The sequence below is a fragment of the Metapseudomonas boanensis genome (assembly GCF_018704125.1).
In the GTDB taxonomy this organism is placed as follows: Bacteria; Pseudomonadota; Gammaproteobacteria; order Pseudomonadales; family Pseudomonadaceae; genus Metapseudomonas; species Metapseudomonas boanensis.
Window position 1 is genome coordinate 1 of the sequence record NZ_JAGTIS010000004.1, and the last position, 115343, is coordinate 115343.

Annotated in this window: 108 protein-coding genes, 1 other RNA gene and 1 pseudogene (1 of these 110 running past the window's edge); 30 read left to right on the plus strand and 80 right to left on the minus strand. The window is 61.6% G+C overall.

Annotated elements, in window-relative coordinates; translation table 11 throughout:
* Positions 1–538: 538 nt before the first annotated feature.
* From J7302_RS09365 to ffs, 6 genes are all read right to left on the minus strand, one after another.
* Positions 539–1687 carry an acyl-CoA dehydrogenase family protein gene (locus tag J7302_RS09365; protein ID WP_215373036.1) on the minus strand — a complete coding sequence of 383 codons (1149 nt, stop codon included), beginning with the start codon at positions 1685–1687 and terminating at the stop codon, positions 539–541.
* Between the two features lie 227 nt (positions 1688–1914).
* Complete coding sequence (gene recR / locus J7302_RS09370; protein WP_215373039.1) at positions 1915–2514, minus strand: recombination mediator RecR; 600 nt, start codon at positions 2512–2514, stop codon at positions 1915–1917.
* 136 nt (positions 2515–2650) lie between these two features.
* A complete protein-coding gene (locus J7302_RS09375) occupies positions 2651–2977 on the minus strand; it encodes a YbaB/EbfC family nucleoid-associated protein (protein ID WP_215373041.1) in 327 nt (108 codons plus the stop codon).
* Between the two features lie 11 nt (positions 2978–2988).
* Entirely contained in the window at positions 2989–5112 is a 2124-nt protein-coding gene (gene dnaX / locus J7302_RS09380) for a DNA polymerase III subunit gamma/tau (protein WP_215373043.1), read from the minus strand.
* Positions 5113–5352: 240 nt separating this feature from the next.
* Entirely contained in the window at positions 5353–5988 is a 636-nt protein-coding gene (locus J7302_RS09385) for a 2OG-Fe(II) oxygenase family protein (protein ID WP_215373045.1), read from the minus strand.
* A 303-nt stretch (positions 5989–6291) separates the two neighbouring features.
* An RNA gene (ffs, locus tag J7302_RS09390) (signal recognition particle sRNA small type) lies at positions 6292–6388 on the minus strand.
* 323 nt (positions 6389–6711) lie between these two features.
* Between ffs and J7302_RS09395 the strand changes: the two genes are divergently transcribed.
* The gene (locus J7302_RS09395) at positions 6712–6993 is read left to right on the plus strand and encodes an HU family DNA-binding protein (RefSeq protein WP_215373047.1); all 282 of its coding nucleotides are present in this window, start codon (positions 6712–6714) and stop codon (positions 6991–6993) included.
* Between the two features lie 61 nt (positions 6994–7054).
* Here J7302_RS09395 and J7302_RS09400 read toward each other — a convergent pair whose 3' ends face one another.
* The 14 genes from J7302_RS09400 to J7302_RS09465 form a co-directional block, all read right to left on the minus strand.
* A complete protein-coding gene (locus J7302_RS09400) occupies positions 7055–8218 on the minus strand; it encodes a tetratricopeptide repeat protein (protein ID WP_215373049.1) in 1164 nt (387 codons plus the stop codon).
* 1 nt (position 8219) lies between these two features.
* Positions 8220–9188, minus strand: a complete 969-nt coding sequence (locus J7302_RS09405) for a type II secretion system F family protein (protein WP_215373051.1) — start codon at positions 9186–9188, stop codon at positions 8220–8222.
* Between the two features lie 36 nt (positions 9189–9224).
* Positions 9225–10211 (minus strand): type II secretion system F family protein, encoded by a 987-nt coding sequence (locus J7302_RS09410; RefSeq protein WP_215373054.1) that lies wholly within the window; start codon positions 10209–10211, stop codon positions 9225–9227.
* Positions 10208–11650 (minus strand): CpaF family protein, encoded by a 1443-nt coding sequence (locus J7302_RS09415; protein ID WP_215373057.1) that lies wholly within the window; start codon positions 11648–11650, stop codon positions 10208–10210. Before J7302_RS09415 ends, J7302_RS09410 begins: the two co-directional genes overlap by 4 nt.
* A 3-nt stretch (positions 11651–11653) precedes the next feature.
* Positions 11654–12874: an AAA family ATPase gene (locus J7302_RS09420; protein ID WP_215373059.1), complete on the minus strand. Its 1221-nt coding sequence runs from the start codon at positions 12872–12874 to the stop codon at positions 11654–11656.
* Positions 12868–13356, minus strand: coding sequence for a TadE/TadG family type IV pilus assembly protein (locus J7302_RS09425; RefSeq protein WP_215373061.1), 489 nt, complete (start codon positions 13354–13356; stop codon positions 12868–12870). Before J7302_RS09425 ends, J7302_RS09420 begins: the two co-directional genes overlap by 7 nt.
* Positions 13356–13835 (minus strand): TadE family protein, encoded by a 480-nt coding sequence (locus J7302_RS09430; RefSeq protein ID WP_251701978.1) that lies wholly within the window; start codon positions 13833–13835, stop codon positions 13356–13358. Before J7302_RS09430 ends, J7302_RS09425 begins: the two co-directional genes overlap by 1 nt.
* A gap of 11 nt (positions 13836–13846) precedes the next feature.
* Positions 13847–15181, minus strand: coding sequence for a pilus assembly protein TadG-related protein (locus J7302_RS09435; RefSeq protein ID WP_215373063.1), 1335 nt, complete (start codon positions 15179–15181; stop codon positions 13847–13849).
* 7 nt (positions 15182–15188) lie between these two features.
* Complete coding sequence (locus J7302_RS09440) at positions 15189–15458, minus strand: hypothetical protein (protein WP_215373065.1); 270 nt, start codon at positions 15456–15458, stop codon at positions 15189–15191.
* A gap of 15 nt (positions 15459–15473) precedes the next feature.
* On the minus strand, positions 15474–16979 hold the full coding sequence (locus J7302_RS09445; protein WP_215373067.1) for a type II and III secretion system protein family protein: 1506 nt from the start codon (positions 16977–16979) through the stop codon (positions 15474–15476).
* Positions 16980–17046: 67 nt separating this feature from the next.
* The gene (gene cpaB / locus J7302_RS09450) at positions 17047–17850 is read right to left on the minus strand and encodes a Flp pilus assembly protein CpaB (RefSeq protein WP_215373070.1); all 804 of its coding nucleotides are present in this window, start codon (positions 17848–17850) and stop codon (positions 17047–17049) included.
* 12 nt (positions 17851–17862) lie between these two features.
* A complete protein-coding gene (locus J7302_RS09455; protein ID WP_215373072.1) occupies positions 17863–19185 on the minus strand; it encodes an AAA family ATPase in 1323 nt (440 codons plus the stop codon).
* A gap of 15 nt (positions 19186–19200) precedes the next feature.
* A complete protein-coding gene (locus tag J7302_RS09460) occupies positions 19201–19716 on the minus strand; it encodes an A24 family peptidase (RefSeq protein ID WP_215373076.1) in 516 nt (171 codons plus the stop codon).
* A 53-nt stretch (positions 19717–19769) separates the two neighbouring features.
* Complete coding sequence (locus tag J7302_RS09465) at positions 19770–19976, minus strand: Flp family type IVb pilin (RefSeq protein ID WP_215373080.1); 207 nt, start codon at positions 19974–19976, stop codon at positions 19770–19772.
* 397 nt (positions 19977–20373) lie between these two features.
* On the opposite strand from J7302_RS09465, the gene J7302_RS09470 reads away from it, so the two are divergent.
* Positions 20374–21246, plus strand: coding sequence for a response regulator transcription factor (locus J7302_RS09470; protein ID WP_215373083.1), 873 nt, complete (start codon positions 20374–20376; stop codon positions 21244–21246).
* Here J7302_RS09470 and ligA read toward each other — a convergent pair.
* From ligA to J7302_RS09490, 4 genes are all read right to left on the minus strand, one after another.
* Positions 21243–23627, minus strand: a complete 2385-nt coding sequence (ligA, locus tag J7302_RS09475) for an NAD-dependent DNA ligase LigA (protein ID WP_215373086.1) — start codon at positions 23625–23627, stop codon at positions 21243–21245. The genes J7302_RS09470 and ligA overlap by 4 nt on opposite strands.
* 224 nt (positions 23628–23851) lie before the next feature.
* A complete protein-coding gene (gene zipA / locus J7302_RS09480) occupies positions 23852–24673 on the minus strand; it encodes a cell division protein ZipA (protein WP_215373089.1) in 822 nt (273 codons plus the stop codon).
* Positions 24674–24889: 216 nt separating this feature from the next.
* Complete coding sequence (gene smc, locus J7302_RS09485) at positions 24890–28378, minus strand: chromosome segregation protein SMC (protein WP_215373091.1); 3489 nt, start codon at positions 28376–28378, stop codon at positions 24890–24892.
* A 13-nt stretch (positions 28379–28391) separates the two neighbouring features.
* On the minus strand, positions 28392–29051 hold the full coding sequence (locus tag J7302_RS09490; protein ID WP_215373094.1) for a GntR family transcriptional regulator: 660 nt from the start codon (positions 29049–29051) through the stop codon (positions 28392–28394).
* 834 nt (positions 29052–29885) lie between these two features.
* On the opposite strand from J7302_RS09490, the gene xdhA reads away from it, so the two are divergent.
* The 4 genes from xdhA (at position 29886) to guaD (ending at position 36232) form a co-directional block, all read left to right on the plus strand.
* Entirely contained in the window at positions 29886–31325 is a 1440-nt protein-coding gene (gene xdhA / locus J7302_RS09495) for a xanthine dehydrogenase small subunit (protein WP_215373098.1), read from the plus strand.
* Positions 31318–33714, plus strand: a complete 2397-nt coding sequence (xdhB, locus tag J7302_RS09500) for a xanthine dehydrogenase molybdopterin binding subunit (RefSeq protein ID WP_215373101.1) — start codon at positions 31318–31320, stop codon at positions 33712–33714. The genes xdhA and xdhB overlap by 8 nt, the downstream gene beginning before the upstream one ends.
* Before the next feature lie 224 nt (positions 33715–33938).
* The gene (xdhC, locus tag J7302_RS09505; protein WP_215373104.1) at positions 33939–34772 is read left to right on the plus strand and encodes a xanthine dehydrogenase accessory protein XdhC; all 834 of its coding nucleotides are present in this window, start codon (positions 33939–33941) and stop codon (positions 34770–34772) included.
* Positions 34773–34924: 152 nt separating this feature from the next.
* Positions 34925–36232, plus strand: a complete 1308-nt coding sequence (gene guaD, locus J7302_RS09510) for a guanine deaminase (protein ID WP_215373107.1) — start codon at positions 34925–34927, stop codon at positions 36230–36232.
* 241 nt (positions 36233–36473) lie between these two features.
* On the opposite strand, the gene J7302_RS09515 is transcribed toward guaD, so the two are convergent.
* Entirely contained in the window at positions 36474–37244 is a 771-nt protein-coding gene (locus J7302_RS09515; RefSeq protein WP_215373110.1) for a GntR family transcriptional regulator, read from the minus strand.
* 618 nt (positions 37245–37862) lie between these two features.
* Between J7302_RS09515 and J7302_RS09520 the strand changes: the two genes are divergently transcribed.
* From J7302_RS09520 to J7302_RS09545, 6 genes and pseudogenes are all read left to right on the plus strand, one after another.
* On the plus strand, positions 37863–39212 hold the full coding sequence (locus tag J7302_RS09520) for an NCS2 family permease (protein ID WP_215373112.1): 1350 nt from the start codon (positions 37863–37865) through the stop codon (positions 39210–39212).
* 70 nt (positions 39213–39282) lie between these two features.
* Positions 39283–39909, plus strand: coding sequence for a LysE family translocator (locus tag J7302_RS09525; RefSeq protein WP_215373115.1), 627 nt, complete (start codon positions 39283–39285; stop codon positions 39907–39909).
* A gap of 352 nt (positions 39910–40261) precedes the next feature.
* Positions 40262–41257 carry a C4-dicarboxylate TRAP substrate-binding protein DctP gene (dctP, locus tag J7302_RS09530; protein ID WP_215373118.1) on the plus strand — a complete coding sequence of 332 codons (996 nt, stop codon included), beginning with the start codon at positions 40262–40264 and terminating at the stop codon, positions 41255–41257.
* A gap of 72 nt (positions 41258–41329) precedes the next feature.
* Complete coding sequence (locus J7302_RS09535) at positions 41330–41974, plus strand: TRAP transporter small permease (protein ID WP_215373121.1); 645 nt, start codon at positions 41330–41332, stop codon at positions 41972–41974.
* Positions 41971–43254: a C4-dicarboxylate TRAP transporter large permease protein DctM gene (dctM, locus tag J7302_RS09540; protein WP_215373125.1), complete on the plus strand. Its 1284-nt coding sequence runs from the start codon at positions 41971–41973 to the stop codon at positions 43252–43254. Before J7302_RS09535 ends, dctM begins: the two co-directional genes overlap by 4 nt.
* 157 nt (positions 43255–43411) lie before the next feature.
* Positions 43412–43703 (plus strand): annotated as a pseudogene (locus J7302_RS09545) (ISL3 family transposase); the annotation flags it as partial.
* Between the two features lie 302 nt (positions 43704–44005).
* Here the strand turns inward: J7302_RS09545 and uraH are convergent.
* The gene (gene uraH / locus J7302_RS09550; RefSeq protein WP_215373148.1) at positions 44006–44359 is read right to left on the minus strand and encodes a hydroxyisourate hydrolase; all 354 of its coding nucleotides are present in this window, start codon (positions 44357–44359) and stop codon (positions 44006–44008) included.
* Between the two features lie 425 nt (positions 44360–44784).
* Between uraH and puuE the strand changes: the two genes are divergently transcribed.
* From puuE to J7302_RS09585, 7 genes are all read left to right on the plus strand, one after another.
* The gene (gene puuE, locus J7302_RS09555; protein ID WP_215373168.1) at positions 44785–45714 is read left to right on the plus strand and encodes an allantoinase PuuE; all 930 of its coding nucleotides are present in this window, start codon (positions 44785–44787) and stop codon (positions 45712–45714) included.
* Complete coding sequence (uraD, locus tag J7302_RS09560) at positions 45711–46226, plus strand: 2-oxo-4-hydroxy-4-carboxy-5-ureidoimidazoline decarboxylase (protein WP_215373171.1); 516 nt, start codon at positions 45711–45713, stop codon at positions 46224–46226. The genes puuE and uraD overlap by 4 nt, the downstream gene beginning before the upstream one ends.
* A gap of 55 nt (positions 46227–46281) precedes the next feature.
* Entirely contained in the window at positions 46282–47277 is a 996-nt protein-coding gene (gene alc, locus J7302_RS09565) for an allantoicase (protein WP_215373174.1), read from the plus strand.
* Between the two features lie 143 nt (positions 47278–47420).
* The gene (locus J7302_RS09570; RefSeq protein ID WP_215373177.1) at positions 47421–47924 is read left to right on the plus strand and encodes an ureidoglycolate lyase; all 504 of its coding nucleotides are present in this window, start codon (positions 47421–47423) and stop codon (positions 47922–47924) included.
* A gap of 52 nt (positions 47925–47976) precedes the next feature.
* Positions 47977–49266: a urate hydroxylase PuuD gene (locus J7302_RS09575; protein ID WP_215373181.1), complete on the plus strand. Its 1290-nt coding sequence runs from the start codon at positions 47977–47979 to the stop codon at positions 49264–49266.
* Between the two features lie 197 nt (positions 49267–49463).
* The gene (locus J7302_RS09580) at positions 49464–50810 is read left to right on the plus strand and encodes a nucleobase:cation symporter-2 family protein (RefSeq protein ID WP_215373183.1); all 1347 of its coding nucleotides are present in this window, start codon (positions 49464–49466) and stop codon (positions 50808–50810) included.
* A 286-nt stretch (positions 50811–51096) separates the two neighbouring features.
* Positions 51097–51948 carry a nucleoside-binding protein gene (locus J7302_RS09585; RefSeq protein WP_215373185.1) on the plus strand — a complete coding sequence of 284 codons (852 nt, stop codon included), beginning with the start codon at positions 51097–51099 and terminating at the stop codon, positions 51946–51948.
* 158 nt (positions 51949–52106) lie between these two features.
* Here the strand turns inward: J7302_RS09585 and J7302_RS09590 are convergent, their stop codons facing one another.
* From J7302_RS09590 to moaA, 5 genes are all read right to left on the minus strand, one after another.
* Positions 52107–52916, minus strand: coding sequence for an outer membrane protein OmpK (locus J7302_RS09590; protein WP_215373187.1), 810 nt, complete (start codon positions 52914–52916; stop codon positions 52107–52109).
* A gap of 123 nt (positions 52917–53039) precedes the next feature.
* A complete protein-coding gene (locus J7302_RS09595; protein WP_215373189.1) occupies positions 53040–53786 on the minus strand; it encodes a hypothetical protein in 747 nt (248 codons plus the stop codon).
* Positions 53787–54168: 382 nt separating this feature from the next.
* Positions 54169–54987: a substrate-binding periplasmic protein gene (locus tag J7302_RS09600; RefSeq protein ID WP_215373191.1), complete on the minus strand. Its 819-nt coding sequence runs from the start codon at positions 54985–54987 to the stop codon at positions 54169–54171.
* A gap of 68 nt (positions 54988–55055) precedes the next feature.
* On the minus strand, positions 55056–56414 hold the full coding sequence (locus tag J7302_RS09605) for an 8-oxoguanine deaminase (RefSeq protein WP_215373193.1): 1359 nt from the start codon (positions 56412–56414) through the stop codon (positions 55056–55058).
* Positions 56415–56574: 160 nt separating this feature from the next.
* Complete coding sequence (moaA, locus tag J7302_RS09610; protein WP_215373195.1) at positions 56575–57570, minus strand: GTP 3',8-cyclase MoaA; 996 nt, start codon at positions 57568–57570, stop codon at positions 56575–56577.
* Between the two features lie 202 nt (positions 57571–57772).
* Here moaA and J7302_RS09615 point away from each other — a divergent pair, with 202 nt between their 5' ends.
* Positions 57773–58402 (plus strand): TetR/AcrR family transcriptional regulator, encoded by a 630-nt coding sequence (locus tag J7302_RS09615; RefSeq protein ID WP_215373197.1) that lies wholly within the window; start codon positions 57773–57775, stop codon positions 58400–58402.
* Between the two features lie 268 nt (positions 58403–58670).
* On the opposite strand, the gene J7302_RS09620 is transcribed toward J7302_RS09615, so the two are convergent.
* Positions 58671–59108, minus strand: coding sequence for a GlcG/HbpS family heme-binding protein (locus J7302_RS09620; protein ID WP_215373199.1), 438 nt, complete (start codon positions 59106–59108; stop codon positions 58671–58673).
* Positions 59109–59468: 360 nt separating this feature from the next.
* Here J7302_RS09620 and gcl point away from each other — a divergent pair, with 360 nt between their 5' ends.
* The 7 genes from gcl to J7302_RS09655 all read left to right on the plus strand — a co-directional run bounded on the left by gcl (position 59469) and on the right by J7302_RS09655 (position 68277).
* Entirely contained in the window at positions 59469–61244 is a 1776-nt protein-coding gene (gene gcl, locus J7302_RS09625) for a glyoxylate carboligase (protein WP_215373201.1), read from the plus strand.
* A gap of 91 nt (positions 61245–61335) precedes the next feature.
* Positions 61336–62118: a hydroxypyruvate isomerase gene (gene hyi, locus J7302_RS09630; RefSeq protein WP_215373203.1), complete on the plus strand. Its 783-nt coding sequence runs from the start codon at positions 61336–61338 to the stop codon at positions 62116–62118.
* Between the two features lie 16 nt (positions 62119–62134).
* A complete protein-coding gene (locus tag J7302_RS09635) occupies positions 62135–63025 on the plus strand; it encodes a 2-hydroxy-3-oxopropionate reductase (protein ID WP_215373205.1) in 891 nt (296 codons plus the stop codon).
* Positions 63026–63286: 261 nt separating this feature from the next.
* The gene (locus J7302_RS09640) at positions 63287–64561 is read left to right on the plus strand and encodes a glycerate kinase type-2 family protein (RefSeq protein ID WP_215373207.1); all 1275 of its coding nucleotides are present in this window, start codon (positions 63287–63289) and stop codon (positions 64559–64561) included.
* The gene (pyk, locus tag J7302_RS09645; RefSeq protein ID WP_215373211.1) at positions 64558–65973 is read left to right on the plus strand and encodes a pyruvate kinase; all 1416 of its coding nucleotides are present in this window, start codon (positions 64558–64560) and stop codon (positions 65971–65973) included. The genes J7302_RS09640 and pyk overlap by 4 nt, the downstream gene beginning before the upstream one ends.
* Before the next feature lie 151 nt (positions 65974–66124).
* The gene (locus J7302_RS09650) at positions 66125–67039 is read left to right on the plus strand and encodes an urea transporter (protein WP_215373213.1); all 915 of its coding nucleotides are present in this window, start codon (positions 66125–66127) and stop codon (positions 67037–67039) included.
* A 239-nt stretch (positions 67040–67278) separates the two neighbouring features.
* On the plus strand, positions 67279–68277 hold the full coding sequence (locus tag J7302_RS09655) for a sulfate ABC transporter substrate-binding protein (protein ID WP_215373217.1): 999 nt from the start codon (positions 67279–67281) through the stop codon (positions 68275–68277).
* Positions 68278–68322: 45 nt separating this feature from the next.
* On the opposite strand, the gene J7302_RS09660 is transcribed toward J7302_RS09655, so the two are convergent.
* Both J7302_RS09660 and J7302_RS09665 read right to left on the minus strand, forming a co-directional pair.
* Positions 68323–69414 (minus strand): DmpA family aminopeptidase, encoded by a 1092-nt coding sequence (locus tag J7302_RS09660; protein ID WP_215373220.1) that lies wholly within the window; start codon positions 69412–69414, stop codon positions 68323–68325.
* Between the two features lie 15 nt (positions 69415–69429).
* Positions 69430–70794, minus strand: a complete 1365-nt coding sequence (locus J7302_RS09665) for an APC family permease (RefSeq protein ID WP_215373223.1) — start codon at positions 70792–70794, stop codon at positions 69430–69432.
* Between the two features lie 201 nt (positions 70795–70995).
* Here J7302_RS09665 and J7302_RS09670 point away from each other — a divergent pair, with 201 nt between their 5' ends.
* Positions 70996–71799, plus strand: a complete 804-nt coding sequence (locus J7302_RS09670) for a helix-turn-helix transcriptional regulator (protein ID WP_215373227.1) — start codon at positions 70996–70998, stop codon at positions 71797–71799.
* Positions 71800–71925: 126 nt separating this feature from the next.
* Here the strand turns inward: J7302_RS09670 and J7302_RS09675 are convergent, their stop codons facing one another.
* The 10 genes from J7302_RS09675 to ccmA all read right to left on the minus strand — a co-directional run bounded on the left by J7302_RS09675 (position 71926) and on the right by ccmA (position 79319).
* Positions 71926–72372: a hypothetical protein gene (locus J7302_RS09675; protein WP_215373230.1), complete on the minus strand. Its 447-nt coding sequence runs from the start codon at positions 72370–72372 to the stop codon at positions 71926–71928.
* Complete coding sequence (ccmI, locus tag J7302_RS09680; protein WP_215373243.1) at positions 72369–73577, minus strand: c-type cytochrome biogenesis protein CcmI; 1209 nt, start codon at positions 73575–73577, stop codon at positions 72369–72371. The genes J7302_RS09675 and ccmI overlap by 4 nt, the downstream gene beginning before the upstream one ends.
* The gene (locus J7302_RS09685) at positions 73574–74062 is read right to left on the minus strand and encodes a cytochrome c-type biogenesis protein (RefSeq protein WP_215373245.1); all 489 of its coding nucleotides are present in this window, start codon (positions 74060–74062) and stop codon (positions 73574–73576) included. Before J7302_RS09685 ends, ccmI begins: the two co-directional genes overlap by 4 nt.
* A complete protein-coding gene (locus J7302_RS09690) occupies positions 74059–74595 on the minus strand; it encodes a DsbE family thiol:disulfide interchange protein (protein WP_215373247.1) in 537 nt (178 codons plus the stop codon). The genes J7302_RS09685 and J7302_RS09690 overlap by 4 nt, the downstream gene beginning before the upstream one ends.
* On the minus strand, positions 74592–76565 hold the full coding sequence (locus tag J7302_RS09695; RefSeq protein WP_215373249.1) for a heme lyase CcmF/NrfE family subunit: 1974 nt from the start codon (positions 76563–76565) through the stop codon (positions 74592–74594). Before J7302_RS09695 ends, J7302_RS09690 begins: the two co-directional genes overlap by 4 nt.
* 4 nt (positions 76566–76569) lie before the next feature.
* On the minus strand, positions 76570–77019 hold the full coding sequence (gene ccmE / locus J7302_RS09700) for a cytochrome c maturation protein CcmE (protein WP_215373251.1): 450 nt from the start codon (positions 77017–77019) through the stop codon (positions 76570–76572).
* Positions 77016–77192, minus strand: coding sequence for a heme exporter protein CcmD (gene ccmD, locus J7302_RS09705; RefSeq protein ID WP_215373253.1), 177 nt, complete (start codon positions 77190–77192; stop codon positions 77016–77018). Before ccmD ends, ccmE begins: the two co-directional genes overlap by 4 nt.
* Positions 77192–77944: a heme ABC transporter permease gene (locus tag J7302_RS09710; protein WP_215373255.1), complete on the minus strand. Its 753-nt coding sequence runs from the start codon at positions 77942–77944 to the stop codon at positions 77192–77194. Before J7302_RS09710 ends, ccmD begins: the two co-directional genes overlap by 1 nt.
* A gap of 71 nt (positions 77945–78015) precedes the next feature.
* Positions 78016–78687 (minus strand): heme exporter protein CcmB, encoded by a 672-nt coding sequence (gene ccmB / locus J7302_RS09715; RefSeq protein WP_215373258.1) that lies wholly within the window; start codon positions 78685–78687, stop codon positions 78016–78018.
* On the minus strand, positions 78684–79319 hold the full coding sequence (ccmA, locus tag J7302_RS09720) for a cytochrome c biogenesis heme-transporting ATPase CcmA (protein ID WP_215373260.1): 636 nt from the start codon (positions 79317–79319) through the stop codon (positions 78684–78686). Before ccmA ends, ccmB begins: the two co-directional genes overlap by 4 nt.
* 150 nt (positions 79320–79469) lie before the next feature.
* Between ccmA and fliK the strand changes: the two genes are divergently transcribed.
* Entirely contained in the window at positions 79470–81026 is a 1557-nt protein-coding gene (gene fliK, locus J7302_RS09725) for a flagellar hook-length control protein FliK (RefSeq protein WP_215373263.1), read from the plus strand.
* A 112-nt stretch (positions 81027–81138) separates the two neighbouring features.
* Positions 81139–81483: an EscU/YscU/HrcU family type III secretion system export apparatus switch protein gene (locus J7302_RS09730; protein ID WP_251701980.1), complete on the plus strand. Its 345-nt coding sequence runs from the start codon at positions 81139–81141 to the stop codon at positions 81481–81483.
* Here J7302_RS09730 and J7302_RS09735 read toward each other — a convergent pair.
* The 36 genes from J7302_RS09735 to J7302_RS09910 all read right to left on the minus strand — a co-directional run.
* Complete coding sequence (locus tag J7302_RS09735) at positions 81464–81901, minus strand: rhodanese-like domain-containing protein (RefSeq protein WP_215373265.1); 438 nt, start codon at positions 81899–81901, stop codon at positions 81464–81466. The two genes, J7302_RS09730 and J7302_RS09735, sit on opposite strands and share 20 nt — an antisense overlap.
* A 175-nt stretch (positions 81902–82076) precedes the next feature.
* Entirely contained in the window at positions 82077–82481 is a 405-nt protein-coding gene (locus J7302_RS09740; RefSeq protein WP_215373267.1) for a DUF2802 domain-containing protein, read from the minus strand.
* 1 nt (position 82482) lies between these two features.
* The gene (locus tag J7302_RS09745; protein WP_215373270.1) at positions 82483–82962 is read right to left on the minus strand and encodes a chemotaxis protein CheW; all 480 of its coding nucleotides are present in this window, start codon (positions 82960–82962) and stop codon (positions 82483–82485) included.
* Positions 82963–83057: 95 nt separating this feature from the next.
* The gene (locus J7302_RS09750) at positions 83058–83900 is read right to left on the minus strand and encodes a CheW domain-containing protein (RefSeq protein WP_215373272.1); all 843 of its coding nucleotides are present in this window, start codon (positions 83898–83900) and stop codon (positions 83058–83060) included.
* Between the two features lie 87 nt (positions 83901–83987).
* A complete protein-coding gene (locus tag J7302_RS09755; protein ID WP_215373275.1) occupies positions 83988–84776 on the minus strand; it encodes a ParA family protein in 789 nt (262 codons plus the stop codon).
* Positions 84777–84829: 53 nt separating this feature from the next.
* The gene (gene motD, locus J7302_RS09760; RefSeq protein WP_215373277.1) at positions 84830–85720 is read right to left on the minus strand and encodes a flagellar motor protein MotD; all 891 of its coding nucleotides are present in this window, start codon (positions 85718–85720) and stop codon (positions 84830–84832) included.
* A 12-nt stretch (positions 85721–85732) separates the two neighbouring features.
* Positions 85733–86473, minus strand: a complete 741-nt coding sequence (locus tag J7302_RS09765) for a flagellar motor protein (RefSeq protein WP_215373279.1) — start codon at positions 86471–86473, stop codon at positions 85733–85735.
* A 16-nt stretch (positions 86474–86489) separates the two neighbouring features.
* Positions 86490–87584 carry a protein-glutamate methylesterase/protein-glutamine glutaminase gene (locus J7302_RS09770; RefSeq protein ID WP_215373281.1) on the minus strand — a complete coding sequence of 365 codons (1095 nt, stop codon included), beginning with the start codon at positions 87582–87584 and terminating at the stop codon, positions 86490–86492.
* 43 nt (positions 87585–87627) lie between these two features.
* The gene (locus J7302_RS09775) at positions 87628–89829 is read right to left on the minus strand and encodes a chemotaxis protein CheA (protein ID WP_215373284.1); all 2202 of its coding nucleotides are present in this window, start codon (positions 89827–89829) and stop codon (positions 87628–87630) included.
* Between the two features lie 11 nt (positions 89830–89840).
* Complete coding sequence (locus tag J7302_RS09780; RefSeq protein WP_215373286.1) at positions 89841–90629, minus strand: protein phosphatase CheZ; 789 nt, start codon at positions 90627–90629, stop codon at positions 89841–89843.
* Positions 90630–90648: 19 nt separating this feature from the next.
* The gene (locus tag J7302_RS09785) at positions 90649–91023 is read right to left on the minus strand and encodes a chemotaxis response regulator CheY (RefSeq protein ID WP_215373288.1); all 375 of its coding nucleotides are present in this window, start codon (positions 91021–91023) and stop codon (positions 90649–90651) included.
* Positions 91024–91105: 82 nt separating this feature from the next.
* On the minus strand, positions 91106–91852 hold the full coding sequence (fliA, locus tag J7302_RS09790; RefSeq protein WP_215373290.1) for an RNA polymerase sigma factor FliA: 747 nt from the start codon (positions 91850–91852) through the stop codon (positions 91106–91108).
* Complete coding sequence (gene fleN, locus J7302_RS09795; RefSeq protein WP_215373292.1) at positions 91849–92691, minus strand: flagellar synthesis regulator FleN; 843 nt, start codon at positions 92689–92691, stop codon at positions 91849–91851. The genes fliA and fleN overlap by 4 nt, the downstream gene beginning before the upstream one ends.
* Before the next feature lie 62 nt (positions 92692–92753).
* Positions 92754–94100, minus strand: coding sequence for a flagellar biosynthesis protein FlhF (gene flhF / locus J7302_RS09800; RefSeq protein ID WP_215373295.1), 1347 nt, complete (start codon positions 94098–94100; stop codon positions 92754–92756).
* Positions 94101–94115: 15 nt separating this feature from the next.
* Positions 94116–96239, minus strand: coding sequence for a flagellar biosynthesis protein FlhA (flhA, locus tag J7302_RS09805; protein ID WP_215373297.1), 2124 nt, complete (start codon positions 96237–96239; stop codon positions 94116–94118).
* A 282-nt stretch (positions 96240–96521) separates the two neighbouring features.
* A complete protein-coding gene (gene flhB, locus J7302_RS09810; protein WP_215373299.1) occupies positions 96522–97658 on the minus strand; it encodes a flagellar biosynthesis protein FlhB in 1137 nt (378 codons plus the stop codon).
* 42 nt (positions 97659–97700) lie between these two features.
* The gene (gene fliR, locus J7302_RS09815) at positions 97701–98477 is read right to left on the minus strand and encodes a flagellar biosynthetic protein FliR (protein WP_215373302.1); all 777 of its coding nucleotides are present in this window, start codon (positions 98475–98477) and stop codon (positions 97701–97703) included.
* 3 nt (positions 98478–98480) lie between these two features.
* Complete coding sequence (fliQ, locus tag J7302_RS09820; protein ID WP_215373304.1) at positions 98481–98750, minus strand: flagellar biosynthesis protein FliQ; 270 nt, start codon at positions 98748–98750, stop codon at positions 98481–98483.
* 8 nt (positions 98751–98758) lie between these two features.
* Positions 98759–99514: a flagellar type III secretion system pore protein FliP gene (gene fliP, locus J7302_RS09825; protein ID WP_215373306.1), complete on the minus strand. Its 756-nt coding sequence runs from the start codon at positions 99512–99514 to the stop codon at positions 98759–98761.
* Positions 99514–99933 carry a flagellar biosynthetic protein FliO gene (gene fliO / locus J7302_RS09830; RefSeq protein WP_215373309.1) on the minus strand — a complete coding sequence of 140 codons (420 nt, stop codon included), beginning with the start codon at positions 99931–99933 and terminating at the stop codon, positions 99514–99516. Before fliO ends, fliP begins: the two co-directional genes overlap by 1 nt.
* Before the next feature lie 4 nt (positions 99934–99937).
* Positions 99938–100405: a flagellar motor switch protein FliN gene (fliN, locus tag J7302_RS09835; RefSeq protein WP_215373312.1), complete on the minus strand. Its 468-nt coding sequence runs from the start codon at positions 100403–100405 to the stop codon at positions 99938–99940.
* A 43-nt stretch (positions 100406–100448) separates the two neighbouring features.
* On the minus strand, positions 100449–101420 hold the full coding sequence (gene fliM, locus J7302_RS09840; protein WP_215373314.1) for a flagellar motor switch protein FliM: 972 nt from the start codon (positions 101418–101420) through the stop codon (positions 100449–100451).
* Between the two features lie 13 nt (positions 101421–101433).
* Positions 101434–101961: a flagellar basal body-associated protein FliL gene (fliL, locus tag J7302_RS09845; RefSeq protein ID WP_215373317.1), complete on the minus strand. Its 528-nt coding sequence runs from the start codon at positions 101959–101961 to the stop codon at positions 101434–101436.
* Positions 101962–102299: 338 nt separating this feature from the next.
* Positions 102300–103631, minus strand: coding sequence for a flagellar hook-length control protein FliK (locus J7302_RS09850; protein WP_215373320.1), 1332 nt, complete (start codon positions 103629–103631; stop codon positions 102300–102302).
* 93 nt (positions 103632–103724) lie between these two features.
* Positions 103725–104069, minus strand: a complete 345-nt coding sequence (locus tag J7302_RS09855; RefSeq protein WP_215373322.1) for an Hpt domain-containing protein — start codon at positions 104067–104069, stop codon at positions 103725–103727.
* A 27-nt stretch (positions 104070–104096) separates the two neighbouring features.
* A complete protein-coding gene (locus tag J7302_RS09860) occupies positions 104097–105797 on the minus strand; it encodes an ATP-binding SpoIIE family protein phosphatase (protein WP_215373324.1) in 1701 nt (566 codons plus the stop codon).
* Between the two features lie 12 nt (positions 105798–105809).
* A complete protein-coding gene (locus J7302_RS09865) occupies positions 105810–106115 on the minus strand; it encodes an STAS domain-containing protein (RefSeq protein ID WP_215373326.1) in 306 nt (101 codons plus the stop codon).
* Between the two features lie 212 nt (positions 106116–106327).
* On the minus strand, positions 106328–106777 hold the full coding sequence (gene fliJ / locus J7302_RS09870) for a flagellar export protein FliJ (RefSeq protein WP_215373329.1): 450 nt from the start codon (positions 106775–106777) through the stop codon (positions 106328–106330).
* Between the two features lie 6 nt (positions 106778–106783).
* Complete coding sequence (gene fliI / locus J7302_RS09875; protein ID WP_215373331.1) at positions 106784–108142, minus strand: flagellar protein export ATPase FliI; 1359 nt, start codon at positions 108140–108142, stop codon at positions 106784–106786.
* Complete coding sequence (gene fliH, locus J7302_RS09880; RefSeq protein WP_215373333.1) at positions 108132–108941, minus strand: flagellar assembly protein FliH; 810 nt, start codon at positions 108939–108941, stop codon at positions 108132–108134. The genes fliI and fliH overlap by 11 nt, the downstream gene beginning before the upstream one ends.
* 10 nt (positions 108942–108951) lie before the next feature.
* Positions 108952–109968 (minus strand): flagellar motor switch protein FliG, encoded by a 1017-nt coding sequence (gene fliG / locus J7302_RS09885; RefSeq protein WP_215373335.1) that lies wholly within the window; start codon positions 109966–109968, stop codon positions 108952–108954.
* Entirely contained in the window at positions 109961–111748 is a 1788-nt protein-coding gene (gene fliF, locus J7302_RS09890) for a flagellar basal-body MS-ring/collar protein FliF (protein ID WP_215373337.1), read from the minus strand. The genes fliG and fliF overlap by 8 nt, the downstream gene beginning before the upstream one ends.
* 14 nt (positions 111749–111762) lie before the next feature.
* The gene (fliE, locus tag J7302_RS09895) at positions 111763–112095 is read right to left on the minus strand and encodes a flagellar hook-basal body complex protein FliE (RefSeq protein WP_215373339.1); all 333 of its coding nucleotides are present in this window, start codon (positions 112093–112095) and stop codon (positions 111763–111765) included.
* A 258-nt stretch (positions 112096–112353) separates the two neighbouring features.
* Positions 112354–113760 carry a sigma-54-dependent response regulator transcription factor FleR gene (gene fleR, locus J7302_RS09900; protein WP_215373342.1) on the minus strand — a complete coding sequence of 469 codons (1407 nt, stop codon included), beginning with the start codon at positions 113758–113760 and terminating at the stop codon, positions 112354–112356.
* 6 nt (positions 113761–113766) lie between these two features.
* Positions 113767–114972 (minus strand): sensor histidine kinase, encoded by a 1206-nt coding sequence (locus tag J7302_RS09905; RefSeq protein WP_215373344.1) that lies wholly within the window; start codon positions 114970–114972, stop codon positions 113767–113769.
* A gap of 110 nt (positions 114973–115082) precedes the next feature.
* Positions 115083–115343, minus strand: the end of a protein-coding gene (locus tag J7302_RS09910) for a sigma-54 dependent transcriptional regulator (protein ID WP_215373346.1). Its footprint extends 1209 nt past the window's final position; 261 of the gene's 1470 nt are visible here — the last part of the coding sequence; its start codon lies off the right edge, out of view; the stop codon is at positions 115083–115085.

The window sequence follows — 115343 nt, forward strand, 5'->3', positions numbered from 1 at the left end:
GATAATCAGTTGACTATCAGTCTTACTTCACAAGCACCCACACGAATTGCTTGATTCAGTTGTTAAAGAGCGTTTCGATCAAGTCTTTCGTCTCAACCGAGGCCGCGCATTCTACAGCAGCCTTTCTTTCTGTCAAGCTGTTTTTCGAAATTTTTCGTTTCTACTCAACCGCTTGCGCCTTCGATCCGATCTCTCTTCTCGTCAGCGGGAGGCGAATCTTACAGCATTCAAACTCGCTGTCAACACCTCCTTTCCAGCCTCCCTCGCCACTGGCGAGCCTTGCGAGGCAAGAACCTTCCAGCTCATCGTCTATCAAGCTTAACTCATTGAATCTCAAGGAGTTTTACTTGGCGACTGCGCTGGAAGAGGTGCGCATTATAGGGATCCAAAACGCGCCGTCAACAATTAATTTAAGTCTATTCTCCCGCTACCGACGACCACCCCATGCGACCGCATGCTGAGTCGTATTTGCTCTATTAAATGTGGCGGTACGGAGCGACGACGCATCGCGTCCGTACAACCATCGTTGCGCCAAGACTCAGAGCCCCATCTGCTTGGCGATAATCTCGTTCATGATCTCCCGCGTACCACCACCGATCGACAGGATTCGGTTATCGCGATAGAGACGCTCCACCAGGCTTTCACGCATGTAGCCCAAGCCGCCCATGATCTGCACCGCGTCATAGGTCAAGCGATCGGCGACATCTGTGGCAAAGTTCTTCGCCATCGAGATTTCCTTGATCACGCTCTTGCCCGCCGCCATTTGGGATGCCTGGCGATAGGTGAACTCGCGGGACACCTCCAATTGGGTAGCCATCTCAGCAAGGCGATGCTTCTGGACCTGAAACTTACCGATGGGCTTACCGAACGCCTCTCGCTCACGCGCCCACTTCACCGCCTCCTCCAAGGCCAACTGGGCTGTCATGTTGGCCATGATGGCAAGGGACAACCGCTCGCTCTGAAAATTGGCCATTATGCAGGCGAAGCCCATATTCTCAGCACCGATGAGATTCTCCGTTGGCACTCGACAATCGTCGAAGAACAGTTCAGCGGTGTCAGACGCCCACCAACCCATCTTCTTCAGCTTGCGACCCACACTAAAACCCGGAGCCCCCTTTTCTACTAGTAGTAGACTCACCCCACCGAATCCATCCCCACCAGTACGCACCGCCACCGTGTAGTAGTCAGCGCGCACACCGCTGGTTATGAAGGTCTTGCTACCAGTAACTCGATAGAAGTCGCCATTACGCACAGCACGAGTCTTGAGGTTGGCCACATCGGAACCGCCAGATGGCTCAGTGACCGCCAAGGCCATGATCTTCTCGCCCGCCAGCACCTGGGGCACGATGCGCTCACGCAACTCAGGCCGCCCCCACTTGAGCACCGGCGGCAAGCCGATATCCAACGAGCCCAGCCCGGCCACCAACCCGCCGGATCCACTGCGCATCAGCTCTTCACTGGCAGCCACCTTGGCGAAAATATCGCTCTCGTGACTGCCACCGAACACTTCCGGGTAGCCGATGCCGAGGATCCCGGCAGCTCCAGCCTTGAGGTATAGCTCACGCGGAAACTCCTCGGCCTCCTCCCATTCGGCGACATGGGGCAGGATTTCGCGTTCGACGAAGCGACGGACGGAGTCGCGGATCAGCTGATGGGTCTCATCGAAGTATTGCTGGCAGGCGGGCATGGCATAGCTCCAGGCAGGTTCAACCGAACGTACCAAGCGCTTGCTTGGCCATCAAGCCGCGAGTCACGCCATCAAATAGGGCTTTTCAGCCGCGCCCCTCCGGCAGAGCGAACAAACCAAGGAGGCGGCCAAGAACTCCCGAGTAGGCACAAAGAACTTGGCCGACAGGAGCTGTTGCGAGTCTATTTCAAGGAAGTGGAAAAGTAGCAGCTACGACGCGCGGGGACTCAATGTCCGATCGGACGACGTCCAGCGAGGGCATGGGCCAGCGTGCCGCCATCAACCATCTCCAATTCCCCGCCCAGCGGAACGCCGTGGGCGATACGTGAAACCGTGATCGTCTTGGCTGCAAGCATCTGGGCGATGTAATGAGCAGTAGCCTCACCCTCGACCGTAGGGTTGGTGGCAAGGATCACCTCGTTGAAGCTGCCAGCCTCGATGCGAGCCATCAGCTCGGGAATGCCAATAGCATCCGGTCCTAGCCCATCCAAAGGCGAAAGATGCCCCTTGAGGACAAAAAAGCGACCTCGATAGCCAGTCTGTTCGACAGCAAATACATCCAGCGGCCCTTCGACCACACATAATAATGTGTCGTCACGGCGGGGGTCGGCACACTGCGGGCAAAGCTCTTCCTCACTCAGGGTACGGCAACGCTGGCAGTGCCCTACACCCTCCATCGCCGCCGTCAGCGCCTGCGCCAGACGCAAGCCACCGCTGCGGTCGCGCTCCAGCAGCTGCAACGCCATACGCTGAGCAGTCTTCTGCCCTACCCCAGGCAGGATTCGCAAAGCGTCGATCAATTGGCGGATCAGAGGGCTGAAGCTCATGGATTTCTCGCAATAAAAAGCGGCCCATTGGCCGCGACCTCCCCTCTCCCATACATAGGCAAGGGGCCGAGGGAGAAGTGGCACAGGTATGCACTCCCCCTCGACCCTTCCCCGTCAACGAGAGAGGGTGCCTGAATCAGAAGGGCATCTTGAAACCGGGAGGGAGCTGCATCCCCGCCGTCATACCAGCCATCTTCTCCTGATTGTTCTGCTCTATCTTGCGCACTGCATCGTTCACAGCCGCAGCGATGAGGTCTTCGAGGATTTCCTTGTCTTCCTGCATGAGGCTGTCGTCCAGTGTCACGCGCTTGACGTCATGACGACCGGTCATCACCACGCTCACCAGGCCGGCGCCGGACTGCCCGGTCACTTCGGCATTGGCCAGCTCTTCCTGCATCTTCTGCATCTTTTCCTGCATCTGTTGGGCCTGCTTCATCAGGCCTGCCATGCCACCCTTCATCATGGTGAATATCCTCAGCGTTCCAGGGGTTCAATGGTATCGGCGCGAACAGAGGCGCCAAACAGTTCGATCATCTTCAGGACCAACGGGTCGCTGGCAATGGCCTCTTCGGCCTGCCGTTGACGAGCAGCGCGCTTGCGCGCGGCGGCTTGCGCCGGCGTTTCCTGCTCAGGACGGCGAACCTCGACCTCCAGGGTCAGGTTACGCCCATGGTATTGGTCAAGGGCATCGTTCAACCGGCGCTGTTGGTTCGAGTTGAAAAGCGCGCTCTGCGCCGGATCCAGGTGCAAACGCCAGACATCACCCTCTACCGCGACCAGTGTGCAGTTGGCACCGATGTTGCCCGTCATGCCCGAAAGACCAAGGCGCGGGAACAAGTCCAGCCACTCGGCAGCCAGCCCCGTCGCCGGCGCGGCAGCAGGCTCGACTTGTGGCTCGGCAATAGCCTCTACCGCCGGGGTCAATTCATCCAGGAAGGCGATGCTTTCGGCCTCTGCCTCGTAATAATCGTCGTAATCACCGGGCGGAGGCTCGTCGTCCGCGTCGTCCTGGGCAACCACAGCCTCGGGTAAAGACTGCGACACCACTGGCTCAGGCTCAGGCTCAGTAGCGGGTATTGGCTCAGCGACCGCCAAGGTTTCGACAACAACTTCAGGCTCGGCCGGCGCCAAGTCAACAACGGTTTCGACTGGTGCAGACACTTCCCATGGCAAGTCGATCACTTCGGCCTGCGCGACAGGTTCGGGAGCAAGCTCCTCCGCTTTGTGCTGAGACTGGGGTGTAGCAAGTGGTTCATCAGCAACAGCGGGCTCAGCGACGACCGCCACTGGCGCCGGAGCCACAGACTGAGCCGAGATCGCAGGCGCCTCGACCATCAGAGCCGCAGCCGGTTCGCGCGACACGGCGGGCGGGACAACATCGGCCGGCGGAGCCGACGCACCAACGGAAACCGGAGCCGACAAGACGACTCCGGCCACTGGGTTTTCCTTGGGATCAGTCGTGGCCTGACTGATCCCCGGGTCCTTTAGTATGGTCCTCGGTACGCCATCAGCATCCGCCGGACGGAACGCCAGCATCCGCAGCAGCACCATTTCAAAACCACTGCGCGGATCGGGTGCGAGCGGCAGATCGCGACGACCGATCAACCCCATCTGGTAATAGAACTGCACGTCTTCGCCAGGCAACGCCTGAGCCAAGGCCAGCACGCGGTCACGGTCACCCTGGCCGTTATCGACGGCATCCGGCAGCACCTGGGCGATGGCCACGCGGTGGAGCACGTTGAGCATTTCGGAAAGCACGCCATTCCAGTCCGGACCCTGCTCAGCCAGTTGCCGCACTGCCTCAAGCAGAGCGCGCGCATCGCCCTGCAGCAGCGCGTGGAGCACCCCATACACTTGACCATGGTCGAGAGTACCGAGCATGGCACGCACATCCGCAGCCAATACCTTGCCATCGCCGAAGGCGATAGCCTGGTCGGTAAGGCTCATGGCATCTCGCATAGAACCATCGGCAGCACGGCCCAGCAGCCAGAGCGCATCCTCTTCGAATGGGACATTCTCGGCGCCCAGCACATGGGAAAGGTGCTCAACCACCCGCTCCGGCGGCATGTTCTTCAAAGAGAACTGCAGGCAACGCGAGAGGATGGTAACAGGCAACTTCTGCGGGTCCGTGGTGGCCAGCAAGAACTTGACGTGCGGCGGTGGCTCTTCGAGGGTCTTGAGCAAGGCGTTGAACGAGTGCGTGGAGAGCATATGCACTTCGTCGATCAGGTAGACCTTGTAGCGACCACGACTGGGAGCGTACTGCACATTATCGAGCAGCTCGCGAGTGTCTTCGACCTTGGTGCGGCTGGCAGCGTCCACTTCGATCAGGTCGACGAAGCGTCCCTCATCGATCTCGCGGCACACCGAGCACTGACCGCAGGGCGTCGAGCTGATGCCAGTCTCACAGTTCAGGCACTTGGCCAGGATCCGCGCGATTGTGGTCTTCCCCACGCCACGCGTACCCGTGAACAGATAGGCATGGTGCAGGCGCTGGTTATCCAGGGCATTGATCAAGGCCTTCAGCACATGGGTCTGGCCGACCATTTCGCGAAACGAGCGCGGGCGCCATTTACGTGCAAGAACCTGATAACTCATTGAAAACCGTCGCGTCTGAGAAACAGAAGGAGCTAATGCTAGCGGAGCGAACCGCAAATTGCATCCGATGCGAGTGAGCGGGCTTCTTTCTGCTCAACGCCAGTTACAGCGTCGCCGTTGGTCACGCAGCGCATCAGCACCCTGACTGAAAAGGAGCAGATACGAAAATGTGGTGATGATGGTTTCTGAATGGCCATTGATTTGCTGATGAAAGAGCCAGGCCCAAAGGGAGGCCGGTCTTTAGCCCTCGCCCCATAGCGGCGGGCTCATGGTCGTGTCGTACGAGGTGAACATGACGTTGAAACTTACGCTGACACGTAGGCGGGCGCTTGTGTTCACAGAGACTGAATGCGGCAGCCAGGCCGGGAATATGAGAAGGGTGCCATCGCTGACGGTTACCACCACCTGATCGGTGTTGTATGCCATCAATGCGGTGACCGGCGGACGAATGACGGCAGTTTGGGGGCGCGGATCATGAAAGTTGATCGTGTTTGCGCCTTCCTGCGTTTGCACATAGTAGACGCCGCTCAGAAAATTGTTGGGATGGCTGTGCATCGCGTGTGCCGCCCCAGGCCCCAGAGCATTGGCCCAGCAGCCAGTGATGCGGAACGGAGCATCGACTACCTTGATAAACGCAAGCACATTGCTCACGGCGGCCTCGATGTGCGTGACCAGGGCAACAAATTCTGGTTGTTGATGTAGCACGTACCCAGATTGCCAGGCGGCGCCTGTGTAGGCTCCGGCGCCCGCCCCCATTAGCATGCGGACATGTGCGAGGAGATCCCGGTTAAGGGGTTCGTAGCACGCAAGTTCAAGCCGGCTCTGCCAGACGAAGGTCGGGAACAGGCGTACAACGTCAGAGGTGGAGGCCGGCATGGCTGCTCACCGCATCTGGTAGGTACCTACCAGTTTAGTCTGCGTAAGAATGTGCCCCGCCGTGACTTCCCCCAACCCCGCCCGGCCGGGCTCGCCCAGCACGGGCCGCACCTTGTCGAGCACAGCATCATGCTTTGCACGTCTTCGGACAAAGTAATGAATGAGAAGAGAATGAATTGAGGCATCTAGCAGAGTCAGCATTGCATCAAGGTGCACTGCTCAGGTGTACCGAAGCTCTGTTTCACTCTGCATTTTTGGCTGATAAATCCTCATAAAATCAAGGATTTATAGATTGGAGGTGGACCCCACCAGCCACACCCCGGCACACAATTTCACCGCTGCGGCTGCTCCCTTCCGGGCCTGACCGGGTTCACGGCTGATCGTTGCGGGGGGACCGGCAGGGCCACCATCACGAGACTCGCCAGATCGGCGAGCCGCGCCATTGTACCGGCTCCGCGCCAACTTACAACCGCTAAAAACGTTTTTGTGACAAGCACTTGCAATCACCCCACGCTTCGCGTTGCTGGACGCGGGCTCACGCTGGGTGAAGCCGGCGTAAACCCAACCCAGGTCAAAGGTCAGCACGCTTTTTCCATGCTAGGCTCGGCGGGCTTTCGCCCCTGCGACAGCCTGCAACGGCACTCTACGCGATTGCGCCTGTCTCACTCGACGTTGGACTGACCAACCCGGCCACAAGCCGGACTCACTGAATGGAGCTACACCATGGCAATCACCAAAGACCAGCTGATCACCGACATCGCAGAAGCGACCGAAAACACCAAAGCCAGCGTACGCGCTGTGCTTGAGCAGCTGAGCGAGATCGTCAACGACACGCTGGAGAACAGCGATGAGATCACCCTGCCAGGCATCGGCAAACTGAAGATCACCGAGCGCCCGGCACGCACCGGCCGCAACCCGCAGACTGGCAAGACCATTGAGATCGCTGCAAAGAAAGTGGTCAAGTTCGTGCCAACCAAGGCCCTGACCGACGCAGTCAACAAGTAAGGCCACACATGCAGAGGGCAGGCCTATTGCCTGCCCTCTCAAACCGCACTGATCATGCCCGTTACGGCACCGTCGCCGTGTTGACCACGACAGCCGGCGCAGCTCCAGCCTCGACAGCACTGGGCACTGCAGCAATCGGCGCAGCGTCAGGCAGCTCCGCCACCGCGGCTGAAATGGTAGCAACCGGCTCGGCTGCTGGCACTGACTCGGGCATTGCGGCAACCGGCTCAACTACCGGCGCGCTCCCTCCCAACTCACGCAGCTTACGAATCTGCTGGACCCTGTTCAGGTTGTCCCAGGCAGCATTGTAATAAGCCGGCGACTGCTCTATAGCGCTGCGGAAGAATTGCTCGGCCATATCCAGATTGCCTTCGACCAGGCAGATATAGCCCACGTCGTTGCTAGCCTCGGCCCGCTTCTCGACCTGCTCGAACGCGGAGATGGCCTCTTCGTAACGTGCCATCCGCGCCAGCAATAGCCCATAGTTACGCCAGATTGGCTTATAGGACGGCTCGTAGCTGATGCCGCGCTTGTAGGCCCGTTCGGATTCAGGCCATTGCCCGGCGAGGTAGTAGGAGTAGCCAAGACTGTTCTGCACGAGTACAGAGCGCGGCTCGATCTGCAAGGCCAGGCGGTAATACGCCTCGGACAACGGGAAATCATTGCGTAAATCGGCCAATACGCCTAGGCCGTTGTACAACTTGACCGGCGACTTGCTATCGACCTTGATATCGGCCACGGCCAGCCCAGCGGTATTCTTGGTGGCTCCCAGACGCTGCTGATCCATGCCCACTGCCTTGAGCAGCAATTCTTCCGCGGCCTGCTGCTGGCGCACGGACAACTTCAGCAGTCCCAACTCCATCACGGCATCGATGTTGTCCGGGGCAGCGTCCATCACCTCAGTGAAAGCCATCTCGGCCAGTTGGGTATTGCCCCTGTCACGATGGATCCGCCCGACCCACACCAGTGCCTCATAGCGTTTAGGGTCCAGTTCAATGGCCCGCAGATATTGGAACAAGGCCTGATCCAGATCGCCAGCCTGATATGCACGCCCCGCATTCAGCATGGCCTGGTCGGGTGAGTCGACTTGTTTCTGAACCTGGTAAAGCACTGAGTTGTCGCCGCTGTAGAGTGAGCGGATTCCACTATTTGCCTTTTCCGGCCCCATTGTCTGACATCCCGACAGCACGGCCACCATGGCCACCAGCAGACTGGCTTTGTTCATGTCATAGCTTCCCGAAGAGTTTTAGTACCCCTACGATTACAGGGCCGATGGCGACTAGGAAGAAACTTGGCCACAGGCAGAAGATTAGTGGGAAAACCAGCTTGGTGCCGATTTTCGCAGCTTGCTCTTCAGCTGCCTGGGTCCGGCGGTCACGGAACTCCTCGGCATAGATCCGCAATGTATCGGCCACACTGGTACCGAAACGAATACTTTGCGACAGCAAACTAACCAGCCCCTGCACATCCTCAAGGCCAGTTCGATCCGCCAGGTTCTTGAGCGCCAGTGAATTAGGGATACCGGCTCGAATCTCCGCATTGACTAAGGCCAACTCCTCGGCCAGCTCCGAATGGCTTACCGCCAGCTCATCAGCCACTCGCTCGATGGCTTGCGGTAGCGCCAAACCGGACTCCACACAGACCACCATCAGGTCGAGAGCATCAGGAAAGCCAACGCGCAGACGCGTCATCCGCCCCTCCTTTCGCTTGTCCACATACACCGCAGGCACCAGCCAGCCTATACCTGCAGCCCCGACTGTCATCAGCAAGGCGATCGACATCGAAAGCTTCGGCAATAATGGAAGCACTAGCACCGCAATACCCACCAGCAGAAGTGGCAACAACAAACGGATAGCCCAGTAAACCTGGACCGCAGAACCCGAACGGTATCCGGCATGCATCAGCAGAGTGCGTGTGCTTGAAGTCTTGCTTTCTTCGCCACCGCCCAAGCGGTCACCCACCTGCTCCAAAAGCAGTTGCAGGTTGCTGGGTGACCGGTTCCCAACCGCCAGGTCAACCTGCCCCCGCTTGATCAAGGCCAAGCGTCTCTGAACGGGACTCTGCAGGCCCAACACGAGCAAACCGATAGTGACAACGGCAAGGACCGCGCTAAGACCAACAGCCATGAGAAATATCAAGCGCGCCAGCTCCTGATCCCCTACAGCACTTCCGATCAAGCTGAGCAGATAGTCCATGAATTTTCCCTCCTATCTCTAGCTGGCTTGCGCCAGTCAAACCTGAATCCGGATGATCTTACGGATCCAGAAAATGCCCACCACCATGGCCACGAAGGCGCCCATTACCATCTTCTGACCAATCGGCTCTTTGATCAGCAAGGGCAAATATTCGGGAGTCGTCACCATGATTGCTGCGGAAAGCACGAATGGTATGCACACCAACACCCAAGCCGACATCCGCCCCTCTGCGGACAATGTCTTGACCTTGCGCTGAAAGCGAAAGCGCCCTCGAATCAGACCACTCAGGCGCTCCAGCACTTCAGTCAAGTTACCGCCAGACTCCCGATGGATCAGAATCGAGGTCACCAGCATCATCACCGTCATACTCGGCATACGCTCCAGCAGACCGAGCATGGCCCTACGCACATCATTTCCGTAGTTAATGTCCGCAAAGGTCAGACCGAACTCATGAGCGACAGGCCCTTTGTGCTCTTCAGCCACTAGACGCAAAGTTTCGTTGAAGGGGTGCCCCGCACGCAGAGCACGACACATGGCATCCAGGGCATCTGGCAGTCCCTCTTCAAAGGCCGCGAAGCGCTTGTTACGGTCTCCCGAGATCTTGATGAAAGGTAGCCAGAACACCAGTCCTGCGACAATTAAAGATGCCCACCAGAGCTTCAGGATCAGCCAAAGAGCCCCCCCAGTAGCGATGGCCAGCAGCAGCCCCAATAGCAGCACCCGATAGGCACGGTACTCATGGCCAGCCTGCTCAATCATTTGGGCCAGGCGCTCCATGAGCGGCAATTGCTCCATAGCCGCCTCCAATGGAGACAGGCGTTTCAGATACTTCTGCCGCAGGACTGACTGCATGTTTGGCATGTTGCTCGCGTGCTCCAGCACATCCAGCCGCGCACGAATACGCTTGCGAACCTTGCTCGCCTCGCCGAACACAGGCACTACAAGCCCCTGAGTAAGGAGGAATACCGCGACAAAAACCATTCCAAGGAAGGCCAGGATGAACTCAGTCGGCAACTGACTCATGACTGCATGGCCTCCATCCATTCTGGGCGGAACAAGTTCAATGGCAATTCAATGCCACGCTTGGCCAGCACATCGCGGAAGGCGGGAACCATGCCGGTAGGACGGAAGTCACCTAGTACTTCACCCTGCTCACCGACCCCACGCCGCTCGAAGCCGAAAATCTCGGTCATGGTGATGATCTCGCCTTCCATGCCGTTGATTTCCTGCACGCTGACCAAGCGGCGTTTACCGTCTTCTTGGCGCTCCAACTGAATTACCACATCAATGGCTGAGGCAATCTGTTGGCGCATCGCCTTGATTGGGAAGGTAGCGCCGGTCATGGATACCATGTTCTCGATTCTTCCCAATGCGTCGCGTGGGGTGTTGGCGTGAATGGTGGTCAGCGAGCCGTCATGGCCGGTGTTCATGGCGGTTAGCATGTCAAGCGCCTCGGCGCCCCGGACCTCACCAATTACAATGCGATCCGGGCGCATGCGTAGGCTGTTGCGAACCAATTCACGCTGGTTCACTTCACCGCGCCCCTCGATATTTGCCGGACGGGTTTCCAGGCGCACCACATGAGGCTGCTGCAGCTGCAGCTCGGCCGAGTCCTCAATCGTGACGATCCGCTCATTGTGTGGGATGAAGCTGGAGAGCACGTTGAGCATGGTGGTTTTGCCGGTACCAGTACCGCCCGACACCAGCACATTCAAGCGCCCACGCACGATGGCCTTGAGCACCAGGGCGATCGCCGGGGTCAGGGTGCCCATTTGCACTAGGCTTTCGGTGTTGAGCAGATCGACCGCGAAACGCCGAATTGACATACTCGGCCCATCGATTGCCAAGGGTGGGATGATAGCGTTGACCCGTGAGCCGTCCTTCAATCGTGCATCCACCAGTGGCGAAGACTCATCAATACGCCGCCCCAGACTGGACACGATGCGGTCGATGATGTTGAGCAAATGCTGGTCATCGCGAAAATGCACGTCAGTGCGCTGCAGCTTTCCGTGCCGCTCGACATATACCGAGGCATGTCCGTTAACGAGGATATCGGACACACTGTGGTCGGCCAACAGGGGTTCCAGCGGCCCCAGGCCGAGCACCTCATCGGTGATCTGTTTAATGATCAGTTGACGGACGCCCGAGCTTACCGGCGCGGAATGCTCGTCAAGCAACCGAAGGCAAATATCGCGTATCTGTCGCCCTGCCTCCGCCGGCTCGAGAGAGTCCAGGAGGGACAGGTCCATCACCTTCAGCAGTTGCTGATAAATCTTCTCTCGCCATTCAGACTCCACCGGGTTGAGGTGGGTCCTCGTTTCATATACCGCATCCGGAGCACTGACCTCCCAGGCCATTAACGCACCGTCTCCTTCTCCTCCCCCTTCAGATACGTCTTGCTGAGCATTATCGGCTTTCTTGGTAGCCGGCTGACGCAGGCGATTGCGGAATTCACTGAGCATGGTCTATCCCCCGAACAGTCGGCCGAAGGTACGTTTAAGCAAGCCTTGCCTGGCGGCTTCAGTGCCAAGCAGTTCCTGGCTAAGTTCGCGCATTGCGAGGCTGACGGGTGCCCGAGGGGCATGAAGAGCAAGGGGCACACCAGTATTCTGGCTTTCGCTTACCACTGCATAATCATTTGGCAGCTTCTGAACGTCTGCGCACCGAAGCGACTCGGCGATGTCCTTAAGAGTTACGGGGGCAGTCTTGTTATAGCGATTGACCACCAGCTGAAGCCGATTGCCCTGCACTCCCAGATCATCCCTAAGGATACGCACTAGGCGGCTAGCATCCTTCAGATGGCTAAGGCTTTGCTGCACCACAATGTAGACTCGATCGGCCTGCTCGAGGGTGACGCCCGTAATGTGGTCGATCTGCCGCGGCAGATCGACCACCACCCATTCATACGTACTACGCGCCAGCTTCAGCAATGCCTCCAACTGCTCCAGACGTACGTCTTGAGCCAGACAAAGTTCGCTAGTACGTCCACCGAGCACATGCAAAGTGGGGCTGAAGTGACTGCAGAAGCCGCGCAGGGCAACGCTATCCAGCTCATCAATCTGCTGCAGTACGTCCAGATGACTGTGGGACGCTTGAACATCCAGGTAATGGGCCACGCTGCCAAATTGCAGATCAAGGTCCAACAGCAGGGTGCTACCGCCGCCAACGCTGAGTTGCTGAGCCAGGTTGCAGGCCACCAAGGTGGCGCCAGAGCCTCCCTTGGCGTTCATCACCGCGATCAACTTGCCGCCTGTGCTAGCCCCCGAGCGCGACTCCACGACCATACGGCCAAGCGTCTCGCGCAACTCCTCTTCCGCGACTGGCTCGGGCAAGAAATCCCGAGCGCCAGCCTGCATGGCCAAGCGCATGCCCTCGCGCTCGTCCAATGGCCCGCACACCAGCAGTGGAGGACGCTCGTGAGCTGGCCTCTGCAGCAGGGCCGCTAGTTCTTCGCGCCACAAATGGCTGACCCGCAGAAGCAGAAAGTCCGGCATCTGCTCCAACCCATAAAGTGGATCTGTATGTCCGTTGGTGACCAAGCGAGTGTTGACCAATAGACCAGGCAAGCGTTGGCAGCACCCCTGCAAGTGGCGCAAAGCGGAAGCGTCACGACTACTAATCAGCAGACGAAGCCCTTGTTTGTCAGGAGATCCAGATGCGCCGGGTGTTTCACTAGTCTTCAACATCTTGTGGGTACCTCTGTCGCGCCATCGTAGCCAAGGCTTTCACGGGGCAAGATCGCCCTGAACGTCGGCAGGGTAACTCCCCCACCAAACCCAGGAATCAATAGTGAAAAACTGAACTGATCGATGACTAGCCGGACATAGCGAATTTTGGAGAAATCTGTCGTTGAAGGTGCAGAAACCGGTAAACCGTTTTCATCCAAATAACTTAACTTCACATCGGCGGTTTCTAAGCCACGAACCAACTGGCTTTCACCAACGCCACCCGTGCCTGCCGCGTTGAAGATCGCCCTTTGACGTATATCTTCATCAGTAACAGTGCAGACGGCTGCCAATCGCGCCCCGCGGCGAACCACTTCATTCAGCGCATTCACAGTAAAATAAAGCCGCCCCATTTCCAACACGCCAAACAACAGCACGAAGAGCACCAACCCAACAAGCGCGAACTCCACGGTATAAAGACCTTGCATTCGCTTCTTGCCCATCACAACGCCCTCATCACAACAGTGGACATGAGTGAAATACCTAGCGGAGTAGAGCTTCCGAAGAACCCTGGAATCTTGCTCCCGATCACCGGAACGAAAGTGAACGCGATACTCACTTGAACATGATCCGTTGTGCCCGGCGCCGTTATAACTGTTACATCGCTTGTTTTCAGTCCCGCGACAACTTCATTGCCAGTCTGTGCCGTAGGCACACCATAAACCGCTATATTTTTCGTCTTGGGCACTAACTGCTGGTCACTGGTCAGGTCAACTCGACCAAGTGTGCGATTCCAGGCCTTACCCGCAACAAAGCGCCCGGCATCCCGACTGGCCTGAAGCAGGCTGTTGTATTGGTAAAGCATGCGCCCAAATTCCCCGATCACTAGCAAAAGTAGCAGCAACAACGGCAAGGTTATGGCGAACTCCACCATTGCAACGCCTCGCTCGGCGTTGAATTGTTTGATTTGGCGACGGACCATGAGACACCTCCCTAAGAGTCGGTGCTTGGAGTCGTGGTATTGATATAAGTTTTGTACAACTGAATGATCTGCGGACCACTATCATCCCAAGGGGTCGAACTCGGCACGCTGTCACCGTTGCACTCATCGACGAACTGGCCGAAAATTTGCGATGTCTGCCCGCCCTGCTGTACAGGCTGCAAGGTGAAGTAACAGGCAAACCCCATGACTGGAATATCGCTCTTTCCACTAAACTCGCCAGCTTCTTTACCAGTGCAGTCACCAATCACGATATTCAGAATTCGTCGATTTGGTTTCCCTCCCACCAAAGTGCAATTATCCCCTGGGCATCTCGCATCCTTGTATGCTTTTTTCCAGTCTACGTAATCGAACAGTGAAGCAGTCCCTGCAGTCAGCTCACCATTCGTGGACAGGACAGGACTGCCATTGAACTTCGCGACCTCGCCATCAAGTGAAATCCATTTATCGTAGGTCGTCACATAATCAGCAGGATACTGGGTCGTAGAACCTTCTCCGAAGCGAGTATTTAATCCTTGGGAAACTGGCCCAACCTTATTCCCTGGCTCGGTGGTAGCCGTTTCACCCACTACGTTGCAGTCTTCAATCCCGCCCGCCAATCCGTCTCGGACTGTGTTGCCACCACTGCCAAAATCCAGCAACTGGAAGTTACCCGGCCCGATCGGATCTGTGTTTTGGGCAGCTGACTTCAATACAGTCACATCTCCGGACTTGAAGCCCCAATACAAGCCGTCTTTGGGGTTATAGGCCGATTCGTCAGGATTTCCGCAAACCAACAACGGCTCGATTTTGCAGGGCTGACTCGGAGCGGGGCCAGCGGTCGCGATAGCCGCTACTGTTTTATCCGGAGTAACACCGTCATTGAAAAACTGTCGGATACCCCAGAAAAAATGCGTCAGGGGGTAATCCGGCACTGAAACCCGGACAAAACTCGCATCAGCCGGCCCTGTCTCGCTGAAAGCTCCATAGACGCTGTTCGAGAACTCGACCTTGATAAAGCCTTTGGCGGTCGCCCCCATGGCTGCCTTCAACTCCCCGTTACCAACTGCGTCAGCATTGAGTTCGAAGGTCTTGTAGGCAGCTGCCTGAGCCTCACTTATCGCACCAGTCATTCCCTGCACCTGACTCATCCGCTTTGCTGCACTTAGCGCTGCAGCATCAGTGGCGTTCTGCAGCCGGGTCTTGTTCACCAGCATATGCCCTCCATCCAGCGCCAGAGCTGCCATCGCCAGCATGGCCAGCATGGCCACCGCAACAAGCACCAGCACCGACCCCCGTTGACGCCTCGGCAATGCATTGAACGGTTTCGGGATCTGAGGGTTCATCATCGAGCCCTCAGTTATTAATGTTGATTTGGACAGGCTGCCCGACCTGCTGTGCATCGCCGGTCACGCCGCGGTAGCCGTCCATGACTTTCTCCGTCAACGGCCCATCCACGCCCGCAGACGATACTTCAGTTCCAGGGTTGGCAGCCCGCTCCTTATCGGCAATCTGCTGGTAGTGGGTCGAATAGACGGTGTAGCCAATCGGCCCCACCCGCCCCTCTTCGTAACTCATGCAGCCAGGGAGCAGTACCAGGAAGCAAAGGGGGATTAGTTTTTTCATGGTCGTGGGCTCCGGCTAGTTGAGATCATGGCCAAACTGGCCTTCGCTGACGCCAAGGCTGACCGGCACCACGCGCCCGGGCTCACGCCCCTTGGTCTTGCCCAGCAGGTAGAAGTCCAGGTCACTGGGCTCGACGAACTTCTCGGTGGGCAAGCGCACAGTCTTGGCATCGATCGGCTTGGCCAAGTGGGGAGTCACCAGAATCACCAGTTCGGTTTCACCATTCTGGAACTGCTGGCTGCGGAACAAATGTCCCAGCACTGGGATATCGCCCAGGCCAGGGAAACGGCTGACAAAGTCACGGGTGTTCTCGCTGATCAGGCCTGCAATGGCGATGGTCTGCCCATCACCCAGTTCTACGGTAGAAAGGGCACTTCGCTTGGTCAGAGAGGGGACGACCTGGCCAATACTGCCAAGGGCGCCGTCAGTCCCGGTATCCAGCACCAGCGCGTTGGCATTGGAAAGTTCACTGACCGAGACGTTGAGGTTCAGGTTGATACGCCCAGCCTCCAGCACGACCGGCATGAACTTCACGCCCACCCCGAATTCCTTGTACTCAATAGTGATGCCATCGTCGTCGCTGACGGGGACCGGAAACTCACCACCAGAAATGAACTCCGCTTGCTGCCCGCTCAGGGTGGTGAGGGTTGGTTCAGCCAGCACCTTGGCCGAGCCATTGTCCTTGGCTGCCTCCAGCACTACGTTGAAGAGGAATTCGTCCGACAGGAATTGGCCGAAGAAGCCCTTGCCATTACTGAACAGGGAGGTGGGGTTGACGTTGCCGTCAGCATCGAAGCCCAGCCCGTCACCATTATTGAAACCGCCGGTGGACCAGCGGCTGGACGAACCGAAGTCAAGGGCGTTGAAGCGTACATCGATACTCTTGAACAGGCTGCGCTGCATCTCTGCCACCTTGACCTCCAGCATCACCTGCTGGCTCCCCCCCACGCTGAGCAGGTTGATGACCTCCAAGGTCTGGGTTGGTGCGGATTTCGCCGCCTCGCCCTCACCCTGTACCACACTGGACGTCTGGGCGGCATAGGTCTTGGCTACCTTGACCGCAGTATCCATGGCTGCAGCACTGGAAACCTGGCCACGTAGCACCAGGGAGCCTTGGGAGCTGAACACTTCGATACGCTCATTAGGAAGCAACTGGTGCAGTTGGTCCTTGAGTCCGCCGAGGTCATGCACCACATTCAGATCCAGACTGTCGATCAGACGATTGCCGCCATCCCAGAGCAATACGTTGGTGCTGCCCAGGGACCGTCCCAGCAGGTAAAGCTGGGTCGGACTGGTGATAAGGATGTCGGCAATTTCTGGATTGCCCACTGAGATCCGCTTGACCGGCGCGCGGGTATGCAGCACCCGAGACTTGTAGATGGGAACCTGGATAGTGCCAGTGTTGGCCGCTGGCATCGCGGATACGGCAGGCGATGGCTCAGCCGCGAACACTGGGGCCGGCAATATCGCCCAGGCAAACAGGAACACCGCCACAGAACCTACTTTCCGAACGCTTTGCATATGCCTCTCCTTGCGTGACTGGTCAGTTGCCTGACCGCCTTGCCATTCGGCTGGCGGCAGGTTGGACCTAAAGCTGTGCCTTCGCTGTATTCACCGCAGTGCCTCGGATGATGATCACCCCCCCCCCACCGCCACTGCGCCGCACGACCGGCTTGGGCGCAACGACAGCGGGTACCGGCTTTTCAATTGCAGCAACAGCCGGCTGCACCGGCTTTTTCTGATCATCCAGCGGGTTGCGCAGCGCCAACTGCAGTTGGCCTTCCGTCATAGCCTTGACCAGGATTTCCGCTTCCTTCGGGGACATTTCCAGGGTTACAGCACGAACTACTACCGGCTGCGTTTTGTCGGTGCTAGCCGTCTGGTCCACGGCCAAAACGCGCAAGTCTTCAAGAATGGTCTTGGACTGGGCTTCGCTGCTGCCACTGACTTTCTTGGTCGCGAGCACGTCGACTCTATTTCCCGGAAGCAGGAAACCGCCAACACCCACCACATCATCGACACGCACCGAAATTGCGCGTTTGTCGGTCGCGATCAACGAGGCCAGCGTGCTGCCTCCCAGGTGCTCTGCAACTCTTGCTCCCCTCAAGATATCCCCACGCAACATTGAAAATGTGGCGATCTTGCCCACCACTTTATCAGTAGCATCAAAGGCATCATCCGGGACCGTTCCCTTGGGCATGCGCACAAGCGTCACCTGCTGTGCCTCAATCATTTGTCCAAAAGGAATTTCCACCGTGGCTACTACCACGGCCTGAAGGTTGTCGTCAGGGCTGGCATTGAGCTTGGCGCTCAGCCAATTGTTGGCCATCCAGGCGGCGCCCAGGCCAAGGACCAGGGACAGGGCAACGAGGGTCAAGGTACGCGCACTCATGTCTAGATCTCCTCAGCCAAGCGAATCGAGCTGGACAAAGTAGTTCTGCCAGGCCCATTCCAGCTCACGGGGTGACAGCGGGCCGGAATCGTCCAGGTAGCGCTGGCGGTCCAGCGCCATCCCGAGCAGATCCCGTGGGTGGCAAGGCACTAACGGCATGCCTTGAGGTTCATAGAGCCCCATCAGCACATAACGCAACAGGACTGGGTCGAAGGGGATGCCCAGACGCTCGGTTTCCTGGCGCCAGATGCGTTCGTACTCGTCTGGCTGCAGGTAGTTGAAGTGCAGCTTGTAGCCAATGCGCCGCAGGAAGGCCTCATCGGCCAACTCCAGCGGGTTGAGGTTGGTGGAAAACACCAGGACCAGGTCAAAGGGCAGTTCGCAATGGCGCCCGCCACCCAAGTTGAGAAAGTCGCGCTTCTCTTCCATGGGCACAATCCAGCGATTGAGCAACTCCGCCGGTGCCATGCGCTGGCGCCCCATATCGTCGATGATGAACAAGCCATTGCTGGCCTTGAGTTGCAAGGGCGCCTGGTATTGCCGGGAGAACGGATCGTAGCGAATATCCAGCTGTTCCATGCTGAGCTCGCCGCCTGTTATGACAATCGGTCGTTTGCAGCATAGCAGGCGCCGGTCAATACCTTCGTCAAGCAGCAACTTGTTTGCCTGCGCGTTATCGTCCAGGCGCTGATGCACCTGAGGATCGTAGATCTCGATCACCGCTTCGTTAACGGCAATGGCGTGAGGAACCCAGATGGCCTCACCAAACAGGCGAATCAGGCGAGAGCTGATATAGGTCTTACCCGTGCCTGCTGGCCCGTAAATCATGATGGCGCGCCCAGAGTTAAGTGCGACGCCCAACTGGTCGAGCATATTTTCTGACAGTACTACGCCTTGAAAGGCCGAATGCATGTCACGAGCGGTAATGCGGCCATGGTGAATGGTTTGCACTTTGAGCAAGGAACGATAGGCGCTTACCGGAAAGGGGGCAGGTCCGATATAGCCACTGCGCGCCAAGGCATCTCGGGCGGTGCTGCGACCGCGCTCAGTCAGTCCATAGCGCAGGGCCTGCCCGCCGGTCTGACCCAATACCTCTATGCGACCGTCCTTGCGCAGGAAGGATAGAATCTCCTCCAGGACAGCACCGGTCAGCGCCAGGCGTTCGACCAAACGCGGCATATCCAGAACGCCGGCATCGTGCAAGTGCTTGCATACCAGATCGCCCAGGAAGTTGTCCGCCAGGCCGGTCTCGCGAATCGTGCGCGGTTGTGGGGCTAGGCGCTGTACGGCGTCCCGCTCACAAGCGTAGGCATTGCTGTCGCTGACGGCATACATGATTTTTCTCCCAGGCTACTGAGCGAAGGGTTTCCAAAGGTAACTAGCGAAGGTGCCCACAAGAATGGCAACGGCAAAAGGGAATCGCTGCCGAGAAGCATCATCTGGCTCTGGTTCAATGTATGTCCGTAATCCGAGCATCATCCAATACCTTTTAACAAAGCGCGCTAGCTGCCCCTTGTGAATCAAAATCAAACTACCAAGGATACTGCCAGCAACTAATGCTAAAAGTGCGGCTTCAAAAGCCCCTAACGGTCCAAGATAGCCACCAACCATTGCCATTAATTTCACATCACCAGCTGCCATACCCTTAAAAAAATAGAATGGAAAAAAAGTTGAAAATCCGACCAGAACACCTAATAAAAAATTCGAAACCCCCGACGCTCCCTTATCCAAAACGTAAAGAAGAAAGGATGCCAAAATCCCAGTGAAGACCAATATGTTAGGAATTTTCTTGAAAGCACAATCCCAGACGGCTGCTAGTGAAACAAACAGAGAAAGCGCTATGATCGAAAAGTATGGATAGCTCATAGCGCCCCCCCTGGCTGATGCTCATATGTAGTGAGATCTACACTCAGAAATGCTCAATTGGGGCAGGTTTGACCACTGGTTTGACCGAGGCAATTACTGAGTTTATCAATAGTTATTTCCACACCATCACCAAGCATTGTGAATGCCCCGGTCACCCCCAAGGCTACAAGGCCACCCGCGATCGCATACTCCACTACGGTCAGCCCCTCTTCATCCTCAATGAATTTCATCACCGATTGTTTGATTGCTTCAAAAGTCATTTCGCCCACCTCACTCACGTTTGTCTTTGCAAGGATTCGGCGGCACTGCTCGCCCCGCCTGTGATGGACCCTAGACCGGCCCAAAATCAGCGGTTAGGAGTTTTTTGCGGATCGATAGGACTTTTTTGCGGATTACAACGGAGCGGAAATCAATGGAAGTCAGGCCGGATGCGGCCTGAGCAGGCCTGGCGCCCCGCATAAAAAGAACCAAGGTGATTGGTCGGGCGACGAACGGAGTAGTCGCGCGGAAATCCCCTAGAAATGGGGGTCTCAGACCTGACTAGAACAGAAAGTGCAGGAAAACCTGACGGACAATAAGGGTTCGTTCTTTACACTGGTGGCACAGTGGCAATACTGCATCACGGGGAAGGGACAATAACGAGTGCAGGGTTCGATCATGCAGTCCTACTCAGCCGGTAGACCAATCTTGCTTTGGCTTGACCTGACGCGCGATAAGTCAACACACAAGCTGATGCAGCAGTTCGAGGATTACTGCGAATGCAGGCGGGGCGACGTTTCGCTACCTGTCGGCTGGGAAGGCTCCAGGCAGGTGGACATGCTTTGCATCCACTTCGACAAGCCCGACGCGAACGGCCTGAACCTTCTGCTGGAAATCAAGCGGACGAACCCATCGATCCCGATCACCATGTTCACCGTGCAGCACTCCGAAGAGCTCGCCGTCTGGGCCATGCGCGCCAGGGTATGGGAATACATGGTGCTGCCGCTCGCCGGCGAGGATAAAAGCCGCTATCTCCATTCGCTTCGGCAACTTCGCGAAGTACGGCGGGACGTTCCCAGCCTGGGCAGGAAGCCACTGGTTGACCACAACCCTTCCCTGCCGGGCAGCATCCGCCTGACGTCGAACCATCAGAAGCACAAGGCGCTGGGCAGGATCATGCCGTACATCGACCAGAACTTTCGCGAGAGCATCGACCAGAAGGAACTGGCCCGACGTTGCGGCATGACGCCCTTTCGCTTCAGCCGCCTGTTCAAGGAGGTCAACGGCGTCGGCTTCATGGAATACGTCCTCGGCAAGCGCATGGAGTTCGCCAAGGACCTGCTGGCGAACAGCCAGATGCCCGTCACCAGCATCGGCTACGAGGCAGGATTCAAGGATCCGTCCTACTTCGCCCGCGCCTTCAAGCAGTTTGCCGGCTGCACGCCCAGCGAGTTCCGGCAACGCCTGCGTCAGGAAGAAAGCGAGAGCGAGGTACTCGATGATGCCACCGCTGCGAAGCTCGAACAGGTGATCAAGAGCATCACGGCCTAACGGCCTCCGCCCAGGTCTGCCAGCCGGGCAATGAACCCGGCCTCATCCAGTACCTTGACGCCCAGTTCGCTAGCCTTGGCCAGCTTGGAGCCAGCCCCGGGGCCCGCAACCACACAGTGAGTGCGGGCGGAAACCGAGCCAGCCACTTTGGCGCCCAAGGCTTCCAGCTTCTCTTTCGCCAGATCACGGCTCATGGTCTCCAGGGTACCGGTCAGCACCCAGGTCTGGCCGGCGAGTGGCAACCCTTCCACGATCTTCTTTTCGCTCTCCCAATGCATGCCGAAGTCGCGTAGCTGCACGTCGATGGCCCTGGCCCGCTCGATGGTTCCAGCATCACTGAAGAACTCGCGCAGTGCCTGCTTGGCCTTCTCGTTCAGCCCCTTCATCACGCTCAGCTCCAGCCAGTCCCGGCTCAGCGCAATCACGCCATCGAGGCTGCCTCCTTTGTCCGCCAGGTTCTTCGCGCCAGTGGCCGCGATGCCCGGGATATTCAGCTTGTCGATGAATCCCGCCAACGTTGTGCAAGCCGCAAATTCGGCCGACACATCACCCTCGTCCTGCAAGGTCACGCCTCGCGCCAACAGGTCGCGAATGACCTGCTGGTTGTGCTCGTCGGCGAAGAAACTGTGAATCTCATGGGCCACTTCCAACCCCACATCCGGCAGGTAGGTGAGCACTTCCGGCAAGGCACGCTGGATGCGTTCGAGCGAGCCCAGGGCACGCGCCAGGAGCTTGGCGGTTTCCTCACCGACGTCTGGAATGCCAAGTGCGTAGATGAAGCGCGCCAGGGCTGGCGTGCGGCTGTCCGCGATCGCGCCAAGCAGGTTCCGAGTCGAGAGGTCGGCGAATCCCTCAAGCACCACGACCTGGTCATAGGTCAGGGTGTAAAGGTCGGCTGGCGAAGCAACCAATCCAGCATCCACCAGCTGCTCGACGATCTTGTCGCCCAAGCCTTCGATATCCAGGGCACGACGCGAGGCGAAGTGGATGATCGCCTGCTTTAGTTGGGCTCCACAGGCCAGGCGACCGACGCAACGGTACACGGCGCCCTCACTGACGGTTTCCTTGCCCTTGCCACGCTTGATCAGTTGGGTCCGCTCCACTGCCGACCCGCACACCGGGCAGTGTTCGGGGATATGCACGGGGCGCGCGCCTGCGGGGCGACGCTCAGCCACCACCTGCATGACCTGCGGAATCACATCGCCGGCACGACGAATGATCACGGTGTCACCGATCATCAGGCCCAGGCGGGCTACTTCGTCCATGTTGTGCAACGTGGCGTTGGAGACGGTCACGCCTGCCACCTGAACGGGTTTGAGACGTGCAACCGGGGTCACCGCGCCAGTGCGGCCCACCTGGAACTCAACGTCCAGCAACTCGGTGAGTTCCTCGCGCGCCGGAAACTTGTGGGCAATGGCCCAGCGAGGCTCACGGGCGCGGAAGCCCAGCTCGCGCTGCCAGGCCAGGTTGTTGACCTTGAAGACCACGCCGTCGATCTCGTAGGCGAGGCTATCGCGACGCTCGCCGATATCCTGGTAATACTCGCGGCAACCCGTCGCGCCTTTGGCCAGCTTCAACTCTCGGCTAATGGGCACGCCCCAGGTCTTGAGCGTTTGAAGAACCTCGTACTGGCTGCCAGGCAATTCGCCATCTACACGGCCAATGCCGTAGGCGCAGAACTCCAGCGGGCGGCTCGCGGTGATCTTCGCATCCAGCTGGCGCAGGCTGCCGGCAGCCGCGTTGCGCGGGTTGGCAAAGGTCTTGCCGCCGCTTTCCGCGGCGCGGGCGTTCAGCGCATCAAAGCCGGCGCGGGACATGAATACCTCGCCACGAACCTCCAGCACCGCCGGCCAGCCCTCGCCCTGGAGCTTGAGCGGCACATTGCGAATGGTCCGGACGTTGCTGCTGATGTCCTCGCCCGTCGTGCCATCGCCACGAGTGGCCCCTCGCACCAGCAGGCCATTTTCGTAAAGCAGGCTGACGGCAAGGCCATCCAGCTTCGGCTCGCAGGTGTATTCCACGTCGACGCCACCGCCAAACAGGTCGCCGGCCGGCAGCAGGTCCCCCAGCCCTTCCCGCACGCGCCGGTCGAAGTCCAGGAGGTCCTGCTCTTCGAAGGCGTTGCCGAGGCTTAGCATCGGTACCTCATGACGCACTTCGCCGAATGCTGCCAAGGCAGCGCCACTGACCCGCTGGGTCGGGGACTCGGGGGTCACCAGCTCGGGATGCTCCGCCTCCAGGGCCTGCAGCTCACGGAACAGGCGGTCGTACTCGATGTCCGGAACGCTCGGCTGGTCCAGTACGTAGTAGCGGTAGTTGTGCTCATCCAGTTCGGCGCGCAAATGGAAAATGCGCTGGGCGGCAGTCTGGGCGTCGGTCATGGTTCTGGCTCTTTCTCTTGAAACAAAAGGCTATGTCAACGTTAGCTGTTGCCCGGTCAGAGGCGTCAAACGGAGCGCCCCGTAGGAGCGAGCTTGCTCGCGAATCCGCGACATTCGCCAGCAAGCTGGCTCCTACAAGGGGCTCAGTCGGAGACAACGCTTGGTGCCGGCATAGCCAAACGAAAAGAGCAGCCGGGGCTGCTCTTTTGGTCACTGGCGCGTGCTCAGCGTTTCTGGGTCAGGTGCTTGCGCTCGAACTCGACGATGCGCTGGCGGTAATGCTCGATGGTTTGCGCAGTCATCACGCTACGTTGGTCGTCCTTCAGCTCGCCATTCAGTTCTTGGGACAGCTTGCGGGCAGCGGCCACCATCACATCGAAGGCCTGCTTCGGATGACGAGGGCCAGGCAGGCCGAGGAAGAAGCTGACGGCGCGGGTGCTGAAGTGGTCAATGTCGTCCAGGTCGAAGGTACCCGGCTTGACACCATTGGCCATGGAGAAAAGCACCTCGCCATTGCCCGCCATGCTTTCGTGACGATGGAAGATGTCCATCGAACCAAAACGCAGGCCACTTTCCAGGATGTTCTGCAGCAGAGCCGGGCCCTTGAAGCCATCGACGTCACGGGCGACCACGTTGATCACCAGCACTTCTTCGACTGGAACGTCCTGGGCTTCAGGCTGGGCCTTGGGATGCGACTTGCCATTCTTCTTGCCCTCATCGACGGGCGTCAGCAGGGTCGGCACTGGCTCGTCGAGGTTAAGGTCGCCTTGCTGCGGCTCGCCACGACGCTTGTTGAGATCGCGCGCACTCAGCGACGGCAGATCCTCCTCGTCCAGCGATGGCTCTTGATGCTGCTTGTCCTTGACCCGCACCGGGCCCAGCAGGTTTGGATCTTCTTCGTCATCCGGGGCATTGGACAAGCTGCGGTCCAGTTTGAACTTGAGCTTGCCTTTGCCGCCGCTCATGCGGCGCCAGCCATCGAACAGAATGCCGGCAATTACGATGATGCCAATGACGATCAGCCACTCGCGCAGACCGATATCCATGTAGTCCTGTATCCCCTGGTAAAAATGACAAAAGGTAAAGAAAGGACATCCCGTCCCCTGAAACGTGGCGCCCAACTCCATGTTCTGAATGGCGTTTTCCACGTGCAACAAATTTGGGCATTAAGCTAGCACGGCCAGCCCAGCAGAGAAACCTCTGATAGGGCCCTACACGGCATGATCGGTGAATTTGTCCCGAAGAACCTACGCACCTGCCGATCAGGCTTCAACCAACGACAAGGCCTCCTCCACGTCCACCGCCACCAGGCGCGAGCAACCCGGCTCGTGCATGGTCACGCCCATCAACTGGTCAGCCATTTCCATGGCGATCTTGTTGTGGGTGATATAGATGAATTGCACTTTCTCGGACATCTCCTTCACCAACCTTGCATAACGACCGACGTTGGCGTCATCCAGCGGGGCATCCACTTCATCCAGCATGCAGAAGGGTGCCGGATTGAGCTGGAAGATGGCGAAGACCAACGCCAGCGCAGTAAGCGCCTTCTCGCCACCGGAGAGGAGATGGATAGTGCTGTTTTTCTTGCCTGGCGGGCGCGCCATGATGGCGACACCGGTATCCAGCAGGTCTTCGCCGGTCAGTTCCAGATAGGCATGCCCGCCGCCGAAAACCTTGGGGAACAACGCCTGGAGGCCAGCGTTGATCTGGTCGAAGGTTTCCTTGAAGCGGTTGCGGGTTTCCTTGTCGATCTTGCGGATGACATTTTCCAGCGTCTCCAACGCCTCCACCAGGTCATCGTTCTGCGCGTCCAGGTAGCGTTTACGCTCGGATTGTTGTTGGTACTCGTCGATCGCCGCCAGGTTTATCGGCCCCAGACGCTGGATGCGCGCAGCAAGGCGCTCCAGCTCTTCTTCCCAACCGGCCTCGGTAGCCTCACCGGGTAAGGTGGCGAGCACGCCGTGCAGGTCGTAGCCATCTTCGTGAAGCTGGTCCTGCAGGGCCTTGCGGCGCACGCTCAGGGCCTGCCATTCGAGACGCTGCTGCTCCAGCTGGCCACGCAAGAGCTGCGATTGCTGCTCGGCCTGGGAGCGGCGTTTCTCGGCATCGCGCAGTTCGCGGTCGGCATCTTCCAGCGTCAATCTCGCCTGCTTCAATTCCTCTTCGACGCTCATGCGTTTTTCCAGCAGCTCTTCCAGCTTCATGCGCAGCTCCTCGAGCGGTGCGGCGCCCTCCTCCAGATTGAGGCTGAGCTGCTCGCGGCGCTCGTTGAGACGCTCGAACTGCAGGGCGAGGCGCTCCAGTGCCTGACGAGTGGAATCGTGCTGCGCCTTCAGCGAGCCGACTCGCACGGCCAACTGGTGGGCATGATCCTTGTGCTGCCGAGCTTCCTGACGGATGCGATCAAGCCGTTCGCGAAGGCCGTCACGCTGCGCCAATAGCTGCTCGCGCTGCTCGGTGTCGCTGGCCATGGCATCCAGGGCGTCTTGCAGGGTCAGGCGCGCTTCGCCCAACTGCTCGTGTTCGAGGGCGCGCTGCTCATCCAGTTCGCGCAGCTCATCCTCGAGGCGACGCCGACGCAGCGTCAGCTGCTCCATCTTGGCTTGCTGGGCAGAAAGTTGCGCCTTGAGCTCACCCTGGCTACGGGATTCTTCCTGCAACAGACGGCGTTGCTGCTCGCGGAATTCCTCTTGCTGGCGCTGACTGTCGCGCAATTGTTGCAGGCGCTCTTCAAGCAGCTCCAGCGAAGCCTCGCGCTCCTCGCGCTCGGCCTGTAGGCGCTCCAACTCCTGGCCACGCGCCAACAGCCCGCTCTCGGCCTCGCTGGCACGGCGCACGCGGAGGAAGTGGCGGCCAACCCAATAGCCATCGCGGCTGATCAGGCTTGCGCCCTCCCCCAGGCTCGCGCGCTGGGCCAATGCCTGGTCCAGGCTCTCCACCGGAATGACCTTGGCCAACCAGGGTGCCAGGTCGATCGGCGCTTCCACCTTGTCCAGCAACGCTCCAGGCGCTCTAGCTCCGCTATGTGCGGCGTCCACCAGGCGCAGCTCACCCTGGCTGAACCCGCTCAGGTCGAGGCCAGCGAAGTCGTCCAGCAGTACCGCTTGCAGATCGGCGCCCAGCACCGTTTCCACCGCCAGCTCCCAGCCCTGCTCGACGCGCAGACCTTCCGCCAAGCGCGGTCGCTCAGCCAGTTGTTGATCACGCAGCCATTCGGCAGCGCCCGTGCCGGGATTCAGTGCGGCCTGCTGCAGCGCCTCCAGAGACGCAATGCGCCCATTCAGACGTTGCAGCTCGCCCTGGGCCTGCTGTTGAGACTGGCCGGCCTGTTGCAGCTCTTCGCGTAACGTTTCGAGTTGCTCCACCAGTGCCAACTCAGCGACCTGAAGCTCCTCCAGACGCATGTCGCTGACAGCCAGTTGTTCGCTGAGATCAAGTACTGCGGCATCTTCCGGGTCGGCGGCCAGTTGGGCACGCTCATCGTTGAGCCGGCGCCCACGCTCGAGCAGGCGCTCCAGGCTCTGCTCCAACTGCTGGATGCGTGACTGCTGCACTTCGGCCTGGCGGCGCGGCTCGGCGCTGCGCTGGTTGAAGGCGTCCCACTGCTCCTGCCAGGCGTGCATGCCGCCCTCGGCCTCTTCGAGTTGGGCCGTGGCTTCTTCAGCGGCGGCGGCGCTCATTTCCTGCTCGGGGCCGAGCATGTCCAACTCTTCGCTGAGGGTGGCCAGCAAGGTGCGGTCGTGCCCGAGATGGGACTCGGTTTCCTGGCGCGAGCGCTCGGCATCACGCAAGTCATCCTGCAACTGGCGAAGCCGCTGCTGGCCGTGCTGGATACTCTGCTCGACGCGGGCAATATCGCCGCCCACGGAATAGAAGCGACCCTGCACCAGGTTGAAGCGCTCGGACAATTCATGGTGGCCGTCACGCAGGCGCTCGATGCTGGCATCGGCATTGCGCTGTTCGGCCACCAGAGCCTCGAAACTGACCTCCTGGTTGCCGATCACCGCTTCGCGCTGTCCGACCTGCTCATTCAGCGCACTCCACTTCAGTGCGGCGAGCTGGGCCTTGAGCTGGCGCTCCTCGGCCTTGTATTCCTGGTACTTCTCGGCGGACTGAGCCTGGCGATGCAGGCGCTCGAGCTGGCGCTCGAGCTCTTCGCGCAGGTCGGACAGGCGCGCCAGGTTTTCCTGGGTGCGGCGGATGCGGCTCTCGGTTTCGCGGCGGCGCTCCTTGTACTTGGAAATGCCGGCGGCTTCCTCGATAAAGTTGCGCAGGTCTTCGGGCTTGGCCTCGATCAGCTTGGAGATCATGCCCTGCTCGATGATCGAATAGCTGCGCGGCCCGAGGCCAGTGCCGAGAAAGATGTCGGTGATGTCACGACGACGGCACTTGGTGCCGTTGAGGAAATAGGTGTTCTGTCCATCGCGGCTGACGCGGCGGCGAATGGATATCTCGGCGAAAGCCGCGTATTCCCCAACCAGGCTGTTGTCGGAGTTGTCGAAGATCAGCTCGATACTGGCCTGGGCCACTGGTTTGCGGGTGTTGGAGCCGTTGAAGATGACGTCGGTCATCGACTCGCCGCGCAGGTTCTTCGCCGAACTCTCGCCCATCACCCAGCGTACGGCGTCGATTATGTTCGACTTGCCGCAGCCGTTGGGGCCGACCACGGCCGCCATGTTGCTGGGAAAGCTGACCGTCGTCGGGTCGACGAAGGACTTGAACCCGGCCAGCTTGATGCTCTTCAACCGCATCGGCGCGCCCTGCTCAACGCTCGGCCAGGGCTGCGAGCACCAGCCCGCAGTTCTGTTTGCCGTAACCGATCAGTACTTCTCGGATCCTGGCGGGATCGCGGGCAATGACCGCCTGCAGCAGCTCGGTGAACACCTCGATGAACTGCCCCATCTCGCCTTTACGACGCTCCAGGGCAATGTGGTAGGTGCGGCTGATGGCCGGCTGCAGGTTATCCAGGGTCTGCTGCAAGTACGGATTGTCGGCAAAAGGATAGGCGGCCTGCATGATCGAGAAACTGGCATCGACGAATGCATTGATGTCCTGCTTCAGCAAGCTATCGGCCAGACGTTGCTGGATGACCAGGAACGGCGCAAGATCGGCCTCGACTCGCCAGCGCTCGGCCACGGCATTGCCCAACAGGATGTAGAGCTCCATCACCAAGGTGTAGAGGCTACGCACATGCTGCGGGGTGAGCTCGGAGACCTGAGCACCGCGGCGCGGAAGGATATTGATCAAATGACGGCGCTCGAGGATCAGCAGCGCCTCGCGCACCGAACCGCGACTGACATTCAGCGACTGGGTGACTTTCTGCTCCTGAATGCGCTCCCGCTCCTTCAGCTCCCCGCGAATGATGCGTTCGGCCAGGTGGTGGGCAATCTGCTCAGCGAGGCTGTCCGGTGCCTTGAACGTCATGGTTTTCCTTCGAACTTGAAAACGGCTGCACAGTGCGCCGAGGGGTTTCCACGGCAACGCTCCAGCGCCGACAGTACTACGGGTACCGGCAGGGAATGCAAGAGCGTGCGGGGTGTTGCCAGGCGCTGTAGCAGAACGCGTACAGGCGGCGAAGTGTAACACAGGGTGTTATGGGCTAAAGGTGACCGGTCGCGAGGTTTCAAACCTGAAGACCGCGCGCGGAACGGGTCGACCGGCGCAATGATCGTCCGACAATCCAACATCAGTACGGGGCATCAGCTGACCCGATCGCAGCAGGCTTGCCCCCTTCCTCAATTGATGCCGCACCTGGCTCCATCAAGCCAAAGCCCCCTGCACGGGTAATGCTGTTCACATACGAAAAAACGCCGCTTTTCCTTCAGCAGGAGGGCAGCGTTTTTGGTTTTACATCATCACGAAGTTGTTTCTGTTGGGCAGGTATCTCTCGTAGGAGCGATCTCTGCTCGGGAACCTGCCTCCTTCGCGAGCAGAGCTCGCTCCTACGGGGCCTTCATACGGGCTGCGGGGTGGCAGACTGCTCCGAAGGCCGGCCACGCCCCTCCTCCTATGCGTTGCCGCCAATGCCTAAGTGAACAGCATTACCCTGCACGGGGGCTTTGGCGTTTCTACACTGTCAGATAGGTGGCACGAATTGCGCTTGCGCTTGATCTAGAGCGGGTACGTAGGGCTAATAACTGAAACACATGAATATTTCCTGACTCAAGAGTCAAATATTTATTGACCACAAAGTCAGACTTTCTTAAATTTGCCGCCATACGAGCCCTCGTAAAAACAATAAGTGCCTGGAGGTCGTCCTTGATCCAGTTTTTACTCAATCGGGAGCTGCGCACCGAGCATGCCCTCGACCCTAATGTCACGGTGCTCAACTACTTGCGTGAGCATGTCGGCAAACCCGGTACCAAAGAAGGCTGCGCCTCCGGCGACTGCGGTGCGTGCACCGTGGTGGTCGGCGAGTTGGAGGGCGATCGCGTCCGCTACCGCACCCTCAACTCCTGCCTGACCTTTGTCTCCTCGCTGCACGGTAAGCAGCTCATCACCGTCGAAGACCTCAAACACCAAGGTCAACTGCATTCCGTGCAGCAGGCCATGGTGGATTGCCACGGCTCGCAGTGCGGTTTCTGCACGCCGGGCTTCGTCATGTCGTTGTTTGCCTTGCAGAAGAACAGCAACGGCTACGACAAGGCGCAGACCATGGAAGCGCTGGCCGGCAACCTGTGCCGCTGCACCGGATACCGCCCGATCATCGATGCCGCCGAGCAGGCCTGCTGCCAGAAGCAGCCGGACCAGTTCGACGCCGCTGAAGCCCAGACCGTGGCCCAGCTGAAAGCCATCGCCCCGCGCGAAACCGCCGAACTGAACAGCGGCGACAAGCGCTGCCTGGTGCCACTGACCATTGCTGACCTGGCCGATCTCTACACCGCCAACCCGCAGGCGCGCCTGCTGGCCGGTGGCACCGACCTTGCCCTGGAAGTCACCCAGTTCCATCGCGAGCTGCCAGTGATGATCTACGTCGGCCATGTCGAGGCCATGAAACGCATCGACGAGACTGCTGAGCTCATCGAAATCGGCGCCGCCACCCCCTTGTCGGACTGCTACGAGACTTTGGCCCGGGAATACCCGGACTTCGGCGAGCTGCTGCACCGCTTCGCTTCCCTGCAGATCCGCAACCAGGGCACCCTGGGCGGCAACATTGGCAACGCATCGCCCATCGGCGATGCCCCGCCGCTGCTGATCGCGCTCGGAGCCGAGATCGTCCTGCGCAAAGGCAACCAGACTCGCATCCTGCCGTTGGACGAGTACTTCCTCGACTACAAGGTTACTGCCCGCCAGGAGGCCGAGTTCATCGAGAAGGTGCGCGTGCCGCGTGCCCGCAAGAACCAGGCATTCCGCGCCTACAAGGTGTCCAAGCGCCTGGACGACGACATCTCTGCCGTCTGCGCTGCCTTCAACCTGATCATCGAGAATGGCGTGGTGCGCAAGGCGCGAATCGCCTTCGGAGGCATGGCCGGGATTCCCAAGCGCGCCAGCGCCTGCGAGCAGTCCCTGATCGGCTCCGCCTGGTACCCGGGCACCATCGAGCGTGCCTGCGAAGCATTGGCCAAGGACTTCACCCCTCTGACGGACTTCCGCGCCAGCAAGGAATACCGTCTCCTGGCCGCGCAGAACCTCCTGCGCAAGTTCTTCCTCGAGCAGCAATCACCAGAAGTCGAGACCCGGGTGACCGCTTATGTCTAACAAACACCACATCAAAACCCAGGCCGAATTGGCGGAACTGTTCCGCGCTGACATCACCACTGGCGTCGGCCGCAGCGTGAAGCACGAAAGCGCGCCCAAGCACGTTACCGGCGAAGCGGTGTACGTCGACGACCGCCTGGAATTCCCCAACCAGCTGCACGTTTACGCCCGCATGAGCGACCGCGCCCATGCGCGCATCACGCGCATCGACACCACGCCCTGCTACCAATTCCCGGGCGTGGCCATCGCCATCACCGCTGAAGACGTTCCCGGCCAGCTGGACATCGGTCCGGTAGTCGCCGGCGACCCGCTGCTGGCGGACGGCAAGGTCGAGTATGTCGGTCAGGTGGTTCTCGCCGTGGGCGCCGACAGCCTGGAAACCGCACGCAAGGCAGCCATGGCGGCCATCGTCGAATACGAGGACCTGGAGCCGGTGCTCGACGTGGTCGATGCCCTGCACAAGAAACATTTCGTGCTCGACAGTCACCAGCACAAACGCGGTGACTCCAGCACAGCCCTGGCCAACTCGAAGAACCGTCTGCAAGGCAACCTGCACATCGGCGGTCAGGAGCACTTCTACCTGGAAACCCAGATCTCCTCGGTGATGCCTACCGAGGACGGCGGAATGATCGTCTACACCTCCACGCAGAACGCCACCGAGGTGCAGAAGCTGGTGGCCGAGGTGCTCGGCGTGCCAATGCACAAGATCGTCATCGACATGCGCCGCATGGGCGGTGGCTTCGGCGGCAAGGAGACCCAGGCCGCCGGCCCGGCCTGCCTGTGCGCGGTGATCGCCCATCTGACCAGGCGCCCGACCAAAATGCGCCTGCCGCGCATGGAAGACATGACCATCACCGGCAAGCGCCACCCCTTCTACGTCGAGTACGACGTGGGCTTCAACGACGATGGCCTGCTGACCGGCATCCAGCTGGAACTGGCCGGCAACTGTGGCTACTCCCCGGATCTGTCCGGCTCCATCGTCGACCGCGCAATGTTCCACTCGGACAACGCCTACTTCCTCGAACACGCCACCATCAACGGCCACCGCTGCAAGACCAATACTGCGTCCAACACGGCCTACCGGGGCTTTGGCGGTCCGCAGGGCATGGTTGCGATCGAGGAGATCATGGACGCCATTGCCCGCAATCTGGGCAAGGACCCGCTGGAGGTGCGCAAGCTCAACTACTACGGGAAGGACGAGCGCAACGTCACCCACTACTACCAGACCGTCGAGCACAACATGCTCGCCGAGATGACCGCCGAGCTGGAAGCCAGCAGCGAATACACCAAGCGTCGCGAGGAAATTCGCGCCTTCAACGCCAAGAGCCCGGTATTGAAGAAAGGCCTGGCAATGACACCGGTGAAATTCGGCATCAGCTTCACCGCCACCTTCCTCAACCAGGCCGGCGCACTGGTGCATATCTACACCGACGGGAGCATCCACCTGAACCACGGCGGCACCGAGATGGGCCAGGGGCTGAACACGAAAGTCGCCCAGGTGGTGGCCGAGGTGTTCCAGGTCGACATCTCGCGCATCCAGATCACCGCGACCAACACCGATAAGGTGCCCAACACGTCACCGACCGCGGCTTCCAGCGGTACCGACCTGAACGGCAAGGCCGCACAGAACGCAGCCGAGACCATCAAGCAACGCCTGGTGGAGTTCCTCGCCACCCACTTCAAGGTGACGGCCGAGGACGTCGAGTTCAAGAACGAGCAGGTTCGCGTGCGCGACCACTACCTCTCCTTCGAGGAAGTGATCCAGCTCGCCTACTTCAACCAGATCTCGCTCTCCAGCACCGGCTTCTACCGCACGCCGAAGATCTTCTACGACCGCGACAAGGCCAGTGGCCGCCCCTTCTATTACTTCGCCTACGGCGTCGCCTGCGCCGAAGTGATAGTCGACACCCTGACCGGCGAGTACAAGATGCTGCGCACCGACATCCTGCATGACGTTGGTGCCTCGCTGAACCCGGCCATCGACATCGGCCAGGTAGAGGGCGCATTCGTCCAGGGCATGGGCTGGCTGACCATGGAAGAGTTGGTGTGGAACGCCAAGGGCAAGCTGATGACCAACGGCCCGGCGAGCTACAAGATCCCGGCCATTGCCGACATGCCCATCGACCTGCGGGTGAAGCTGGTGGAAAACCGCAAGAACCCGGAGCAGACCGTGTTCCACTCCAAGGCCGTGGGCGAACCGCCGTTCATGCTCGGCATCGCCGTCTGGTGCGCCATCAAGGACGCCGTGGCCAGCCTCGGCGACTACAAGGCGCAGCCGCAGATCGATGCGCCGGCCACCCCTGAGCGCGTGCTCTGGGGCGTGGAACAGATTAGGAAATTGCAGCAACCGGCCACGGCCGCCGCCCAGGCGGAGACCGAACCGGCTTAACCCGTAGGAGCCAGCTTGCTGGCGAAGGTGATTCGCCAGCAAGCTGGCTCCTACATAGAAAAAAAACGGTGCAGAACAATGACAACACCCACCGAACGACCCAAGACAACGCAGCCCGACACTGACGCCGTGCTGCTGGAAACGCTGCCGGCCCCGGTCCGTCCCAAGGACGATTGGCGGCTGTCGCGCTCAACCAAGCCCCTGCACAGTTGGAGACTGAGTAAATGAGCTGGATCAGTACCCTTGCAGACCTGCAGCAGCGCGGCGAGCCCTGCGTCCTGGTGACCATCATCGAAGAGCGCGGCTCCACCCCGCGTAATGCCGGCTCGAAGATGGTCGTCACCGCTGATCGTATTTTCGAAACCATCGGCGGCGGCCACCTTGAGTTCAAGGCCATGGGAATCGCCCGCGAGATGCTCGAAAGCCGCAGCCAGGACACCCGCCTGGAGCGCTTCAGCCTGGGAGCCAGCCTGGGCCAATGTTGCGGTGGCGCCACCGTGGTGCTGTTCGAGCCCATGGGCCAGCCACAAGCCCACATCGCCGTGTTCGGCGCCGGCCACGTCGGTCGCGCCCTGGTTCCGCTGCTGGCCAGCCTGCCGTGCAAGGTGCGCTGGATCGACTCGCGGGAAAACGAGTTCCCCGAGCAGATTCCTGCTGGCGTCGAGAAGGTGATCAACGAGGAAGTCATCGACGAAATCGCCGACATGCCGGCGGGTAGCTACTACATCGTCATGACCCACAACCATCAGCTCGACCTCGAGCTGACTGCCGAGATTCTCAAGCGCAATGACTTCGCCTACTTCGGCCTGATCGGCTCGAAAACCAAGCGCGTCAAGTTCGAACACCGCCTGCGCGAGCGCGGCTTCCAGGCCGACGTGGTGCAGCGTATGCGCTGCCCCATGGGCATCGCCGAAGTCAAAGGCAAACTGCCGGTGGAGATAGCCATCTCCATCGCCGGCGAGGTAGTCGCGACTTACAACGCCAGCTTCGGCCAGGAAGTGAAGAAGGGCGAGACCGTCGCCAGGCTGATTCCCTCCTCCCGCCGCGAGCAAGCCTGACATTTTTCCCTTCTCCCTCCGGGAGGAGGTGGCGCAAAGCGCCGGATGAGGGAAGCCTCGCACTGCAGATGGGCGACCCTCCCTCACCCCTGCCCTCTCCCAGAGGGAGAGGGGATACAAGCCGAACCGAACACGATCTGAACGAGACCGATATGACCCGTCACGTAACCGCCTTCCGCTCCGCCATCCTGCACAGCATTGCCGACCCCGCCCAGGTGGGCATCGAACAGTCCTATCAGTATTTCGAGGATGGCCTGCTGGTCGTCGAGGACGGCCGTGTAGCCGCCGTGGGCAATGCCGAGGCTCTGCTGCCGACGCTGGCAGCAGGAACCGAGGTGCGCGAATACCACGATGCGCTGATCACCCCCGGCTTCATCGACACCCATATCCACTACCCGCAGACCGGCATGATCGCCTCCTATGGCGAACAGTTGCTGGACTGGCTGAACACCTACACCTTCCCCACCGAAAAACAATTCGCCGACAAGGCCCATGCAGCCGATGTCGCCGGCATCTTCCTCAAGGAACTGCTGCGCAACGGCACCACCACCGCCCTGGTGTTCGGCACCGTGCACAAGGAGTCGGTGGACGCCTTCTTCGAGGCCGCCCAGGCCCTGGATCTGCGGATGATCGCCGGCAAGGTGCTGATGGATCGCAATGCGCCGGACTACCTGACCGACACCGCCGAATCCGGCTACGCCGACAGCAAGGAGCTGATCGAGCGCTGGCACGGCAAGGGCCGCCTGCACTACGCGGTGACCCCGCGCTTCGCCCCCACCAGCACCCCGGAACAACTGGAGCTGGCCGGCAAGCTGTTCGCCGAATACCCGGGCCTGTACATGCACACCCACTTGTCCGAGAACCGCAAGGAAATCGAATGGGTGAAAGAGCTGTTCCCCGAGCGCAAGGGCTACCTGGACGTCTATGACCACTACAAGCTGATCGGCCAGCGCTCGGTGTTCGCTCACGGCGTGCACCTGTGTGACGACGAGTGCAAGCGCCTGGCGGAAACCGGCTCGGCCGTGGCCTTCTGCCCCACCTCCAACCTGTTCCTCGGCAGCGGTCTGTTCGACCTGCAGAAGCTGGAAGAACATGGCGTACGTGTGGGCCTGGGTACCGATGTCGGTGCCGGCACCAGCTTCTCCCAACTGCAATCGCTGAACGAGGCCTACAAGGTCATGCAGCTACAGGGCAAGAAGCTAGACCCTTTCAAGTCGCTGTACCTGGCGACCCTCGGCGGCGCCCGCGCGCTGTACCTGGATGACAGGATCGGCAACTTCCAGGCTGGCAAGGACGCGGACTTCGTGGTGCTCGACTACAAGGCCACTCCGCTGCTGGATTACCGACTGCAGCAGGCACGCAGCCTGGAGGAAAAGCTGTTCGCCCTGACCATCCTCGGCGACGATCGCACCGTGAAGGAAACCTTTGCGGCGGGACAGAGCGTGCATCAGCGGGGTTGAAAAGCCGGGGCCGCTTTGCGGCCCTTTGCACTGGCAACCGCTCGCCCAACAAGAAGCCCGCATCTGCGGGAAGGAGGCGGGTTCGCGAGCAGAGCTCGCTCCTACGAGAGATACCTGCCCAACAGAAACAACTGCGTGATGATGTAAAACCAAAAACGCCGCTCTCCTGCTGAAGGAAAAGCGGCGCTTTTTCTTATGTGAACAGCATTACCGCATCTGCGGGGCTTGTTGTTGGGACAAGTCAGGCGCTGCGCGGGCTGCTGCGCCCAGGCTTCTTCTTAGTCTGCAACAGGTGCGAGAACACCGCATGTAGGTCGTCCGACGCGCCCCCCTCGTCGAGGTTGAGCTTGTCGTCGATGTGATCCATGTGATGCATCATCAGCATCACCGCACGCTCGGCATCGCGGGACTCGATAGCGTCGATCAGGCGATTGTGCTCGTCGAAGGAACAGTGCGAGCGGCTGCCGCTTTCGTACTGGGCAATGATCAGCGACGTTTGTGACACCAGGCTGCGCTGGAAGCTCACCAGCGGAGCGTTCTTCGCCGCCTCGGCGAGCTTCAGGTGAAACTCGCCCGAAAGGCGAATACCGGCTCCACGGTCACCGCGGGAAAAGCAGGCCTGCTCCTCGTTGACCATCTGCCGAAGCTCCTGCAACTGCTCGACAGTAGCGTGCTCGACGGCCAGCTCGGTGATCGCGCGCTCTACCAGGCGGCGCGCGTAAAAGATCTGCCGCGCTTCTTCAACGCTGGGGCTGGCCACCACTGCGCCGCGGTTAGGCCTAAGCAGAACCACACCTTCGTGGGCCAGGCGGGAAAGCGCGCGGCGGATGATGGTTCGACTTACGCCGAAGATCTCACCCAGTGCTTCTTCACTGAGCTTGGTGCCGGGAGCCAGGCGTTGTTCGAGGATGGCATCGAAAATGTGTGCATAGACGACATCGTCTTGCGTGCCGCTGCGAGTGCTTTTGGCGATGCGCGGCTGCTTCTTGAGTGGCTGCAACTGTTCGTTCATGGGGGCTCGCGTGTGATAACAGCGGTCTACCGGGGCGTTCATTTGCCCCTCTCCACCACGGCTGAAGGGTAATTCAGCGCGGAGAACCAGGGAAAATTTACCAGATATTGTACACAATCAGAGTGCCTTGCACAGTTTCACCGCCACAAGAGCTCCATTCCTGACCAGTTGCACAGGTTTTTGGCGCTGTTCCCGCATTTACGGTCACGGCGCTCTCAACGGGCCGGGAAATCCCCCTCCGTTCTACATTTTTTTGTCATAAGACGCCGTCTCGCCCCATGCATTTGATGCTGTAGCACAAACTCGCTGACTCCCTCTCTCCTCCCATGCATTCCATCAAAGCATTGTTTTTAAAAGCTTTTTAATCAAAGCAAGCAACCGAATTGTCTCACCAAAAACTTGCCCTTCAAGTCAGAAATTCTGATTAGGATGATTTTCGCAACACTGAAAACATTATTTGTTTTTTTTGTATACAAAGGCATAATCGCGCCGTGAACTTCCTGACTCATGAGTCAACAAATCAAGGAAGCGCACCATGCCCGCACCTGCCTCAGAGAGTCCGGAGCCCACTCCAGGTTCTGGGTGATCAAAACAAAAGAATTGAGGAGTACCACGCCTGTGGAAAGCATCAAACAACAAGAACAAGGAACGTACGCTGCGCCCCCAACCACCAATGGGCTGCTAGAACGTCTTTTCAAGCTCAGCCTGCACCGCACCACCGTGAAGACCGAACTAGCCGCAGGTCTCACAACGTTCATCACCATGGCCTACATCATCTTCGTCAACCCCAACATCATGGCCGATGCTGGAATCGACCATGGTGCGGCCTTCGTCGCCACCTGCCTTGCAGCGGCTTTCGGCTGCTTCCTGATGGGTCTGTACGCCAACTGGCCCGTGGGCCTGGCGCCAGGCATGGGCCTTAACGCGTTTTTCACCTACACCGTGGTCAACACCATGGGCTACAGCTGGCAGATCGCGCTGGGTGCGGTGTTCCTTTCCGGCGTGCTGTTCATGATCCTGACCTTCTCGCGCATTCGCGAATGGCTGCTCAACAGCATCCCCAGCAGCTTGCGCTTTGCAATGGGCGCGGGGGTCGGGCTGTTCCTCGGGCTGATCGGCCTGAAGACCGCCGGCATCGTCGTCGCCCACCCGGCCACCCTGGTGCACATTGGCGACCTCACCTCTCCCGGTCCACTGCTGGCTGCCATCTGCTTCCTGATGATCGCGGTGCTGGAATACCGCCGCGTGTTCGGCGGTATCCTGATCAGCATCCTCACCGTCACCCTGATCGGCGTCGGCCTGGGCATCGTCAAGTTCGGCGGAGTGTTCTCCATGCCGCCGAGCCTGGCTCCGACCTTCCTGGCCATGGACATAACCGGTGCCTTCGAAGTGTCCATGATCAGCGTGATCCTGGCCTTCCTCTTCGTGCATATGTTCGACACCGCCGGCACCCTGATGGGCGTCGCCCAGCGCGCCAATCTGGTCCAGGAAGACGGCCGCATCGAGAACCTGTCCAGGGCCATGAAGGCTGACAGCGCCTCCAGCGTTTTCGGCGGCGTGCTCGGTGTTCCGCCGGTGACCAGCTATGTGGAAAGCGCCGCCGGCGTCGCCGCAGGTGGTCGCACCGGTCTGACTGCCGTGACCGTTGGCTTCCTGTTCATTGCCGCGATGTTCTTCGCCCCGCTGGCCGGCATGATCCCCGCCTACGCCACTGCCGGTGCACTGATCTATGTAGCCATGCTGATGATGGGCGGCATGGCCCACATCGACTGGAAGGAACACACCGAGACCATCCCAGCCATCGTCACTGTGATCATGATGCCGCTGACCTTCTCGGTCGCCGACGGCATCGCCCTGGGCTTCGTGACCTACGTGGCCATGAAGGCGTTCACGGGCAAGTACAAGGACGTGTCCATCAGTTTGTATGCACTGTGCGTGATCTTTGTAGCCAAGTTCATCTTCCTGTAAGCTCAGGTTCAGCTAGACCGGGCCCTGCCACGATGTGGCAGGGCCTTTTCATTTATCGAGGAGAGAGCCTGTGAGCCTGGAAACCTGGCTGCTTTACAGCAGCGCCGCGCTGATCGTCATCCTGATCCCCGGACCGCTGTCTTTGCTGATGGTCAGCAACAGCCTCAACTATGGTCTGCGACGCTCGACTCCGGCGTTTCTCGGCGGGGTTTCCGCCTCCATCTGCCTGCTCAGCGCTTCCGCCCTCGGCCTGGGCGCCCTGCTGCTGGCCTCGGAGAAGCTCTTCAGCGCCCTGAAGATCGTCGGCGCCCTTTATCTCTTCTATCTCGCCTGGCATAGCTGGCAAGAGTCGCGGCGCGCCGCCCAACAGGCCACCGCCGAAGAACAACCGGTGAACCCGGGCTTTCACGCCATGTTCTGGAAAGCCTTCGGCCTGGGCGCCAGTAACCCGAAAGACATCCTGTTCTTCGCCGCCTTCCTGCCGCAGTTCCTCAGCGCCGAGCGCCCATTGCCGACCCAGTTGCTGGTCATGATCGCCACCTGGGCCGTGCTGGACCTGGGCTGCAAGCTGTTCTACGGCCTGAGCGCCCAGAGCGCGGCCCGCTACCTGCGTTCGGGAAAAGGCCACGTCTGGTTCAACCGCACCAGCGCAGCGCTGTTCAGCGGTGCTGGCGCAGCTTCCTTGTTATCACGCTGAGCTTTTCCACTGTCGGGGCGGCGGGAGCACATTCCGCCCCCACCCGCCCGCCCCCCCACAAGGGCATGGCGGATTTCCGCCAAAAATCATCTAAACCACGGCGGCATTCCGCCACCAATTACCTCCAAGCTCTTCCGATTCGCCCCTCTTGCCCGCATCAGCTCTGGGCCTCGCGCCTCTGGCATGTTGCTTGCCATTGCTTCGTCAGCGAGCCAACAAGAACAAGCCCAGCCGCGCATAATCTCCACCTGACCGTGCCAAGGCATGGTTGCCGCCTAGACTTCCTCTTGTTGCTTCGCCAATACAGCGCCCCTGCGCTTTACTCAGCCAAGAACAATAAGAGGATGCACCAATGTTCAAACCTGCTCTGAAAGCACTCGCCTGCGCACTCGCACTGGGCGCTGCCGGCCTCGCCCAAGCAGCTGACCCGATCGTGATCAAGTTCTCCCACGTGGTGGCGGAACACACTCCGAAGGGGCAAGGCGCCTTGCTGTTCAAGAAGCTCGCGGAAGAACGACTGCCCGGCAAAGTGAAGGTCGAGGTCTACCCCAACTCCTCGCTGTTCGGTGACGGAAAGGAAATGGAAGCCCTGCTGCTCGGCGACGTGCAGCTGATCGCGCCCTCCCTGGCGAAGTTCGAGCAGTACACCAAGCAGGTGCAGCTGTTCGACCTGCCCTTCCTGTTCAACGACATCCAGGCCGTAGACCGCTTCCAGCAAAGCCCGGATGGCCAGGCCCTGCTCAAATCCATGGAAAGCAAGAACATCACCGGCCTTGGCTACTGGCACAACGGCATGAAACAGCTGTCCGCCAACAAGCCATTGCGCGAACCCAAGGATGCCCGCGGCCTGAAGTTCCGCGTTCAGGCCTCCGCCGTGCTGGAGGAGCAGTTCAAGGCTGTGCGTGCCAACCCGCGCAAGATGAGTTTCGCCGAGGTCTATCAGGGCCTGCAGACCGGCGTGGTCAACGGTGCCGAGAACCCCTGGTCGAACATTTACTCGCAAAAAATGCACGAGGTGCAGAAGTACATCACCGAGTCCAACCATGGCGTACTGGACTACATGCTGATCACCAACACCAAGTTCTGGACTGGACTGCCAGCCGACGTTCGCAGCGAGCTGGAAAAGATCACTCAGGAAGTTTCAGTCGAAGTAAACAAACAGGCCGAAGCCCTCAATCAGGGCGACAAGCAGCGCATCATCGAGGCCAAGACCAGCGAAATCATTGAACTCACCCCCGAGCAGCGCAACGAATGGCGCGAGGCCATGAAGCCGGTGTGGAAGAAGTTCGAGGGCGAGATCGGCCCTGACCTGATCAAGGCCGCTGAAACCGCCAACCAGGCTCAATGATCCGCACGCCACCGGGGCTGGCTCTGCCCGCCCCTCGCGGCACGACGCTTCAGCCATCGGGAGATGCCATCCATGAACGCCTTGCGGCGCGTCTGGGACCACTTCGAGGAAGCCTTCATCGCCTTCCTCATGGCGGCCATGACGCTGGTGACCTTCGTCTACGTCATCCTCAACAATCTTTACACCCTGTTCTACAACCTCGCTGACCGCTGGGAAGCCGCCAGCGATACGCTCTTCGCCATCGGCGACAGTATCCTCGCCATGGCCCAGGCCATGACCTGGAGCAACTCGCTGACCAAGGCGCTGTTCGCCTGGCTGATCTTCTTCGGTCTCGCCTACGGTGTGCGCACTGCTGGCCACATTGGCGTCGACGCGTTGGTCAAGCTCACGCCTCGGCGAGTCCAGCGCCTCATCGGCATCATCGCCTGCCTCTGCTGCCTGGGTTACGCCGGCCTGCTCAGCGTAGCCAGCTTTGAGTGGGTGCAGACCCTGTTCACCGCAGCCATAGGCGCCGAAGACCTGGGCCACTATGGCGTGCAGCAATGGCACATCGGCCTGATCGTGCCGCTGGGCTTCGCCATGGTGTTCATCCGATTCGCGGAGATCCTCGTACGCCTCCTGCAGAATCGCCAGACGGGCCTGGGCCTGGCCGATGAGGCGGCCGAAGTGCTCAAGCTGACCGAACACGACGAGCCGCACAAGGAAGACAAGCCATGACCGTCCTGTTCCTCTTCTTCCTGCTGTTCCTGCTGATGTTCATCGGCGTGCCCATTGCCATCTCCCTCGGCCTCGCGGGCTCGATGACCATCATCCTGTTCAGCCCCGACTCGGTCCGCTCATTGGCGATCAAGCTCTTCGAGACCTCCGAGCACTACACGTTGCTAGCCATTCCCTTCTTCCTGCTGGCCGGCGCCTTCATGACCACCGGGGGGGTGGCTAAACGCCTGATCGACTTCGCCAACGCCTGCGTCGGCCATATTCGGGGCGGCCTGGCAATCGCCGCCGTGCTGGCCTGCATGCTGTTCGCTGCACTTTCCGGCTCTTCACCCGCCACGGTGGCAGCCGTCGGCTCGATCGCCATCGCCGGCATGGTCCGCTCCGGCTATCCGCAGGCGTTCGGCGCTGGCATTGTCTGCAACGCGGGCACCCTGGGCATCCTCATCCCGCCATCGATCGTCATGGTGGTTTATGCCGCCGCCACCGAAACCTCGGTGGGCAAGCTGTTCATGGCCGGCGTCGTGCCTGGGATCATGCTCGGGGCGGTGCTGATGATCGCGATCTACATCGTCGCCGTGAAGAAGAACCTGCCCGCCCTGCCCCGCGCGACCTTCCGCGAGTGGCTCTCCGCAGCACGCAAGGCTATCTGGGGTCTGCTGCTGATGCTGATCATCCTCGGCGGCATCTACTCCGGGATGTTCACACCCACGGAAGCGGCGGCTGTGGCCGCAGTGTATTCGGCCTTCATCGCCCTGTTCGTCTACAAGGACATGACCCTGAGCGAAGCGCCGAAGGTGCTGCTGGAGTCCGGCAAGCTGTCCATCATGCTGATGTTCATCATCGCCAACGCCATGCTCTTCGCCCACGTGCTGACGACCGAGCAGCTACCGCAACAGATCACCGCCTGGGTGATTGACGCAGGCCTGACACCAGTGACTTTCCTGCTGGTGGTGAACATCGTGCTGCTGATCGCCGGAGCGTTCATGGAGCCATCGGCGATCATCCTGATTCTGGCGCCCATCCTGTTCCCCATCGCCACGAAGTTGGGTATCGACCCCATCCACCTCGGCATCATCATGGTGGTGAACCTGGAGATTGGCCTGGTAACCCCACCTGTAGGCCTGAACCTCTTCGTCACTTCGGCGGTAACCGGCATGCCCCTCACCCGGACCATCCATGCAGCCATGCCCTGGTTGATGATCCTCCTGGCATTCCTGGTCCTGGTCACCTACGTGCCCTGGATATCGCTAGTACTGCCGAACTGGCTGGGCATGACCTGATCCCTTGCGCATCTCCCCGTGATGCGTTTCAGCCCGGCCTTGTGCCGGGCTTTTTTATGGTTCTTCGCAGAATCTGGGAGAAGAGCGAGTTGACAGTCGGGGAAGCGGGTAAATTGGCAATCGCCAAACATCCCAACCCCCACCCCCTGCTATCGCCGTGCATCCTATTGATCTTGCCCCTTTCTGGCCGGGCTACGAGGTCGTCGCCTGTCGCCAATCCACTCACGACACCCTGCTGATCAGTCTTGAACCGCAAACCGAGCGCTTACCGATTTGCGGCCGCTGTGCCAAACCCAACCTGTGGATCCACGAGCAGCAGCACATCCGCCAGGTGCGGGATCGTGACCTGCAGGATCAGCGCGTCCTGCTACAACTGCCGGTGCGTCGCGTGCGGACGCGTATCCGAGCGGATCGACTGTCTGGCGCCGGCTTCCCGCCTTCTCCGGAAAGCAGCCTGCAACACCTCCTTGGCGGACTTGTCGGGCGGAGTGACACATCGAAGGCGCGCGAAACCTTGTAGGAGCCAGCTTGCTGGCGAATGGCGCATGTTCGCCAGCAAGCTGGCTCCTACAGAGAGAGTACCGGCTATCCGGCTGTCAACTCGCCTCTCCCCCAGATTCCGCGATGAACCTTTTTTATAATTGGGCGTGGCAGTGTGCGCGGGCGCCCTGGTTTTTCTCAGACAAAAAAAGCCCGCAGTGTGAGCGGGCTAGAAGGACTCGTTGAGTCGAGGGTAACGAGAACCGTAATACTAGCTGCCCCGATACGTGGAGTAACTGTAGGGCGAAATCAGCAGCGGCACGTGGTAGTGATCCTGCTCGGCGGAAATGCCAAAGCGCAGCACTACGACATCCAGGAAAGCGGGCTCAGGCAGCTTCACCCCACGGGCGCGGTAGTAATCTCCGGCATGGAAGTGCAACTGATAGACGCCGCTCTGGTAGTCGGCGCCCTGCAGCAGAGGCGTATCGCAGCGGCCGTCATCGTTGGTGTTGGCGGTGGCAACCAGCTCCATGCCTGCGCCTTCTACGCGGTAGAGCTCGATCTTGATGTCACGGCCAGGGCAGCCGTGGGCGGCATCCAATACATGCGTGGTCAAACGTCCCATTGCTCGCTGGGCGCCTTCAGGGCCGGTCGATCAGGCCGCTGGCGAGACGCCACACCTCCTCTGCTTGTTGAAATCGGTGCATGGACAGGGCCGAAAGCCCTGGTTCGGTGCGCAGAATAACATGCGCCCAATGAAATGTAAGACACAAACAAAGAAAATTGTACACAATATCAACCTCCAATCCGAATACCTCACCCGAGGTATAGCCGATCTTTGGTTTGCGAGTGGAAAGGCCAGGTTCCGGGCTTTACGCCACCATGACTTGACCGATCGGGCAAGTTTCTTGCTTGGACAGGCGGTAACGAATTTGGCAAAGTTTTGATTTACAAAACGCAAATCAATTTGTATACAATCACCCCATCCGTGATCGCACCTCCATTCCAGGACGGCGATGACCGTCCAACAGACTAGAAAGGAAGACTGCAGTGAGCGCTGATTACCCACGCGACCTGATCGGTTATGGCAACAACCCTCCGCATCCGCAATGGCCGGGTGAGGCCCGTATCGCGTTGTCCTTCGTGCTGAACTACGAGGAAGGTGGCGAACGCAACATTCTCCATGGCGACAAGGAGTCCGAAGCCTTCCTGTCCGAAATGGTTGCCGCCCAGCCGCTGCAAGGCGCGCGCAACATGAGCATGGAGTCTTTATACGAATATGGCAGCCGTGCTGGCGTCTGGCGTTTGCTCGACCTGTTCAAGCGTCATGACATTCCGCTGACCATCTTCGCCGTGGCCATGGCTGCGCAACGCCATCCCGACGTGATCCGCGCCATGGTCGAAGCCGGCCACGAGATCTGCAGCCACGGCTACCGCTGGATCGACTACCAGTACATGGACGAGGCCCAGGAGCGCGAGCACATGCTCGAGGCCATCCGCATCCTCGCCGAACTGACCGGAGAGCGCCCGGTGGGCTGGTACACAGGCCGCACCAGCCCCAATACCCGTCGCCTGGTGATGGAGGAAGGCGGCTTCCTCTATGACTCCGACACCTATGACGATGACCTGCCCTACTGGGAACCCAACAACCCCACTGACAAGCCGCACCTGGTTATCCCCTACACCCTGGATACCAACGACATGCGCTTCACCCAGGTGCAGGGCTTCAACAAGGGCGACGACTTCTTCCAATACCTGAAGGACGCGTTCGACGTGCTTTACGCCGAAGGTGCCGCTGGCGCGCCGAAGATGCTGTCGATCGGCATGCATTGCCGCTTGCTGGGCCGTCCGGCACGCATCGCCTCCCTGGCGCGTTTCATCGACTACGTGAAGGGCCATGAGAAAGTCTGGTTCGCCCGCCGCGCCGACATCGCCCGCCACTGGCACGCCACCCACCCTTTCAAAGAGCAAGCGAAATGAGCCGCTTCCAGACCTGCACTCCGTCCTGCCTGTCCCGCGAGGCCTTCGTCACGACCTTCGCCGACATCTACGAGCACTCGCCCTGGGTAGCCGAGAAGGCCTTCGACCTGGGTCAGGACACCAGCATCGACGACATCGACGGCCTGCATCAGCGCATGGCCGACCTGTTGCTCAGCGCCAGCCATGAAGCCCAGCTGGCGCTGATCAACGCTCACCCGGACCTGGCTGGCAAGGCCGCCGTTCGTGGCGAGTTGACTGAAGCCAGCACCTCCGAACAGGCCGGTGCCGGCATCCACCAATGCACGGCTGAAGAGTTCGCTCGCTTCACCGCGCTGAACGACGCCTACAAGGCCAAGTTCGGGTTTCCTTTCATCATGGCGGTGAAAGGCAGCAACCGGCACCAGATCCTGGCGGCATTCGAGGAGCGCATCCACAACTCCCCCGAAGCCGAGTTTTCCAGGGCGTTGGTCGAGATCAACAAGATCGCGCTGTTCCGTCTGCAGCAAATGTAAGTCGCAGGCGCACCGCTCCCTCCATATCGCCCTCAATTCAAGGCAGACAAAACAGATGAAAAGCTACGCCGTCCCGTTCGAGAAATACGTCAACCTCGCCGACGCCCGTCTCGGCACCAAGGCCATCTTCGTCACCGACGACTGGTTCGCTGACGTAAACCGACTGTTCCAGCCGACTCCGGCTGTCTGGAAGGAGGGCGTTTTCGATGATAACGGCAAGTGGATGGACGGCTGGGAATCCCGCCGTAAGCGTTTCGAAGGCTACGACTACGCCGTAATTCGCCTGGGCGTACCGGGCTCGATCAAGGGCGTGGACATCGATACCAGCCACTTCACCGGCAACTTCCCGCCGTCCGCCTCGCTGGAAGGTTGCTTCGTCGCAGAAGGCGACCCGACCGACGCTACCGAGTGGACCGAAGTACTGCCGTCCGTGGAGCTGAAGGGCAACAGCCACCACTACCACGAAATCGCCAACGCGCAGGCCTTCACTCACCTGCGGTTCAACATCTATCCCGACGGTGGCGTGGCCCGCCTGCGCGTGTACGGTATCCCGTTCCGCGACTGGTCCGCGATCGGCGACAACGAGCAGGTCGACCTGGCAGCAGCGCTGAATGGTGGTCGCGCCCTTGCCTGCTCCGACGAGCACTTCGGCCGCATGGGCAACATCCTCAACCCGGGCCGTGGCATCAACATGGGCGATGGCTGGGAAACCGCCCGTCGCCGTACCCCGGGCAACGACTGGGTGATCGTCGCCCTGGGCCATCCGGGCGAAATCGAGCGTATTGTGGTGGATACCCTGCACTTCAAGGGCAACTACCCGGACAGCTGCTCGATCCAGGCGGCCTACGTCAAAGGCGGCACCGACAGCCAGATCGAGACCCAGAGCCTGTACTGGCGCGAGCTGTTGCCGAGCCAGAAACTCTCGATGCACGCCGAGCATGAGTTCGCCGAGCAGATCAGAGCCCTTGGCCCGGTGACCCACGTGCGCCTGAACGTGTTCCCGGACGGTGGCGTAAGCCGTCTGCGCCTGTTCGGCAAGGTGGCGAAGTAAGCGTTTGACCCTTTCTCCCGCTGGGAGAAGGTGCCCCTAAGGGGCGGATGAGGGATGCTCCGTGCAAGGCACGGCGTCCCTTACCCCTGCCCCCTCTCCCGGAGGGAGGGGGGGATGAACTGAACTGAACAAGTAGAACAGCCATGCGTACCCTGAAGATCGAGCCCCTGACCAAAGAAGCCTTCGCCCCCTTCGGAGATGTGATCGAAACCGAAGGCAGCGAATACTTCATGATCAACAACGGCTCCACCCGCCGCTACCACAAGCTGGCAACCGTGGAGACCGCGCAGCCGGAGGATCGGGCGATCATCAGCATTTTCAGCGCCGAGTCCCTGGAAATGCCGCTACGCATACGCATGCTGGAGCGCCATCCGCTGGGCAGCCAAGCGTTCATACCGCTGCTCGGCAACCCCTTTCTGGTCGTGGTCGCGCCACTTGGCGATGTACCTGTACCGGGCTTGGTCCGTGCCTTCCTCAGCAATGGCAGGCAGGGCGTTAATTACCATCGCGGCGTCTGGCACCACCCGGTGCTGACGATCGAAAAGCGGGATGACTTCCTGGTGGTTGATCGCAGTGGTTCCGGGAACAACTGCGACGAGCATTACTTCACTGAGGACGAGCAACTGCTCCTCGACCCCCACCACTAATAAGAGAAGCCCAACGATCGGCGTGCCGGTCGGCGGGAAAGAGGTAACAACTGTGGAAGCACATTTGACCGAATGGCTGAACCTGAGCATCCGCTGGGTTCACATGATCACCGGCATCGCCTGGATCGGCGCATCCTTCTATTTCGTCTGGCTGGAGAACAACCTCAACCGCAAGAACCCGCGCGATGGGCTCTCGGGTGACCTCTGGGCTATCCACGGTGGTGGCATCTACCACCTGGAGAAATACAAGCTCGCCCCGCCGAAAATGCCGGACAACCTGCACTGGTTCAAATGGGAGGCCTATTTCACCTGGCTGTCGGGCGTTGCCCTGCTGACCGTGGTGTTCTACCTGAACCCGACCTTGTACCTGATCGCCCCCGGTAGCGACCTGGCCCCCGCAGCTGCCATCGCCATCGGCGTCGGCGCACTAATCGCTGGCTGGTTCATCTATGACTTCCTGTGCGACTCGCCGCTGGGCAAGACCCCTGCCCTGCTCGGCCTCGTACTGTTCGTACTGATCGTCGGCGCCTCCTGGGGCTTCACCCAGGTATTCAGCGGCCGTGGCGCGTACATCCATGTCGGCGCCCTGATCGGCACCATCATGGTCGGCAACGTGTTCCGCATCATCATGCCGGCCCAGCGCGCGCTGGTTAAGGCAATCGAAGAGAACCGCACTCCGGACCCGGTGCTTCCGGCCAAAGGCTTGCTGCGCTCGCGCCACAACAACTACTTCACCCTGCCGGTGCTGTTCATCATGATCAGCAACCACTTCCCGAGCACCTATGGCAGCCAATACAACTGGCTGATCCTGGCCGGGATCGCGGTGATCGCAGTGTTGGTACGTCACTACTTCAACACCCGCCACGACAGCAACAAGTTCGCCTGGACCCTGCCGGCCGGCGCCCTGGGCATGATCTGCCTGGCCTTCGTCACCGCGCCCAACTACAAGCAAGCCGAACCGAGCCTGGCTGTAGAGCACAGCAACGAAGCCGCAGCATCTGCGACCAGCGAAACGCCGGCTGCTGCTGCCCAGCAATCTGCTGCACCTGCTGCTGCACCTGCCCAGACCAGCAATGGCTCCACCAGCTTTGACAAGGTCCATAGCGTCATCCAGGAACGCTGCACTGTCTGCCATTCAGCCAAACCCACCAGCCCGATGTTCACCGCGGCACCGGGTGGTGTGATGCTGGACACTCCGCAGCAGATCCAGATGCTCGCTCCGAAAATCCAGGCCCAGGCTGTTGCTAGTCAGATCATGCCACTGGGCAACATCACCCAGATGACTCAGGAAGAGCGTGACCTGATCGGCCGCTGGATTGCCCAAGGCGCCAAGACCCAGTAAGCGATACCACGGCGGGTCCTGACCCCAAGCAGGACCCGTTTTCAATAAGCCTGCCTCAAGGCGGGCTTCTTTTTACCAGCAGTACCCCGGCTGGGCAGGACTGGCCCAGCCCGCTACATGAATACCCGACGATGCAGCATCCACCCGGTGCAGCGTCGCCTAAGCGACTAAAAAGAACAAAAGCGCCGAGGTGTTGCATGACCGCTCAGAATGAGCCAGCTACCCCCCTTTCGCCCGCTGACCAGCGGCTGCCCCTGATGCAGCTCTTCCTGGTTGGTATCCAACATGTTCTCCTGATGTACGGCGGCGCCGTCGCTGTGCCACTGATCGTCGGCCAGGCCGCCGGCCTGTCACGCGAGGAAATCGCCTTCCTGATCAACGCGGACCTGCTTGTGGCCGGTATTGCCACCCTGGTGCAATCCCTCGGCATCGGCCCCATGGGCATTCGCATGCCGGTGATGATGGGAGCCAGTTTCGCCGCCGTCGGCAGCATGGTGGTGATGGCCGGCATGCCCGGAGTCGGCCTGCAAGGGATCTTCGGCGCAACGATCGCCGCGGGCTTCTTCGGCCTGCTGATCGCGCCTTTCATGTCGCGCATCGTTCGTTTCTTCCCACCCTTGGTGACCGGCACGGTGATCACCTCGATCGGCCTGACGCTGTTCCCGGTAGCCGTCAACTGGGCAGGAGGCGGTAGCAAGGCCGCGCAGTTCGGCGCGCTGGAGTACCTGGCCATTGCGGCCCTGGTGCTGGGTGCGATCCTGCTGGTCAACCGTTTCCTCAAGGGCTTCTGGGTCAACGTATCGGTGCTGATCGGTATGAGCCTGGGTTACCTGTTGGCAGGAGCCTGCGGCATGGTCGACCTCAGCGGCCTGGACAAGGCGCCCTGGTTCCAGGTAGTGGAGCCAATGCATTTCGGCATGCCCAAGTTCGAACTGGCCTCCGTACTGTCCATGTGTCTGGTGGTGGTGATCATCTTCGTCGAGTCCACCGGCATGTTCCTCGCCCTGGGCAAGATCACCGGACGTGAAGTCTGCCCCAAAGCCCTGCGCCGCGGACTGCTCTGCGATGCCGGCGCGTCGTTCTTCGCGGGCTTCTTCAACACCTTTACCCACTCCTCGTTCGCCCAGAACATCGGCCTGGTGCAAATGACTGGTGTGCGCAGCCGATACGTGACTGCAGTCGCCGGCCTGTTCCTGGTGGTATTGAGCCTGCTGCCCAAGGCTGCGTTCCTGGTGGCTTCGATTCCGCCGGCCGTGCTCGGCGGTGCCGGTATCGCCATGTTCGGCATGGTCGCTGCCACCGGCATCAAGATCCTCCATGAAGCGGACATCACCGATCGCCACAACCAGCTGCTGGTCGCCGTCAGCATCGGCATGGGCATGGCACCGGTCGTCCGCCCGGAGTTCTTCGCCCAACTTCCGCACTGGATGGAACCCATCACCCACAGCGGTATCGCCATGGCCACCGTCAGCGCCCTGACGCTCAACCTGCTGTTCAACATTCTCGGCGAGAAGGATCGCAGCCAGCACTGCGCGGCTCACTGAGCGTATTTGCTCCCATCCGGTTGAACCCAAGAGGTTTATCCGGGACTCCATAGCCCGCCTACCCGGCGGGCTCTTTTAAACCTTGCCGTCTTTGACCGGCCCGCGCCCGCGCGGGGTCGCCGGACAGGATCGGCTTGCCGGAGGCTCTATGCACAGGAATTCATGAAGTGCTGAACCTCTTGCTCGACATTCTCGGCGAGTAAGGTCCTGCCCGTATGGGTAGCCACGCCGAAACGCATTGCGACCTCTTCACGCTTCCAGAAATACAACAAGAAGGAGAATCCGAATGCTTCGTTACCGCAGACTGGCGCTTGGCGCCGCTTTGATCGCCGCCAGCCCGGCTGGCTTTGCCGCTGAACAAGGCAAGATCTTCGAATGGATGAACAACAGTGTCGGCTTCCGTTATGGCCAACAGTTCACCAACCCGAACAACCCGGACAAGTTTGCCAAACGCGTGTACAGCTTCACCCACGCTGACGGGTACCGCTATGGCAGTAACTTCTTCAATCTGGACGTGTTCCTCTCCGACAGCCGCGACCCGCGCAAGGGTACCGATCACGGCGGCAGTGAGGTCTACGCGGTGTATCGACACCAGCTGTTCGCCTCGCGGGTATTCGACCAGCCGCTGGGGACCGGCCTGGTGAAGGACTACGCCTTCACCTTTGGCTTCGATGCCAACCGCAACAACAACCGCGCCTCGGCCAAGAAACGCGCCCTCGTGTTCGGCCCGACGCTGAAGTTCAACGGCGCCGGTGTCCTCGACCTGAGCCTGATGTACTACCGCGAGAAGAACCATTCGGGAATTCCCGGCGCGCGCCATCCGGACCACACGTTCGATTCTACCTACATGGTCAACCTGACCTGGCTCAAGCCTTTCCCGCTTGGCGACCACAACGCCAAGTTCCAGGGCTTCGTCAACTACGTCGGGGAGAAAGGCGAGGACTACTTCGACAAGGACACCGCCCCAGAAACTCTGATGCGCACCTCGCTGATGGTGGCCGCACTGCCTGGCGCCAAGACCAAGCCGAACCTCTGGCTCGGCGTCGGCTACGAGTACTGGCACAACAAGTTCGGCGTGGACGGAGGCCGGGGCAGCCGGACCTCGACGCCAACGGTGAACCTGGAATTCACCTTCTGACCTGGAGCCCGCCGCAAGGCGGGCTCTTTCCATCTTCCGCCAACTGAAGGGAACCAGCGTCACAGAAACAGAACAGTGCTGCGGTGGCATGCCCCCCTCCCCTTCGGGCCAAAGGGATGGCGCAATGCGCCATCCCCCTGCCCTGTCGCTCGTGGCGATCAGAAATGCACCTTGACCAGCAGGCTGGCGGTGTTCTGGTTGGTGCCGTCAAGAATCTCGTCGCCGAGGAAACTCTCGCTGTCGATCCCGTACTTGTCCTTCCAGTAGTCGTACTCGAAACCGACGTAGAGCTGCTTCTCACCCCAGCCCATCGACTTGCCCAAGTCGTACTTCACCTGCGGGTTGAAGTGCAGGTTGGCGTGGTAGGTGCCGCGATCGTTCTCGTCGTTGTCCACCACCCAGTCCATGAAGCCGTCGATCAGGATGTCGGAGTTGCCCACCGGGATGGTGTAGCTCCACACCGGAGTGATCTGCCAAACGTCGTCGCCAGGACGGCTGCCATCGGTCTGGCGGTTGTAGAAGTTGACCTGGAAGTAATCGAAGCCGGGAATGGCCAGGTCGAAACCTGGGCCAATCAGGTAGGACTCGACGTCGCCTTCGCCGAACTCGTAGGTCATCGCCAGCAACACGTCGGTAACCGGGCCGAACTGGATCTTCTGGTCGAAGATCTTGCCCAGCGACAAGCGCGGCTGGAATTCCCCGTAGTAGGTGTTGTCGCCGACGAGAGCATCCTTGTCACCGTTGTAGAAAATCTTGTCGAGGAAGAAGAAGTTGTCGCCGTACTTCCAGCCATCGGCATGCTCGAAGGTCACGGTTTGCTGGATTTCCGGGTTGATCTTGAAATCCTGGCCGTAGAGGTAGGTCAGGCTGTTGTTCTGCCAGAACAGCAGGTCGTCGGCCGTGGCCTGGCCGCCCGCCAGGAGGCCGGTCGAGAGGGCGAGGCAGTGCGGCAGATACTTCAATTTCATGGGGTTTCCCTTGTTGTAGTGGGTTTCAGGTTTTTCCGACCCGCACCCACCCCCAGCCCGCCCCGGAGCATGGAGGGCAGGCAAGGAACAGCTGCGGAACTGGAGAGGGTTTGGCGCCTCGCGTCAGCCGGAATATCCGCGGCTGATCTGGTGGCCAATGCCGGACGGGCTGTCTTCAGCATTGCGCTGTTCGGCTTCGTCTTGCGGGTTCTGCAGGGCCTCGATCATCGAGGCCCTGGGTTCGAATTCGTTTTCTTCGATCTCCACATGCTCATCCGGCAGGATGAAACTCAGCAGGATGGCGCTGAATGCCCCCACAGCCATTGGCGATTCGAAAATGCTCTGCAAGGCCTTGGGCAGTTCGTGAAGCACCTCCGGCACACCGGCTAAGCCAAGGCCAAGGCCAAGCCCCATGATGATGGGCGACAGGCGTAGCAGCGGATTGTCGAAGCGATAGAAGATGACAATGGCCCCCAGCACGAGTCCAGCCAGACCCAGATTGCTCAGCGAGCCAAGGTCGGCTGCACCAAAGCCCCCGGCCATATCTGTCATGGACATCTTGAGCAGCAACAAGACCACGAGAGAGATGATGGTGCCCTGCATGTACAGGAGGCCGGAACCGACCGGGCCGAAGCGGCGCACCTGGACGAAAGCGCCGAAGACGGACACGGGCAACGCCATGCTGATCAGGAACGGAATATCACTTTGCAGCCCGAGCATACTGCCGACGATCAGGGTCGGCGTGGTGATGCCAACGAAGCTTGCGAGGACGAGCTGGATGGCGGCAAAGGTTGAAGCTCTGAATCCAGCTGTGTCGTTCAACCCGTAGATGAGGTCGGGGCGATCTACGGACAGATCGGATGCACTCATGAGTAAAGCCTGCCTATTGTTTTTGTCGGTCATGGGCTTACAGGGTGTTCACACCCTGGGTTCTATCTCAGTCAAAAACTGATTCAGAAGTCAGGTTTTTCCGACTATATACACGTTGTGAACATCTCTAACAACATTTTCCACATTAATTGTGTACAAATATTGTTTCAGTCGAGCCAATCCCATCCCCCGATCTCAGCGAACTTCCCGCATATCGAGACAGAACGCTACCTCCGTAGAGGGCGTAGAGCCTTATGCAGCTGCGTGCTGGCCATTCATCAATCACTGATCAGGTTGCGCGTGTGATAGCTGATCAGAACGGCATGCCATCGGCTGGAATAGCTGCGCTAGCCCAATCCAGCCGACAGATCCGTGCAGGCCGTCAGGGCGTAGCCTTGTCCCGCTGTCGCTTGAGAAAGTCCACCTTCCACTGCTCCATCCCGAGGTATTCGGAATCGAGGTTGGCCTCCACCTGGTAGCGCGCCTTGAGCGTCGCCACCTCGTCCCGGTGTTCAGTGAGAAAGTGGTCAAAACGCCCGATCAATTCGGGGTACTTGACGCTGGAGAGGTTGAAAGTACCTCGGGTGTGCGGCAGCTTGGGGTCAAACACCAGGGCGCCGGGGCGAGCTCTTATGTTGTCCAGATAGAAGGTTGCGACCACCACGTTGTAGTAGGCACCGTCAGCCTCCCGCTTCATGGCCTGCTTGATCATCTGCGCCAGGCCTGTGCTGCGCACCACCTGGGTCTGCCCGCCCTGGATGCGGTCCTGGTAGCTCCAGGGTGTCCAGCCGTCCACCACCGCAAGGCGCGCGAGCTGGTCCAGCCCCCGGCCCTGCCGCTCCGGCGCGACCAGCACACCGTCCACATACGCCACCACCGGCTGGCTGTAGCTGACCGCCCTGCCCTGTTTCAGATCAGGGGCCCAATTGACATTGTCCGGGTACTTGAAGTCGACACTGCCGTTGAGCAGGTGCTGAGTCAGCTGCTTGACCGGTAGTGGCTGATAGCGAATATCCAACTTGTTCTCGCGGGCGAACAGGTCCAGCAAGTCGCGGGCAAAGCCCCGATATTCGCCGCTTTCGTCCACCCAGTAGTGAGGCTGGAAATCCTGGGGCTCGACCCCGACCACAAGGGTCTCGGCCTGACTGCAATCGATGTACAAGACGCCGGCAAGCAGCCAGCCAAACGCAAGAGGCTTCATGACCTTCTCCTTGTTCTTATTGAGACGCTGACCTACAGGAGCGAGCCTGGCCCGCTCCTGTAGGCCTCTTACTCCCCAGAGACCAGTTGGCGGGCCAACTGGTTGTGGCGCTCCAGCACCCGCGGCAAGTCGACCGTCATCAACTGGCCATCGCGGACGACCACCTTGCCGTTGATCACGCTGGTGGACACATGGGTCGGCGTGCAGAAGACCAGGGCCGCCAGCGGATCGTGCAGCGCGCCGGCATAGGCAATGTGGTTCAGGTCGAAGGCGACGAAGTCGGCGACCATGCCCGGCGCCAACGCACCGATATCGTTACGGTTGAGCACCTTGGCACCACCCAGGGTGGCGATTTCCAGGGCTTCACGAGCCGTCATGGCATCGGGGCCGAAGCCAACCCTCTGCAGCAGCAGGGCCTGGCGCACCTCGCCGATCATGCTGGCGCCGTCGTTGGAGGCCGAACCATCCACGCCGAGTCCCACCGGCACACCGGCATCGCGCATGCGCCGCACCGGAGCTATGCCCGAGGCCAGGCGCATGTTCGAGCAGGGGCAGTGAGCAACGCCGGTACCGGTGCGGGCGAACAGCTCGATACCGTGTTCGTCCAACTGCACGCAGTGGGCGTGCCAGACGTCATGGCCGACCCACCCCAGATCCTCGGCATACTCGGCCGGAGTCATGCCGAACTTCTCGCGGCTGTAGGCGATGTCGTTGACGTTCTCCGCCAGGTGGGTGTGCAGCGACACCCCGTACTGGCGCGCCAGCACCGCGGCTTCGCGCATCAGGTCGCGGCTCACCGAGAAAGGCGAGCACGGTGCCACCACCACCCGCAGCATCGAGCCGTGGGAGGCGTCGTGATAGTCCTCGATCAGGCGCTGGGACTCCTTGAGGATGTCGGCTTCCTTCTCCACCACCGAGTCCGGCGGCAGGCCGCCCTGACTGCGGCCGACGCTCATGCTGCCACGCGCGGCGTGGAAGCGCATGCCGATCTCGCCAGCGGCGTGGATGCTGTCGTCCAGCTTGCAGCCATTCGGGTAAATGTACAGATGGTCGCTGGAGGTAGTGCAGCCGGAAAGGATCAGCTCGGCCATCGCGGTCTGGGTGGAGACCTGGATCATCTCAGGCGTCAGCCGCGCCCAGATCGGGTAGAGATTGGTCAGCCAGTTGAACAACTCGCCGTCCTGCGCCGCCGGCACCACCCGCGTCAGGCTCTGGTACATGTGGTGGTGGGTGTTGACCAGGCCGGGGATGACGATCTTTCCCGCAAGATCCAGCACCTCGTCCGCCGTCTGGGGCAGTTCGGCACTCGACCCGACCTGGAGGATGCGGTTGTCCTCGATGAACATTCCCCCTTGCCGGATTTCCCGGCGCTGGCCGTCCATGGTCACCAGCAAGTCGGCGTTCTTCACCAAGAGTGTTCTGGGCATGCATGTTCTCCTCGGCCCTTGCGGGCACAATTATTTTCGGAATCTGGTTCGAGAGGGATCAAGGTTCTCGTGGACGCCCTGGCAAGGCGCTTCACCGAAGACAGTACGATCAGTACGGCGAGATGGAGCAACGCCGCCACGGCTAACACGAGGGCCTTGATCAGCCGCCGGTCATGCTCATGAAGCGGATTACCTGGACCTGTTCGGACGCATCGAAGTGATGTCGCTCCGGCTTGAGCCTGAGCGCTTCGATCAGCGCAGCGCGCAGCCGCTCGGCATCGCCAGGATGACGGCGGATCAACGCTTTGAGGTCCAGCGCTCCTTCGTGCCCAAGGCAGAGCACCAGCTTGCCTTCGGCCGTGACCCGCACACGGTTGCAGTCGCCGCAGAAATTGCGGCTATGGGGAGAGATGAAACCGACCTGGGTGTCGCTGCCGACCACCTGCCAATAGCGGGACGGCCCGCCGGTGCGGTGACTGCTGGGCACTAACTGGAAGCGCTGCTCGACCCGCTCGCGCACCTCTTCGCTGGTGCACAAGGTGACCTTGCGCTCGTGACTGGAAATGCTGCCTAGCGGCATCTCCTCGATGAAACTGATGTCCAGGCCGCGATCGACGGCAAAGGCGACCAGGTCCTGAACCTCATCGTCGTTGCGCCCCTTCTGCACCACGGTATTGAGCTTGATGCGACGAAAACCGGCAACGCGCGCGGCGTCGATGCCGGACAGAACCTGGTCGAGGCGGTCGCGGCGGGTGAAGGCTGCAAACCGCTCGCGTTGCAGGGAGTCGAGGCTGATGTTCAAGCGGGTGACGCCTGCTTCGCGAAGCTCATGGGCCATGTGCTCGAGCTGCGAGCCGTTGCTGGTGATGGCCAGGTCATCCAGTTCGTCGCGGGCGCCGAGGCGCGTCAGCAGGGAGGTCAGGCCCTTGCGCACCAATGGCTCACCGCCGGTGATACGAATGCGCCGGACACCCAGGCCAATGAAGGCATCGGCGACGGTATAGAGCTCTTCGAGGCTGAGGATCTGCGCGCGAGGAGCGAAGACCATGTCCTCGCTCATGCAATAGGTGCAACGAAAGTCGCAGCGGTCGGTGACCGACAGACGCAGGTAAGTGATTCGTCGACCGAAAGGGTCGAGCAAGTGTGTGTCTTGCATGGGTGAAGTCTGCCGCAACACGCACCGGTCAGGACACCGGCGACATGGACGGATGCCGAATAGAAACAGAAAACCTTTTTTTTGTATACAGGAATCTGCCTCCGGCCTTCGCTTGAGAGCCCCGCGAGGCCGGTGATACCATGCCCGACCTCTCGCCGGCCGGCCTTTCCGGCGTCCCGGACGAGTCCAACAAGGAGCCGATGTGAGCAGCATTCGCGAGCGCAACAGAGACCTCATCCTGCGCGCGGCCAGCGAGGAATTCGCCGACAAAGGGTTCGCCGCCACCAAGACGAGCGACATCGCGGCCAAGGCTGGTCTGCCCAAACCCAACGTCTATTACTACTTCAAGTCGAAAGAGAACCTCTACCGCGAGGTCCTCGAGAGCATCGTCGAGCCGCTGCTGCAAGCATCTGCGCCTTTCAAGCAGGCGGGACACCCATATGACGTGCTCACGGCCTACATACGCTCGAAGATCCGTATCTCCCGCGAACTGCCTTATGCATCCAAAGTATTCGCCAGCGAGATCATGCACGGCGCGCCACACCTTTCCGCCGAACAGACCCAGCAACTGAACGACCAGGCCAGACACAACATCGAGTGCATCCAGCGTTGGATCGACCAAGGGCTGATGGCCAACGTCGACCCGCACCACCTGCTCTTCAGCATCTGGGCCGCAACCCAGACATACGCCGACTTCGACTGGCAGATCTCCACCGTCACCGGCAAGGCCACCCTCAGCGACGCCGACTACGACGCCGCGGCCGAGACCATCATCCGCCTGGTGATCAAGGGCTGCGAAGTGGAAGAAAGGCCACAGGCCAGGAGCGCCTGAAGCCCCTCCAACAAAGCAACGCCAGCCTCTGCGCTCTAAACCGCGGCAGCCCTTCGGGCTGCTCAGCGAATGAATTCGCCCCCACAAAAGAGCAGCAACCCTCACTCACCTTGCAGGGGGGTGAGCTTCAACCCATCCCGAATTTCACCCCCGGCTAGCGCTACCGGGGGACCAAAAGACTTCACCCCCACAGGGCAGGTGCTGGCTGGCACAAACCCTGTGGGGGTGAATTCATTCGCTGAGGGTTGCGCAGCAGCCCCACCAAGCATCAGGCCGCGCCGGCATCCGCCTTCAGGCCGACAGCCTCCACCGCGCTCACCGCGCACTGCTCATCTATATCCGACGTATCGCCACTGATGCCGATGGCGCCGATCACTTGTCCTTGCGCATCACGAATCAGCACGCCCCCCGGTGCCGGCACCAGGTTGCCGTCGGCCAAAGTATTCACCGCGCCGATGAAGGCCGGGCGCTGCTGCGCATCGGCGGCAATCAGGCGCGAGCCCTTGCCCAGTGCCACGGCCCCCCATGCCTTGCCGATGGCGATCTGCGGACGAAGCATGCTGGCGCCATCCTGACGCTGCAGAGTGATCAGGTGGCCGCCGGCATCCAGCACGGCAATGGTCAGCGGCGCGGTGCGCAGTTCACGACCGGTGGCCAAAGCATGATTGGAAATGGTCACAGCGGTTTCCAGGGTCAAAGTGCTCATTTAAAGCGTTCCTCGTGAGTGGTTGGACCTTTTGCGGCGCCGGAACTGCCTGGGTTTGCCGGCCCTCAAGCCGTACAGGGGAAGTCCTACCCAAGCGCCAGACGCATCTGAATGCTTTGACTCACTATCCCACCGAACACAAAAAAATCAACCAATAGATACAATATGATTATTTTTTGTATACAGTGCTATCGTCAGCTTTCTGGCAAGCCTGGTAAATGCCCATAAAACGGGCGTTTTAAAAGAATCTCGCTCCTGCGACCTTCAACCACACAAATGGCCTTGACCCTTCAGTCAGCTGCTGAATAGAATCCAGCCACGTAGCTTGTATACAATTTTCACAAGAAAGAGGCACAAAACATGGCCAAAATGAGAGCAATCGAGGCTGCCGTCCTGGTGATGCGTCGCGAAGGCATCGACACCGCGTTCGGCATCCCCGGCGCCGCCATCAACCCGCTGTACGCAGCGCTGAACAAGATCGGCGGCGTTGACCATGTACTGGCCCGTCACGTCGAAGGCGCCTCGCACATGGCCGAGGGCTATACCCGCACCAACCCGGGAAACATCGGCGTGTGCATCGGCACCTCCGGCCCGGCAGGCACCGACATGGTCACCGGCCTGTACTCGGCGTCTGCCGACTCCATCCCGATCCTCTGCATCACCGGCCAGGCTCCGCGTGCACGCCTGCACAAGGAAGATTTCCAGGCCGTCGACATCACCAGCATCGTCAAGCCGGTGACCAAGTGGGCGACCACCGTCCTGGAGCCGGGCCAAGTGCCCTACGCCTTCCAGAAAGCCTTCTATGAAATGCGCAGCGGCCGTCCCGGCCCGGTGCTGATCGACCTGCCATTCGACGTGCAGATGGCGGAGATCGAGTTCGACATCGACGCCTACCAGCCTCTGGCGGTCAACAAGCCGTCCGCCAGTCGCATCCAGGCCGAGAAGGCTCTGGCCATGCTGAACGACGCCGAGCGTCCGCTGATCGTCGCCGGTGGCGGCATCATCAACGCCGATGCTTCCGAGAAGCTGGTTGAGTTCGCCGAGCTGACCGGCGTTCCGGTCATCCCGACCCTGATGGGCTGGGGCACCATCCCCGATGACCACCCGCTGATGGCCGGCATGTGTGGCCTGCAGACCTCCCACCGCTACGGCAACGCGACGATGCTGGAATCCGACCTGGTGTTCGGCATCGGCAACCGCTGGGCCAACCGCCACACCGGTTCCGTCGACGTCTACACCCAGGGCCGCCGCTTCATCCACGTGGACATCGAACCGACCCAGATCGGTCGCGTATTCACTCCGGATCTGGGCATTGTGTCCGACGCCGGTTCCGCGCTGGACGCCTTCCTCGAAGTGGCCCGCGAGTGGAAAGCCGCTGGCAAGCTCAAGGACCGCAGCGCCTGGGTCGAAGCCTGCCGCGACCGCAAGCGTACCCTGCAGCGCAAGACCCACTTCGACAACGTGCCGGTCAAACCGCAGCGCGTATATGAAGAGATGAACGAGTTCTTCGGCAAGGACACCTGCTACGTCAGCACCATCGGCCTGTCGCAAATTGCCGGCGCGCAGTTCCTGCACGTGTACAAGCCGCGCCACTGGATCAACTGTGGCCAGGCCGGCCCGCTGGGTTGGACTGTTCCGGCTGCCCTGGGGGTGGTCAAAGCCGATCCGAGCCGCCCGGTTGTTGCCCTGTCCGGTGACTATGACTTCCAGTTCATGATCGAAGAGCTGGCCGTGGGTGCGCAGTTCAACCTGCCCTACATCCATGTGCTGGTGAACAACTCCTACCTGGGCCTGATCCGCCAAGCGCAGCGTGGCTTCGAAATCGACTACTGCGTGCAGCTGTCCTTCGAGAACGTCAACGCGCCGGAGCTCAACGGTTACGGTGTGGACCACGTCGCGGTGGTCGAGGGCCTGGGTTGCAAGGCGATCCGCGTATCGGACGCCAACGAACTGCAAGGGGCTTTCGCCAAGGCCAAGCAACTGATGGAAGAGTTCCGCGTACCGGTCGTAGTGGAGGTCATCCTGGAGCGCGTCACCAACATCTCCATGGGCACCGAGATCAACGCCATCAACGAGTTCGAGGAACTGGCCCTGACTGGGGCCGACGCACCGACCGCCATCTCGTTGCTGGATTGATCGCCTGACTCCCCTCTCCTATTCGTGGTGGGAGAGGGCCTTCAACTCCCCTCTCCCGCCGGGAGAGGGGAACAAGATTGAGGAGAAATTCATGCCCCGTTTTGCTGCCAACCTGTCAATGCTGTTCACCGAGGTGGACTTCCTGGACCGTTTCGCCGCCGCTGCCGAAGCCGGTTTCAGCGGTGTCGAATACCTCTTCCCCTACGATTTCCCGGTTGAGGAAATCCGCGCCCGCCTGGACGCCAACAAGCTGGAACAGGTGCTGTTCAACCTGCCCGCCGGTGACTGGGGCAAGGGCGAGCGTGGCATCGCCTGCCACCCGGACCGTGTGGAAGAGTTTCGCGCTGGCGTGGACAAAGCCATCGCCTACGCCAAGGTGCTGGGCAACACGCAGATCAACTGCCTGGCTGGCATCCGCCCGCAAGGCCATGACTGCGCGACCATCGAAAAGACCTTCGTCGACAACCTGAAGTACGCCGCCGAGAAGCTCGAGGCCGCCGGCATCAAGCTGGTGATGGAAGCGATCAACACCCGCGACATCCCCGGCTTCTACCTGAACAACACCCAGCAGGCCCTGGCCATCCGCGAAAAAGTGGGCAGCGCCAACCTGTTCCTGCAGTACGACATCTACCACATGCAAATCATGGAAGGTGACCTGGCGCGTACCGTCGAGTCCAACCTGGCCGCGATCAACCATGTGCAGCTCGCCGACAACCCGGGCCGCAACGAGCCGGGCACCGGCGAGATCAACTACCGCTTCCTCTTCCAGCATCTGGACCGCATTGGCTACCAGGGCTGGGTCGGCTGTGAATACAAGCCGGCTACCACCACCGTTGCCGGCCTGGGCTGGCTGAAAACCCATAACGCCATCTAAGAAAGAGGTATTCAACATGGCCAAGATCGGATTCATCGGCACCGGCATCATGGGCAAGCCCATGGCTCAGAACCTGCAGAAAGCCGGCCACACCCTGTTCTTCTCCGAGCATTTCGACAAGGCTCCGGCCGACCTGCTGGGTGACAACGGCGTCGCCCTGGCCAACCCGAAAGAAGTTGCCCAGGAAGCCGAGTTCATCATCGTGATGGTTCCGGACACCCCCCAGGTCGACGACGTACTGTTCCGCAAGGACGGCGTGGCCGAAGGCGTTGGCGCCGGCAAAGTCGTGATCGACATGAGCTCCATCTCCCCCACCGCCACCAAGGCCTTCGCCGAGAAGATCAAGGCGACCGGCGCTGCCTACCTGGACGCCCCGGTGTCCGGCGGTGAAGTCGGTGCCAAGGCCGCGACCCTGAGCATCATGGTCGGTGGTTGCCCGAACGCCTTCGAACGCGCCCTGCCGCTGTTCCAGGCCATGGGCAAGAACATCACCCGCGTGGGTGCCAACGGTGACGGCCAGACCGCCAAGGTCGCCAACCAGATCATCGTTGCCCTGAACATCCAGGCCGTTGCCGAAGCCCTGCTGTTCGCCGCCCGGAACGGCGCCGACCCAGCCAAGGTACGCGAAGCACTGATGGGTGGTTTCGCCGGCTCCAAGATTCTCGAAGTCCACGGCGAGCGTATGATCAAGGGCACCTTCGATCCGGGCTTCCGCATCAGCCTGCACCAGAAGGACCTGAACCTGGCACTGTCCGGCGCCCGCGAACTGGGCCTGAACCTGCCGAACACCGCCAACGCCCAGCAAGTGTTCAGCACCTGCGCGGCCCTCGGCGGCAGCAACTGGGACCACTCCGCCCTGATCAAGGGCCTGGAGCACATGGCCAACTTCTCGATTCGCGAGGAGTGATGTTTCGTAGGACGGGATGAGCGCCAGCGCTGCCCATCGATCCGGCAGCTCCCGCGATGGCCAGCGCCCGCTCTTCCCGTCCTACGACCCCTTTCGACCCTCCTGGTCCGCGGTGACACGGCGCCAACGACCAGGAAGGTCGATTCCAGTCCCGAGCCGCTGCGCGCGGCGGTTCGGGACTGAAATCGGCCAGACACGCCCAGCGATTCCACTCGCCGGCATGCCGTCCTACAAGAAGCATCAGGCCACCTGGAGCCAGCCATGTCCCTCGATCCCAAAGCCTTCCTGCGCGACCTGTTCGCCACCGCCATCGCCGCCGCCCACCCACGCCAGGTGCTGGCCGACCACCTTCCCGCCGACCGCTCCGGCCGCGTCATCGTCATCGGCGCCGGCAAGGCCGCCGCAGCCATGGCCGAGGTGATCGAGCGCGAATGGCAGGGCGAGATTTCCGGCCTGGTGGTGACCCGCTACGGCCACGGTGCCGACTGCAAGAAGATCGAAGTCGTCGAGGCCGCCCACCCGGTACCGGATGCCGCCGGCCTGGAAACCGCCCAGCGCGTGCTCAAGCTGGTTAGCGGGCTGTCGGAGTCCGACCGAGTGATCTTCCTGCTCTCCGGCGGTGGCTCCTCCCTGCTCGCCCTGCCCGCCGAAGGCCTGACCCTCAAGGACAAGCAGGCGATCAACAAGGCCCTGCTGAAGTCCGGCGCTTCCATCTCCGAGATGAACTGCGTGCGCAAGCACCTCTCGGCGATCAAGGGCGGCCGCCTGGCCAAGGCCTGCTGGCCGGCCACCGTCTACACCTACGCGATTTCCGACGTGCCCGGCGACGAGGCCACCGTGATCGCCTCCGGCCCCACCGTGGCCGACCCGACCACCTCTGCCGAAGCCCTGGCCATTCTCGCCCGCTACGAGATCGAGATTCCGGCCCATGTGCGTACCTGGCTGCAAGACCCGCGCTCGGAAACCGTGAAGCCCGGTGATCCCTGCCTGTCGCGCAGCCATTTCCAACTGATCGCCACGCCCCAGCAATCCCTGGACGCCGCCGCCGAGAAGGTTCGCGCCGCCGGCCTGACCCCACTGATCCTCGGCGATCTGGAAGGCGAATCCCGCGAGGTGGCCAAGGTCCACGCCGGCATCGCCCGGCAGATAGTCCTTCACGGCCAACCGATCAAGCCGCCGTGCGTAATCATCTCCGGCGGCGAGACCACCGTGACCGTACGCGGCGATGGCCGCGGCGGGCGTAATGCCGAGTTCCTGCTGAGCCTGACCAATACCCTGAAAGGCTTGCCCGACGTCTATGCCCTGGCTGGCGACACCGACGGCATCGATGGCTCGGAAGACAATGCCGGCGCCATCATGACCCCGTGCAGCTACGGCCGCGCCGCCAAGCTCGGCCTCAGCTCCAGCGACGAGCTGGACAACAACAACGGCTACGGCTACTTCGCCGCACTGGGTGATTTGATCGTAACCGAGCCGACCCGCACCAACGTGAACGACTTCCGCGCCATCCTGATTCTCGAGAGCCCTGAAAAATGACGCCTGACAAGAAAGTAAAAATCCTCGCCACCCTCGGGCCGGCGATCAAAGGCATCGACGACATCCGCCAGTTGGTGGAAGCCGGCGTCAACCTGTTCCGCCTCAACTTCAGCCACGGTGAACACGCCGACCACGCCCAACGCTACGAATGGGTGCGCGAAGTGGAGCGCCAGCTGAATTACCCCATCGGCATCCTCATGGACCTGCAAGGGCCAAAGCTGCGCGTGGGCCGCTTTGCCGATGGCAAGGTGAACCTGGAGCGCGGCCAGGCCTTCCGCCTGGACCTGGACAGCACCCCGGGTGACGCCCGCCGGGTCAACCTGCCGCACCCCGAGATCATCGAGGCGCTGGAGCCCGGCATGAACCTGCTGCTGGACGACGGTCGTCTGCGCCTGCAGGTGATCGCCAAGCAATCCGATGGCGTGGACACCAAAGTAGTAGCCGGTGGCGAACTGTCCGACCGCAAGGGTGTGAACGTACCGGAAGCGGTGCTGCAACTCAGCCCGCTGACCGCCAAGGATCGTCGTGACCTTGCCTTCGGCCTGGATTTGGGCGTGGATTGGGTGGCGCTGTCGTTCGTGCAGCGTCCTGAAGACATCGTCGAAGCCCGCGAGCTGATCCAGGGTCGCGCCTTCCTCATGGCCAAGATCGAGAAGCCCTCTGCGGTGCAACACCTCGAAGAAATCGCCCGCCTCTGCGACGCCATCATGGTGGCTCGCGGCGACCTGGGTGTGGAAGTACCGGCCGAGAACGTACCGCGCATCCAGAAGGACATCATTCGCACCTGCCGCCAACTTGGTCGGCCGGTGGTGGTGGCCACCCAGATGCTCGAATCCATGCGTTTCTCCCCGGCACCGACCCGCGCTGAAGTGACTGACGTTGCCAACGCCGTGGCCGAAGGCACCGACGCGGTGATGCTCTCCGCCGAGACTGCTTCCGGCGACTACCCACTGGAAACCGTGCAGATGATGAGCAAGATCATCCGCCAGGTGGAGAACGGTCCGGACTTCCAGAGCCAGCTCGACGTCAGCCGTCCACAGGCCGAGGCTACCGCTTCGGATGCCATCAGCTGCGCCATCCGCCGCATCAGCAGCATCCTGCCGGTGGCGGCCCTGGTGAATTACACCGAGTCCGGCAGCTCCAGTCTGCGCGCCTCCCGCGAGCGCCCGAAGGCGCCGATCCTCAGCCTGACGCCGAATCTCAACACCGCACGTCGCCTGACTGTGGCCTGGGGCATCTATTCGGTCGTCAATGAACGTCTGCACAAGGTCGAGGAAGTCACCAGCACAGCGCTGGAGATAGCCCAGGCCCAAGGCATGGCCAAGCGTGGCGATACCGTGGTGATCACCGCCGGCGTGCCGTTCGGCCAGCCGGGCAGCACAAACAGCCTGCGGATCGAAACGCTGAACTGATTTGAAACACCCGAAGCGACGGGGTCCATAGAGAACCTGCGCTCCAATGCAGCACCTGTAGCGAAGCTTCGCTCGGCCCCTCGCGAGCAAGCTTCGCTACAGGAATAGATGCCCGGTTCGAAACGACTGGGCGATTTTTTTCAGAACTGCCATGTATCGACTGCCTCTACGACCTGAAGTCCGTAGTTGGGCCTCGGCCCAATTGAACGGTTTCAGCCAGATATTCCTGCAGCGCCACCCTGGCTGCGGCGCACTGATCCTGCTTGCCATTGCGCTGGGCGCCCCTGCCCTGCTCGGTGGTGCACTGCTGGGTGGTGCCGCCGGTTGGCTCACTGCCGTTCGACGGCGATATCGCAAGGAAGACATCGAAGCCGGGCTCTACGGCTACAACGGCGTGCTGCTGGGTCTGCTGCTCAGCGCACGATTCGAGCCATCGCTCTATCTGGCGCTGGTTATCCTGTGCGCCGGCGGGATGTCCTCACTGTTGCTCAATCCATTGCTTGCAGCCGCACGCCAGCGCAGGTGGCTGCCGGCCTATACGCTGCCCTTCGTCAGCTTCGGCTGGCTATGGCTAGCTCTGGGCGGGCCGCTGGAGCTGGTCCCCAGCGCAGCATCGGCCGACGAACTGTTGCAGCACGGCTGGATTGGCACACCGCTGGCGGTCGTGCGTGGAATTGGCCAGGTGATTTTCCTCAATGCCCCGTTGCCAGGTGCCTGTGTGCTCACCGCACTGCTGGCGGCCAACTGGCGCGTGGCCGCCTGGGCACTTTTCGGCTCTGCCCTGGCGCTTAGCCTGGCTACGCTCCAGGGGCTACCCGAGCAAGACCTGCTGGCCGGACTGTACGGGCTGAATGGCGCCCTGGTCGCTATCGCGTTGGGCAAGGACTTCCGCCAACCCTGGGCCGTGCTTGCCGGTGTGTTGCTGAGTGTTCTGCTACAACCCGGTTTTGCCGTGCTAGGCCTGCCCGCCATGACGGCCCCCTTCATCCTTGCCTGCTGGCTGGTGTTGGCCAGCACGCTTCTGCTGCGCTGCATTCTGCCAAGCCTGCGGCGCTTGCCGGAGTGAACCAGTAACCCCACTCCTTGAGGCCGTACTCCATCGGTGGGTGCAAATTCCTTCGCAAAGGGCCACAACGCGCCCCGCGCAACCTCTCGGCAGACCTGCCTGGCAAATGAATTCGCCCCTCCAGGGGAATGCCTTCATGAAAACAAACATGAATAAACAAATATTTTTTTAGTATTAAACGAATATAAAAAGGCCGGATATAGTCACGTCGTCACACTGCCCCCCAGAAGGAACTCCCTGTGAAACGACTGTTCTCCGCCTCCCTGCTGGCCGCCGGCCTGGCCCTGGCAAGTGCCGCTCAGGCTGCGCCTACCCTGCTCAACGTTTCCTATGACGTGATGCGCGACTTCTACAAGGACTACAACGCCGCATTCCAGAAGCACTGGCAGCAGGAGAATGGCGAGAGCATCAACCTGCAGATGTCCCATGGCGGCTCCAGCAAACAGGCTCGCGCAGTGATCGACGGCCTGCCGGCCGACGTGATCACCATGAACCAGGCCACGGACATCAATGCCCTGGCCGATCATGGCGGCCTGGTGCCGCAAGACTGGGCCAGCCGCCTGCCGAACGACAGCGCACCCTTTACCTCCGCCACCGTGTTCATCGTGCGCAAGGGCAACCCTAAGGGCCTGAAGGATTGGCCGGATCTGCTCAAGGATGGCGTGCAAGTCGTGGTACCCAACCCGAAGACCTCCGGGAACGGTCGCTACACCTACCTTTCCGCTTGGGGCTACGTGCTGAAAAATGGCGGAGACCAGGACAAGGCCAAGGACTTCGTCGGCAAGCTGTTCAAGCAGGCCCCGGTGCTGGACACCGGCGGTCGCGCCGCCACTACCACCTTCATCCAGAACCAGATCGGCGATGTGCTGGTGACCTTCGAGAATGAAGCCGAGATGATCGCCCGCGAATTCGGCCGCGGCGGCTTTGAAGTGGTCTACCCCAGCGTCTCGGCCGAGGCCGAGCCGCCGGTTGCCGTGGTCGACAAGGTGGTGGACAAGAAAGGTACCCGCGCCGCCGCCGAGGCCTACCTGAAGTACCTGTGGAGCGACGAAGGCCAGACCATCGCCGCCAACAACTACCTGCGCCCACGCAACCCGGAAATCCTCGCCAAGTTCTCCGACCGCTTCCCGAAAGTGGACTTCTTCTCGATAGAGAAGACCTTCGGTGAGTGGCGAGACGTGCAGAACGTGCACTTCAACGACGGCGGCGTGTTCGACCAGGTCTACACCGGGCAATGACCCGTTCGCCCTGCCCGATCGCGGGCAGGGCATCACTCCTCAGGCTCACCGCCAACCCAGTGTCCGCAAGGCTCCCAGGAGCGTATCCCCATCCAGCGCCGGTACCCGCCGTTCATCCGCGCTCACCATCTCCTGCCCTGCCAGCACGGCATTGATGATCGCCTCCTCAACCGCCTCCGCAGCCCCCAGGAAAAGCGGCGAGATATGATCGTTATTGACCATTTCCAGTGGCGTGCTGAACGGCAGGTCCTTGCGCCCGTAATCCGCTGGCGGCAGGTCGCAATTGCCAGTGGCGAAGGCGAGGAAGATGTCGCCACTGGCGTCCTCGGTCCCACCGCCGGTACGGGCGATGCCGATGGAAGCACGCTGAGCCAGGCGCTGGCACTGATGGGGCAACAGCGGCGCATCAGTGGCCAGGATGACCACGATGGAGCCCATGCCTGGAGTACCGTGTTCGGCGAAGGGGGATTCGATCTCGCCCAGCAGACGCCCAACCGGGTAGCCGTCAACCCGCAACTCGCGGCGCATGCCGTGGTTGGCCTGAACCAGTGCGCCCACCGTCCAGCCGCCTTGCTCCGCCGGAAGCCGGCGCGACGCCGTGCCGATACCGCCCTTGAACTCATGGCAGATCATTCCCGTACCACCCCCGACCGGTCCCTCGGCTACTGCGCCGCTTCGCGCATCGGCCAAGGCCTCGGCCACTTCAGCGGGGCCGACATGCTGACCCCAGATGTCGTTGAGCACGCCGTCGTACGTTTCCATCACCACCGGCATGCACCAGTACACCGAGTCGCCGGCTTGAGCACGTTCCTCAGCGACCAGGGCGTCACGCACCGCGCCGACGCTGTGGGTGTTGGTGATGGCTAGCGGCGTGGTCAGCAGACCCGCCTCGCGGATCCACTCCAGCCCGGTGGCGTCGCCGTTGCCATTGAGTACATGGCATCCGGCAAAACACGGCTGTTCGCGGGCCGATCCGGCCCGCGGCTGCACCAGCGTCACGCCGGTGCGCACTAGCTTGCCGCTGCGCTCTTCGCAAATCGTGCTGTGGCCGACCCGCACGCCCGGCACGTCCGTGATGGCGTTGAACTCACCCGGCATGCCGAGCCCGATATTGATACCAAGTTGACGCGCACGCATAACGACTCCTGGAATTCAGAGTTTCTGGAAGGCGGGACTGAGCTTGCCGTAGGTGCCATAGAGGATCACCGATACCGCCAGTAGCCCGAGGATGGTCAATAGGTCCTGGCCGGAGGCCTCCAGCGCCAGGTTGAGCAGCAGGTAGCCCGCGCCGATTACCGCCAGCAGCGCCGGCAGAGGCCATAACGGCATGCAGTAGCTGTGCTCGATGTCGCGCCGCAATACCCGGCTGAATAGCGCACAGAGCGCGATGATCAGATAAACGACGACAATCAGCAGCACGGTGAACGAGGTCATTTCCGCCAGGTTGGAGCTGAAGCTGAGCAGCGCCGAAGGGACCGCGAGGAACAAGGTGGCCAGCCAGGGCGACTCCCAACGCGGATGAATTCGAGTGAACGCGCGATTGAGAGCAGGCGTCCAGAGCTCATCACGACCGCTGCTGAAGATTACCCGGCCAATCTGGATGACGATGGCGATGATGGCGTTGAACACCGAGAGGAATATCCCCGCACTGACCAGCCGGGACAGGGTTTCGTTGCCATGACTGGCAAGCAGATAGCCGATGGGGTCCGGGCTGGCCACCATCTCGGCGAGCGAAGGCGCGCCAATCAGCAGGGCCGTCAGCGGCGCCAGTTCAATGGCGACAACCAGCAGCAGCGACCAGAGAACGGCCCTGGGCAAACCGTGGCCACCGTCCTTCATGTCCTCTGCCAACAGCACGGCGCCGCCGAAGCCGTTGTAGGAAAACAACGCTATGCCGACCGCGCCGACCACCAGGGCCATCGGCGCCGCTTGCAGCACACCGTTCTCCAATAACTGGGGCTGCAGCAACACGCTCGCTGGCTGCTCTGCGTTACCAAAACCAAGGACGACGATCACCAGCAGGGCCGCGACCTCAAGTAGCAGGCAAATACCCGTAACCCAGGCATTGAGTTTGATATTGAGGACGCCCAGCAAGTAGCTCGCCGCCACGATGACCAAGGCCACCATCTGTGAATCGAACTGCGTTCCCAGGGCGGCATTGAGGTAAGTTGCCGCGCCGGTCGCCAGCACTGGCGGAACGAATATCATCGCCGCCAGCACCGTCAGGAAAGTGGCATAGCCTGCCATGCCGCCGAACACACGCTTGGCATAGACGTATTCGCCACCGGCGGTCTTGTGCGCGCGGCCGAGCTCCGAGTAGCACCAGGCGAACATCAGCGCCAACACCGCAGCCAGGACAAAGGACAGGAACGCCCCACTGCCGGCCTGCTGGATAGCGAAGGGAGCGATGACAAAAACCGAGCTGGCCGGAGTGACACTGGAGACCGTGATAGCGACCACATCGAAGGTGCCCAAAGTGGGCTTGAGCGAACCCGTGGACGGGCTGGAAGAGCTCATATCCTGATCCTCTTGCTTGTTATTGGGATTGAGGCGGGAACGAAGCGTTGCCGGCTTGCGCAGCGGCGCTGTTGTTGTGGAGCGGATTCTGGGGAAGCATGGCTACAGAGCCAATCACCCTATTGGAGTACGCCCCTTGACGCGGACCGGGCCTGATCGGCCAAGCTTGCGCTCCCAGCCTGAGCGGATTCGGAGATGCATATGGAAACCTTGTTCCGGGAGGCCGGCCTGCACGCCAGCCTCGGCCGCACCATCGAGCAGATCGGTCGCGAGCGTTTCTGGAAGCAACTGATCCTGCTGCTGCACCAATGGCTGCCGTTCGACAATGCGCTGGCCACCCACTACCCGGCGGAAGGCGTCCCCATTCCCCTGGAGGTCTACGATGTCGAGCCTCAGATCGGCCCGGCACCGATGGTCGCGTACCTGAACGGTCTTTACCTGCTTGACCCCTTCTACCAGGCCTGCCAGGAGGGGTTACCCAGCGGTCTGTATCGCCTGGAGGAAATTGCCCCAGACCAGTTCCGCCTGAGCGAGTACTTCCTCAGCTACTTTCATGACAATGTGCTGGAGGATGAAGTGCAGTTCATTCTCCAACTGCCTGGCGATGGGGCGCTCTCGCTATCGCTGGGCATGCGGCGCCTGTTCAACGCCGAAGAATGCGGCATGCTCGCCCTGCTTTCGACCTGGGTACTGGCGCTGATGCAGCAGCACTGGCACCAGTGCAGCCTGCGCCCCCAGGCTGCCCGAAATGACGAAATAGCTACGCAAGTACGTGATGCACTAAGCCAGTTTGGTGCAGGGGTCCTATCGGAACGGGAACTGGAGATCGCACGCCTGATACTGCGTGGCTACTCATCGAAGGCCATCGCCGAGCGCCTGGCCATCTCGCCGGAAACGGTGAAAGTGCACCGCCGACACCTGTACGCCAAGCTGGATATCTCCTCCCAGCCAGAGCTGTTTTCGCTGTTCATCCAGGCTTTGGGGCACGATCCGGAGAATCCTTGAGCCTCGCGCGCAAGATGCAATAGGCCCCTCTCCCGTAGATGGGAAAGGGGCGCTCAGGCCATTCGGGGAGCCGCAGCTCTGGTAGCGGCGGATTCACTCCCCAAGCAGGCCAACGGTCTGCCTGACTCAGTGAAAACGCCGCCCCAGCCCTGCAGGAACACCGCTGGCATCAGTCGGCTCCCAAGGCCCATGCGGGCTGTTGGAATAGCTCCAGCCGTTATCCCAACGGTAATAGATGCGCTCGCGATAGAAGATGTTGCGCTCACCTTCCAGCACATAGACGCCAAGCCCGGTATCCCAATAGCAGTTGCCGCCTGGTGGTGGCGCAAAGCGCGGGTGCGCACTCATCCGCGGTGCCGGCTTGGCCGGCTGCGGCTGCGCCGGTGGCATGGGCCGCTGCTGTTGCGGTTTCGGTTGGGACGGGGTGTACACCGCTGGAGGCTCGCGGTCGGGCTCACGCGGCTCGTAGTAAGGGCCTTGTGCAACGCAACCGCCGAGGCCCAGCAGCAGGCCTATCAGGGGCAGGCCCAGCCGAGAGCGGCGGGCCGGCAGATCGAGTTCTTGAACGGTCATTTCTTGTCCGGGCTGTCTATGGTCAGACGTTGGGGCTCCAACGTGCCAGTAGACAACGGCGAACTGCTTCCGATCCATTCACCTGACGTAGCGTTGCCGCTGCGGGAGATCCGAGCGACCAACTGCACTTCCGGGAAGTTGGAAAGCTTGAGCTGCGGCATCATGGCGTCCGCATCGCTCAGGCTGACCTCCACCGGCAGGTCGGCAACTGTCATGCGTTTGACGGCCAGTGGCATGGGCGGCCCAGAGGCTGCGCGAGCGAAAACGAACACGCTGTCGCCGGGCTTGACCTTGTCCTTGAGGGCGGCGGCCAGGTCCACGCGAACCTTCAGCTGCGCACCGACAACCGCAGTGACAGCCGGCGTCTCGACGCTGACGCCACTTTCCTTGAGCCTCTCGCGGGCTTTGTCGATGCCGCCTTGCAATGCACCGCGCGAGGGATCATCGGCAGGCAGCTGGACGATCAGGCGCTCCCAGTAGCGAATGGCATCCTGGTAACGGCCGTCCTCGAAACCGGCTATCCCCAGCAAGCCGAGGCTGGTGACTTCGTTGGGATTGGCCTTCAGAGCTTCCTCCGTCAGCGCCTTCACTTCTGGGGTCAGGCGCTTCTGCGCGGCAAAATACAAGGCCTGAGCCCATTGGCCGAGCAGTTCGGGCTGACGCCCTGCTCGCTTGACCGCTTGCTCATAGGCGCGGGCAGCATCGGCCGCGCGGTCCTGGGCCATGTAGGTACGACCGAGGAAGTACCAGCCCTCGGCGGATTCCGGCTGGGCCTCTACCGCACGCTCCAGACGTGCAGTCATTTCTTCGATGGAGCGCGGCTGCTCGCGCATTTCACGGGCGAGTTCCACCTTGTCGCTAGCACCCCAGTGCAGGTACATGCCGAAGCCAAGCGCAGGAACCAGGATAGCGGCAACCAGCGGCAGGGCCTTGCCCAGGCGGGAAACTCGGGCGATGTCGGCCCCTTCGGTATCAGCCAGCAGCTCGCGGGCCGCTTCGGCACGGCCTGCATCGAACTGTTCCTGGGTCAGGGTGCCGGCAGACCGCTGGCCTTCCAGCTCATCCAGGCGCTCCTGGTACAGGGCGACGTTGAGGGAGGTACGGTCTTCCTCGGTCTGGGCCTTGCGGCCACGCAGCACGGGAATCAGCAGGAAGGCCAGAGCGACCAGCAACAGCAGGCCGGCGGCGAGCCAGAAATCGATCATGGGGCTTTCTTGTCCTGGTTCTCGGAGTTCAGCAGGGCATCGAGACGCGCCTGCTCCTCAGCGGAAAGCATTACTTGCGAGGGTCTGTTCTCAACACGGCGACGGCGCACGACGATGATGCCCAGCACCACCAGCCCACCTACCAGCAGGCCTGCCGGGCCGTACCAGAGCAGCAAGGTGCGGGCATTCACCGGCGGCTTGTAACGCACGAAGTCGCCGTAGCGCGCCACCAGAAAGTCGACGATCTCCTCGTTGCTCTTGCCCTCTTCCAGCATGCGGAAGATTTCCCGCCGCAGGTCGGTGGCAATTGGCGCATTGGAGTCTGCGATGTTCTGGTTCTGGCACTTGGGGCAACGCAACTCTTCGGTAAGTGTACGGAAACGCTCACGCTCGGCCTCGTCCTTGAAGCTGTAGGTGTCGATCGCGGCCCGGGCTGCGCCGCTCAGCGCCAGCCCCAGGAGTGCGGCAGCCAGCAGGCGTTTCATTGCCCGCCCCCGTCGACCAGCGCCTGGTACAAAGGCGCCAGCTGCTCGCGCCACACCGTCTCGTCGATCACACCAACGAACTTGTGGCGGATGATGCCGTCCTTGTCGATCAGGAAGGTTTCCGGCGCACCGTAAACGCCCAGGTTGAGGCCGAGGCTGCCCTGCTCATCACGGATATCCAGCTGATAGGGATTGTGGAACTCATTCAGCCATTTCAACGCAGCGGCGTTGTCGTCCTTGTAGTTCACGCCGTAGATGGTCACGCCCATCTGCGCCAGCTTGTTCAGCACCGGGTGCTCGACGCGGCAGGCCACGCACCAGGTCCCCCAGACATTGACCAGCGCCGGCTTGCCCTTGAGGTCGGCCTCGGTGATGGTGCGGTCGCCACTGACCGAAGGCAGTGAGAAGGCCGGGAACGGCTTGTCGATCAGCGCCGAAGGCAGCTCGGCCGGGTCGAGGAACAAGCCGCGATAGAGGAATACCGCGATGGCGAGAAAGGCCAGCAGCGGCAGGACCAGGATCAGGCGCTTCATGCTTGGGCTCCAGACATACCCAGCGCGTCACGGACGCGGGTCTTCACTTTTACGCGGTAGCGACGATCGACGGCTGCCAGCACGCCACCCAGGCCCATCAGCAGCCCACCCAGCCAGATCCAGCGGATAAACGGCTTGACGTGCACACGCACCGCCCAGGCGCCAGCATCGAGCGGCTCGCCCAGTGCGACGTAGAGGTCACGAGTAAAACCGGCATCGATGCCCGCCTCGGTCATTACCGACTGCTGGACGGTGTAGAGGCGCTTCTCCGGATGCAGGACGGAGATCTGCTGCTCGCCCTTGTAGATGATCACGGTGCCCTTGTCGGACGTGAAGTTGGGGCCTTCATGGTGCGCCGCCCCCTCGAAGAGGAAGCGGTATCCGCCGAGCTCCACCGACTCACCCGGCGCCAGGCGCAGGTCACGCTCGGCGCTGTACTGGCTGGACAGGACCACGCCCAGGGCACAGACCGCAACGCCCACGTGGGCCAATTGCATCCCCCAGTAGCTGCGCGTCAGGCCGCGGATACCGGTAACCAGCCCCTTGTGACGCGTCTTGTCGACCAGGTCGCGGATGCCGGCCAGCACTACCCAGGCGGCGAGGAAGCCCACGGCCAGCACGGCCCAGTGGAAGTCGCCATAGAGGAACGCAGCCAGCACGCCCAGCACCAGGCTGCCGATCAGCACCGGGCCGAGCATGCCGAGCAGCCACTGCACCGGGGTGTCCTTCCAGCGCACCAACACGCCAGCGGCCAGGGCCAGCATGAGGATCCCCATCAGCGGCAGGAAAAGCGCATTGAAGTACGGCGGACCCACCGAAAGCTTGGCGCCGGTCAGGGCATCGAGCACCAGCGGATAGAGAGTGCCGAGGAGGATCATCGAGGCCACCACCACCAGCACCAGGTTGTTCACCAGCAGTAGCGTCTCGCGGGACCAGAGGGCAAAGCCCACCTGGCTCTTGACCACCGGCGCGCGCACGGCGAACAACGTCAGCGAGCCCCCCACCACGAGCAGCAGGAAGGCAAGGATGAACACGCCGCGTTCCGGATCGGAGGCGAAGGCATGCACCGAGGTCAGCACCCCGGAACGGACCAGGAAGGTACCCAGCAGGCTCAGGGAGAACGCCGCGATCGCCAGTAGTACGGTCCAACTCTTGAACACACCCCGCTTCTCGGTCACCGCCAGCGAGTGGATCAACGCAGTGCCCACCAGCCAAGGCATGAAGGAGGCATTCTCCACCGGGTCCCAGAACCACCAGCCGCCCCAGCCCAGTTCGTAGTAGGCCCACCAGGAGCCGAGCACGATGCCGACACTGAGGAAGGCCCAGGCGATGATGGTCCAGGGTCGAGACCAGCGCGCCCAGGCCGCATCCAGGCGACCGCCGAGCAGTGCAGCGATGGCAAAGGCGAAGGCCACCGAGAAGCCCACGTAGCCCATGTAGAGCATCGGCGGGTGGACGATGAGGCCGAAGTCCTGCAACAACGGATTGAGGTCGTTGCCGTCCGCCGGGACGCTCGGCAACAGGCGATTGAAGGGGTTGGAAGTAACGATGAGGAACAGCAGGAAACCGATGCTGATCATGCCCATCACCGCCAGCACGCGAGCCAGCATGACTTCGGGCAACTGCCGGGAGAAAACCGACACCGCAAAGGTCCAGCTGCCAAGGATCAGCGCCCAGAGCAGCAGCGAGCCCTCATGCGCGCCCCATACGGCGCTGAACTTGTAATACCAGGGCAGAGCACTGTTGGAGTTGCTGGCGACGTAGGCCACCGAAAAGTCATCGACCATGAAGGCATAGGTCAGGCAACCGAACGCGAATGCCAGGAAGGCGAACTGCCCCCAGGCAGCCGGCTGCGCCAGGCTCATCCATTGACGGTCGCCACGCCAAGCGCCAACCAGCGGCAAGGTGGCCTGCACGATGGCCATGCACAGCGCAAGGATCAGGGCCAGGTGGCCAAGTTCAGGGATCATCAAATCAGCCCTCGTTCTTCGGCGGCAACTGGCCGCTTTCCTTGAGGGCCTTGGTCACCTCCGGAGGCATGTAGTTCTCGTCGTGCTTGGCCAGCACCTCATCGGCCACCAATACGCCGTCGGCATTCAGCTTGCCGAGGGCAACGATGCCCTGCCCTTCGCGGAACAGGTCCGGGAGGATGCCGTGATAACGGATGGTCACGCTCTTGGCGAAGTCGGTCACCACGAACTGCACGTCGAGGCTATCACCCGAGCGCTGCACCGAGCCTTTCTCCACCATACCGCCAGCACGGATGCGCGTGTCCTGCGGCGCTTCGCCGTTGGCGATTTGCGTAGGGGTGTAGAACAGGTTGATGTTCTGTTGCAGCGCAGACAGCGCCAGGGCTACGGCTATCGCTACCCCCGCCATGATGGCGAGAATGATGAACAGGCGTTTCTTGCGAACCGGATTCACTTCGACTCCTCCCGGCGCAAACGACGCGCCTCGTCTTGCAGGTAACGTCGGCGCGCCAACAACGGCATGGCGACGTTGATGGCCAACACGACCAGGCTGATGCCATAAGCCGACCACACGTAAAGGCCATGGTTACCCATGGCGAGAAACTCGGTGAAAGACGAAAAACTCATCAGCCCTTCTCCACTTGTGCCCGAACTTCAGCCTTGGCCCAGCTGCTGCGGGATTCACGCTTGAGTACATCCAGGCGCATGCGCAGCAGCACCACGGTGGTGAAGAAGCAGTAGAAGCCGAGGACCATGATCAGCAGCGGCACCCACATCTCCGGCGGCATGGCCGGTTTTTCGGTGATCTTGAAAGTGGCCGGCTGATGCAGGGTATTCCACCACTCCACCGAGTACTTGATGATCGGGATGTTGATCACACCGACGATGGCCAGCACCGCACAGGCCTTGGCAGCGCTATCACGATTGCTGATCGCCTGGCCGAGGGCAATGACACCGAAGTACAGAAAAAGGAGGATGAGCATCGACGTCAGTCGCGCATCCCATACCCACCAGGAACCCCAGGTAGGCTTACCCCAAATGGCGCCGGTAAGCAGTGCCACGAAGGTCATCCAGGCACCGATCGGAGCGGCAGCCTGCAAGGCGACGTCGGCCAGTTTCATCTTCCATACCAGCCCAACCACGCCACAAATCGCCAGCATGATGTAGCAGGACTGCGCCAGGAAAGCCGCCGGCACATGGATATAGATGATGCGGAAGCTGTTGCCCTGCTGGTAATCCGGCGGCGCAAAGGCCAGGCCCCAGACCAGGCCCACGGCGATCAGAATCACGGAAGCCCAGGCGAACCTGGGCAGCCAGCGACCACTGATCTCGTAGAACCATTTGGGCGAGCCCAGCTTGTGGAACCACGCCCAGTTCATCGGGACCACCCGCTCATCGATACGACATGTTCGGACTTTGGCAGTTTTCTCATCAGGGCAACTCTTGTTTCTTATTCGCCGACGCTAATGGTCAGGCCGGCGGCTATGGCAAAAGGTGTCAGGGTAACCGCCAGGGCGGTCAGGCTGGCCAGCCACAACAGGTGGCCGACCGCTGGCAGTCCTTGCAGGGCCGCTTGCAAAGCCCCACTGCCGAGAATCAGCACCGGGATGTACAGCGGCAAAATCAGCAGGGCAAGCAGCAGTCCACCACGTTTGAGCCCTACGGTTAGCGCGGCACCGACCGCGCCGAGCAGACTCAAGACTGGCGTGCCGAGTAGCAGCGAGAGCAACAGCACGGGCAGGCAACGTGTCGGCAGGCCGAGCATCAAAGCCAGCAGCGGCGCCAACAGTACCAGTGCCAATCCGGAAAACAGCCAGTGTGCCAGCACCTTGGCCAGCACCAGAAGCGGCAAGGGGTGCGGCGAAACGACCCACTGCTCCAGCGAGCCATCCTCGAAGTCACTACGGAAAAGGCCGTCCAGCGAGAGCAGCACGGCCAAAAGAGCCGCCACCCAGACCAGGCCGGGCGAAAGGCTTTGCAACAATTGGGTTTCCGGCCCCACCGCCAGAGGAAACAATGCAACCACTATGGCGAAGAACACCAGCGGGTTGGCCAATTCCGCCGGACGGCGCACCAGCAGGCGAGCTTCGCGAGCCACCAGAAGCGTGAAGACACTGCTCATGCGCGGCGCTGCCCAAGATCAAGTTCGCGATAACCGGCAGGTACCTGCCCCATGCTGTGGTGGGTGGTAAACACGACCAGGCCATCCTGCTCGCAATGCCGCGCCAAGTGCGCCTCCAACTGAGCGACGCCCTGCTTGTCGAGGGCGGTGAAGGGTTCGTCGAGGATCCACAATGGCGGGGCATCCAGGTACAGGCGAGCGAGTGCGACGCGGCGCTGCTGGCCGGCAGACAGCGTATGGCACGGGACGTCTTCGAATCCGCGCAGCCCCACGGCGTCCAATGCCTGCCAGATGGCGTCGCGCCCAGCGGGTTGATGCAGGGCACAGAGCCACCGCAGGTTTTCCTCAGGGGTCAGGAGCCCCTTGATTCCGGCAGCATGGCCAATCCACAACAGGTTACGTGCCAGTTCGCTGCGCTGGCTCGCCAGCGGCTTGCCGTTGAGGCGCACTTCACCCGCGGTTGGTTGCATCAGGCCGCAAAGCAATCGGAGCAAGCTGGTCTTGCCACTGCCGTTCGGACCGCTGACCTGCAACATCTCGCCCCGGTGCAACTGCAGGTCCAGCCGCTCGAACAGCAGACGCCAGTCCCGCTCACAAGCGAGGGCCACGGTCTCGAGATAGGGACTGGTCACGGCATGGATACCCGGGAAGTGTTCAAGTCAGGGAGGTACCGGCCGCTATACTGGAACACGCACGACTCGCAGCCGGCCCGGACGGGGCGGCATTATACATGCCATCCCCTTCACCCGAAGCGAGCTTTTTCGACAGGTTGTTACCCTTCGATGACAGAAATCAGCGGCACTCGCTCCCTGCCCCCCAGCCAGCCCGTCAGTCGCCCCAGCCAGATAGCTGCGGACCTGGCGCTCAAGCTGCTGCAGCCGCTGGATGGCCTACTGGCAGCGGGGGATAGCGCCCAGGCCGAGGTCATTGCAGTCAAGGAGACTGCGCAAAGCTTCCAGCTCCTGCTCAAGCTGACGCTGGCCAATGGCAGCCAGGCAACCATCGCATCCAGCAGCTCGCGACCGGTGGCCCAAGGCAGCCTTCTCAATGTCACGGCGCTCTCCGAAACCCGGCTGGCCGTGACCCTGCAAGGCGGAGAAAAAGCGCTGGGCAGCCTCGACCTGGACCTGCTGCCAGTTGGCACCCTGCTCCAAGGCAAGGTGGTAGCCACTGAGGTGGCAGCCCAAGGCAAAGCCCAGGCCGCTGTCTACAAGGCCCTCATAAGACTGCTCAACACCCCTTTGGCCGGTCGCCAGCTGAGCATCGAAAGCCCGCGCCCCCTGACCATCGGCAGCCTGCTTACGGCAATGGTACAAGGCAGTCAGAAGCTTCAGTTCCTGCCGCTGTCGGCTCAACTGGACCAGCTGGAGCTGAGCCAGCAGCTGGCTAGCCAGCAGGGTCGCCAAGGTTCGCTCGAGGGTCTCTTCAGAGCCTTGCAAGGCATGGGACGGGACAATTTGCCCGAGGCCCTGCGCGGCACCATGGATAAACTCCTGGGCGCCCTCCCTTCTGCCCGCCAGCTCGGCGATGCCAAGGGGCTGGCCCAGGCGCTGGAGAACAGCGGCCTGCTGCTCGAAAGCAAGCTGCTGACCGGCCAGACGGCCGCACTGTCACAGGACTTCAAAGGTAACCTCCTACGCCTGATCGCCCAACTGCTGCCCATGCTGCCCACGCCCACGCCCACGCCCACGCCCACGACACTGCCTGGCACTGGCACCAGCAGTGCAATGGCCCAGGCACTGCCGACCTTCATCCGCAACGCACTGGGCGCACTTGGCCAGGCCAACGCTCGACAGCAAGCCCTCAGCTTTCCACTGCCATCGCGGCTGACCCAGGCGCTGGACGGCGAAGAGGACCTGGAAGCCCTGCTGAAGCTGGCCGCAGCCGCTGTTTCACGCCTGCAGACGCATCAACTGTCGAGCCTGACGCAAAGTCAGGTGACGCCTGAAGGCAATCTGTTGACCACCTGGCAACTGGAAATACCGATTCGTAACCAGCAGGAAATCGCCCCGTTGCAGATCAAGCTGCAGCAGGAGCGCGATGGCAAAGCGAAGCCCGGCGAGCAGAAGGAAAGCCTCTGGCGTATCGAGCTGGCATTCGATCTCGAGCCGCTCGGCCCGCTGCAGGTCCAGGCACAACTGGCCCAGGGCAGCGTTTCCAGCAAGCTTTGGGCGGAGCGGGCCAGCACCGCCAGCCTGATCGACCTGGAGCTCCCGCAGCTGCACGAACGACTGGTTGCCGCAGGCCTCACGGTCGGCGAACTGACCTGTTGCCAGGGCAAGCCAACTCAAGGGCCTCGCACCAACCTGGAGCAGCGCTGGGTGGACGAAACCGCATGAGACCAACGCCCTTGCGCGCACCCTGTGCTACCGCTTGCTTGCGCTACGCCTCGCTGCACGATTCGGGCTGCCTCGATATGCCATTGGGCCGTACTTCTGCAAGGAAAACGCAATGAGCAACGATACGCCCCGCCAGGCCATTGCCCTTTCCTATGACGGCAGTTCCGCGCCCAGTCTCACGGCCAAGGGTGATGACGAACTGGCCGAAGCCATCCTGGCCATCGCCCGCGAATACGAAGTGCCGATCTACGAAAATGCCGAACTGGTGCGGCTGCTTGCGCGCCTGGAGCTGGGTGATGCGATTCCGGAGTCGCTGTACCGCACCATCGCCGAAATCATCGCCTTTGCCTGGTACCTCAAAGGCAAGTGTCCGCCCGACCTTGCGCCAAAGCGGGAATGTGCCCCAGAGCAGGATGTGGCCGCTGCGCCCGCGCGTCTCAACGCTCCGGCCGATTGAACACCAGACGCTCGCCCTGCAGCCCCTTACCCTGCGGAAAATCCAGCAATTGCCAGGCGAAGTAGCCTTCGCGGAAGTAGAACACCTGCCGATAGCCCCAGCTCACCGCCATGCGTACGGCTTCGGCGCCATGGGGGCACACATCGCTGTCGCAGTAGATCACCAGCGGCATATTCCTGGGCCAGTCGGGCCTGGCCAACTCGTCGAATCGACCCGCCAGGTCGTAATGCAAGGCACCGTGCACATGGCCCCAGGACCACTCGCGAGTCGGACGAACGTCGATGAATACAGCCCCGCGCTCGTAGAGGTAACGTGCCTGGAGCACATTGACCGTCATCGCGCCGTCGACCTCCATAGGGGCCTCTTGGGCATGTACCAGCGATGCCAGGCAGAACAGCAGGATTGGAAGGAGACGCATCACCGGACCTCCCCGGAGAGAAGCCCCGGAATTTCAGCTTAGGCCCGTGGCAGAGGACGGCTTGGAACTATTGGCGAACGGGGATGGGGAGCTAAGAACCTCGCGGCCTAAGCACTAGCCTGAGCCGGCTGTGTGGCTTAGGCCCAAGGGCGAACCAGCGTTGCAGGAGAGCGAGTCAGCCGCGGTCCCTCTGCGCCTGATGCAGTTTGCTCACCAGTTCAGCCTCCGCGGTTGTCAAGCCGCAGGCGTGTGTGAGATCGGCGACGCTGGCACCCAGACCGACGAGGCGTGCCGCCTGGGTGAAGGAAAGGCTAGTGGGATCGCGCTGCTCGATCTGGTTGAGTTTGTCCGGCAGGGGCGCAACCACCTGGCGTAACTCATGGAGCTCCTCGCCCATGCGGATGCTGCCGCTGAGGTAGGCATCCAGTCGCTTGGAAAGCTCTTTGATCCGCAGGTCACGAAGCGCATCGCGCCGGGCCTGCGCTTCGACCTCGAGGCGAAAGCGCTTGGCAAGCCACAGGCAAGCGCCGGCCAGAGCGGCGCAGGCCACCCCCAGCACTGCCAGCGCTATCCAGATCAACTCAAATACTCTCCAGTTCCGACCACTCTTCCTCGCTCATCATTTTGTCCAACTCGACGAGAATGAGCAGTTCGCCGTTCTTGTTGCAGACGCCCTGAATGAACTTGGCGGACTCATCGTTGCCCACGTTTGGCGCGGTTTCGATTTCCGATTGGCGCAGGTAAACCACCTCGGCAACGCTATCGACGAGGATGCCGACGACCTGCTTGTCCGCCTCGATGATCACGATGCGCGTGTTATCCGTCACCGGAGCCGGGCCGAGGCCGAAGCGCTGACGAGTATCGATCACGGTCACCACGTTACCGCGCAGGTTGATGATGCCCAGAACGTAGCTCGGCGCCCCCGGCACCGGCGCGATTTCGGTGTAGCGCAGCACTTCCTGGACCTGCATCACGTTGATGCCATAGGTTTCGTTGTCCAGGCGGAAAGTCACCCACTGCAGAATGGGGTCTTCAGCACCTTGCGCGGACGTATTCTTCATGTTCCCTAGCCTCGTCTTGGGCTGCCCCCAGGCAGCGATCGCGGGTTCTGCCCGCTGTTATGCAAACGGGGCCCCATGCTGCACGGGGCCGCCTTTCAATTCAACGACATCTGTTTGACGGCGCCGCTGGCGATCAACTCAGCCAGGGCCGAAACATCCAGCAGCGCACACATATGCTCGATCACGGTGCCTGCCAGCCATGGACGCAGGCCGCGCTGGCTGCGCCATTTGATTTCACTCGGGTCCAGGCGAATCGACCGACTGACCTGGTGAACGGCCAGTCCCCACTCGTAACCCTGGACCGAAATCACATACTGCAGCCCTTCACGGAAGTCGTCGCGGTAACGCTCCGGCATCACCCAGCGCGCGGTATCCAGCACTTTCAGGTTGCCCGCCTGGCACGGAAGTATGCCCAGAAACCAGTCCGGCTGACCGAAGAGTGGCGTCAGCTCCTGACCTGCCAATGGGTAGATGGAGCCAAGCGAAACCAGCGGCACAGCCAGGGTCAAGCCGGCGACATCGAACAGCAGGCACTCGAAAGGCTCCTCGCCCCAGGCCGGCCGGCCCTCGGCATGCAGAATCGGGATATCAAGAAGCTGCGCGCTGGGAACACTGAGTTCGACGAGCGGTTCGACCCTCGTTTCGACCTGCTCGAAATGCCGAGCGTCTACGACGACCATTTGCGGCTCTGGCTCGGCTTCCGGCTCAACGACGACCTCCTGCTGAACCGGGACCTGTAGTTCGGAGACCGGTTCGGCAGTCACCATCCGGGGCATACGTGCATCACGCACCTGCTCCTCGAGGACGGCAGCCTCGAACTCTTCAAGGCTGATGCTTGCTTCCAGTTCAACCGAGGCCTCCTGCAGCAGTGCATCAAGATACGACTGCAGTGCCAGTTGCGGGCGTGTGGCGGTAGCAGTGGCGACGGTACGGCTCATGGCGAGAATCCAGCGGATTGATCTTGACTACCTATCGGCAGGCAATCGGCCTGACTTGAGTACCGCGGGTCGGCACAAGCACTCATTTCAAGCCACCTGGGCGGCCAGTTGCTGGCCCAGCAGATGCTTGAGCAAGGCGCGATAGGCAATTACGCCGCGACTGTTGTTGTCGTACTGGGATGGCGTCACCCCGGCGCGGCTGGCATCGCGCAGACGAGTGTCCACCGGGATGTAGGCTTGCCAAAGGTGATCGAGGTAGCTGTTGCGCAATAGTTTGAGCGTGTTCAGCGAGGCCTGGGTGCGCCGGTCGAAAAGCGTCGGCACGATGGTGAACGGCAGCGCCTGTTTGCGTGACCGGTTGACCATGGCCAAGGTGCTGACCATGCGTTCAAGCCCCTTCACCGCAAGGAACTCGGTCTGCACCGGAATTACCAGGTGCTGGCTGGCGGCCAGCGCATTGACCATCAGCACGCCAAGCAGCGGCGGGCTGTCGATGATGGCGTGGTCATACTCCTGCCACAGCTGCGCCAGACTCTTGGCCATCACCAGACCCAGCCCGTTCTGCCCCGGCGACTGGCGCTCCAGTGTAGCGAGGGCCGTGCTGGACGGCAGCAGGGCGATGCGTTCATGGCTGGTCGGCAGCAGCAATTCGCGCGGGAGGCCCGCAGGGACCCCGCCCTGATGCAGGAACAGATCGAAGCAGCTGTGCTCGAGGGCATCCGGATCGTGTCCGAAGTAACTGGTCATCGATCCATGGGGGTCGAGGTCGACAACGACCACCCGCTTGCCGGCATCTGCCAGCAGGCCCGCCAGAGCAATGGATGTGGTGGTCTTGCCGACTCCACCTTTTTGATTGGCTACTGCCCAGACTCTCATCGTTCTCATCCTCCCGGCCGGACCATAAAGGTGCCGAGAATCAGCACCCGCCTTTATGGGGCAGGTGACGGGGAATTGACGGCACCCTCTGCAGGGACCGGTGCTGCCGCAGGTGGTGCAGGTTGCGTGCCAGCCCTCTGCAAGGCGCTATCCACCTTGGCGTGGGCACTGCCGACGCCGCTCACGCTGCGCCGCACATCAAGATTGCGTGAAATCACCAGCACCACCCGCCGGTTGCGCGCCCGCCCTTCCGCCGTTGCATTGTCCGCTACCGGTTGGAACTCGCCATAGCCCACCGCCGCCAGGCGCCCAGCCGCAACACCCTTCATTGCCAGCATTCGCACGATGCTGGCTGCACGCGCCGTGGACAGTTCCCAGTTGGACGGGAAATGCGTCGTGCTGATGGGCAGGTTGTCGGTGAAGCCTTCGACATGCACCGGGTTGTCGTAGGGCGCCAGAATCCTGGCAACCCTCTCGACAAGGGCAAAGGCTGCATCGTTCGGGACCGCGTCGCCGCTAGGGAACAGCAGGCTCGAGTTCATCTCGATCTCAACCCACAGCTCATTGCCGCGCACGCTCAATTGGCCATCACGCATCAGGTCGCCAAAGGCATCCCGCATGCCCTGGGCAATCTCTTGCAGCGGGTCGGCGCTCGGGTTGTCGATCACGGCCTGGCTGTGTTCGCTTTCCTGCTCCGCCAGAGCCCGATCCGGCTCAGTGGTCCTCGTTTTCTCCTCGCCCACGGGGATGGGCTTTATCGAGTGGTCCTGCTGGCTGAACGCACCTACCAGGCTCTCAGAGAGGATCTTGTACTTGCCTTCGTTGATTGAGGAGATGGAGTACATCACCACGAAAAAAGCGAACAGCAAGGTGATGAAGTCCGCATAGGATACCAGCCAGCGCTCGTGATTCTCGTGTTCTTCCTGATGCCGCCTGCGCGCCATGACGAGCCCCCGTCAGTCCATGAAGCCTTGCAGCTTGAGTTCGATCGAGCGCGGGTTCTCGCCTTCGGCGATGGAGAGAATGCCCTCCAGCAGCATCTCGCGGAAACGCGACTGGCGAATGGCAATGGACTTGAGCTTGTTGCCGACCGGCAACAGCAGCAGGTTGGCGAAACCGACACCATAGATGGTGGCGACGAAGGCGACGGCAATGCCGTTGCCGAGCTGGCTCGGGTCGGCGAGATTGCCCATCACATGGATCAGCCCCATGACCGCACCGAGGATACCGATGGTAGGCGCGTAGCCGCCCATGCTCTCGAATACCTTGGCGGCCTGCAGGTCGCGGCCCTCCTGGGTGAACAGATCGACTTCGAGGATGGTACGGATCGACTCCGGCTCGGTACCGTCCACCAGCAGTTGCAGGCCTTTGCGAGCAAACGCGTCGGGCTCGCTGTCGGCTGCCGTCTCAAGGCCAAGGAGCCCCTCCTTGCGCGCGGTCAGGCTCCAGTTCACGACCCGATTGATTCCACCGGGCAGATCGACACGCGGAGGAAGGAGAATCCAGCGAATAATCGTCAGGGCGCGTTTGAAGACGCTGATCGGCGTCTGCAGAAACGCCGCGGCCAGGGTGCCACCCAGCACGATCAGCGCTGCCGGGCCATTGAGCAAAGCCGATACATGGCCACCTTCGAGGTAATTACCGCCAATGATGGCGACAAGTGCCAGGATTACCCCGATAAGGCTGAGAACATCCATTAGCTGAAGGCCTCCATCACATGCAGGCCTCGACCAGGTGGCGACCAATTTCGTCCAGGCCATAGACGGCATCGGCGAGGTTGGCCTTCACCACCGCCATGGGCATGCCGTAGATCACGCAACTGGCCTCGTCCTGCACCCAGACCTGGCTACCGCCCTGCTTGAGCAGGCGCGCGCCTTCGCGACCGTCAGCGCCCATGCCGGTCAGCACGACGGCCAGTACCTTGTCGTTGTAGGACTTGGCAGCAGAGCCGAAGGTGATGTCCACGCAGGGTTTGTAGTTGAGGCGCTCGTCGCCAGGCAGAATGCGCACCACGCCACGTGCGTCCACCATCATCTGCTTGCCACCCGGGGCCAACAGCGCCAGGCCGGGGCGCAGTACGTCACCGTCTTCGGCTTCCTTGACCGATATCCGGCAGAGCTTGTCCAGACGCTCGGCAAAGGCCTTGGTGAAAGCAGCCGGCATATGCTGGATCAGCACCAGAGGCGCCGGAAAACTGGCGGGCAACTGGGTCAGCACCCGCTGCAAGGCTACCGGGCCACCGGTCGAAGTACCGATGGCCACCAACCGGTAGGCCTTACGCTTTGGGGCAGGCGAGTTCGACAAGGGTGCAGGCGCCGGGGCGGGCACTGCTGCGGGGCGAACGGCAGTGCCGGCACCAGGGCTCGACGCAACTTGCGGCGCGGAAGAACTGAGGGCACTGAAGCGGCGATTGCTGCGGGCAATGCTGTGCACCTTGTCGCAGAGCAACTGCTTGACCTTTTCCGGGCTGCGCGAGATGTCCTCGAAGTTCTTCGGCAGGAAGTCCACTGCGCCGGCATCCAGCGCATCGAGGGTGACCCGCGCGCCTTCGTGGGTCAGCGAGGAGAACATCAACACCGGAGTCGGGCAACGCTGCATGATATGCCGAACCGCGGTGATGCCGTCCATCATCGGCATTTCGTAGTCCATCGTGATGACGTCCGGCTTGAGCGCCAGCGCCTGGTCGATGGCTTCGCGACCGTTGGTGGCGGTCCCCACCACCTGGATGTTCGGGTCCGAGGAAAGGATTTCCGATACGCGGCGGCGGAAGAAACCGGAGTCGTCCACCACCAAAACCTTGACTGCCATAACAGAAAGCTCCTAGCGGGCGGCCACTCCCGGCCGCCCAGAATCAGCCGCGGCGCGCGTAATGCTTGAGCATGCTCGGCACATCGAGAATCAGTGCGATGCGACCGTCGCCGGTGATAGTCGCTCCGGACATGCCCGGCGTCCCCTGGAGCATCTTGCCCAGCGGCTTGATCACCACCTCTTCCTGACCAACCAGTTGGTCGACCACGAAGCCGATGCGCTGCGTACCCACCGAGAGGATCACCACATGGCCCTCGCCCTGCTCCTCATGGGTGGCATCACGCACCAGCCAGCGCTTGAGGTAGAACAGCGGCAATGCCTTGTCGCGCACGATCACCACTTCCTGGCCATCCACCACGTTGGTGCGCGACAGGTCGAGGTGGAAAATCTCGTTGACGTTGACCAGTGGGAACGCGAACGCCTGGTTCCCCAGCATGACCATCAGGGTCGGCATGATCGCCAGGGTCAACGGGACCTTGATGACGATCTTCGAGCCCAAGCCCTTCTGCGAGAAGACGTTCACAGTGCCATTGAGCTGGGAAATCTTGGTCTTGACCACGTCCATGCCGACACCACGACCGGAGACGTCGGAAATCTCGCTCTTGGTCGAGAAGCCCGGCGCGAAGATCAGGTTGTAGCATTCCAGTTCGGTCAGACGCTCGGCAGCGTCCTTGTCCAGCAGCCCTTTCTCCACCGCCTTGGCACGCAGGACGCTCGCATCCATGCCTTTGCCGTCGTCGGTAATCATCAACAGGATGTGGTCACCCTCCTGCTCGGCGGACAGTACGACACGTCCGGTACGCGGCTTGCCGGCGGCCTCGCGCTCTTCGGGGGGCTCGATGCCGTGGTCGACTGCGTTGCGCACCAGGTGTACCAGAGGGTCGGCCAGCGCCTCGACCAGATTCTTGTCGAGGTCGGTCTCCTCGCCCACCAGTTCGAGGTTGATTTCCTTCTTCAGGTTGCGTGCCAGGTCGCGGACCAGGCGCGGGAAGCGTCCGAAAACCTTCTTGATCGGCTGCATGCGGGTCTTCATGACCGCGGTTTGCAGGTCGGCCGTCACCACATCCAGATTAGACACGGCCTTGGCCATGGACTCGTCGCCACTGTTGAGCCCCAGGCGCACCAGGCGGTTACGCACCAGCACCAGCTCGCCGACCATGTTCATGATCTCGTCGAGCCGTGCGGTGTCGACTCGCACCGTAGTTTCAGCCTCACTGACCGCCGCCCCGCCGCTGGCTGCGGCCGGCGCCACCTGACGAGCCGCCGGCTCGGTGGGCTTGGCGACGGGCTTGGGTGCGGGAGCAACAGCAGGCTTGCCAGGAGCGACGACAACTGCAGTGGCGGTATCTTCGACCGCACCAGTGAACTTGCCCTTGCCGTGTAGCTGATCGAGCAGGCTCTCGAACTCATCGTCGGTGATATGTTCGCCGCCCGCCGGGTTGGCAGCCGGCACGACCGGCGTTTCGAGCGGGGTAACGATGGGTTCGGCAGCGCCGTTGAACTTGCCTTTGCCGTGCAGCTGGTCGAGCAGCGCCTCGAACTCATCGTCAGTGATTTCTTCACTGGCACCCGCCGGCGGGGCTGCGACCACCGTAGCGTTCACGGACACGGCAGCAGGCTCGGTGGAGCCCACGAACTTGCCCTTGCCGTGCAACTGGTCCAGCAGAGCCTCGAACTCGTCGTCGGTGATTTCGTCCCCGGCGGCCGGCTGAACCGGATCGGATTCAGGCTCGGCAACAGCGGCCCCGCCCAGGGCCTCGAGCAACTGCTCGAACTCGCTGTCGGTGATATCGGCGGAAGCCGCAGACACCTCGGCAGCGGGGCTGGGCGCGACCAGCGGAGCCGTCGCGTCACCACCCGGCTCGGCTAGACGTGCCAGCGCGGCCAACAGCGCTGGAGTCGCTGGAACCAGGTCGCTGCGTTCACGGACCTGGCTGAACATCTCGTTGACTGTATCCAGTGCCTGCAGGACCACGTCCATCAACTCCGCATCCACGCGGCGTTCGCCCTTGCGCAGGATGTCGAAGACGTTCTCGGCAATGTGGCAGCACTCCACCAGCGCGTTTAGCTGGAGGAAGCCAGCGCCGCCCTTGACCGTGTGGAACCCACGAAAAATCGCATTGAGCAGGTCCATATCGTCCGGGCGGCTTTCCAGCTCGACCAGCTGCTCGGACAGTTGCTCCAATATCTCGCCGGCCTCAACCAGGAAGTCCTGGAGGATTTCTTCATCGGCGTCGAAGCTCATATGAGCGCTCCCTAAAAGCCCAGGCTGGATAGCAGATCATCGACGTCGTCCTGACCGGACACCACGTCTTCACGTTTATCGGCATTGATCTGCGGACCTTCACCCCTGGAAGGATTTTTTTCTTTTTCGAGTTCGGCGCGCAGCGCGGCATGGTCGTGCTGGATGCCCGCGTAGCGATCCACCTGACTGGCCATCAACACGAGCTTGACCAGGTTGCTCTCCACTTCAGTGACCAACTGCGTCACGCGCTTGATCACCTGGCCGGTGAGGTCCTGGTAGTCCTGTGCCAGCAGGATATCGTTGAGCTTGCCGGACAGAGTGCCGGTATCCCGCTGGCTGCGGGTAAGGAATTGCTCGATGCGACGGGCCAACTCGCGGAAGCCGTCAGCGCCAATTTCCCGACGCATGAAACGCCCCCACTCCTCGCCCAATTGCTGCGCCTCGTCGCTCAGTCCACCCAGCAGCGGCGTGCTCTCCTCCACCAGGTCCATGGTGCGGTTGGCGGCACGCTCGGTCATCTGCACCACGTAGGAAAGACGGTCCGTCGCATCCGCGATCTGCGACATCTCGGTGGCGAGGGGCAGCTTGGGGTCGATCTGGAAATTGACGATGGCGTTATGCAGTTCGCGGGTGAGCTTGCCGACTTCCTGGTAGAGGCCGCGATCACGGACCTGGTTGAGCTCCTGGATGAGCTGTACTGCATCGGTGAAATTGCCTCGCTCGAGACTATCCACCAATTCCCGCGCACGGTCTTTCAGGGTCGACTCGAAGTCTCCCAGCATTGCTTGATTCTGGTCCATGGCACCCTCGCGGCTGGCACTAGCCACTGACCCGTTCGAAAATCTTCTCGATCTTTTCCTTCAATACCTGAGCAGTGAAGGGCTTGACGACGTAGCCGTTCACGCCGGCCTGGGCCGCTTCGATGATCTGGTCGCGCTTGGCTTCAGCGGTGACCATCAGCACGGGCAAGTGCTTCAGGCGGTCATCGGCGCGCACCGCGCGCAGCAGATCGATGCCGGTCATGCCGGGCATGTTCCAGTCGGTCACGAGGAAATCGAAATTACCGCTGTGCAGCATCGGCAACGCCGTGGTGCCGTCGTCGGCCTCGGCGGTATTGGTGAAGCCCAAGTCGCGCAAGAGGTTCTTGATGATGCGTCTCATCGTCGAGAAATCGTCAACGATGAGGATTTTCATGTTCTTGTCCAAGTCGACCTCCGTACAGTCTTAAACGCCCCTCTTCCGGGTGCGTCATTCAATCGTCAAACCGGTACGCCATTCAGCGCGCGCGCCAATCGCCGAGCCGGGCACGCAGGCGTGCTGCGCACTGGCTGTGCAACTGACTGACTCGCGATTCGCTTACCCCAAGCACTTCACCGATTTCCTTCAGGTTCAGCTCTTCGTCGTAATACAACGCCAGAACCAGGCGTTCGCGCTCCGGCAGGTGCGCGATGGCATCGGCCAGCGCGGCCTGGAAACGTTCTTCTTCCAAGTCATGCGAAGGTTCGAGTTGGGTGACACCGGTGTCCTCGGGTAACCCGCCGTGCTCGCCGTCCTGCAACAGGTCGTCGAAGCTGAACAAACGGCTGCCCAAGGTGTCGCTCAGGATGCCGTAGTAGTCATCGAGACTCAATCCAAGTTCGGCAGCGACTTCCTGATCTTTGGCATCACGCCCCGTCCGCGCCTCGATAGTGCGAATGGCGTCGCTGACCATGCGCGTGTTGCGGTGGACCGAGCGCGGAGCCCAATCCCCCTTGCGCACTTCGTCCAGCATCGCGCCTCGAATCCGGATACCGGCGTAGGTCTCGAAACTCGCCCCCTTGCCGCCGTCGTACTTCTTCGAGGCCTCCAACAGGCCGATCATCCCGGCCTGCATGAGATCTTCCACCTGCACGCTGGCCGGCAGACGCGCCAGCAAGTGATAGGCGATGCGCTTGACCAGCGGGGCATAGCGTTCGATCAACTGGTGCTGCGAGTCCCGCGCCTGAGTCTTGCTGTACATACGCAGTCCGCTCGCTGGTGTCATACGGGAGAATCCGCAGCGGGCTGTCTGAGCAAGCGCTCGACAAAGAACTCAAGGTGGCCGCGCGGGTTCGCCGGCAGCGGCCAGCTGTCGACCTTCTGCGCAATCGCCTTGAATGCCAGGGAACACTTGGAGCGCGGGAACGCCTCGTAGACGGCTCGCTGCTTCTGCACGGCCTTGCGCACCGATTCGTCGTAGGGAATCGCCCCCACATACTGCAGGGCGACGTCGAGGAAGCGGTCGGTGACCTTGGTCAGCTTGGCGAACAGGTTGCGGCCTTCCTGGGGGCTGTGAGCCATGTTGGCCAACACCCGGAAACGATTCATGCCGTAATCGCGGTTGAGCAACTTGATCAGCGCGTAGGCGTCGGTGATGGACGTGGGTTCGTCACAGACGACCACGATCACTTCCTGCGCGGCACGAACGAAGCTCACGACCGAGTCGCCAATGCCGGCGGCAGTATCGATGACCAGCACGTCGAGGTTGTCGCTGATATCGCTGAAGGCCTGGATCAGCCCGGCATGTTGCATCGACGAAAGGTGCACCATGCTCTGGGTGCCCGAAGCCGCCGGCACGATGCGGATACCGCCGGGGCCTTGAAGGAGCACGTCACGCAGATCGCACTCGCCATTGATGACATCGGCCAAGGTGCGCTTGGCCGAGAGACCGAGGAGGACGTCGACGTTGGCCAGGCCGAGGTCGGCGTCCAGCAACATGACCCGGCGGCCTAGCTCGGCCAGCGCCAGGGAAAGGTTCACCGACACATTGGTCTTGCCGACGCCACCTTTGCCGCCGGTCACCGCGATCACCTGTACGGGATGCATATTACCCATTTCAAACACCTTGTTAGGGACTGGGCCACTTGGCTGTCTAGGACTGCCCGATACGAGCAGCTCAGGATTCTTCAACCGACACGTCTCGCCGGATTCTGGTAAAGGCCGGCGAACATATCTGCCATGGCTTCTTCGCTCGGGTCTTCCGGCGCCTGGAGACTGACGGCGCGGCTCACCAGTTGGTGGCTGCGCGGAACCTGCAGATCATCCGGAATTCGAGGCCCGTCAGCCAGATAGGCTACCGGGAGATGCTGGCCGATGGCCAGCCCCAAAACCTCGCCCAGGCTTGCCGACTCATCCAGCTTGGTCAGGATGCAGCCGGACAGGCCACAACGCTTGTAGCTGTGGTAAGCGGCCTTGAGCACCTGGCTCTGGCTAGTGGCAGCCAGCACCAGATAATTTCTGGCATTCACACCACGGCTGGCCAGTGCTTCGAGCTGCATGGCCAAGGCCGGATCGTTGGCCGGCAGGCCGGCGGTATCGATCAGCACGACACGTTTGCGCGCCAACGGTGCGAGCGCCTGAGTCAGGGACTGACCGGGATCGACCAGGGTTACCGGGACGTTGAGAATACGCCCCAGGGTCTTCAACTGTTCCTGGGCGCCGATGCGGTAACTGTCCATGCTGACCAGGGCAATGCTCTGGGCACCGTACTTCAGCACGTAACGCGCAGCGAGCTTTGCCAGGGTGGTGGTCTTGCCCACGCCGGCAGGGCCGACCAGGGCAATCACGCCGCCCTCTTCCAACGGCTCGTTCTGCGGCGTGCGAATCGAGTGGGCCAGATGGGCCAGCAGCATGCGCCAGGCCTGCCGCGGTTCCTGGACGTTACCGACCTTCTCCAGCAGCGTGCGCGCCAGCTCGGCCGGCAACCCCATGCGCTGCAGACGACGCCAGAGACCGGCCTGCTGCGGACGGCGATTCTGCATTTGCCCCCAGGCGATGGAACCGAGCTGGACTTCGATGAGTTCGCGCAGGCCGTTCAGTTCGGAACGCATGGCATCCAGCGCAACATGGTCGAGCGCCGTAATAGCGGGCTCGGCTGGCGCCATGGCCGTCGGGATGGCGCGTGGGCGACTCAGTGCAGCCGCCAGGGCCGATTCCGGCAGTTCCGGCTCGATGGCCACCAGCGGCTCGCCGGCGAATAATTGACGGTCCTTGCCAGCATCAGCCTGGGCGCGCGTGGTCAGTTCGGCCTGGGCTTCGGCAATACGGGTCTGGGTCTTGCGTAGCTCGGCTTCAAGGGCCGGATTAGGCTTGCTCGGAGCGGCAGCAGGCAGGGGGTAGTCCAACGCAGCGGTCAGCTCGACACCACCGGCAACCCGGCGGTTGCCGATGATGGCTGCATCAGCGCCCAGCTCATCACGCACCAATTTCATGGCCTGACGCATATCGGCGGCGAAGAAGCGTTTGACCTGCATGGTCCTTGACCTCGGTTAGTTCTGGCCCACAGTCGCGACTATGGTGACCTGCTTGTTGTCCGGTATTTCCTGGTAGGCCAGCACGTACATGGTTGGCACGGCGAGCCTGGCAAAGCGCGACATCATCGCCCGGATCGGCCCGGCCACCAGCAGGATCGCCTGCTTGCCGAGCATTTCCTGGCGCTGCGCCGCTTCCACCAGGGAACGTTGCAGCTTTTCAGCCATGCCAGGTTCGAGGAGAACGCCATCTTCCGAACCCTGACCAGCCTTCTGCAGACTGTTCAGCAATATCTGTTCCAACCTTGGCTCCAGGGTGATCACAGGCAGCTCGGGCTCTAGTCCCACAATGCTTTGCACGATTGCGCGAGACAGCGACACACGCACTGCCGCAACCAGCGCGGCGGGATCTTGACTCTTGGGCGCGACGTTAGCGATGGCCTCGGCGATGGTACGGATGTCGCGTACCGGCACCTGCTCCTGCAGCAGCGCCTGCAAAACCTTCAGCAAGGTCGACAGCGATACCATGCCCGGCACCAGCTCTTCCGCCAGCCGCGGCGAGCTCTTGGCCAGTAGCTGCATCAGCTGCTGCACCTCTTCGTGGCCGAGCAGTTCGTGGGCATGCTTGTGCAGTACCTGGTTGAGGTGCGTCGCGACCACGGTGCTGGCGTCCACCACCGTGTAGCCGAGCGACTGTGCCTGGTCGCGCTGGCTGGCGTCGATCCACACCGCTTCCAGGCCGAACGCCGGATCCTTGGCGGCCACGCCATTGAGGGTGCCGAACACCTGGCCGGGATTGATCGCCAATTCTCGGTCCGGATAGACCTCGGCCTCGGCCACGCTGACCCCCATCAGGGTCAGGCGATAGGCGTTGGGCAACAGATCGAGGTTGTCGCGGATGTGTACCGAGGGCATGAGGAAGCCCATTTCCTGGGAGAGCTTCTTGCGCACGCCCTTGATCCGCGCCAGGAGCTGGCCACCCTGGTTGCGGTCCACCAGAGGAATCAGGCGATACCCCACTTCCAGGCCCACCAGGTCAACGGGAGTGACGTCGTCCCAGCCCAGCTCCTTGGTTTCCTGGGCGCGCTGGGCAGGCAGCAGCTCCTGCTGGCGTTTCTCCTCTTGCACGGCCTCTTCTTCGACCTTCTTCTGCTTCTGCCAGATCCACCAGGCACCGCCTGCGGCCACCAGGCCAAGGCCGATGAAGGACACGTGAGGCATGCCCGGCACCAGGCCCATGGCGATCAGGATCGCGGCCGACACGGCCAGGGCCTTGGGCGAGGCGAACATCTGCCGATTGACCTGCTGCCCCATGTCCTCCGAGGTGGAGACTCGAGTCACCATGATGGCCGCGGCGGTGGACAGCAGCAGCGAGGGAATTTGTGCGACCAGGCCATCACCTATGGTCAACAGCGAATAGATGCGACCAGCGTCGGCGAAGCTCATGCCGTGCTGGGCCATCCCGATGGCCATACCGCCGAGGAGGTTGATGAACAGGATCAGCAGGCCGGCAATGGCGTCGCCGCGAACGAACTTGCTGGCACCGTCCATGGAGCCGTAGAAGTCCGCCTCCTGGGAAACCTCGGTTCGGCGCTTCTTGGCCTCTCCCTGGTCGATCAGACCGGCGTTGAGGTCAGCATCGATGGCCATCTGCTTGCCAGGCATGGCGTCCAGGGTGAAGCGCGCACTGACCTCGGAGATCCGCCCGGCGCCCTTGGTGACCACGACGAAATTGATGATCATCAGGATCGCGAAGACCACCACACCGACCACGTAGTTACCGCCCACCACTACGTCACCAAAGGCCTGGATCACCTTGCCGGCCGCGTCATGGCCATCCTGGCCGTGGAGCAGCACCACGCGGGTGGAAGCCACGTTCAGCGCCAGACGCAGCAGGGTAGACACCAGCAGGATGGTGGGGAACACGGCGAAATCGAGCGGCCGCATGGCATAGACGCACACCAGCAGCACGACGATGGACAGGGCGATGTTGAAGGTGAAGAACACGTCGAGCAGGAAAGGCGGCACCGGCAACGTCATCATGCCCAGCATCACCAGCACCAGCAGCGGCACCCCAAGGTTACCGCGCCCCATGCCCACCAGGTTGGTGCGGACATTGCCGATCAGTTGCGTACGATCCACTGCTGCTCCCCTACCCCATCACGGATTGGCGCTCCGCCCATCCAATCTTTTGACACAAGACTCGGTCATCAGCGGGCCTCTGCAAGAAGCCTTCCAACTTGGGTAAGGGATTGTTTTTTCGGGGTTTCAGGCGAGAAAGTTCTGCCAGGACTGCCGTGGGAGCGGATTCGTTCGTGGATGCACACCGAAAGCCTGCTTTTCATGCTCCCCCAAGCTCGGCATCCCTCACCCCCGGCCCCTTTCCCAGAGGGAGAGGGAGTTATCCGTGCCGCTTTCCGGGGTTCACTCGTCCCGCCGCAAATCCGGCGGGATCGGCAGGTCGTTGAGCGGTGCCGGGCGCTTGCCCCGTCCGGCACGGAACTGCTTGAGCTGGTAGACGTAAGCGAGCACCTGGGCGACCGCGAGGTAAAGCCCAGCGGGGATTTCCTGGTCCAGTTCAGTGGAGTAGTAAACCGCCCGCGCCAGCGCCGGAGACTCCAGCACCATCACTTTGTTCTCCTGGGCGATCTCGCGGATCTTCAGCGCCGTGAAGTCACCGCCCTTGGCCAACAGCATTGGCGCCCCGCCCTTCTCGGCGTCGTACTTCAGCGCCACGGCAAAGTGCGTAGGGTTGGTGATGACCACATCGGCCTGCGGTATGGCAGCCATCATGCGGCGTTCGGCCATCTCGCGCTGCATGCGACGGATGCGCGACTTGACCTCGGGTTTACCCTCGGAATCCTTGTACTCATCGCGCACTTCCTGCTTGGTCATCATCAGCTTCTGCTTGTTGCTCCAGAGCTGGAAGGGCACATCCACGGCAGCGATCAGGATCAACCCGCAGGCCAGCCAGACCGCGCTCCAACCCACCACCTGGACACTGTGCAGGATGGCCATGTCCAGTGGCTCATGGGCAATGGCCAGTAGGTCATCGCGGTCCGCATTGAGCACCGCGAGCGCCACCAGCAGGATCACCGCGAACTTGGCCAGCGCCTTGAGCAGTTCGACCAGGGCATGGGTGGAAAACATGCGCTTGAGACCGGCTAGCGGGTTCATCCGGCTGAACTTGGGCGCCATCGCCTGCCCCGAGAAAAGCCAGCCCCCCAGCGCCATCGGTCCCGCAATGGAAACGATCAGCAAGGTGGCCAACAGGGGCAACACGGCGTCCAGGGCCATCTTCCCTGACGCCAGCAACCAGATGCCCATGCTCCGCTCATCCAGCAGCACCTCGCGCGACAGGGCGAAGTTGGCCTGCATCATTTGCATCAACGAACTCGCCATGCTGCCGCCGGAGGCCAGCAGCCCTCCAGCCCCGCCCAAGGTCACGGCCAGCGTATTCAGCTCGCGGGAGCGAGCAATCTGCCCTTTCTCCCGGGCCTCTTGCTGGCGTTTCGCCGTGGGCTCTTCACTCTTGTCCGCTCCGCTCTCACTTTCCGCCATGGAGCCCCCCGACCACAGGCCTGGAACACGTCAGCAGGATCATCAACGCGCCCTCACCAACTCGCGCAGCAACTGCAGCGCGTCGCTGGCCAGAACCTGGTACTGCGCCAGGATGTCGGCCATGCCGATCCAGACGATCACCAAGCCGAGGGCCAGGGTCAGCGGGAAACCGATCGAGAAGATATTCAGCTGCGGCGCGGCGCGAGTCATCACGCCGAAGGCGACGTTGACCACCAGCAACGCGGTGATCGCCGGCAGCGACAGCAACAACCCCGCCCCCATCACCCAGCCGAGCTTGCCGGCCACTTCCCAGTAATGCGCGGCCATCAGCCCCCCGCCCACCGGCAAGGTGACGAAGCTCTCCGCCAGCACCTCGAAGACCACCAGGTGGCCATTCATGGCGAGGAAAAGCAGCGTCACCAGCATCAGGTAGAACTGCCCGAGCACCGGCACCGAGACGCCATTGGTGGGGTCGACCATGGAAGCGAAGCCCAGGCCCATCTGCATCGAGATAATCTGCCCGGCCACCACGAAGGCATGGAAGAACAGCTGGAGGACGAAGCCGAGCAAGGCGCCGATCAGCACCTGCTCACCAATCAGCAGCAGCGTGCGTAGGTTCAACGCATCGACTGCCGGCATCGGCGGCAAGGCAGGCACCAGCACTACTGCAATTGCCGCCGCCAGGTAGAGGCGCACCCGCATCGGCACCAGCTGCGTGCCGATCACCGGCATGGTCATCAGCAAGGCTGCGGTGCGAAACAGCGGCAGGAGGAAACTCCCCACCCAGCCGCCGATCTGCGCATCGCTGAGCTCAAGCATGGCTCAACCAATCAGCATCGGGATGTTCTGATAGAGCGTCTGGATGTACTCCATCAGTTGGCGGGTCAGCCAGGGGCCCGCCCAGATCAGCGTCAGCAGCATCACGATGAGACGCGGCAGGAAGCTCAGGGTCTGCTCGTTGATCTGGGTGGCAGCCTGGAACATCGCCACAATCAGGCCCACCACCAGGCTCGGCACCACCAGGATGCCGACGATCAGGCAGGTTAGCCACAGCGCTTCACGGAACAGGTCGACGGCCACTTCAGGTGTCATGCGCCCCCCTATACGCCGCCGAAGCTTCCGGCGAGTGTGCCGATGATCAACGCCCAGCCATCCACCAGCACGAACAGCATGATCTTGAACGGCAAGGAAATGATCAGCGGCGAGAGCATCATCATACCCATGGCCATCAGCACGCTCGCCACGACCAGGTCGATGATCAGGAAAGGGATGAAGATCATGAAGCCGATCTGGAACGCAGTCTTCAGCTCGGAGGTGACGAAAGCTGGCACCAGGATGGTCAGGGGGGCGGCGTCCGGACTGGGAATGTCGGTGCGCTTGGAAAGCCGCATGAAGAGTTCCAGGTCGCTGGCGCGGGTCTGCGCCAGCATGAAGTTCTTGATCGGTACCTCGGCCTTGGTGATCGCCTCCTGCGCGGGCATCTGCTCGTTCAGGTAGGGCTGCAGTGCGTCGCGGTTCACCTGGTCGAACACCGGCGCCATGACGAACATCGTCAGGAACAGCGCCAGGCCAATGAGAATCTGGTTTGACGGCGTCTGCTGCAAGCCAAGCGCCTGGCGCAGGATGGAGAAGACGATGATGATCCGCGTGAAGCTGGTCATCAGCATGACGAACGCCGGAATGAAGCTCAGCGCCGTCATGATCAGCAGGATCTGCAAGCTGACCGAGTACTCCTGCTGACCTTCGGCGTTTGTGCTCAACGTGATGGCCGGAAGCGACAGCGGATTGTCGGCGCCAAGGGCCAGTGGCGCAGCCAGCACCAGCAGGCACGCCATGAGGATGCGGTGCAAAGCCATCAGTGCTTGTCCTTGCCGAGCAGTTCCATGAGTCGTTGGGCGAACTCCGGACTGGCCGCTTGGCTATCCGGAACCTGCACCGGCTCCTTGAGCACGTGCAGGGGTGTGATGCTTCCGGTGCTGAGGCCAAGAAGAATCTGCTCGGAACCAACCTGCACCAGCACCAGCCGATCGCGTGGGCCGAGGGACTGGCTCGACACCAGCTTGATAACCTGCCCGCCGCGCGGACTGAGCTGCTGGACGCGGCGCAGCAACCAAGCGAGCAGGAAGATCAGCCCCACCACCAGCAGCAGGCCAAGCGCCAATTGCCCCAATTGGGCCGCCATGCCGCTGCCGGCAACGGGCGCGACGGCCGCCGGCTCTGCAGCAAGCGCACTCAAGGGCAGCAGGGCGAGCCCCGCAACGATATGACGATGCATGGTGTCAGCGCAGCTTCTTGATGCGTTCGCTCGGGCTGATCACATCAGTCAGCCGAATACCGAACTTCTCATTGACCACCACTACCTCACCATGGGCGATCAGAGTGCCATTGACCAACACATCCAGCGGCTCGCCGGCCAGGCGATCGAGCTCGATCACCGAGCCCTGGTTGAGCTGCAGCAGGTTGCGAATGGTGATGTCGGTATTGCCCACTTCCATGGAAATGGACACCGGGATGTCGAGAATCACATCCAGGTTCGGACCGTCCAGCGTCACCAGCCCGCCAGCGGCCTTGGGCCCGCTGCCGAACTCTTCCATCGGCGCTCGCGGCGAACTCGGTGCGGCAGCACCCTGGTTCATCAGGGCATCGATGTCGTCCTGGCTGGCATCGCCGGCTTCGGCCAGTGCCGCAGCCCACTCGTCGGCCAGGGCCTGTTCCTCAGGGGTGGTGGTGCCCATGTCGCTTGCCATCGGTTGACCTCGTCTGGCTCTTGATTCGTTGGCAGCGTCGCTATCAGCGCTGACGCTCTATGGGATCGAGGATCTGCAAGGACAAGTTGCCCTTGTGCGATCCCAACTTGGCCTTGAAGGCCGGCACACCGTTGGCGCGCATGATGATGTGTTCAGGCATCTCGACCGGAATCACGTCGCCCGGCTGCATGTGCAGGATGTCGCGCAGCTTGAGCTGGCGGCGCACCACGGTAGCGGCTACCGGCACGCTGACATCGAGGATGTCCTCGCGCAGGGCCTTGATCCAGCGCTCGTCCTGGTCGTCGACGTCGGACTGGAAGCCGGCATCGAGCATCTCGCGGATCGGTTCGATCATCGAATAGGGCATGGTGACGTGCAGGTCGCCGCCGCCGCCATCCAGTTCGATGTGGAAGGTAGACACCACCACCACTTCGCTGGGGCTGACGATGTTGGCCAGCGCCGGGTTCACCTCGGAATTGATGTATTCGAAGTTCACATCCAACACGGCATGCCACGCTTCAGCCAGATCAACGAAAGCCTGGTCCAGCACCATGCGCACCACGCGCAGCTCGGTAGGGGTGAACTCACGCCCCTCGATCTTGGCGTGGCGTCCGTCGCCGCCGAAGAAATTGTCCACCAGCTTGAACACCAGCTTGGCATCGAGGATGAACAGTGTCGTGCCGCGCAGCGGCTTCATCTTCACCAGATTGAGGCTGGTCGGCACGTAGAGCGAATGCACGTACTCGCCGAACTTCATCACTTGCACGCCGCCCACCGCCACATCCGCCGAGCGGCGCAACAGGTTGAACATGCTGATGCGGGTGTATCGGGCGAAACGCTCGTTGATCATCTCCAGGGTCGGCATACGCCCCCGGACGATGCGATCCTGGCTGGTCAGGTCGTAGCTTTTGATACTGCCAGGTTCGGCCTCGGACTCGGTTTCCACCAGGCCATCGTCGACGCCGTGCAACAGCGCATCGATTTCATCCTGGGACAGCAGGTCTTGAACAGCCATGGTTGCACCTTGCCTACTGCAATACGAAATTGGTGAAAAGTACTTGCTCGACGACCAGTTCGCCGATCTCCTTCTTGGCCAGTTCCTGGACAGTGGCAGTAGCCTGCTGACGCAGCATCTCCTTGCCAACCGGGGTGACCAGGGTGTCGAAGCTCTGGCTGGAGAAGAGCATGACGAGCTTGTTGCGCAGCAGCGGCATATGCACTTTCAGCGCGTCCAGCTGCGCCTGGTCGCGGGCCAGCAACGAAAGGCTGACCTGCATGTAGCGCTGCCGCCCGTTCTGCGAAAAGTTGACAACGAAGGCTGGAGCAAGGTCCTCGTAGATAGCCGGTTGCTTGCCTGGCGCCGCAGCCTCGGCCACCTCGTCCGTTGCGCTTTCGGCCTGCCGGTCGCCTCGACTGAGGAAGAACCAGGTCGCGCCGACCGAAAGGGATACCGCCAGAAGCAAGGCCACTGCAATCAGCAAGATCAGTTTCAGCCTGCTCTTGTCGCCCGCTGACGCGGCGGCTGCAGCCGGGGTCTTCGCGTTGTTCTTTGCCATGCCAATAATCCGTCACTTGGCGGGGTAGGACCCACCTTTTCAGGGTGATGAGCAAGTGTTATGCCAGCTCGCCAACCATTCGGACGGTGCCGCATCCACTCCAGGGCAGCGGATATACCAGTGTCGCCGCCAACTGTCACTCGGGAGCAAGGGGGAATTGGGAGATACGGGAGGTAAGAGCATGCCCGACGGCCCCGCCCCCTCTTCCCGAAGAGGAGAGGGGTGACACGCGCCTGAAGCTTTTTGTGCGTGCCGGCAACGTGGAGCCTGGCTGAAGGTAGAAACCAGTCTTTACCGGGGCCAACTCCCTTCGTTCTTTCAGAGAGAGGGCCATGGGATCAGGCGTAATAATCCACCAACCCACGCCCAGCACCCACACTGGCCGAGCGAATCTCGCTGACGCTCACTGATGGGTCTTCATCTCCCACACCACCGAAATCAGCACGCGCGCCGCCGCCACGCCGCTCGGCGTCACCGCCCTGCCCTTGCCAGCCGCGACCCAGCGACTGGTCGGAGACGCTCACGTCCAACTGGTTCATCCCCTGTTGGGCGAAGAGGTCGCGCAGACGATGCATTTGGCCTTCCAGGGCATCGCGGACACCCGCGTTCGGACTGGCGAAAGTCACCTGCGCCTGGTCCTGCGTCATGTGCACTCGTACCTCCAGACGACCCAACTCGGCGGGATCGAGCTGGATCTCTGCCGACTTCAGGTTTTGACTGGACAGCCACATGACGCGATCCACCACAGCCTCGCTCCATCCCCCTTGCTGGAGGGCGACAGGCTGCCCCGGTACCAGGTTCGGCGTGCGCTGCGCCTGGGCCACCGGCTGGCCGATAGCCTGGCTAAGCGCGCTGAGGCGACTGGCCAGGACCTCACTGCGGGCGTCGGAAGAGCTCTCGCCCAGAGCTTCGCCCAGGCCGCCGGAATGCTCGGCCACGGACAACTCGCCTTCCAGCTGAAGCTCACCGTCCTCCACTGGCTGATCCGCAAAAGCCGATAGCGCACTGGCGAACTCAGCGGAGGTGGCGGACTGCTGGTTGGTGCCCTGTACCTGCGGGGTTGACTGGGCCGATTGGGCGAGCTGTTCCATTGCCATTTTCACGGCAGGCCTGGTATCCGGTGAGACCTGCTCAGGAGCTTGGCTCGACTCGCCCAAGATCCTGGGAGTGGCACTGTCCGGCAGAGCGACTGTCGGCATGACGGGCAACCCCTCGAGCGCAGCACTGGACTGCTCCGGCGACACCTGGTCGGCCGCCACCACAGGCGACGCCGGACCGATTACCGATGCACCCGAGGCTGGCTGGGTCTCCGCTGCCTCGGATGGTAGCTGCTCGACCATCGCCATCAGCAGCATCGGGTCAATGACAGGCTCGCCCTGGACTTGCGGGTCATCGACTTCCTCGGCCGGCAAGGCATTGCCGCTTTCGGCAACACTCTCCGCACGGTCAGCCGCCTCGGCAACCGGCTGGCCAGCTTCGTCCGGCTGGCCCGTTTCGGCCGGTTCCTTGCACTCGGCAGCCGTGGCCTGACGCTCTTTCGCGTACATCCTGGCAAAGCTGGACGCCTCGCCGTTGTTGGCTTGCGCCGTCTTTTCCGGGGCTTTTGCAACCGGTGCTTTCGGCTTCACGTCAGGCGTGGCCTGAAGAAGCAGATTGGGGGCAACGGGCATGGGCACTCTCCGCTCGAGTTGGTTCGTGCCCGGGCTGTAGCAAGTGGCGGGCCAATTATTCAAAGCCGGCCGGAGAGCGGGTAACCAGCCAGTTCAGCGACTGCGCTCGTCATCCAGCAAGCGACTGACAATGGCAAACTCCTGCTCGATCGACTCGATCAGCGGAGGCGCTTCATCCAATTGCTCTTGCTTGGCGAGTTCCTCCAACCGCTTGCAGAGGCTTGCCAGTGGCAAAGCGCCCATGTTGCTGCAACTTCCCTTGAAGCTGTGAGCAGATAGACGCAAGGCCTGGGCATCACGCTGCTGGACCGCCTGATGAAACTGGCGCAGACGCTCGCCCGAATCAGCCATGAAGGTGTCCAGCAATACGGGAAATTCATCTTCCATGACTTCCTTCAGGGCGGCTAAGACAGCGTTGTCGAGATGAGTTTCTGACACTCAGTTCCCCCCCTTTCGAATCGGTGATCAACTTGTCTGACTGGGCCAGCGGAACTCGACGCAAACCCCGGAGCCGGACTCTGACGGGCCGCAGCGCGCCGCGAGCTGGCTGATCAAGGTCAGGCCACGGCCACAGAGGCTGTCCATCGAAGGTTGCCGGGCCAGGCTGCCGGCCAGGTCAAAACCCTTGCCGCTGTCCTCGACGCGGATGAGCAAGCGTCCGCCGCCCTTCTCTTGCGGAACAAGTTCGAGATGGAAGCGCACATAGCCTTGCTCAAGCCCCGCCAGACGCTCGCTGCGCTCTCGGTAATAGCGAGAGAAGCCTTCAGCATCGCGCTTGAGCGATGAATCCAGATCCAGCACCCCGTGCTCCAGGGCGTTGGAGTAAAGCTCGGCAAGTACGGTGTAGATAGCGCCCCCCTGCTCACGCAACCCCTGGACTTCCAGCAACAGCTGGAGCAGGAAGGGCAGCGGATTGAAGCGTTTCAGGGTCTGGGCACGGAACTCGAAACTGGCCGCCCAATCCAGCGGACTGGCCTGACCACTGTCGGTGAATGCCAGTTTGGCGCGCTCCACGGTCTCATCCAGGACGCACACTTCGATCATGCTGACGTCGTCCTGGGCCTGGCCGCGAAATGCGGTCAGGGCCTGCTGTATCTCCTCGAACAGCCTGTCGCCTTGGCGATTTGCGTCGAAAACCGCCTGCAGACGCTCATCACCGAACAGCTCATCGGCATCGTTGCGCGTCTCCAGCACGCCGTCGGAAACCAGCACAAGGCGATCCCCGGTTTCCACCGGATAGGTTTCGAACCGGGCGTCGAACGACGCCGGATCAAGCACTCCGAGCGGCAGGTGGCGAGATACCAGCGGCACCACTTCGCCGCTATCGGCACGTCGCAGGTGGCCATTGGGAAGACCGCCGTTCCAGACTTCGACTACTCGCCTATGAAAACTCAGATTCACCAGGGCCGCGCAGCAGAAGACGCCCACCGGCAGGATCCGCTTCAGCTTGGCGTTCATCTCCCGGAGGATGTCGACCAGGCCATAGCCCTTGGCGGTCATCCCGTAGAACACCTCGGCCAGGGGCATCGCGCCGATGGCTGCCGGCAGGCCATGGCCGGTGAAATCGCCCAGCAGCACATGCATGCCGCCGGATGGTTTGTAGGCGGCCAACAGCAGGTCACCATTGAACAAGGCGTACGGCGATTGCAGATAACGAATGTTCGGCGCGCTGAGGCAGCCGGTGTGCGCCACCTTGTCGAAGACCGCCTTGGCCACCCGCTGCTCGGTGAGCAGGTGTTCATTGTGCCGGGCGATCAGGTCGCGCTGTTGCAGCACCGTATCCTGGAGGCGACGCAGGCGGTCCAGGGCCTTGATCTTGGCTTCGAGTATCACCGGGTTGTAAGGCTTGGCGAGGAAGTCGTCGCCCCCCGCCTCCAGGCAGCGCACCAGGGCCTCATTTTCCGTCAGTGAGGTAAGGAAGATGATCGGCACCAGCGCATCCCCAGCCAGTTGCTTGATCCGCTTGGCCGCCTCGAAGCCGTCCATGACGGGCATCAGGGCATCCATCAGCACCAGCTGCGGTTGCTCCTGGCGGAACAGCGCGACCGCCTCCAGGCCATTGCTGGCGGCCAGGGCACGGTGGCCCTGGCGACTGACAATGGTGGAGAGCAACAAGCGATCAGCGGCGTTGTCCTCGGCAATCAGGATGGACAACGGCTGGGACATACGGACGAGTCCTCAGGCGATCTGGAAGAGTTGTTCGAAATTGGAGATGGCGAGGATCTTGCGAACGTCAGGGCTGCAGTTGGCCAGACGTATCTGGGCTCGGTCACCGCCGGCATGGTCACGCAGCAACAGCAGCATGCCCAGCGCAGAGCTATCCAGGTAGGTGGTGCCTTTCAGGTCTACGACATAGCGCGTGGGCGTGATGTTCACACGCTCATAGGCATCGCGGAATTCCTGGTGGGCGCCGAAATCGAAACGTCCCTGGATCGAGATGGTCAACTCCTGCCCATCGTCTGAGGGCATCGAGGTGATCGCCATGCAAAGCTCCTTGTTCAAGTTCGGTTTACGCGTGGAGAAGATTTAGCACCCACACCCAAGCAGGGCAACAACAAAGCGGTGCATGCCTGAAATTTAGGATTCTTTTGCACGTTCGGGAAACCCGAGGCGACCAGCCGTAGGGGGCGCAGACAGACCTGCTGCCTGCTTGGCGAATGAACTCGCCCCCCCCCACTGATTTCATGCGCCAAATGCTACTCCGCGCCGTGCTGCAGCAGCCGCTGCGCCAGCTCGTCAAGTAGCCTCTGCTCGCGCTTGTCCTCGGCCATTCGGGCCTCGTCGATGTAGCGCTGCACGAGTTTGCGCAGGCCTTCCAGCCGTGCATAACGTTCTTGCCAGGCCGCGCGGGCCTTGGTCAGGTTGTCCCGGTGCCAATTGACGCTCTGGCTCTGTTGGCCGATGGCCGATTCCAACTGCGAGAGGAAGCGCTGATAGTTCATCAGCCACTGGCCAGAGACACCCTTGCGCCCTTCGTCCAGCCATTGCTGCTGGTAGTCGGCGCGGTAGCGCTCGAGTTCGCCGAGTTTCATTTCCGCCTGGGTCAGCTGACCCTGGCAACGCCCGAGCATCCTGGCCGCCTCACGCTCAGCGCGCGCAGCCATCTCCACCACTGGCGCCAGGCGCGCCGCTCGAATTCGCGACATTCGTCATCAACCCAGCGGGGCGACGCCTAGGGTCGCGGCCAGGCGAGCGCTGCTCTGGGCCAGCCCCTCACTCTCATCAAGCGCCTGACGCAGGAATGCCGCCATGCCAGGCTGGCGCGCGATGGCCTGGTCGGTCTCAGGGTCCCCACCGACCACATAGGCACCGACGCTGATCAGGTCCCGGCTCTGCTGGTAACGCGACCACAGCTGCTTGAATCGCTGGGCCAGTTTCATGTGGTCGGCGCTGACCACCTGCGGCATGACCCGGCTGATGGACGCTTCGATATCGATGGCCGGGTAATGCCCTTCCTCCGCCAGCCGGCGCGACAGCACGAAGTGCCCGTCGAGCACGCCCCGTGCCGAGTCGGCGATAGGGTCCTGCTGATCGTCGCCTTCGGACAGCACGGTGTAGAACGCGGTGATCGAACCACCACCCTGCTCCGCATTGCCCGCCCGCTCCACCAGCTTCGGCAGCTTGGCGAATACCGATGGCGGATAGCCCTTCGTCGCGGGCGGCTCACCGATGGCCAATGCGATTTCCCTCTGGGCCTGGGCGAAACGGGTCAGCGAATCCATCAGCAGCAGGACGTTCTTGCCCTTGTCACGGAAATATTCGGCAATCCGCGTGCAGTACATGGCGGCCCGCAGGCGCATCAGCGGTGCGTCGTCTGCAGGCGATGCCACGACTACCGAACGTTTTAGGCCCTCCTCACCGAGGATGTGCTCGATGAATTCCTTCACTTCACGGCCCCGCTCACCGATCAGGCCGACGACGATGATGTCGGCGTCGGTGAAGCGCGTCATCATGCCCAACAGCACGCTCTTGCCGACGCCGGTGCCGGCGAACAGGCCGAGGCGCTGGCCGCGCCCGACAGTGAGCAGCGCATTGATAGAGCGGATACCAACGTCCAGCGGCTCGCTGATGGGATGACGCTTGAGCGGGTTGATGGTGGGACCATCCATGGGCACCCAATCTTCGGCGCGCATGCCGCCCTTGCCGTCGAGAGCGCGCCCCACGCCATCCAGCACACGCCCGAGCATGGACATGCCCATGGGCAGGCGGCCGGTGTCCGGCAGTGGCACCACGCGAGCACCGGGCGCGATTCCGGCCAAGCTGCCAACCGGCATCAGGAATATCTTGCTGCCGGAAAAGCCCATCACCTCGGCCTCGACTTGTACCGGGTGGTAGCTGTCGTCGTTGACCACCAGGCAACGGCTGCCTACCGGCGCGCGCAAGCCTTCGGCTTCCAGAGTGAGGCCAACCATGCGCAACAGGCGTCCCTCCACCACGGGTTGTGCAGGCAGCTCGATGACATCGGAATAGCCCGCCAGACGCTTGGCGAAGCTGGTGCGTTCAATCCGCATGGACGGCCATTTCCAAGGCGCCTACGTCCAGCGAGCGATCAGCCGCCGGTGGATGGACCTTGTGCTCCCGCTGACGTTCGAACAATTGCTTGAGCGCCTGGCTGAGGCGTGTCTCGACGCTGGCGTCGATACGACTGTGTTCGGTCTCGACGCGGCAACCGCCGGGCTGCAGCGCCTCATCTTCGAGAATGCGCCAGGTTTCCTCATGCCGGTCACGCATGGCCTTGACCAGGTCGAAGTCCTGCGGATTGACGTGGATACGAACGTTGCCGGCCCCCATGGGCAGCAACTTCAGGGCCTCTCGCAGCACATGGCGAAGCTGGCTGGAGTCGGTGTGCAACTCACGCTGGATCACTTCGCGGGTAATCAGGCTGACCAGATGAACCAGGGACTCCTCGATCTGCCGATCCTGCTCTGCGATCGGATCGAGCAGCTGGCCCATGACTCGCTCCAGACGTTCGACCTGGGCACAGAGTGTTACCTCCGCCTCCTGCCTGGCCTTGATCTGGCCGGCGTGGAAGCCGTCTTTCTCACCTGTTGCGAAACCTTCGTTGTAGGCGTCCTGACGGATCGCCTCCAACTCATCGAGCGTCAGCGGCTTGACGGCTTCGAGCTCCACGTCCTCCACCTGACCAAGCGGCTCGGCGGCGGCAAACTGCTCGGCCTCGTCCACTTCGGCCGGCTGTTCTGCCTCTACGACAACAGGGCTTTCCGGATCGAAGCTGGGCAGCGACCAGCGGTCGAATACGCCAAGGTCCTTGCCCCGGATCAGTTCGCTCGACGAGTCCTTGTTGGCCATTGTGCGCGCCTCAGATCATTTCTTCGCCGCCCTTGCCGCCGAGGACGATTTCCCCGGCTTCGGCCATACGGCGGGCGATGGTGAGGATTTCCTTCTGCGCCGACTCCACGTCGCTGACTCGCACCGGACCCTTGGCTTCCAGATCGTCGCGCAACAGCTCGGCAGCGCGCTTGGACATGTTCTTGAAGATCTTTTCCTTGATGGCATCGTCCGAGCCCTTCAGGGCCAGCACCAGCACATCCGACGACACTTCGCGCAGCAACGCCTGGATGCCGCGATCGTCGACATCGGCCAGGTTGTCGAAGACGAACATCAGGTCTTCGATCTGAGTCGAAAGGTCCTCGTCCACCTCGCGAATCGAGTCCATCAGCTGGCCTTCGACCGAGCTGTCGAGGAAGTTCATGATGTCCGCCGCGCGCTTCACCCCGCCCATGCTCGTGCGGGTGGTGCTGGCATTGCCGGCGAACTGCTTCTCGAGAATCAGGTTGAGTTCCTTGAGGGCGGAAGGTTGCACGGTGTTCAGCGACGATACGCGCAGGACGATATCCAGACGCACCTTGTGGTCGAAGTGGCTGAGCACTTCGGCGGCCTGGTCAGGGTCGAGATAGGCAACCACGATCGCCTGGATCTGCGGGTGCTCGTAGCGGATCACATCGGCAACGGCGCGCGGTTCCATCCATTTCAGGCTGTCCAGGCCACTGGTGCTGCCACCCAGCAGGATACGGTCGATCAGGTTGTTGGCCTTGTCCTCGCCCAGGGCCTGGGTGAGCATCTTGCGGATGTAACCGTCAGCGCCGACGCCGAGACTGGTCTGGTCGCCGACGATCTCGACGAACTCGCTCATCACCTGCTCCACCTGCTCGCGATGGACATTGCGCATCTGCGCCATGGCCACGCCGACCCGCTGCACTTCCTTCGGCCCCATGTGACGGAGCACCTGGGCGGCATCGGTCTCACCCAGAGACAACAGCAGGATGGCAGCCTTGTCGACCTTGGCCAGTTTCGCGGGGGCGCGGTTCTCACTCATCGGCGTTGATCCATTCTTTGACTACCTGGGCCACGCGGCCGGGATCTTCCGCCACCAGATTCTTGATGGCGTTGAGCTGCGCATCATACCCGTCGCTCGGGCTAGGCAGGAGGATGCTCTGCGGCCCGCCGAGGCTGACGCGGTCCTCCGGCAGCTCGCCAGACAGGCCCATCACGCCCAAGTCGACATCACCATCGCGACCGCCCACCAGCTCCTTGCCCTTACCGCTGCCCGTGATGTTGTTCAGCACCGGGCGCAGCACGCCGAACACCAGCACCAGGATGAAGAGCACGCCCAGCACTTGCTTGACCACATCCCAGAACCAGGGCTGGGTGTAGAACGGAATGTCGATGACCTCTTCACCGCTGTCGGCAATGAAGGGGGTATTGATCACACTGACGCTGTCGCCACGGCTGGCGTCGTAGCCCACGGCGTCCTGGACCAGACGGGTGAAACGGGCGATCTCCTCGGTGCTCCAGGCTAACCGGGAGGTCTCGCCGGTTTGCGGGTCCACCTTGACCTGGTCATCGAGCACCACGGCGACGGAAAGCCGACGCAAGCGACCCTGCTGCTGCTTCGTGTAGCTGATGGAGCGGTCCAGTTCGTAGTTGCGGGTGGCCTGGTCGCGCTTGTCGGTCGGGTACGGCGCCAACATCGGCTTGCCGGTGGCGGGGTCGATGATCTGCTGGCCGTTGCTATCCAGCAGCGGTTGCCCCGGCGCCAATCCCGGCGCTGCAGCACCGTTGGCTTGTTGCGGCGCGGCACCCGGCGCCGGCGGCTGGTTGGACAGCGCCCCGGGGACGCCTTGCGGCCCGCTGCTGTTCTGCCGCTCCTCGTTGACGCTCTGTTCGCTGCGCAGCGCCGGCTGGTCCGGGTTGTACATTTCGGAAGTCGATTCGACCGCGCTGAAGTCCACATCCGCCGAGACTTCCGCCTTGTAGCGGCCATTCCCCAGGACCGGCTGCAGGATGCTATGCACGCGCTGTGTGTAAAGGGTCTCCATACGCCGGGAGTAGTCGAACTGCTTACCCGCCATGGTCAGCTCGGAGAGCTCCTGCTGGTCGGACAACAGGTTGCCTTTCTGATCGACGACCGTGACCTGGGATTTTTCGAGCTCCGGCACGCTGGTGGCGATCAGGTTGACGATGGCCATCACCTGGCTCGGCTCCAGGCCACGCCCCGGATAGAGTTCCACCAGCACCGAGGCACTCGGCTTGCGTTCATCACGGACGAATACCGAGCTCTTGGGAATCGCCAGGTGCACACGGGCACCCTTGACGTTGTTCAGGCTGGAGATGGTACGCGCCAGCTCACCTTCCAGCCCGCGGCGGTAGCGGGTCGCCTCCATGAACTGGCTGGTGCCCAGACCCTGCTCCTTGTCGAGAATTTCGAAGCCGACGTTGCCATCGCTCGGCGCCACCCCCGCACCAGCGAGTTTCAGCCGCGCGCGGGCCAGGTCGTCCGCCTTCACCAGTAGGGCACCGGAGTTGGGTTCGATCTTGTAGGGGATGTCCGCGGCCGTGAGGGCATCCACCACCTGGTTGGCATCCATACCGGAAAGGCTGCCGTACAACGGACGATAGTCCGGCTGCTGGGACCAGAGGACCACGGCAAAGCCAACGGCAACGCTGGCGGCCAGCCCGACCAGCAAGCCGACCTGGCGCAGCATGGTCATCTGCGAAAGGTTTTCCAGGAAGGCGAGGCCGAACAGGGGCTTCTTCCCGCCCGGCTCGATCGATGCGTCCATCTTGGCCGGGACCTTTGCTGCAGCGTCAGCCATGTCTCAATCCGTCCTTATACCGGCATCTGCATGATGTCTTGGTAGGCCTGCACCAGCTTGTTACGCACCTGGGTCATGGCCTGGAAGGAAACGCTGGCTTTCTGCGACGCAATCATGACGTCGGTCAGGTCCACGCCGGTCTTGCCGACTTCGAAGGCCGTTGCAAGTTCGCTGGCCGCCTGCTGGGTATCGTTGACCTTGTTGACGGCCTGGCCAAGCACCTCAGCGAAGTTCGGCGCCCCGACTTCCGGCGCGGCGACGGGTACAGGCTTGGCGCGCGCCATGGCATCCATCTGCATGGCACGCATTTCCAACATCAGGCGATTGAACTCGACACCCTGGCTCATCACATTCCTCCCACTGCCGCGCTTTTTTGACACTGCGCGGCTTGATGAAGGGGTATCTGCAACAAGGGTGCCAAGAGTTCAGGAATGGCGACTCGAAAGGTCGGCAGAATCGCAGGACCGGCCCCCTCTCCCTTTGGGAGAGGGTTGGGGTGAGGGATGTCTCGGCTGGCTCGAACTCCGGACGGCAGGCGCTGGGGCCTGCATCGCGAATGAATACGCCCCTACAAAGAATCCATCAGCCCCTCGGGATGCCGCCATTCAGCTGGCGTACAGATACGCCTCCACATCCATCCCCGCATCGCGCATCTGCGCCAGCTTGTAGCGCAAGGTACGCGGACTGATGCCCAGGCGCTCGGCAGCTTCCTTGCGGCGGCCACGCTCGGAGCGCAGCGTGTCGATGATCACCTGGAACTCATGGCGCCTCAGGTCATCGCCCAAGCCGCCGGCAGCTTCGACAGGCGCTGCTGGCATGGTCGCCATTGGCACTGCGACTGGAACCACCGTCAAGGGAGCGATGGGTGCCACCGACATGCCGATGGGCGCGGTAAGGCAAAGGTCCTGGGGCTGGATGCTGCCACCCTGCTGCAGGATCAGCGCTCGCTGCACGGCGTTATCCAGTTCTCGTACGTTGCCTGGCCACGCGTGAGCGACCAGCGCGGCCTGGGCCTCGACCGAGAAGCGCACCGCGCCATGGTTCATTTTTTTGACGTGCTTGGCCAACAGGCGCTCGGCCAGCGGGAGGATATCCGCCGGACGCTCACGCAACGGCCGCCAAGCCAGAGGGAAGACAGAGAGGCGATAGTAGAGATCCTCGCGGAAGCGCCCCGCCGCCACTTCCCCTGCCAGGTCACGGTTAGTGGTAGCGAGCACGCGGATGTCCAGGTTGATCGGCCGACGCGCACCAACGCGCTCCACCTCACGCTCCTGCAACACGCGCAACAGCTTGGCCTGCAAGCCGATCGGCATCTCGGAAATCTCGTCGAGCAGGATGGTGCCTCCGTCGGCCAACTCGAACTTGCCCGGCGCACTGGAAATGGCACCGGTGAACGCGCCCTTTTCATGACCGAAGAGCGTGGCTTCGAGCATGTTGTCAGGAATCGCCGCGCAGTTGATGGCAATGAACGGCTTCGCGGCACGCGGGGATTGCTGATGGATGTAGCGCGCCAGCACCTCCTTGCCCGTGCCGGACTCACCGGAGATGAGTACCGTGGAATCACTCCTGGCGACGCGCGCCGCCAGGTCCAGCAGCTGTCGACTGGCCGGCTCCAGGGCCACCGGCCCGTCCTGATCAGCCACGCTCATGCGGCCGAGGGCATGACGCGCCACCAGCTCCAGCAGGGTGTTCGGCTCGAAGGGTTTGACCAGGTAGTCCGCCGCTCCCTGACGAATCGCCTCGACGGCGCGCTCCACTGCGCCATAGGCAGTCATCAACAACACCGGCAATTGCGGCAGGCGCTGACGCACGATGCCCAGCAACTGATGGCCATCCATGCCCGGCATGTTGACGTCGCTGATCATCAGGCCGAAGGGCTCTTCCCCGAGGGCCACCAGGGCCGCCTCTGCGCAATCCACCGCACGGTAGTCGTAACCGCCCAGCAACAGCGTGTCCGCCAGCGCTTCACGCAAGGCACGGTCATCTTCGACCAGCAGAATTTTGGCAGTCATCGTCCTTTACTCCTGTGAAACCGACTGGACCGCGGGAATCAGCGGCAGAACCAGGGTGGCGCATGTGCCACGACCGGGCTTCGATCGCAGCTGCAACTCCCCCTGGTGCGCACGCGCCACGGCCTTGACCACCGCCAGGCCGAGGCCCGTACCGGTGGTCTTGGTGGTGAAGAAGGGCTCGCCCAGGCGCGCCAGGGTGGCGGCATCAATCCCAGGGCCGTTGTCGCTGATGGCCAGCCACAGGCTTCCCTCTCGCGCATAGAGATGCACCTTCAGGCGCAGGTCACGACCCGCCGCCTGAATGGCGTTTTCGATCAGGTTGAGCAGTGCGCCGACCAGGGTGTCGCGATTGCACAGCAACTCGCCCTCGGCAATGTCGCACTGCCAGCGAACATTCAGACCCTCCACATGGGAGTCGGCCGACTCGCGCAGCGCAGCGAACAGCGCGCGCGGTGCCAGGCGATCCGGCAACGGCAATTCCCCGCGCGCGAATACCAGCATGTCACGCACCTGGTGTTCCAGCTCGTGCAGCCGCTCCTTCAAGCGGCCGGCGAAGCGCTGTTGCTGCTCCACCGGCAATACCTGCTGGCTGAGGTGGCTGGCGTAAAGCAAGGCTGCGGAAAGTGGGGTACGAATCTGATGAGCAAGCGACGCCACCATCCGCCCCAGCGCAGACAGGCGCTCATGGCGCGAGAGCTGATCCTGCAAGCGCCGGGTTTCTGTCAGGTCGGTGAGCAGCACCAACTGGCCGGGCTCGGCACTGAGGGAGCGGGTGGCGATGGACAGCCGACGGCCATCCTTGAGGGAGATTTCATGGCCGTCGTCCTCACGGGGCGCAAAGCTACGAGTGATCACCTGACGCCAGAGCATGCCGACCAGAGGCTGCCCCAGCAGGCCACGCGCCACAGGGTTGGCCTCGCGCACCACGCCCTGCCCGTCGATCACGATCACGCCGCCAGGGAGCAGGTCCAGCAGGCTTTGCAGGCGGTTGGCCAGACGTTCCTTCTCGGCCAGCTCCTGCATGCGCTGGGCGCTGACCAGGGCCAGCTGTCCCTTCAGCTCAGTGACCCGCGCTTCCAGCATGCTGTAGGACTCACTGAGCTGGCTCGACATCTGGTTGAACAGGGCGAACGCCTGCTCAAGGCCAGCACGGCCGGCCTGCTCAGCGGCAGAGGGCTCAGGATTCTGCGCGGGGATGACAGCTGGGTTCATTCTTCTCTCTCGCTCCATCGACCGTCAGCAGACGGTCGGTCGAGAGAGCCTAAGCAAGACCCGTGCCTAAAAAAATATCCCTATGAATCAAGGACATGAGAAATGGCAGCTTATTCCTCCGCCAATTCCTCGTCGCGACGGCTCATGCCGTACTTGCGCATTTTCTCCACCAGCGTGGTGCGGCGGATGCGCAAGCGTTCGGCGGCACGCGCCACAACCCCGGAGGCATCATCCAAAGCCTGCTGGATCAGCCCCTGCTCGAGGTTGCCCAGGTAGTCCTTGAGGTCGAGGCCTTCCGGCGGAAGCATTGCAGGGCTGGCGACGCCCGGCAGACCAGCACCAATGGCCGAGCGCTCTTCGATGTCTTCGCG

Excerpts from the sequence above, each read along its gene's own strand:
- J7302_RS09365 (WP_215373036.1), bottom strand. The coding sequence starts at position 1,687 with ATGCCCGCCTGCCAGCAATACTTCGATGAGACCCATCAGCTGATCCGC.
- recR (WP_215373039.1), bottom strand. The coding sequence starts at position 2,514 with ATGAGCTTCAGCCCTCTGATCCGCCAATTGATCGACGCTTTGCGAATC.
- J7302_RS09375 (WP_215373041.1), bottom strand. The coding sequence starts at position 2,977 with ATGATGAAGGGTGGCATGGCAGGCCTGATGAAGCAGGCCCAACAGATG.
- dnaX (WP_215373043.1), bottom strand. The coding sequence starts at position 5,112 with ATGAGTTATCAGGTTCTTGCACGTAAATGGCGCCCGCGCTCGTTTCGC.
- J7302_RS09385 (WP_215373045.1), bottom strand. The coding sequence starts at position 5,988 with ATGCCGGCCTCCACCTCTGACGTTGTACGCCTGTTCCCGACCTTCGTC.
- J7302_RS09395 (WP_215373047.1), top strand. The coding sequence starts at position 6,712 with ATGGCAATCACCAAAGACCAGCTGATCACCGACATCGCAGAAGCGACC.
- J7302_RS09400 (WP_215373049.1), bottom strand. The coding sequence starts at position 8,218 with ATGAACAAAGCCAGTCTGCTGGTGGCCATGGTGGCCGTGCTGTCGGGA.
- J7302_RS09405 (WP_215373051.1), bottom strand. The coding sequence starts at position 9,188 with ATGGACTATCTGCTCAGCTTGATCGGAAGTGCTGTAGGGGATCAGGAG.
- J7302_RS09410 (WP_215373054.1), bottom strand. The coding sequence starts at position 10,211 with ATGAGTCAGTTGCCGACTGAGTTCATCCTGGCCTTCCTTGGAATGGTT.
- J7302_RS09415 (WP_215373057.1), bottom strand. The coding sequence starts at position 11,650 with ATGCTCAGTGAATTCCGCAATCGCCTGCGTCAGCCGGCTACCAAGAAA.
- J7302_RS09420 (WP_215373059.1), bottom strand. The coding sequence starts at position 12,874 with ATGTTGAAGACTAGTGAAACACCCGGCGCATCTGGATCTCCTGACAAA.
- J7302_RS09425 (WP_215373061.1), bottom strand. The coding sequence starts at position 13,356 with ATGGGCAAGAAGCGAATGCAAGGTCTTTATACCGTGGAGTTCGCGCTT.
- J7302_RS09430 (WP_251701978.1), bottom strand. The coding sequence starts at position 13,835 with ATGGTCCGTCGCCAAATCAAACAATTCAACGCCGAGCGAGGCGTTGCA.
- J7302_RS09435 (WP_215373063.1), bottom strand. The coding sequence starts at position 15,181 with ATGATGAACCCTCAGATCCCGAAACCGTTCAATGCATTGCCGAGGCGT.
- J7302_RS09440 (WP_215373065.1), bottom strand. The coding sequence starts at position 15,458 with ATGAAAAAACTAATCCCCCTTTGCTTCCTGGTACTGCTCCCTGGCTGC.
- J7302_RS09445 (WP_215373067.1), bottom strand. The coding sequence starts at position 16,979 with ATGCAAAGCGTTCGGAAAGTAGGTTCTGTGGCGGTGTTCCTGTTTGCC.
- cpaB (WP_215373070.1), bottom strand. The coding sequence starts at position 17,850 with ATGAGTGCGCGTACCTTGACCCTCGTTGCCCTGTCCCTGGTCCTTGGC.
- J7302_RS09455 (WP_215373072.1), bottom strand. The coding sequence starts at position 19,185 with ATGTATGCCGTCAGCGACAGCAATGCCTACGCTTGTGAGCGGGACGCC.
- J7302_RS09460 (WP_215373076.1), bottom strand. The coding sequence starts at position 19,716 with ATGAGCTATCCATACTTTTCGATCATAGCGCTTTCTCTGTTTGTTTCA.
- J7302_RS09465 (WP_215373080.1), bottom strand. The coding sequence starts at position 19,976 with ATGACTTTTGAAGCAATCAAACAATCGGTGATGAAATTCATTGAGGAT.
- J7302_RS09470 (WP_215373083.1), top strand. The coding sequence starts at position 20,374 with ATGCAGTCCTACTCAGCCGGTAGACCAATCTTGCTTTGGCTTGACCTG.
- ligA (WP_215373086.1), bottom strand. The coding sequence starts at position 23,627 with ATGACCGACGCCCAGACTGCCGCCCAGCGCATTTTCCATTTGCGCGCC.
- zipA (WP_215373089.1), bottom strand. The coding sequence starts at position 24,673 with ATGGATATCGGTCTGCGCGAGTGGCTGATCGTCATTGGCATCATCGTA.
- smc (WP_215373091.1), bottom strand. The coding sequence starts at position 28,378 with ATGCGGTTGAAGAGCATCAAGCTGGCCGGGTTCAAGTCCTTCGTCGAC.
- J7302_RS09490 (WP_215373094.1), bottom strand. The coding sequence starts at position 29,051 with ATGACGTTCAAGGCACCGGACAGCCTCGCTGAGCAGATTGCCCACCAC.
- xdhB (WP_215373101.1), top strand. The coding sequence starts at position 31,318 with ATGTCTAACAAACACCACATCAAAACCCAGGCCGAATTGGCGGAACTG.
- xdhC (WP_215373104.1), top strand. The coding sequence starts at position 33,939 with ATGAGCTGGATCAGTACCCTTGCAGACCTGCAGCAGCGCGGCGAGCCC.
- guaD (WP_215373107.1), top strand. The coding sequence starts at position 34,925 with ATGACCCGTCACGTAACCGCCTTCCGCTCCGCCATCCTGCACAGCATT.
- J7302_RS09515 (WP_215373110.1), bottom strand. The coding sequence starts at position 37,244 with ATGAACGAACAGTTGCAGCCACTCAAGAAGCAGCCGCGCATCGCCAAA.
- dctP (WP_215373118.1), top strand. The coding sequence starts at position 40,262 with ATGTTCAAACCTGCTCTGAAAGCACTCGCCTGCGCACTCGCACTGGGC.
- J7302_RS09535 (WP_215373121.1), top strand. The coding sequence starts at position 41,330 with ATGAACGCCTTGCGGCGCGTCTGGGACCACTTCGAGGAAGCCTTCATC.
- dctM (WP_215373125.1), top strand. The coding sequence starts at position 41,971 with ATGACCGTCCTGTTCCTCTTCTTCCTGCTGTTCCTGCTGATGTTCATC.
- uraH (WP_215373148.1), bottom strand. The coding sequence starts at position 44,359 with ATGGGACGTTTGACCACGCATGTATTGGATGCCGCCCACGGCTGCCCT.
- uraD (WP_215373171.1), top strand. The coding sequence starts at position 45,711 with ATGAGCCGCTTCCAGACCTGCACTCCGTCCTGCCTGTCCCGCGAGGCC.
- alc (WP_215373174.1), top strand. The coding sequence starts at position 46,282 with ATGAAAAGCTACGCCGTCCCGTTCGAGAAATACGTCAACCTCGCCGAC.
- J7302_RS09570 (WP_215373177.1), top strand. The coding sequence starts at position 47,421 with ATGCGTACCCTGAAGATCGAGCCCCTGACCAAAGAAGCCTTCGCCCCC.
- J7302_RS09580 (WP_215373183.1), top strand. The coding sequence starts at position 49,464 with ATGACCGCTCAGAATGAGCCAGCTACCCCCCTTTCGCCCGCTGACCAG.
- J7302_RS09585 (WP_215373185.1), top strand. The coding sequence starts at position 51,097 with ATGCTTCGTTACCGCAGACTGGCGCTTGGCGCCGCTTTGATCGCCGCC.
- J7302_RS09590 (WP_215373187.1), bottom strand. The coding sequence starts at position 52,916 with ATGAAATTGAAGTATCTGCCGCACTGCCTCGCCCTCTCGACCGGCCTC.
- J7302_RS09595 (WP_215373189.1), bottom strand. The coding sequence starts at position 53,786 with ATGAGTGCATCCGATCTGTCCGTAGATCGCCCCGACCTCATCTACGGG.
- J7302_RS09600 (WP_215373191.1), bottom strand. The coding sequence starts at position 54,987 with ATGAAGCCTCTTGCGTTTGGCTGGCTGCTTGCCGGCGTCTTGTACATC.
- J7302_RS09605 (WP_215373193.1), bottom strand. The coding sequence starts at position 56,414 with ATGCCCAGAACACTCTTGGTGAAGAACGCCGACTTGCTGGTGACCATG.
- moaA (WP_215373195.1), bottom strand. The coding sequence starts at position 57,570 with ATGCAAGACACACACTTGCTCGACCCTTTCGGTCGACGAATCACTTAC.
- J7302_RS09620 (WP_215373199.1), bottom strand. The coding sequence starts at position 59,108 with ATGAGCACTTTGACCCTGGAAACCGCTGTGACCATTTCCAATCATGCT.
- gcl (WP_215373201.1), top strand. The coding sequence starts at position 59,469 with ATGGCCAAAATGAGAGCAATCGAGGCTGCCGTCCTGGTGATGCGTCGC.
- hyi (WP_215373203.1), top strand. The coding sequence starts at position 61,336 with ATGCCCCGTTTTGCTGCCAACCTGTCAATGCTGTTCACCGAGGTGGAC.
- J7302_RS09635 (WP_215373205.1), top strand. The coding sequence starts at position 62,135 with ATGGCCAAGATCGGATTCATCGGCACCGGCATCATGGGCAAGCCCATG.
- J7302_RS09640 (WP_215373207.1), top strand. The coding sequence starts at position 63,287 with ATGTCCCTCGATCCCAAAGCCTTCCTGCGCGACCTGTTCGCCACCGCC.
- pyk (WP_215373211.1), top strand. The coding sequence starts at position 64,558 with ATGACGCCTGACAAGAAAGTAAAAATCCTCGCCACCCTCGGGCCGGCG.
- J7302_RS09650 (WP_215373213.1), top strand. The coding sequence starts at position 66,125 with ATGTATCGACTGCCTCTACGACCTGAAGTCCGTAGTTGGGCCTCGGCC.
- J7302_RS09660 (WP_215373220.1), bottom strand. The coding sequence starts at position 69,414 with ATGCGTGCGCGTCAACTTGGTATCAATATCGGGCTCGGCATGCCGGGT.
- J7302_RS09665 (WP_215373223.1), bottom strand. The coding sequence starts at position 70,794 with ATGAGCTCTTCCAGCCCGTCCACGGGTTCGCTCAAGCCCACTTTGGGC.
- J7302_RS09670 (WP_215373227.1), top strand. The coding sequence starts at position 70,996 with ATGGAAACCTTGTTCCGGGAGGCCGGCCTGCACGCCAGCCTCGGCCGC.
- J7302_RS09675 (WP_215373230.1), bottom strand. The coding sequence starts at position 72,372 with ATGACCGTTCAAGAACTCGATCTGCCGGCCCGCCGCTCTCGGCTGGGC.
- ccmI (WP_215373243.1), bottom strand. The coding sequence starts at position 73,577 with ATGATCGATTTCTGGCTCGCCGCCGGCCTGCTGTTGCTGGTCGCTCTG.
- J7302_RS09685 (WP_215373245.1), bottom strand. The coding sequence starts at position 74,062 with ATGAAACGCCTGCTGGCTGCCGCACTCCTGGGGCTGGCGCTGAGCGGC.
- J7302_RS09690 (WP_215373247.1), bottom strand. The coding sequence starts at position 74,595 with ATGAAGCGCCTGATCCTGGTCCTGCCGCTGCTGGCCTTTCTCGCCATC.
- J7302_RS09695 (WP_215373249.1), bottom strand. The coding sequence starts at position 76,565 with ATGATCCCTGAACTTGGCCACCTGGCCCTGATCCTTGCGCTGTGCATG.
- ccmD (WP_215373253.1), bottom strand. The coding sequence starts at position 77,192 with ATGAGTTTTTCGTCTTTCACCGAGTTTCTCGCCATGGGTAACCATGGC.
- J7302_RS09710 (WP_215373255.1), bottom strand. The coding sequence starts at position 77,944 with ATGAACTGGGCGTGGTTCCACAAGCTGGGCTCGCCCAAATGGTTCTAC.
- ccmB (WP_215373258.1), bottom strand. The coding sequence starts at position 78,687 with ATGAGCAGTGTCTTCACGCTTCTGGTGGCTCGCGAAGCTCGCCTGCTG.
- fliK (WP_215373263.1), top strand. The coding sequence starts at position 79,470 with ATGACAGAAATCAGCGGCACTCGCTCCCTGCCCCCCAGCCAGCCCGTC.
- J7302_RS09730 (WP_251701980.1), top strand. The coding sequence starts at position 81,139 with ATGAGCAACGATACGCCCCGCCAGGCCATTGCCCTTTCCTATGACGGC.
- J7302_RS09735 (WP_215373265.1), bottom strand. The coding sequence starts at position 81,901 with ATGCGTCTCCTTCCAATCCTGCTGTTCTGCCTGGCATCGCTGGTACAT.
- J7302_RS09745 (WP_215373270.1), bottom strand. The coding sequence starts at position 82,962 with ATGAAGAATACGTCCGCGCAAGGTGCTGAAGACCCCATTCTGCAGTGG.
- J7302_RS09750 (WP_215373272.1), bottom strand. The coding sequence starts at position 83,900 with ATGAGCCGTACCGTCGCCACTGCTACCGCCACACGCCCGCAACTGGCA.
- J7302_RS09755 (WP_215373275.1), bottom strand. The coding sequence starts at position 84,776 with ATGAGAGTCTGGGCAGTAGCCAATCAAAAAGGTGGAGTCGGCAAGACC.
- motD (WP_215373277.1), bottom strand. The coding sequence starts at position 85,720 with ATGGCGCGCAGGCGGCATCAGGAAGAACACGAGAATCACGAGCGCTGG.
- J7302_RS09765 (WP_215373279.1), bottom strand. The coding sequence starts at position 86,473 with ATGGATGTTCTCAGCCTTATCGGGGTAATCCTGGCACTTGTCGCCATC.
- J7302_RS09770 (WP_215373281.1), bottom strand. The coding sequence starts at position 87,584 with ATGGCAGTCAAGGTTTTGGTGGTGGACGACTCCGGTTTCTTCCGCCGC.
- J7302_RS09775 (WP_215373284.1), bottom strand. The coding sequence starts at position 89,829 with ATGAGCTTCGACGCCGATGAAGAAATCCTCCAGGACTTCCTGGTTGAG.
- J7302_RS09780 (WP_215373286.1), bottom strand. The coding sequence starts at position 90,629 with ATGGACCAGAATCAAGCAATGCTGGGAGACTTCGAGTCGACCCTGAAA.
- J7302_RS09785 (WP_215373288.1), bottom strand. The coding sequence starts at position 91,023 with ATGAAAATCCTCATCGTTGACGATTTCTCGACGATGAGACGCATCATC.
- fliA (WP_215373290.1), bottom strand. The coding sequence starts at position 91,852 with ATGACACCAGCGAGCGGACTGCGTATGTACAGCAAGACTCAGGCGCGG.
- flhF (WP_215373295.1), bottom strand. The coding sequence starts at position 94,100 with ATGCAGGTCAAACGCTTCTTCGCCGCCGATATGCGTCAGGCCATGAAA.
- flhB (WP_215373299.1), bottom strand. The coding sequence starts at position 97,658 with ATGGCGGAAAGTGAGAGCGGAGCGGACAAGAGTGAAGAGCCCACGGCG.
- fliR (WP_215373302.1), bottom strand. The coding sequence starts at position 98,477 with ATGCTTGAGCTCAGCGATGCGCAGATCGGCGGCTGGGTGGGGAGTTTC.
- fliQ (WP_215373304.1), bottom strand. The coding sequence starts at position 98,750 with ATGACACCTGAAGTGGCCGTCGACCTGTTCCGTGAAGCGCTGTGGCTA.
- fliP (WP_215373306.1), bottom strand. The coding sequence starts at position 99,514 with ATGGCTTTGCACCGCATCCTCATGGCGTGCCTGCTGGTGCTGGCTGCG.
- fliO (WP_215373309.1), bottom strand. The coding sequence starts at position 99,933 with ATGCATCGTCATATCGTTGCGGGGCTCGCCCTGCTGCCCTTGAGTGCG.
- fliN (WP_215373312.1), bottom strand. The coding sequence starts at position 100,405 with ATGGCAAGCGACATGGGCACCACCACCCCTGAGGAACAGGCCCTGGCC.
- fliM (WP_215373314.1), bottom strand. The coding sequence starts at position 101,420 with ATGGCTGTTCAAGACCTGCTGTCCCAGGATGAAATCGATGCGCTGTTG.
- fliL (WP_215373317.1), bottom strand. The coding sequence starts at position 101,961 with ATGGCAAAGAACAACGCGAAGACCCCGGCTGCAGCCGCCGCGTCAGCG.
- J7302_RS09850 (WP_215373320.1), bottom strand. The coding sequence starts at position 103,631 with ATGCCCGTTGCCCCCAATCTGCTTCTTCAGGCCACGCCTGACGTGAAG.
- J7302_RS09860 (WP_215373324.1), bottom strand. The coding sequence starts at position 105,797 with ATGTCCCAGCCGTTGTCCATCCTGATTGCCGAGGACAACGCCGCTGAT.
- J7302_RS09865 (WP_215373326.1), bottom strand. The coding sequence starts at position 106,115 with ATGGCGATCACCTCGATGCCCTCAGACGATGGGCAGGAGTTGACCATC.
- fliJ (WP_215373329.1), bottom strand. The coding sequence starts at position 106,777 with ATGTCGCGAATTCGAGCGGCGCGCCTGGCGCCAGTGGTGGAGATGGCT.
- fliI (WP_215373331.1), bottom strand. The coding sequence starts at position 108,142 with ATGCGGATTGAACGCACCAGCTTCGCCAAGCGTCTGGCGGGCTATTCC.
- fliH (WP_215373333.1), bottom strand. The coding sequence starts at position 108,941 with ATGGCCAACAAGGACTCGTCGAGCGAACTGATCCGGGGCAAGGACCTT.
- fliG (WP_215373335.1), bottom strand. The coding sequence starts at position 109,968 with ATGAGTGAGAACCGCGCCCCCGCGAAACTGGCCAAGGTCGACAAGGCT.
- fliF (WP_215373337.1), bottom strand. The coding sequence starts at position 111,748 with ATGGCTGACGCTGCAGCAAAGGTCCCGGCCAAGATGGACGCATCGATC.
- fliE (WP_215373339.1), bottom strand. The coding sequence starts at position 112,095 with ATGAGCCAGGGTGTCGAGTTCAATCGCCTGATGTTGGAAATGCGTGCC.
- fleR (WP_215373342.1), bottom strand. The coding sequence starts at position 113,760 with ATGACTGCCAAAATTCTGCTGGTCGAAGATGACCGTGCCTTGCGTGAA.
- J7302_RS09905 (WP_215373344.1), bottom strand. The coding sequence starts at position 114,972 with ATGAACCCAGCTGTCATCCCCGCGCAGAATCCTGAGCCCTCTGCCGCT.